This window comes from Sulfitobacter sp. TMED3, from assembly GCF_002167505.1.
In the GTDB taxonomy this organism is placed as follows: domain Bacteria; phylum Pseudomonadota; class Alphaproteobacteria; order Rhodobacterales; family Rhodobacteraceae; genus Sulfitobacter; species Sulfitobacter pontiacus.
In genome coordinates this window covers 1-115,343 of the sequence record NZ_NHBI01000005.1, presented here as the reverse complement: position 1 = coordinate 115,343, position 115,343 = coordinate 1, and the positions used below count along the sequence as shown (strand labels likewise).

Here is a 115,343-nt window from a genome sequence, read left to right as displayed (position 1 = left end):
TGATCTGCATGACCCCGCCCGCCAGGGCCGCAGGGGCGGCGATGATGGCGAGACGTTTTAGCTCGGGCGTCAGGCGGGGACGACGGCCGAAGGTCAGTGTGAAGCCTGCGCGTTTCGCGGCCCACCAGACCAGCGCCAGTTGCGCGATCCCCGCCAGCGGGACAGACAGCGCCAGCGTGTCGCCGATCTGCAGGCCAAGCGCCTTGTCGATGCCCATGCCGATCGCCTCTGATCCGTCGCGGCCAAGGGCGGCCCCGATAAGGACGGCGAGGATGAAGATGACGTTCAGCACCACAGGGGCTGCTGCCGCCGCCATGAAGCGGCCCGTGGCGTTCAGCACGCCCGATACAAGTGCGGCGAGGGAGATGAACAGGATATAGGGGAAGGCCAGCCGCCCATATTCGACCGCCAGATCGAACCGTTCGTCCCCCGCAAAGCCCGAGGCCATCAGCAGCACCAGCCCCGGCATCGCGACGATCCCGATGATGGTGAACAGCGTCAGGATGAATGCCATGCCGACGAAAGCATCCTGCGCGAATTTTTCCGGATCATCGCCGCTTTCGAGCTTTTTCGAGAACATCGGCACAAAGGCCATGTTGAACGCNCCCTCGGCAAAGAAGCGGCGGAACATNTTGGGCAGGGAAAAGGCGACCAGAAACGCTTCGGCTGCGGGGCCGGAGCCAAGGTAGCCCGCGATCATCACATCNCGCACGAACCCCATGACCCTGCTGAGGAGGGTCCAGATCCCGACGGTGAAGAAGCCGGACATAAGGCGGATAGGTTTCATGGTGGTGCTGCCCCGTAACTGCGGTGCAAATGGCCTAGCNGTTGGCGCCGCACTGCGCAATCAGGGAAATGCGAACACAGCCGTCATGCCCGCGCGAAAGCGCCGATGTCAGTCCTGNGCCCGNGCNACNCCGTCGATGATCGCCGCNCGCAACCGTTTCTCGAGCGTCTTCTGCTTGCTTTCAGTATAGTATTTCAACCCGAACATATCCTTGACGTAGAAGGTATCGACNACCTGTTCGCCATAGGTCGCGATCACCGCATTGGCGATATAGACGTTGGATTCAGACAGCGACCGCGTGAGGTCATAGAGCAGNCCGGGGCGGTCGCGGGTATCCACCTCGATAATCGTGTAGATCTCGGAGCCTTCGTTATCAAAGGTGATATGCGTGGGCACCTTGAACACTTTCTCGCGCTTTTTCACCTTGTCGCGGGATTTCAGCGCATCGCGGGCCAGAATTTCACCCTTGAGCGTCTTGGAGATCATCTGCCGCAGCCGTGGNAGGCGCGAGACGTCGTAGGGGTTGCCCTCGGCGTCCTGNATCCAGAACGCATCGGTCACCCAGCCGTCCTTGGTGGTATAGCTGCGGGCATCGACGACATTGGCCCCGACCAGCGCCAGCGCACCGGCGAGCCGTGCAAAGATGCCCGGGTGGTCNGCCATGACAAAGCAGGCGCGGGTGGCGTCGCGGTCATCGTCAGGATGCAGGTCAATGCGGATTTCACCGTCCTGAATATCGCGGAGCTGTTCGGCGAATACCACCTGCGANGCCGTATGAAGCCCCTGCCAATAGGGCGGGTAGTGGCGTGCGGTNTCGGCCTGAAGATCCTTGCGCGGCCAATGGGCAAGGGCCGCACGCAGGGCCTTTTTGGCNCCCGCGCCGCGGTTCTCGCGGTTGAGGTCTTCGAGNCCGGTTTCAAGCGCGCGTTTGGTTTGCCGGTAGAGCCCNCGGATCAGCACGGCTTTCCAGTTGTTCCANGTGTTCGGGCCGACGCCGCGGATATCGCAGACGGTCAGCACACACAGCAGATCAAGCCGTTTGACGGTCTGCACNGCCTTGGCAAAGTCCCGCACGGTGCGCGGATCGGAAATATCGCGTTTTTGCGCCATATCCGACATCAGCAGGTGGTAGCGGACCAGCCATTCGACCGTGTCGACCTCGGCCTTGTTCAGGCCCAGACGGGGCGCGATCTTGCGGGCCATTTGGGCCCCGAGGATCGAATGGTCTTCGGGGCGGCCCTTGGCGATATCATGCAGCAAGAGAGCCACATATAGCACCTTGCGGTTCACCCCACGTTGCAGGATCGAGGAGGCGACGGGCAGGTCTTCTTCCAGCTCGCCCTTCTCGATCAGGGCAAGGTTTGTGATNCACTGGATCGTATGCTCGTCCACCGTNTAGCTGTGNTACATGTTGAACTGCATCATCGCCACGATNGGCTCAAACTCGGGGATGAAGGCCGACAGCACGCCCAGTTCGTTCATCCGGCGCAGGCCGCGTTCGGGGTTGCCGTGTTTCAGCATCAGATCAAGGAAGATCCGCCGCGCTTCGGGCGTGTTGCGCATGTCGTCGTCGATCAGGGCGAGGTTCGCTTTGACCAGACGCATCGCATCGGGGTGGATCAACATGCCGGTGCGCAATGCCTCTTCGAAGATGCGCAGCAGGTTCAGCTTGTCGCTGATAAACGCCTTGCCATCGGTGACNGCCAGCCGCCCGCCCACGACCTCATAGCCGNCCCGCAGCTTGGGGCGACGGCGAAAGATACGTTCGAGCAGNGGTTCCGCCTTGACGTGCAAGGCTTCGAGCTTGGTGAGGAAGATGCGCGTCAGCTCNCCCACTTCGGTGGCGTGGCGGAAATAGGCCTGCATGAACACCTCGACCCCGCGGCGGCCCCGCGTGTCGCGGTATCCCATCGCCTCGGCCACGGCGACCTGCATGTCAAAGGTCAACTGTTCGGTCGCGCGTCCTGAAATGAGGTGCAGGTGNCCGCGTACCGCCCAAAGAAAATTCTCGGCCGCGACNAAGGTCTTGAATTCTTCCTCCAGAAACACGCCGCGGTCGACAAGATCGGCGGCATGTTCGACGCTGTANATATGTTTGGCGATCCAGAACAACGATTGCAGATCGCGCAAGCCGCCCTTGGCCTCTTTGACGTTGGGTTCCACCACATAACGNAGACCNTGCTTGCGGTGCCGNGCGTCGCGTTCCTCCAGCTTGGCTTCGATAAAGCTGCGNCCGGTGCCTGCAAAAAGATCGGTCTTGAGCGTTTCATCCAGATCCTGCGCCANAGCCACATCGGCGGCGATAAAGCGGTGCTCCAGCAGGGCNGTCTGGATCGTAAAATCCTCGCGGCCAAGGGTCACGCAGTCGCGGATGGTGCGGGTGGAATGGCCGACCTTCAACTTGAGATCCCATAGCATGTAGAGCATGGATTCGATCAGGTTTTCAGTGCGCTGGCTGGGCGTTTGGGGGATGAGGAACAGCAGGTCCACATCGGAATAGGGGGCCATCTCTCCGCGGCCATACCCGCCGACGCCGATCACGGCGAGCCGGTCGTTCGGGCCAAGCGTNTCAATCGNGTGGAGCCGTTGTCCGGCGATCTGCAGGGTCGTGCGGACAAGCTGATCTGTGAGGTAGCAATAGGCCGACGTCATGGGGCGCGCGTTGAAGGGTGACGCCGCAAAGGCGCGGGCGATTTCGGCGCGCCCGTTCTTTTGCGCGTCTTGCAGAACGGCGACGGCNGCGGCCTGAATCTCTGCCGGATCGGTCAAACCGTCCAGCACGTCCTTGAGCGCGGCGGAAACAGCCGCTTCGTCAAAGATGCGTTTGGGGGTGCTGATCAGGTGACGCGCGGTGGCCTCACCTGATTCTGCTGGTGCAACAAGGGGTTTCACAAAAGGCGGTCCCTTAGAAACCGGCCCCGCCAAAGGCTTGGGGGGCAGGGCTGATGATGACGACCTGCTGGTTGCGGATCGTGGCAATGGCAAGGCCGCGTTCGGCGGTGCCGTCCGCCTTGAGGCGGAACACGCCGCTCGCCCCGCGGAAGCCCGCGCCNTGGGTCAGNCGTGCCGCGGACAACGCGTCGGATTTGCCGGATTTCGCCAAGGCCCCCACGGCNGCGATCCCGTCAAAGGCCAGACCAGCGATCGGGCCNGGTGTGTCGCCATAGGCTGCGGCATAGCGCTGCGAAAATGCGGTTGTCGCACCGGGATCGGGCAGGGCGAACCAGCCACCTTGCACGCCGGGCAGGGCCAGCGTTTGNGGCGGGATGTCCCAGCGGGTCAGACCGATNTACTGCGTGGTGGCACCGCTGATCCCTGCCTCTGGCAGCATCTGTGCGAAAAGCGGCAGCGCACTGGCCGAGGATGTCGTCAGGAAGACCGCATTCGCCCCGTTGCTTTCTACGGCAGCTTTCACGCGCGGCACGGCAGACATTACGGCTTCTTGGCTCAGCGCGTAATCAACCGTACCGGCAGAGGTCGCCCCGTTTGCGGCAATCGCCTTGAGGATGGCATCGCGGCCCAGCTGGCCGGCCAGATCCTGACCGTGCAGTACGAGGATCTTGTCTTTTCCGTTGCTCTTGGCGTAGCGGACCAGACGGTTGGAGGTGTCGTTAAAGTTCTGACCCAGCACAAAGACATTGCCGCCCGCGATGCTTGGGTTGTTCGAGAAGGACAGGACATTCACGCCCTGCGCGGCAACCGCGTTGCCCGCCGCATTTGCGGCCTCGCCATAAAGCGGCCCCAGAATGATCTGNGCCCCGTCGGTGACNGCCTGNGCCGCCGCGGTGCCGGCAGTGCCAGCATTGCCGCCCGTGCCATAGACCCGCAGGTCAATCTGCACGCCGCCCAGATCGCGGATCGCCAGACGCGCGGCGTTCTCAAGTTCTTGCGCCAGCAGGTTATCTGCCGCNGAACCGCCNCGCGGGATCAGCAAGGCCACCGGAATAGGTTTGCTCGAGTCGACTTTGGGGCCCTTGGACCCGTTCATATTGGTCATCGCCACAGGTTCACAGGCGGCAAGCGCCAATGCGATCAGTGGCAGGATCAAAAGCCGCAGTGGCTTGCGAAGGATGTTGAAAACAGCGATCATAACAGTGTCACTCCATTGGTGGCAGGTCGGCGGCGATGGCCCCGGGGACATATGCACTGATCATAGAGGGTGCGAAAGGCGGGTCCAGCTTGAATTACCAAAAGATTCCCCTTGCGGCGGGGCTTTACTTTGTCGGGGTGCCGATCGGCTCTGCCCGCGACATAACCTTGCGGGCGCTCGACGTGCTGGCCTCGGCTGATGTGCTGGCGGCGGAAGACACGCGGAGCCTGCGTAAGTTGATGGATATCCANGGGGTGCCTCTCNACGGGCGGCAGATTGTGGCGNTGCACGACCATTCGGGCAGTGGCGTGCAGGACAAGCTTGTCGCCGCGATCCGCGATGGGCAATCCGTCGCCTATGCCTCTGAGGCTGGCATGCCGCTGATCGCGGATCCGGGGTTCGAACTGTCCCGCGGTGTGGGCGANGCAGGGCTNATGCTGACCTGCGCCCCGGGCCCCTCGGCGGTNCTGACCGCGCTGGCTTTGGCAGGGCTGCCGACGGATGCCTTCTTTTTCGCAGGGTTCCTGCCCAATGCGAAAGGCGCANGGCTCACGGCGCTGCAAAAGTTGAAAGAGGTGCAAGGCACGCTGGTTTTCTACGAATCACCCAAGCGGGTGGGGGCGATGCTGCGCGATGCCGCACAGGCGCTGGGCGGGGAACGTCCGGCGGCTGTCTGTCGCGAGCTGACCAAGAAGTTCGAAGAAATTCAGCGCGGTACNCTNGATGAGTTGACCGAACACTACAGCGGTAAAGCCCCGAAGGGCGAGATTGTTGTGCTGATTGATCGCGGGCGTTTACCGGCTGTTAGCGAAAGTGATCTAACCTCTGACCTTGCGAACGCATTGGAAACGAATTCGATGCGCGATGCCGTCGATATGGTGGCGCAGGCATATGATGTGCCGCGCCGACAGGTGTATCAGGCGGCATTGGAACTGGGGAAAGAAACCTAAGATGACCGACACACTGACGACANTGGCGAAATCCGTTCAAGGGGCTGTTTCCTATCACGCAGGTCGTGCGGCTGAACTGCAGGTCTCGGATGACTACCGCCGCCGCGGCTTTGATCTGGCACATGAACGGTGGCGCGGTAAGGCGGGCGAAATTGATCTGATCATGCGCGACGGCGACGGGATCGTCTTTGTCGAAGTGAAGAAAAGCAAAAGCCATGACAGCGCNCTGCAGCGTCTGAACCGGAAACANATGCGCCGTATCTATCGNTCCGCCGAAGAATTCATTGGCGGCGAACCCAAAGGCGCGCTGACGGACGTGCGGTTTGACGTGGCGTTGGTCGATCAAACCGGTGACCTGCGGATCCTTGAAAACGCCTTCGGGCACGACTGACCCATTGCACCCCACGCCCTGCTGCGCCATCTAGAAAGGAACAACAGGGAGACCCCTTATGAAAATCGCCTTTCAGATGGACCCGATCGGGGACGTGAANATCAACGCGGACAGCAGCTTTCGCCTGGCCGAGGAAGCACAGGCGCGCGGGCACGCGCTTTTCTACTACACCCCCGATCACCTCGCCTATCAAGAGGGGCGNATAACCGCACGGGGTCATGATCTGACCGTGCAGNGGGTACNGGGCGATCACGCCACCTTGGGGCCTGAACGCGAGGTTGATCTGNCGGATTTCGACGTGGTCTGGCTGCGGCAGGATCCGCCGTTCGACATGCATTANATCACCTCGACCCATTTGCTGGACCGTCTGAAAGAGACAACGCTGGTGGTGAATGACCCGTTCTGGGTGCGGAACTACCCCGAAAAACTGNTGGTGCTCGATTTCCCGCAGCTGACCCCGCCGACCACCATCGCCCGTGATCTGGACACGATCAAAGCGTTCAAGGCGAAACATAAGGATGTCATCCTCAAGCCACTATACGGGAACGGGGGCGCGGGTGTCTTCCGTCTGGACACGAATGATCGCAACCTCAGCTCTTTGCACGAACTGTTCACCGGTTTCTCGCGCGAGCCGTTGATCGTACAGAAATTCCTGCCGGCTGTGTCCAAGGGCGATAAACGGGTGATCCTGGTGGATGGCGAAGCCGTCGGGGCCATCAACCGNGTCCCGGCAGAGGGGGAAACCCGGTCGAACATGCATGTGGGCGGCCGCCCCGAGAAGGTCGGCCTGACAGAGCGTGACCTTGAAATTTGCGCCGCCATCGGCCCGTTGCTACGCGAGAAAGGGCAGATTTTCGTCGGCATCGATGTCATTGGCGACTATCTGACAGAGATCAACGTGACCTCCCCCACGGGCATACAAGAACTGGAACGTTTCGACGGCACCAATATCGCGGCCAAGATATGGGAAGCGATCGAGCGTAAGCGCGCATGAGCTTGCTGCGCCCTCTGCTGAACGGCTATTTACGTTTGGTAGAGAAGCGCAAGCTGGCGCGCACGCGCGACGTGCTCNAGATACGTCGTGATTTCGCGAAANCCGCNCGGCTGCTGTTTCGNGCACCGCGCNGCACCCAGATCACCCGCAGCCGCTTGGTTGGNGCGGGCGAGGTTCTGCGGGTGACCCCTGCGCAGACACGCTCTGATCTGGTGATCTTTTACATTCATGGGGGNGGTTTCGTGTTTGGCAGCCCCGATACCCACGGGGCGATGCTGGGGGCCTTGGCGCAGCGTCTGGGGGCTGTGGCGGTATTGCCCTACTATCGTCTTGCCCCCGAAGCGCCGTTTCCCGCCGCAATCGAAGATGTCGCCACGGCCTATCAGGCGTTGCTCGACAGCGGTGTGTCGGCGCAGAATATCATTGTCGGCGGCGATAGCGCTGGCGGCGCGCTGGCGTTCAATCTGCTTAGCCGGCTTTGTGCAGGCAGTGGCCCCCTGCCGCGCGCGCTTTTTGCCTTTTCACCGCTGACCGATTTTCTGCACGAGGGGGNCAGCTTCCGCGAGAATGCGGCACGAGAGGCCGTATTGCCCGCCGCGCAGGCCGGTCTTATGGCAGAGATGTATCTGGCCGGTGCCGACCCCCGAGATCCTGATATAAGCCCCTTGCTTGCGACCTATCCGGGGGCGCCGCCAGTCTGGATCACCGTCGGGTCCATAGAGATTTTACGCGATGACGCGCGCCGGATGGCAGCGCATTTGCGGGATCAAGGTGTTAGCGCGTCGTTGGAAGAGGAGCATGACCTGCCCCACGTCTGGCCGATCTTCCACAATACCCTGCCCGAAGCACGGGTCACGCTGGACGCATTGGCGCGCTGGATCACGCAACTGCCACCGACGGCAACCGAAAGCTGAGCGCTTCGGCCAGATGCGGTTTGCGCACGTCGCCAGCCCCGTCCAGATCCGCGATGGTGCGCGCCACACGCAATACCCTGTGATACCCACGCGCCGATAGGTGAAACCGCTCTGCCGCGCGGGACAGCAGGTGCCGCGCCTCCGTATCCGGGGCGGCGATCTGTTCCAGTAGGTCCCCTTCGGCATCTGCGTTCAGGGCCGCTGTGGGATGGTCGGCAAACCGGTCGTGCTGGCGGCGGCGTGCGGCTTGCACCCTTTGGGCGACTTCCGCCGAGCCTTCCGCACTGGGGGGCAGGTCGAGGTCGGTATAGCCCACGGGCGGCACATCTATGCGCAGGTCGAAGCGGTCACGCAGCGGGCCTGAAACGCGGTTCATATAATCCTCACCGCAAGCGGGGGCTTTGCTGCAGGCGCGGGATGGATCGCTGAGATAGCCGCATTTGCAGGGGTTCGCTGCGGCGACGAGCATGAATTTGCACGGGTATTTCACATGTGCATTGGCGCGGGCGATCATCACCTCGCCCGTCTCAACGGGCTGGCGCAGGGTTTCCAGCACGGTGCGCGGGAATTCGGGGAATTCATCCATGAACAGCACGCCGTTATGGGCAAGGCTGACCTCTCCCGGTTTGGCCAGTCGTCCACCGCCAATGATCGCCGCCATAGACGCCGTGTGGTGCGGTTCGCGGAACGGGCGCAGACGAGAGATGCCGCCATCATCCAGAAGCCCGGCAAGCGAGTGGATCATAGAGGTGCTGAGCGCCTCTTGTGGGGTCAGCGGGGGGAGGATGGAGGGCAAACGCGCCGCCAGCATGGATTTACCCGAGCCGGGCGTGCCGACAAACATCAGGTGATGGCGTCCCGCGGCCGCGATTTCCAAGGCGCGTTTGGCGCGTTCCTGACCTTTGACATCACGCAGGTCATGCTGGCTGGGGCTTTGCGAGACTTCGCCGGGGGTGGCAGGCGGCAGCGGGGTTTGGCCGGTATAATGCCGCACCACCGCGCCGAGGCTGGGGGCCGCGATCACCTGCGCATTGCCGACCCAAGCCGCTTCGGCACCAGAGGCAGCGGGGCACAGAAGGCTACGCCCGTTTTCCGCCGCAGCCATCGCCGCAGGCAGTGCGCCGATCACGGGGATCAGGCTCCCGTCCAGCGACAGTTCGCCCAAGGCGACGGTGCTTTGGATGACATCATTCGGCAGGATATCGATCGCCCCCAGCAGGGCCAGCGCGATCGGCAGGTCGAAATGGCTGCCTTCTTTAGGCAGGTCGGCAGGGCTGAGGTTGATCGTGATCCGTTTGCTGGGCAGGGCGATGGCCATCGCGCCAAGCGCGGCGCGGACCCTTTCGCGCGCTTCCGACACCGCTTTGTCGGGCAGGCCCACGATTGAAAAGGCGGGCATACCGGCAGAGAGCGCGCATTGCACCTCGACGATGCGCGCGTCGATGCCCTGGAATGCGACCGTATATGCCCGTGCGACCATTCTACCCCTGATGCCTTGCGATACCTCAGGGGTAGGGCGGGGGTGTTTAATAAGCGTTAACGGGCGTGGAAAGCGCGGGATTTGAGTTTAATTGGCAAAATGAAGGTAGGGGCGGGGCCGTCAGACCTGATGGTTGATGGTGCCGATGTCCCACCCCTGCGGGGTGATGTGTATATCCGTGACCGACAGGTTGTCGATCTTATGGGCCATCGCGGCATGGGCATCCACGCCAAGCGCGCGCTGGACCTGTGTCAGGATCACGCCGAAATGCGCCACGGCGATGATATCTGTGTTCGGATGGGCCTGTGTGATCCGGTCAACGGCGGTGTTGATCCGGCGGGCCGCGTCGTTCCAGCTTTCGCCTTCGGGGGCGGCGATGTCACCCGGTGTGGTCCAATAGGCGCGGCTGAGCTCGGGGTGGCTTTGCGATACATCGCGGGCGTGCATGCCATCCCACAGCCCGAAATCAAGCTCGCGCAGGTCGCGGTCATGGGGCAGGCGCAGGCGGCTGGCAGAGGCCAGCGTATCGGCGGTGGCAGAAGCGCGGATAAGGTCCGAGGATACCATCACGGCCCTCTGCGGGAGATGCGCGTTGAGCCGCCCGAGCTGTGCGACATCGGACAGATCGGCAGGGACATCGCGCCAGCCGACAAAGTTTTTCTCGTGGGTCGGGCCGTGGCGCACCCAATGCCAGATAGTCATGATCAGCGCGCCTTATTCGCCCAGTGGTTTGCGATTTATTTAGCGTCATTGTCACAAAGTCAAAGCAAGCTGCGCGGAAAAAAGCCGATTCTTTTTCGATTCCGCGTGAACCAACTGGCGGTTTTCCGCGTTTAGATGAAAAAGGCGCAGACAGATGTGCCTCAATAGTAGGGATGGACATCATGACGCTGGCGCAATCACGTGAATTTTCTTTGACCCGCACCGCAATGAAAGCAGAGCTTTTGGATGCGGAGACAGAACTGAAGCTTGCCTATGCCTGGCGGGACGAACGCGACGAGGAAGCGCTGCANCGGCTGATCACAGCTTACATGCGTCTAGCTATCTCGATGGCGGGTAAATTCAAGCGCTATGGCGCGTCGATGAACGATCTGATCCAAGAGGCCGGATTGGGCCTGATGAAAGCTGCCGACAAATTCGACCCCGACCGCGGGGTGCGCTTTTCCACCTATGCCGTCTGGTGGATCAAGGCGAGCATTCAGGACCACGTCATGCGCAACTGGTCGATGGTGCGCACCGGCTCTACGTCCTCTCAGAAATCGCTGTTCTTCAACATGCGCCGCGTACAGGCACGCCTTGAGCGNGAGGCCCANGCCGCGGGCGAGACCCTGGACAAGCATCAGCTGCGTCAGATGATNTCTACCGAGATTGGCGTGCCGATGCATGACGTCGAGATGATGGAGGGGCGTTTGTCCGGCTCTGACTTCTCGTTGAACGCGACGCAATCCGCCGAGGACGAGGGCCGCGAGTGGATCGACGCGCTGGTCGATGANAGTGCGCAGGCCGCCGAACGTATCGAGGAAAGCCACGACACGCTGACGTTGCGCAGCTGGCTGTTGTCGGCGATGCAGGCCCTGAACGAACGCGAACAATTCATTGTGCGCGAGCGCAAGCTGCGCGACCAGCCACGCACGCTTGAAAGTCTGGGTGCCGAGCTGAGNCTGTCGAAAGAACGCGTGCGCCAGCTGGAGGCCGCGGCCTTTGGCAAGATGCGCAAAACGCTTGAGACACAATCCTCCGAGGTGCGCCACTTCCTGATGTGAGCCCTCAGATATGATCCCGCGTCTGCGCGCGCTGCCGCAGGAACGGGCTGGCGGAAAATGAACCGCCCCCCTATGGTCGGGACGAANACCGACGACGGGGGCGATCATGCTGGCTGGCAAACATATTCTGCTGATAATCGGGGGCGGCATTGCCGCTTTCAAATCCCTTGATCTGATCCGTCGCCTGCGCGAACGCGGNGCNACTGTNACGCCCGTGCTGACCCGCGCGGGCGAAGAATTTGTGACGCCNNTNTCNGTTTCGGCGTTGGCGGGGCAGAAGCTGTATCGNGACTTGTTCGATTTGGGCGACGAGGCCGAGATGGGGCATATCCAGCTAAGCCGTGTCGCGGATTTGGTTGTGGTGGCCCCTGCCACGGCGGATCTGATGGCCAAGATGGCGAGCGGTGTGGCGAATGATCTGGCCTCTACCCTNTTGTTGGCGACAGATACGCCGGTGCTGATNGCNCCGGCGATGAACGTGCGCATGTGGGACCACCCCGCGACGCANCGCAACCTTGCGACCCTGCGCGGTGATGGCATCCATGTGGTCGGCCCGAATGATGGNGATATGGCCTGCGGGGAATTCGGCCCCGGNCGCATGTCTGAACCGCTTGAGATCGTCGCCGCGGTCGAGGCGCAGCTGGCCGATGGTCCGCTAAAGGGGCGACGTATTCTGGTGACCTCCGGCCCGACGCATGAGCCGATTGACCCTGTCCGCTATATCGCGAACCGGTCCTCGGGCGCGCAGGGCACAGCGATCGCGCGCGCGCTGGCGGCGTTGGGGGCTCAGGTGATCTTTGTCACTGGCCCTGCCGACGTGCCCCCGCCCGACGGGGTAGAGGTGATCCGCGTGCAAACGGCGCAGCAGATGCAGGAGGCGGTAGAGGCCGCCTTGCCCGTCGACGCAGGCGTNTTTGCCGCGGCGGTGGCGGACTGGCGCATGGCCAGTGCCAGTGATCGAAAGCTCAAGAAATCGAAAGACGGGCTGCCGGTACTGAGCTTTGCNGAAAATCCCGATATTCTGAAAACCGTCAGCGCGGCGGGGGNGCGGCGGCCCAAGNTGGTCGTGGGCTTTGCNGCCGAGACGAATGACGTCGTTGAAAANGCCACGGCNAAACGGCTGCGCAAAGGCTGCGACTGGATCGTTGCGAATGATGTCTCACCGGCGACAGGCATTATGGGAGGGTCGGAAAATGCTGTGACCCTGATCACGGATGCGGGTGCCGAAAGCTGGCCGCGTATGGGCAAGAATCAGGTGGCACAGAAGTTGGCCGCGCGCATTGCAGAAGCGTTGAGCTAGAGTTTTCTTGCCTTCGGCGAGGATTTGAAACCATTTGGAAAGCGCGNGTGCGGTGGAGCGGATGATGAGCGAGATCAAATTCAAACGGGTCAGCGGCAATGANGATNTGCCGCTGCCGTCCTATGCCACTGCCGGNGCGGCGGGNATGGATTTGCGGGCCTTTCTGCCNGACGGGCCGATGGAATTTGTAAAAGGGCAGATCAGTCTGATCTCTATNGGGTTCTCGGTCGAGCTGCCGCGCGGGACAGAGATGCAGATCCGGCCACGGTCGGGCCTGGCGTTGAAGCACGGGTTTCTGATTCCCAATGCGCCCGGCACNGTGGACGAGGATTACCGCGGNGNGGTGANGGTCGGGCTGTACTATGTAGGGGATGNGCCTTTCGTTATCCGGCANGGGGATAGGATCGCGCAGGCTGTTATTGCGCAGGTTCANCAATACGCCTGTGTCGAGGTNGANGCNTTGTCCGATACCACGCGCGGGGACGGCGGATTCGGCTCTACCGGCCTGAAATAGACTAGGATCGTGAAAGGTTCCGCTGTCGTGAAACTTTCATAAAGCTGAAACGAATGTGAATTAATGCCGCCCTAGGTTCCCCGAAAAAAGGGGAACCGAATGCTTCAGCTTCAAGCCGTCACAAAAACATTTGGCGCGAATACAGCCGTTCACGCAGCGAGCTTTTCCGTCGACCGCCCGATGATGATTGGCATCATTGGCAGTTCCGGTGCCGGTAAGTCGACGCTGCTGCGGATGATGAACTGCCTGACCCCTGCCAGTTCGGGCGAGATTCTGGTCAACGGGCGCGACATCACCAAGCTGCGTGGGGCCGAGAAGCGCGACTGGCAATCCCATTGCGCGATGATCTTTCAGCAGTTCAATCTGGTGCCGCGTCTGGATGTGGTNTCGAACGTGCTGCACGGCACGTTGAACCGCCGGTCGACATTGGCGACGATGTTCAACCTCTACCCCGAGAACGACATCATCCGCGCCATCGATATTCTGGACCGTCTGGGCATTGCCGAGCACGCTCCCAAACGCGCCGAGGCCCTGTCGGGCGGGCAGCAGCAACGTGTCGCCATCGCGCGCGCGCTGATGCAGGACCCCACGATTATTCTGGCCGATGAACCCATTGCCTCGCTTGATCCGATGAACGCNCAGCTGGTGATGCAGGCGCTGCGGGANATCCACGAACAGGACGGGCGCATGGTGATCGCGAACCTGCACACGCTGGACACCGCGCGNCGCTATTGCGACCGCGTGATCGGCATGCGGCAGGGGCGCATCGTGTTTGACGGCACGCCCGCGCAGCTGACCACCGGTGTGGCGCGCGACATTTACGGGGCGGATGCCAGCTTTTCCGAAGCAACGACATCGACCCAGATCGAAACGCTGTCCGCCCGTCCCGAAACGGTGGCGGCGCAATAACCCCAATTATCTTTTCATCCCCAGCCTCCGATCCTCGGGGGCCTATCTGCAAAAAGAGAGACGACCGATGAACAAACTACTTGCTGCTGCTTTCGCGACGACCGCCCTTGCGACGGGTGCTGTNGCCCAAACCGAAGCCATTTCCGAATTCCGCATCGGTATTCTGGGCGGCGAGAACGCGCAGGACCGGATGAATTCGAACGAATGTATGCGCGCCATGACCGAGGATGCCTTGGGCGTCCCGACCAAGCTGTTCGCCCCTGCCGATTATAACGGCGTTATCCAGGGTCTGCTGGGTGGCACGCTGGACATGGCATGGTTGGGTGCTTCCNCCTATGCNGCNGTGTATCTGCAAGACGCCGAAGCGGTCGAGCCTGTGCTGGTGAAAATCAACGTGGACGGGTCCTATGGCTACCACTCCATCGGGTTTGCCCGCGCCGACAGCGGCATCACCAAGCTTGAAGACGTCAAGGGCAAGGTCTTTGGTTTCGGTGANCCGAACTCCACCTCNGGCTATCTGATCCCGTCGATCGAGATCCCCCAGATGGGCGAAGAGATCACCATGGANTCCGGCGCGTATTTTGGCGAGGTCAAGTTCACCGGCGGTCACGAGCAGACCATCGTTGCGGTCAACAATGGCGACATCGATGCAGGCGTGACCTGGGCTGATGGTCAGGGCAACTGGGAAGACGGCTACAACTCCGGCGCGCTGCGCAAGGCCGTGGACGCAGGCCTGGTCGATATGAACGATCTGGTGGAAATCTGGCGTNCCAAGCCGATCCCTGAAGGCCCCGTCGTGCTGCGCACCAGCCTGCCTCAGGACGTCAAAGACAAGATGACCGCGCTGGTCGACAACCTGTACGAGAACGACCCCGACTGCGCCTATGGCGTGGCNGCGGGCGACAGCCTTGGGTTCGATCCGATNACCCATGACGCCTATGTGTCGATCATCGAAGCCCGCAAGGCAAAATCGAATTGATCCAAGTGATTTAAGCACTNTCGCTGGCTCCGATCCGCATCGGGGCCAGCATTTTTACGTAAGGGCTTCCCATGACCGCGACATCGCAAACCGACCCNGANCTGGCAGGGATTCAGGAAAACTATCTGGCACTGGCCCGATCAAAACGCTGGATGAATCTGGTGCTTCTGATCCTTTTCGTAGCGCTGCTGGTGGGTGGATTTAACACCGCAGGCAACCGCAATGCGGGCGGGTTCTGGGACGGCTTGCCGAATATTCTGGATTTCCCCGCNGATGTGATCGGCGAAGCGNTAGAACGCGGGCACCTGCTGCCCGGCTATATGGCGAAATACCTGCCCTCGCTGATAGAGACGGTGAATATCGCCGCNGCCTCGACCCTGCTGGGGGCGATGGTCGGGCTGTTCTTGTCGCTGATGGTCACGCGCGGGTTGGCTCCGGTGCCGTGGCTTGTGGGCCCTTTGCGCCGCGTATTGGATCTGCTGCGCGCCATNCCCGAGATTGTCATCGCGCTGGTGCTGATCTTTCTGCTGGGGGGCGGGCCGGTNCCTGCGATGATCGCCATCGCGCTGCATACCATCGGTGCCTTGGGTAAATTGTTCTCGGANGTGAATGAAAACGCATCNCTCAAACCGGTAGAGGGNCTTGCCTCTGTCGGGGCGGGGTGGAGCCAGCGCATGTGGCTTGGCGTGATCCCGCAGGTGGCCCCGAACTACATCAGCTATGCGCTCCTGCGGTTCGAGATCAACATCCGCGCCTCTGCGATCCTTGGCTTCGTCGGGGCAGGGGGCATCGGCTATGACCTGCGCAACACCATGAGCTGGGGGCAGGGCAAATTCGACGAGGCCGCTGCCATCTTCCTGCTGCTGTTCCTGACGATTGTGATCGTCGACCAGCTTTCTTCNGTTTTCCGTAACCGTCTGACCCACGGCCTGCCGAGCGCAAAGGTGACCCTATGACCGCGACCGCCCTTCANACCCAGACGATGGTCCATTTCTCGCGCAAGCGGATGGCTGCGCTGGCGCTGCCCGTGATCGTTCTGGCCTATTTCGTCTATATCTTCTTTGCCTTCGATATTCCGGGNCTGGGGGATCGGATCAACGTGGGCAATGCCCGCACGCTGGTGGCCGATGCCTATAGCTACAAGACCCATGTCACGCAGGATAACCGCGACGGCGCGTTTTCCGTCGCGATCGAAGGCGAGCGTAAGGGCGCATATGAAGCCGGCACGGCTCCCGATTGGGTCACCTTGGGGGATCGCCCTGTCGCGGATCTGGGGGGCGGTCATATCGTGACCTTTGGCCCGCAGGTCAGCTATGACATCCCGGGCTATGGCACGGTCAGGGCCGAGCCGGGGCAGCGCGGCGTTCAGGCGACATTCCCGCCCGGCGACATNCCCGACTATATCAGCGCGTCCAAGAACCGCGTGATGATCAACACCGAGGCAGGGCGGCTGACGATCACCCGCAACCGGACCGAGGTGTTCAAATACGACTACGGGTGGGAGCTGTTCTTTTTCACGCTCGACAGCCCCTACCACGGGCTGGGCCCGGTCGCGCTGATGGGGCGTGCGTTCAGCGGTGAAGCGGGTGCGATCTTCCATGACTTCTGGACCAACCGCATGTGGCGGCACAGTGATGTGGCCTGGGCGCTTTACGAGACTTTGCTGATGGCCTTTCTGGGCACATTCGGCGCGGCGATCATCGCCNTGCCGCTGGGGTTTCTTGCGGCCAAGAACTTTACCCCGCTGCGNTCCTTGCGCTTTGCNGCNCGGCGGATGTTCGATTTCCTGCGCGGTGTCGACGGGCTGATCTGGACCATCGTNCTGTCGCGCGCCTTCGGGCCGGGGCCGCTGACCGGAGCCTTGGCGATCCTGCTGACCGACACAGGGTCTTTCGGCAAGATGTTCTCGGAAGCGCTGGAGAATGTGGACGGCAAACAGATCGAAGGCATCGCCTCTACCGGGGCCAAGCCGCTGCAACGCTACCGCTTTGGGGTGCTGCCGCAGATCGTGCCCGTGCTGCTGAGCCAGGTCCTCTATTTCCTTGAATCCAACACCCGCTCTGCGACGATCATCGGGGCGATCACCGGCGGCGGCATCGGTCTGCTGCTGACGCAGGCGATTGCCACCCAGAAGGACTGGGAAGAGGTGACCTATTATATCGTGCTGATCGTGCTCATGGTCATGGCGATGGACAGTTTCTCGGGCTGGTTGCGCCGCAAGCTGATCAACGGTGACGAGGGCGGTCACTGATGCCGCGCCTGACTGCCGACNGCCCCTTCATCCANCCCGACTGCGAGATCAAAGATGCCACATTCGGAGCCTATACAGAGNTCGGGCGCGGGTCGCGGATCGCCCANAGCCAGCTTGGCGATTACAGCTATTGCGACCGCTACGCCGACATTGCCAACACCACCGTGGGCAAATTCTCGAACATCGCGGCCTATGTGCGGATCGGGGCCACAGACCACCCGATGGAAAAAGCCAGCCTGCATCACTTTCACTACCGCGCGGGCGACTACTTTGACGGTGCGGCTGACGATGACGCTTGGTTTGCACACCGCCGCAGCCGGCGCGTTACCCTTGGCCATGACACATGGCTTGGCAATGGCGCACAGGTGCGGCCAGAGGTAACGATCGGCCACGGCGCGGTNGTCGCGGGTGGGGCCATCGTGACCAAGGATGTCGCCCCCTATATGATCGTCGCGGGNATTCCNGCGGTGCCGCTGCGGGCGCGGTTCAGCGCGGGCATCGCTGACCGGATGATGGCGCTGGCATGGTGGGANTGGCCNCATGANGCCTTGCACCGCGCGCTGGATGATTTCCGCGCGCTGTCAGCCGAGGCNTTTCTGGAGCGNTACGANTAACGCCACGNGATTTCAGGTATCTGCCAGTGTCAGGGTCACCTTGTCCCCNGCNAACCACGTGCGCCCGTATTCCAGCGGTTGCCCNTGATCATCCACATTCAGGTTGATCGTGCGCAAGATCGGCGCGCCCTCGGCCACNCGNAGNTGCAGCGCCTGGGTGGCGCTGGCGAGCTTGGCGTTGATGCGGGTTGATGNGCGGGTATAATCCGTCACGCCCCCGAGCCGCAGCGCCNCCGTCACCGATTGCGCCTGTTCAAGATGCGCCAGCATNTCGGGGAAGCGCGCGGCAGAGAAGACGCTGCGAAACAGNGCGATCACCTGACCGTCNGCAAAGGNCAGCCCCTCGCAGACCTGCACNTGTGCGTTCTGCGCCAGCGCAAGTGCGTCGCTTTCTTCGGGGCGCGCTGTGCGGGTTTCCAACGTCAGGAACTCCTTGCTTGGCATCCGCCCCTGCGCCGACAGGTTCTGGTGAAACCGCACGCGGCGGCCGATGGGGTAATCGGTGGGCGTCGAGGTCACGAACACCCCCGCACCGCGCCGCGGCAACACCAGCCCTTCGTCGGTCAGCGCCTTGATCGCGTGCCGCACCGTATGCCGGTTCACCCCGAACCGCGCCGCCAGCGCGCTTTCGGTCGGCAGCTTGTCGTCGGGGCCATAGACACCCGCTGCGATGTCGCTGCGCAGGCTATGGGCGATGGCGGTCCAGATCGGGGTGCGTTGGGGCATGTCACAAATATTTCGCAAAAGGAGGGCTTGGCGCTGATCGGCCTCACAGGTAGTATTTGTCTAGTTGTATAGACAACTCGAAAAGGTGTCTAGATGAATATGATGAACTCAGAAATCGACCCTCATGCGCCGCGTAAGGCATGGTTGGGTCTGCTTGCCAAATCCCCCGCCGCCGAGGTCGCGCGCCTTTGGGCTGCCTATGGCACCCACCCTGATCACAGCATTCTGCGCGCGCCGGAAATTGGCGGCGTAATGGTGCGCGGTCGGGCAGGGGCCGTCGGCGCCGCGTTCAACCTTGGCGAGATGTCCGTCACCCGTGCGTCAGTCAAACTGGGCTGCGGTACGGTGGGTCACGGCTATGTGCAGGGCCGCAGCAAGGATCACGCGCTGCAGACGGCGCTGATTGACGCGCTGATGCAAACCGACGCGGCGGCGCAGGTAGAGGCCGCGATCCTCGCGCCCCTGCGCAAGGGGCGTGACACGGCCAAGGCCACCCGCGCGGCCAAGGCGGCAGCGACCAAGGTGGATTTCTTTACGATGGTACGAGGGGAAGACTGATGCAGACCCATGCTTTGGAGGGTGGCTTTACCGACGCCCCGATCGACGCCGCCCGCGCGTTTCGCGGGCTGATGACCGCCATGGCGCGCCCGGGGACGATCTGTGACGTCTCTGGGGCCACGCCGCCCGCCCCGCTTGGCGCGGCCGCCGGCACCGCGATCCTGACGCTGTGTGATCCCGATACGCCAATCTATCTCGGCACCGCTTTTGACACCCAAGACGTGCGCGATTGGATCACCTTTCAGACCGGCGCGCCCTTTGTGCCGCCGGCACAGGCGATGTTTGCCGTCGGGGCTTGGGATGAACTCCCGCTTTGCGAATTTGCCATCGGCACAGCCGAATATCCCGACCGGTCAGCGACTGTGGTTGTCGAGGTGCCAGACCTCACGTCTCTGGGTGCGACCCTAAGCGGACCAGGTATCAAGGATACCGCCAACCTGTCGCTGCCGGATACTGCCGCATTCCAACGCAACGCCGCGCTGTTCCCTCTGGGGCTGGATTTCATTTTCACCTGCGCAAACCGGCTTGCGGCGCTGCCACGCACGACGAGGGTCCGCTGATGTACGTTGCTGTCAAAGGGGGCGAGCGCGCCATCGACAACGCCCATGCCTGGCTGGCCGAGGAACGGCGCGGGGACCGTGATGTGGCGGAACTGGGGGTAGACCAGATCCGCGAGCAGATGACGCTCGCCGTTAATCGGGTGATGGCGGAAGGGTCGCTGTATGATCCCGACCTTGCTGCGCTGGCGATCAAACAATCGCGCGGTGATCTGATAGAGGCGATCTTTCTGATCCGCGCCTACCGTACCACGCTGCCGCGTTTTGGCGGCTCTAACCCGGTGGATACGGCCACCATGGCCTTCGACCGCCGGGTGTCTGCCACATTCAAGGATGCACCCGGTGGGCAAGTGCTGGGGCCGACATTTGACTACACCCACCGTCTGCTGGACTTCAAACTCGCCGCCGATGGCGAGTTTGGCGAGATGCCGCAAACAGAGCCTAATGCAGGCGAAACGCCGCATATCATGGGGTTCCTTGATCGCGAGGATCTGATCCAGTCGGAACCCGCAGGGGCGGACACACCGGACGATCTGACCCGCAGCCCGCTGGAGCTTCCGGCGAGCCGTGCCCTGCGTTTGCAGGCTCTAACACGGGGGGACGAGGGGTTTATCCTTGGCATGGCCTATTCCACCCAACGGGGCTATGCGCGCAACCACGCCTTTGTGGCAGAGCTGCGCATCGGTGCGGTCGCGGTCGAGATGGAGATCCCCGAGCTCGGCTTTGCCATCGACATCGGCGAGATCACCCTGACCGAATGCGAAACCGTCAACCAGTTCAAAGGCTCGAAAACCGAACCGCCGCAATTCACGCGCGGCTACGGGCTGGTCTTCGGGATGACGGAGCGCAAGGCGATCTCTATGGCGCTGGTCGACCGCGCGTTGCGCTGGAAAGAATTGGGCGAGGATAACCTAGGTGCCCCCGCGCAGGACGAGGAATTTGTGCTGTATCACGCCGACAACATCCAGGCGACGGGGTTTCTGGAGCATATCAAACTGCCTCACTACGTCGACTTCCAATCCGAACTGGAGCTGATCCGCAAACTGCGCCGCGAGGCACAGGCATCAGAGCAGGCGGCGGGACAGACCGACGGGAAGGGCCCCTCCGGGGGGAGTTTAAAGGGCAAAATGAAGGAAGGGGTAGCGTCATGAGCGACTATAACTTCGCCTATCTGGACGAGCAGACCAAACGCATGATCCGCCGCGCTATACTGAAAGGATTGGCGATACCGGGGTATCAGGTGCCTTTTGCCAGCCGCGAGATGCCGATGCCCTACGGCTGGGGCACGGGCGGTGTGCAGGTTTCGGCAGCGGTTCTGACGCCCGAGGACCGGTTCAAGGTGATCGATCAGGGCGCCGATGATACGACCAATGCAGTCTCTATCAGGCGGTTTTTCGAGAAAACGGCGGGTGTCGCCGTGACCGAGGCCACCACAGAGGCCAGCGTCATACAGACCCGTCACCGCATCCCCGAAACACCCCTGCGCGAAGACCAGATCCTTGTCTATCAGGTGCCGATCCCCGAACCCCTGCGGTTTCTTGAACCGTCAGAGGTCGAGACACGCAAGATGCACAGCCTTGAGGAATACGGATTGATGCACGTGAAACTTTACGAAGACATCAGCCAGCACGGCGCGATTGCCACGGCCTATGCCTATCCGGTGAAGGTCGAGGGGCGCTATGTCATGGACCCGTCCCCGATCCCCAAGTTCGATAACCCCAAGCTCGAGATGGCGGGTATCCAACTGTTCGGCGCAGGCCGCGAACAGCGCATCTATGCGGTGCCGCCCTATACGCAGGTGGTCAGTCTGGACTTCGATGACTACCCGTTCGAGCCGAGCAAGGCGGATCATGCCTGTGACCTATGCGGCGCGACGGACAGCTATCTGGACGAGCTGATCATGGATGACGCCGGCGGGCGGATGTTCATGTGTTCGGATACGGATTACTGCGGCGCGCGGCGTGCGGCGGGGCATCTGGGTGCGCAGGGTGCCCCCTTGGCGGAGGACGCGGCATGACCCCTTTGTTGCAAGTGGAAGGCATCGCCAAGATGTACGGCGCACGGATCGGCTGCACCGACGTGTCGTTTGATCTTTATCCGGGCGAGGTGATGGGCATCGTCGGGGAAAGCGGGTCGGGCAAGTCGACGCTTCTGAACTGTTTGGCAGGGCATGTGCAGCCCGACGCCGGGGCCGTCCGTTTCGACACCCGCGCCGAGGGCCTGCGCGATACGGTCACGATGAGCGAGCCTGAACGCCGCATGTTGTCGCGCACCGATTGGGCCTTTGTGCATCAGCACGCCCGCGACGGGCTGCGCATGAATGTCAGCGCAGGCGGCAATGTGGGCGAGCGGCTGATGGCCGTGAACGCACGCCATTATGGCGACATCCGCGACAAGGCGATCGACTGGCTGGGCCGCGTCGAGATCAGCGCCGACCGGATTGACGACCGGCCCACGGCATTTTCCGGCGGCATGCAGCAGCGCTTGCAGATCGCGCGCAATCTGGTGACTGGCCCGCGGTTGGTGTTCATGGATGAACCCACCGGCGGTCTGGATGTCAGCGTGCAGGCGCGGCTGCTGGATCTGCTGCGGGGTCTCGTGCGCGAGATGGGGTTGAGCGCCATAATCGTCACCCATGATCTGGCTGTGGTGCGTTTGCTGGCCGACCGGCTGATGGTCATGAAAGACGGCCATGTGATCGAAAGCGGGCTGACCGATCAGGTGCTCGACGATCCGCAGCATGCCTATACGCAGCTTCTTGTTTCCTCTGTCCTACAGGTATGAACCCGATGATTACTGTTGAAAACGTGTCGAAATCTTTTGTGTTGCACAATCAGGGGGCTGCCGAAATCTCTGTTATGGCGGGGGCGTCGCTGTCGGTGGCACAGGGGGAGTGTATCGCTTTGGTCGGGGCCTCGGGGGCGGGTAAATCGACCCTGATGCGGATGATTTACGGCAATTACCTGACCCAGTCGGGGCGCATTATGGTGGGCGATCTGGATGTCGTGACCGCGGCACCAAGGCAGGTGATCCAGCTGCGCCGCACCACATTGGGCTATGTCAGCCAGTTCCTGCGGGTTGTGCCACGGGTATCGACGCTGGACGTGGTGGCAGAGCCGCTGATGGCCACCGGATCTGATCGCGCCACTGCCGAAGCGCAGGCGAAAACCCTTTTGCAGAGACTGAATATACCCGAACGTCTGTGGCAGCTGAGCCCCACGACCTTCTCGGGCGGAGAGCAGCAGCGCGTCAATATCGCACGCGGTTTTGCCTACCCCTATCCCGCGCTATTGCTGGATGAACCGACCGCCAGCCTTGATCCCGTGAACCGCGCCACCGTGCTAAAGATGATCGCCGAGGCGAAGGCGCGTGGCGCTGCCATCATCGGGATTTTTCACGACCACGCCGCGCGCGACGAAATTTGCGACCGGCAGTTTGACGTGACCCGGTTCACCCCGGGGCTGGCCGCATGACGGGGCGGTTCATTGCAGTCGTCGGGCCTTCTGGTGTGGGGAAAGACAGCGTGATGGAGGGGCTGGCCGCGGCGGACCCGTCGCTTTGCCTTGCGCGGCGCGTGATCTCGCGGCCCGCAACCCTTGGCGGAGAAGCATTCGACGGCGTGTCGGAGCGTGCCTTCAGGAAGGCAGAGGATGACGGTGCGTTTATCCTCAGCTGGCATGCGCATGGTTGGCACTACGGCATCCCGCAGTCCGTCGCGCTAGAGGTGGCGCAGGGGCGCGATGTGCTGGTGAACCTGTCACGGGCCGTCCTGCCGCAGGCACAGGCCCTCTTCGCGCGGTTTTGCGTGATTTTGCTGCGAGCGGATCATGACATCCTCGCCGCCCGTCTGACGGCGCGCAACCGCGAGGACGCCGCCGAGATAGAGCGCCGCCTGGCCCGTGCGGATTTCGCCATGCCCCTCGGTATTCCCCATCAGGTGATCGACAACAGCGGTCCCTTGGCGCAGACCATTGCCACGATACGCCAGCACCTTTCCCAGACAGCCTGCGACGCTGGCCAGTCCAATCAGAAGATGATGCCATGACCCAAGAGACAATTTTCGCCAACGCCCGCCTGATCCTGCGGGATCGCGTCGAGACCGGAACGCTCCGCATCGCAGACGGGGTAATCACCGACATCGATTTCGGCACCGCCGTGCCCAAAGGCGCGCAGGACATGCAGGGCGACTACATCGCGCCCGGTCTGGTCGAACTGCACACCGATAATCTGGAACGGCATATGTCGCCGCGCCCCAAGGTCGACTGGCCGCACCGCGCGGCCATCCTCGCCCATGACCGTGAACTGGCGGGCACCGGCATCACCACCGTGTTCGATGCGATCCGCGTCGGGTCGATGATCTCGGCCGAGCACCAGTACCAGAGATATGCGCGCGGCATGGTCGATACCATTCTGGCGATGCGCGCCGCCGGAGCTCTGCGGATCAGCCACCACATCCACCTGCGGGCCGAGATCTGTTCGGAAACGCTGGCCGAAGAGCTGGCCGAATTCGGCCCAGAGGATCGCGTTGGCATCGTCTCTATGATGGACCACACGCCGGGTCAGCGTCAGTTCCGCGATCTGTCGAAATTCGAGGCTTACGTGCGCGGCAAACACAGCTTTGATGCCGCCGCCTTCCAGCGTCATGTGGACACTCTGTACGATGTGCAAAAGCAATATGGCAAAACCCACGAGGCCGCGACCGTTGCGGCAGCCACACGATATGGCGCAGCGCTTGCCAGCCACGACGATACCACCGCCGAGCAGGTCGAGACGAGCCACCGCTACGGCGTCCGGCTTGCCGAGTTTCCCACCACGATCGAGGCGGCGCATAGCTGTCATGCCAATGGGATCGCGACCATCATGGGCGCGCCAAACGTCATTCGCGGCGGGTCGCATTCGGGCAATGTCGCCGCCCTTGATCTGGCGAAGGCGGACCGGCTGGATATCCTGTCGTCCGACTACGTGCCCGCGGGCCTGTTGATCGCGGCATTGCAACTGGGGGAACTGTGGGGGGATCTGGCGCGCGGGCTCGCGACGGTCACCCACGCGCCTGCACAAAGCGTCGGGCTGACGGACCGCGGCACGATAGAGGTCGGCACACGCGGCGATGTGATCCGGTTTGCGCGGCTCGACGGCTTGCCGATCCTGCGCGAGACATGGGTCGAAGGGCAGCGCGTCTTTTGACCTGATGCAGCGGCGCGACGCTTGCGGCGCTCTGGCGGGCAGGGCGTAGCTTTGGGGTTGGTGTCGGCGGAAAAATGCTTAGGTTGCCGCTTTAGGGTCTGAACACCCGGAAACAAAGCGGGGGCCTTATGCGCCAATCATTCATGCAACCACATCCCCATGTCACAGGCGGAGGCGTCTGATGCTGTTGGTGCTGGGACTGGCCGCGTTGATCTGGGGCGCGGGGGCTGCGTTCGGCCAGCCGCGCGAACGGCGCGTCGTGGTGTTGGGCATGCTGTTTGGTCTGGTGATCGGGTTGAACCTCTTGCTGCCCGCAGCGCACCCCTTGCGCGTGGCGACTGGTGGCTCGGCAGCACCATGGCTGCTGCTGACGGGATTTCTGCTGCTGATCTTCGGCTATAGCTGGGTGTTGAACCGCCTGCGCGCCCGCGCCGAACCGGTGGCCGCACCCACGCCCGCCGCGCAAACCGGCACATTCTCGGAAACGGAGCTGAACCGCTATGCCCGCCACATCGTGCTGCGCGAGGTCGGCGGACCGGGGCAGAAGGCGCTGAAGCAGGCGCGGGTGCTGGTCATTGGCGCGGGTGGGCTTGGCGCGCCGGTGCTGCAATACCTGACGGCGGCCGGTGTCGGCACGATTGGTGTGATCGATGACGACGTGGTCGAGAATGCCAATCTGCAACGACAGGTGATCCACAAGGACAGCGCCATCGGCACGCCCAAGGTCTTTTCAGCGCAGGCCGAGATGGAGGCGCAGAACCCTTTTGTCACCGTGCGCCCCTATCACCGCCGCCTGACGGAAGACATCGCGGCAGAGCTTTTCGCCGACTACGATCTGGTGCTGGACGGCACGGATAATTTCGACACGCGCTATCTGGTGAACCGCACCTGTGTCGCGGCCGGTTTGCCGCTGATCTCGGGGGCGCTGTCGCAATGGGAAGGACAGCTGAGCATCTTTGACCCCTCCAAGGGCGCGCCGTGCTACCAGTGCATCTTCCCGCAGGCCCCGGCGGCCCATCTTGCCCCCAGCTGTGCGCAGGCCGGGGTGATCGGCCCGTTGCCCGGCGTGATCGGCGCGATGATGGCATCCGAGGCGATCAAGCTGATCACCGGTGCCGGTGCCCCGCTGCGTGGGCAAATGCTGATGTATGATGCGCTCTACGGCGAGAACCGCGTGATCGGCGTCTCCAAACGCGACGACTGTCCGATCTGCGGGAACGCGGGCGAATAGACGACCCGTCATGGTGGCTTGGTGCGCGGGTATCCGATTGTATTGCCCCGCCGCAGTGCATAGCTTGATCCGTAAAGGAGACCGCCATGACAAACCCTTTGCTACAGGATTGGGACACCCCGTTTCAGATCGCCCCTTTCGACAAGATTTCCGACGATGATTTCGCCCCCGCGCTGGACGAGGCCCTGCAGACCCACCGGATGGAGATCGACGCCATCGCCGACTGCGAATACGATCCGACGTTTTCCAACACGATCGAGGCGCTCGAGGAAGCAGGCAGCCAGCTGGACCGCGTGTTGGGCGTGTTCTTCACCGTCGCAGGGGCCGACAGCAACCCCACGCGCGAAGACCTGCAGCGCAAATTCTCGCCGCTGCTGTCCGCGCATTTCTCTGACATCTCAAGCAACAAGGCGCTGTTTGCGCGTGTGGCCTCCGTCTGGGAAAATCGCGACAGTTTCGATCTGACGCCCGAACAGGCACGGGTGCTGATGCTGACCCACCGCGGCTTTGTGCGCGCGGGCGCGGCGCTGGAGGGTGCGGATGATGCGCGGATGAAAGAGATCAAGAACCGGCTGGCGGTGCTGGGGACGCAGTTCACCCAGAACCTGCTGGCGGATGAACGCAGCTGGTTCATGCCGTTGGAGGAATCCGATCTGGAAGGGCTGCCCGACTTTGTCATCGATGCCGCCCGTGCGGCGGGCGAGGAGAAAGAGGCAGGCGCGCCGGTCATTACTCTTTCGCGGTCATTGATCACACCGTTCCTGCAATTCTCGCCGCGCCGTGATCTGCGCGAAAAGGCGTTTCTCGCCTGGCAGTCCCGTGGGGCCAATGGCGGCGAGACCGATAACCGCGCCATCGCTGCCGAGATCCTCGCCCTGCGCGAGGAACGGGCCAAGCTTCTGGGCTATGACAATTTCGCGGCTTACAAGCTGGAAACAGAGATGGCGAAAACACCCAAAGCGGTGCGCCAGCTGCTGATGGATGTCTGGACCCCGGCAAAGCGCCAAGCGCAGGCGGACGCCGAGGTGCTGACCCGTATGATGCATGACGATGGCGTGAACGCCGACCTGGCCCCGTGGGACTGGCGCTACTATGCGCAGAAACGGCGCGTGGCAGAGCATGATCTGGATGAAGCCGCGTTGAAACCGTATTTCCAGCTGGATCGGATGATCGACGCGGCCTTTGACTGCGCCACGCGATTGTTCGCTCTCGAATTCAAGCCCCTCGACGTGCCGCTCTATCACCCCGATTGCCGCGCGTGGGAAGTGACCCGCAATGGCGAACATGTGGCCGTGTTCATCGGTGACTACTTTGCACGCGGATCGAAACGGTCGGGCGCGTGGTGCAGCGCCATGCGGTCTCAGGCGAAATTCCCCGACGTGCAGTCGCCCGTCGTGATCAACGTGTGCAACTTTGCCAAAGCCGCGCCCGCGCTGCTGTCCTATGACGATGCACGCACGCTGTTTCATGAATTTGGCCATGCGATGCACCAGATGCTGTCGGATGTGACTTACGAATCCGTGAGCGGTACATCGGTCGCGCGTGATTTTGTCGAACTGCCCAGCCAGTTGTTCGAACATTGGCTCGAAGTGCCCGAAGTGCTCAGCCAATTTGCCACCCACGCCAAAACAGGCGACCCCATGCCGCCCGAGATGCTGGAAAAGGTGCTGGGGGCCGCGAATTTCGACATGGGGTTCGCCACGGTCGAATATGTCGCCTCTGCGCTGGTAGACCTCGAATTCCACGACGGTGCGGCACCTGCCGATCCGATGGAGAAACAGGCGCAGGTGCTGGCCGATCTGGACATGCCGCCCGCAATCACCATGCGCCACGCCACGCCGCAGTTTGCCCATGTCTTTTCCGGCGACGGCTATTCCAGCGGCTACTACAGCTACATGTGGTCCGAGGTGATGGACGCAGACGCCTTCGCCGCCTTTGAAGAGGCCGGTAGCGCCTTTGATCCCGACCGCGCCGCCGCGCTAGAGCAGCACATCCTGTCCACCGGTGGCAGTCAGGACGCGGCGGAACTGTACAAGGCGTTCCGTGGCCGGTTGCCGGGGGTAGAGGCTTTGCTGAAGGGGCGCGGCCTGACAGCAGGCTGAGCGCCCGCGGCCGGCCTGCCTTCGGCGAGAGTTTAAGAGGCAAAATGAAGGGGCGCGCGGCTGCAGCTTCATTTTGCCAAATAAACTCAAATTCCGCCCTTGATACGGGGCGGGTCAGTAGCCTTTGGCGCGATCCACCAGATGCAGGAAATCCTCGCCTGCTTCGCCGCGGCGGATGTTTTCGACGATGGCCTGCGCGGCAGTTGTCGCGCGGGTCTCGGCGGCGATGTGGGGTGTGACGGTGACCTTGGGATGCGCCCAATAGGGGTGGTCTGCGGGCAGGGGCTCGACACGGAACACATCCAGCGTGGCATGGGCGATCTGGCCGCTGTCGAGCGCTGCCAGCAGCGCGTCGTCATCGATCAGCGCGCCGCGGCCGGGGTTGATGATACAGGCACCAGCGGGCATTTGCGCCAGCGTCTCGGCATTCAGCGTGTTTTCGGTATCGGGCGTGTTGGGCAACAGTAGCACCGCGATCTCGGCACGGCGCAGCGCATCTGCGCGCCCGGCGTCCCCATGCAGGCAGGTGACGCCCGCGATGTCCTTGGGGCTGCGCGACCAGCCGGTGACGTTGAACCCCAGATAGACCAGGGTTTCCGCCACCGCTGCGCCCAAGGCCCCCAGACCCAGAATAGTGACCTGTCGTTCCTGTGCCAGCGGTGGGGTGCGCGGGGTCCAATCGGTGTCCGTTTTGCGAATGTCCGTGTCCAGCCCCAGATGGTAGCGCATCACATGGCCCGTGACCCATTCCACCATCCCCTTGGTCAGCCCCGGGTCCACCATCCGCGCCAGAGGGATCTTCAGCGTCTGGTTATTGGTAATGTTTTCCACCCCCGCCCAGAGGTTCAGCACCGCCTTGGCCCGCGTGTATGGCGTGAAATCCTGCAAGGGGCTGTTGGGGGCATAGACGATGTAGTCCACGTCTTGCGGGGCGATATCCGTTGATAGGTGAGCCGCGATCCCCGCGGCATCAAGCGCTTGGCGCAGCGGCGTTTCATACGTCACCCAGCGTTCGGGGCGCGCGGCGAAAAGGATATTGAGGGGCATGGGCTTCCTATCTGGGGCGGTGGACATGGGCCGATTGTACAAGGCCAAAAGCCAGCAGCAACACCAGCATCGCCGACCCGCCATAGCTGACCAGCGGCAAGGGAACCCCGACAACGGGCGCCAGCCCCATCACCATCGACATGTTCACCGCGAAGAACAAAAAGAAGTTCAGTGCGATGCCAAGGGTCAGCAGCGACGAGAAACGGTCCTTGTTGATCAGCGCTGCCGCGACGCAGAAGACGATGATCAGCGCATAGAGACCCAGCAGGGAGAACCCGCCGACAAAGCCGAATTCCTCGGCCAGGGTGGTAAAGATGAAGTCGGTGTGTTTCTCGGGAAGGAAGTTCAGGCGCGACTGGGTGCCTTGCATGAACCCGCGCCCCGTCCAGCCGCCGGAGCCGAGCGCGATCTTGGATTGCGTGATGTGATACCCCGCGCCCAATGGGTCGGTGCTGGGATCGATAAATGTGTCAATGCGCCGGAACTGGTAATCCTTGATCAGCTGCCACGGCGTGCCGCGGGACTGGAACACCGCCGTCACCAGTCCGACGGCTCCGGTGATGACCACGGCGAAATAGCCCCAGTGCACTCCGGCCAGAAACATCAGCCCGCCGCCCGCTGCCATCAGCAGGATCGCGGTGCCCAGGTCGGGCTGTTTCAGCACCAGTGCCGTGGGGATCAGGATCAGCAGCACCGGCAGCAGCACCCAAAGCGGGCGCGAGGTTTTCTTGGGCGGGAGCCAGTCGTAATAGGCCGCCAGCATCATCACCAGCGTGATCTTCATCAGCTCGGAGGGTTGCAGGCGAAATGATCCGATCTCGATCCAGCGCTGCGCGCCCATACCGACAGCGCCGAAAAGCTCTACCCCGATCAGCAGGATTACGGTCCCGAAATAGGCCACGCCTGCAAGGTTTCGCCAAAGCCAGATCGGCACCATCCCCGCGGCGATCATCAGCGCGATGCCAAGGGCAAAGCGTTTCATCTGCGGTTCGGCCCAGGGGGTAAAGCTGCCACCGGCCACGGAGTAGAGCATCAGGAACCCCACCCCCGAAACAGCGGCCAGCAGGATGGTCAGCGGCCAGTTCAGGTGCAGGATCTTGGCAAATCCCGTGGGGACATGTTTGACCGTATATTCAAGGTAGCTCATGCTTGGTCTTTCCCGCTGAAGTCCGCTTGGGGCTGGATCGCGCGCAGGGCTTTTTGCTGCTCGGCAATGCGGCCGCGGTCGGCGGTGGGGTAGGCCTCTAGCGGCGGTTCGCCGCCATAGATCGCTTGCAGTATGACATCGCGGGCGATGGGGGCCGCCGCGGTCGATCCGCCGCCGCCGTGTTCCACCAGCACCGATACCGCATAGCGTGGCTTGTCATAGGGGGCGAAGGCGACAAACAACGCGTGGTCGCGGCGTTCCCAGGGCAGGTCCTCGTTGCGGCTGACCCCGCGCGCGCGTTCGGCCGCGGTGATGTTGCGCACCTGGCTGGTGCCGCTTTTGCCGGCCATGCGCACACCCTCGGCGATGACGCGCGACCGGTAGCCGGTGCCGCGTCGGTCGTTTACCACCGAATACATGCCTTTGCGCACCTGCCGCATGTTGTTTTCGTTCATGCCTAAAGGCTCGCCCGCGCCGCTGGGTTGTTCGACACCGTCAATCGATTTGATCAGCCGCGGGACCACGGCGCGGTTGGTGGCGATCCGCGCGGTCATCACCGCCAGTTGCAGCGGCGAACTGAGGGTGAAGCCTTGCCCGATAGAGGCATTAACCGTGTCGCCGATCACCCATGAATCGCCTTTGGTCGCTTGCTTCCACTCTTTCGTGGGGGCCAGACCGGCGGCGACCGAGGACAGCGGCAGGTCGTGTTTCCAGCCCAGACCAAAGCGGTTCGCCATGGCCGAGATTTTCTCGATCCCGACTTTCATCGCCAGATCATAGTAATAGACGTCGCAGGATTGCTTGAGCGAGTTCTCGAGGTCGATCCAGCCGTGACCTGCGCGTTTCCAGCAGTGGAAACGGCGACCGCCGACCTCTAGGTGGCCGGGGCAATAGACGGTTTCTTCGGGACCGACGATACCCTCTTCGAGGGCGGCCATGGCCACGACCATCTTGTAGGTCGATCCGGGCGGGTAGGTGCCCTGCACGGTCTTGTTGACCAGCGGGCGGTATTCCGATTGCAGCAGCGGGTTATAATCGGCCGAGGATATCCCCCCGATGAACAGGTTCGGGTCGTAGCTGGGCGAAGAGGCATTGGCGACCAGATCGCCGTTCTCGCAATCCATGATCACGACGGCAGCACTTTCGTTACCCAGCCGGGCCTGCACAAAGTTCTGCAGCTTGGAATCGATGGTGAGCTGCAGATCCGCCCCCGATTGCCCTTCGCGGCGGGCTAGTTCGCGCATCACACGGCCGGTGGCGTTGACCTCGACCTGTTTGGTGCCGGCAGAGCCGCGCAACAGGGATTCCTGTCGGGCCTCTACGTTGATCTTGCCGATCTGGAACCGGGGGATGCGCAGCACGGCATCGGGGTTTTCCAGCGCGTCCAGATCGGCTTGGCTCACGCGGCCCACACGGCCGACGATATGCGCAAAGTCCGACCCACGGGGATAGACACGGGTCAGGCCGACCTCGGGGCTGACACCGGGCAGGGCGGGGGCGTTGACCGACACGCGGCTTACCTCGTCCCATGTGACATCATCGGCGACGGTCACCGGCAGGAACGGGGCGGAGCGTTTGATTTCGGCCATCGCGCGGTCGCGCATTTCGGGATCAAGGTCGATGACCTTGCCCAGCCGGTCCATCACCGCATCCACATCATCGGCATCCTCGCGTACGATCACGATCCGGTACGACGGCACGTTCTGCGCCAACCGCACGCCGTTGCGGTCAAAGATTTCGCCTCGTGCAGGCGGGATCAACCGGATGTTGATCCGGTTCTCTTCGGCCAGCAGGCGGAACTGGTCAGCCTGATCGACCTGCAAGTAATTCATCCGCGCGGCCAGACCGCCCATGAACAGCAGTTGCGCGCTGCCCAGCAAAACAGCGCGGCGGCTGAGCTTGGAGTGGCTGGCTTCGCTATCGGCCCTGCTGCGTCTCATCTTGGTCTCCTCATGAGCGGTTGCCCATACTGTCCAGATCGCCGGGGGCGGATTTGCGCACGCCCATCAGCGCATGGGTCACAAACACCACAGCCGGATAGGTCAGGATCGTGACGGCCAGTTCAAACAGGCTCAGCGACCATTGTGGAGGTGGGACCAGCAGCAACGATAGCACGATCCGGTTCAGCATCAAAATAGCGATCAGCCATACCGAGACCGCCAGCCATTCCGCGCCAAAGGTGCTGTCGCGCAGGGTGCGACCACGGGTTTTCATATTCTCGCATGCCAGCAACGCCAGCAGCGCCCAGAGGCCGGGCGGGCGTTGCAGCAACAGGTCCGTCAGCAGGAAGGCGACGGCGAGCAGCAGGGCGGGGACATAGTCGGGCCGCCGCACAGACCACGCCAGCGCAAAGGCGATCAGCAGGTCGGGGGCGATCCAGATGCGGTCGCTGCCTTGGTCCAGCAGGGCCCGAAGGCGCGCCTCTGCTGGGTCGATGGTGGCCAGCGGGGGCGACAGCTCGGGCGCGAACAGCGCGATCGGCTGGGTATCAAGCGGCAGCAGATGGAAGAACAGCAGCACCACCGTCAGCGCCAGAAACGCCGCGCGCATCAGCCACAATCGCAGGGGTGACAGTTCGTCCATCATTCGGTCGCAGGATCAAAGGGCAGGGGCGCGATCATGCCGGTGGCGTCATCCCGCACCACGGCCGCATCCTCGTTCACTTTTTCGGAGCCGTGGTGGCGCAGCACGCGCAGGAATTCGAGCCGCTCGAAATCCGCCGCAAGACGCACGCGCAGCCGCCCGCCGGGGTCGGCGGCGACCTGACCGATCAGGATACCCGCAGGAAACACGCCGCCATCGCCAGAGCTGCTGACCCGATCACCGGGACGCACGAGGTCGGGGTTCTCGAGAAAGTCAATCGGTGGCGCGGCGGAGTTGTCGCCCGCAATAATCGCCCGCTGTCCCGACGGCTGGATCACCGCCGGTATGCGGCTAGAGGTATCGGTCACCAGAATGACGCGCGCGGTGTTTTCGCCCACGCCGGAAATACGCCCTACCAGCCCGATGCCGTCCACCGTGGCCCAGCCATCGACAATGCCGTCACGGGCCCCGACGTTCAGCAGCACAGATTGGCGGAAGGGCGACCCGGAGTCCGCCTGCACCACACCGGTGATATGGGTCAAACGCGGATCAAGCCGCACCTTGTTCAGGTCCAGCAAACGGGCGTTTTCCTGTTCAAGCTGCAGCGCCGCTTCTTTCCAGGTCTGCATCTTGCGCAGCTCGGACCGCAGTTCCTGGTTCTGCACAGTCAGACGTTGATAGCTTTGGAAATCGCGGAACAGGTTCACCGTGCCGGTAACAGGGGTCATCGCCCAATCCAGATTGGGGACGATCCGGTCGGTGATCTGCGCGCGAAACCGTTCAACACGGGGGCTATCGATCCGCCACAGCAGAAAGATGCCCGCCAGCACCAGCACGATGACGGCCAGCAGCAAGCGGCGCAGCGGGCGCCCAAAATCGTTCGAAGAGGATCGGTCGATGGCCATGCGTTATACGTTTCCCACCGCGAGGGCAGCGCCGTCCTGCCGCATCACGGGCTGTTATAGCTGCGCTGATTAGCTGTCGTAGTCGATGGCGTGGCGCAGCTGCTTTTCATACTCCAGCGCTTTGCCGGTGCCCAAGGCCACGCAGTTCAACGGTTCATCCGCCACGGAAATGGCCAGCCCGGTCTGTTCGCGCAGCGCCAGATCCAGATCGCCCAGCAAGGCACCGCCACCGGTCAGCATGACGCCACGGTCCACGATGTCAGCCGCCAGATCGGGCGGGGTGGTCTCCAGCGCGGTCATCACCGCCTCGCAGATCTGCTGCACAGGCTCGGCCAGCGCTTCGGCGATCTGCGCCTGGGTCACTTCGATCTCTTTGGGGACACCGTTCAGCAGGTCGCGCCCACGGATCTGCATCGAGGTGCCGCGCCCGTCGTCGGGCATCCGTGCGGTCCCGATAGAGGTTTTCACCCGCTCGGCGGTTGTTTCACCGATCAGCAAGTTTTGCTGGCGACGCAGGTAGCTGATGATCGCCTCGTCCATACGGTCGCCGCCCACACGGACAGAGCGTGCATAGACGATATCGCCCAAGGACAGCACCGCGACTTCGGTTGTACCACCACCTATATCGACAACCATGTTCCCGGTCGGATCGGTGATCGGCATGCCCGCCCCGATGGCCGCGGCAATCGGTTCGGCAATCAGGCCGGCGCGGCGTGCGCCCGCAGACAGCACCGACTGACGGATCGCGCGTTTTTCAACAGGCGTCGCCCCATGCGGCACACAGACGATGATCTTGGGCTTCGAGAAGGTGGACCGTTTGTGCACCTTGCGGATGAAATGCTTGATCATCTCTTCGGCGGTGTCAAAGTCGGCAATCACGCCCTCGCGCATGGGGCGGATCGCTTCGATGCTGCCGGGGGTCCGGCCCAGCATCAACTTTGCGTCTTCGCCCACGGCCAGCACCTTTTTGACGCCATCCTTGACGTGATAGGCGACAACCGAAGGTTCGGACAGGACGATGCCCTTGCCTTTGACATAAACCAAGGTGTTCGCGGTCCCGAGGTCAATGGCCATATCGGACGAGAACAAACCACGGAATTGATCAAAAACGGACATGGGCAGCAGGACCTTGCAAAAATTCATTTTGGCCCGTCGACTCTGACAAGTCACGGGCTAAACGGCTTATAGGCCGATGAGGTCAAAGACGAAAGGGGGGTTGACCTTTGTGGTGGCATGATGCCGCCACCGCGCTATGGTTTGCGGCAAGCTGGACAATAGGGGGAGAAAGAAATGCAGAAGATTCAGGTTATTGGTGTGCATCACATTACGCTGATGGGCGCGGACCGTCAGACCAGTATCGACTTCTGGGAGGGTCTGCTGGGCATGCCGTTCATCTTCGACCAGCCAAATCTGGACGATCCCGACGAAGGGCACCTGTATTTCGATCCCGGCGACGGCCGGTTGATCACGATCTTTACCAATGAAAACCGCAAACCCGTCTACAGTCGCACGCCGATGGACGCGGGCTGCGTGCATCACCTCGCGTTCGAGGTCGACCGCGCCATGTTTGATCAAGTGCTTGACCGGCTCAAGGAGCGGGGGATCGGCAACTCGGGCGTGAAGGATCGCGGGTTCATGCATTCGATCTACTTCAAGGATCCGCTGGGGTTCCTGATCGAACTGGCCTGCTACACCTTCATCCCGCCGCGCGGATCGTCCCACGCGGAAGTGATGCTAGAGGCGCATAAGCTGCGGGTCGCACGCGGAGATCATCACATCGAACGCCAGCATCTGGCCGATGCCACAGTGATGATCGTCGAACGCTCGCAACGGTCGCTGTCAGAGGATCGCAGCCCCAAGGACCCCTATCGCTAAGGGGCGTCGGGTACCGGTTCAGGCGGGTCAAAAATACCACAAGTAAACGGATCGTAACGGCGGTTTCGCTTGGGAGTTGCGGGCGGATTCCGCTGCGCCTAAGAGCCAAGGTACGAGCAACCGTAAATTGTGCGAAGGAACCAGCATGATCCGTAATATTTTTGTCGCCTCGCTTCTGAGCGTGACCGCAACCGCAGCTGCTGCCGAACTGACCTATGGCACGGCTTTCGCGAAATTCCACGACTTCGACGTTGACGGCGCAGGCACGATCGACGTGAAATCCTTTGGCGGCGGCATCGAATACCGCTACGACAACTTCATCTTCTCGGGTGAGCTGTCGAACATCTCTATCGAGGGCGCCGATATCGATCTGGGCACAGTGGGCGTCGAATACGCTCTGGCCAACGGCTTTAACATCGGCCTCGACTATTCGCGTTTTGACATCGAAGGTTTCGACGCGGATGTCACCAGCCTGTTCGGGTCGTATCAGTCCGGCGCGCATACCTTTGGTGCCGCGATCGGTGATTCCTCCGATCTGGACGACATGACCTTCAGCATCTTCGCCGCTTGGGATGTTACCCCCACCGGCACCGTCGGTCTGGACCTCGTTCACATCGAAGACGAGACGCTTTACGCCGCCTATGCCGATTATGATGTCGCGCAATACAACGTGCAGGCCGACCTGCTGAAACTGGATGATCTGAGCGTTGTCGCTGTCGCAGGCGGCTATGAATTCGCCAACGGCTTCTCTGCTATCGGTTCTGTCGGGTTCCTGGATCTGGGCCCCGAAGACGTGCGGTCGATCACCATCGGCGGTCAGTATGAATTCACCCCCGGTGCGAACGTAGAGCTGGCCTTGGGCCGTCTGGACTTTGACAGTGGCGAGGACGTGGACCAGCTGACTTTCGGCGTGAACTATGAACTGGGTCGCCGTACCTCCAAGCGTCGTTCGCTCGGCAACATCTTTTCAAGCGCGACCGGTACTTTTGCGGGTCTGACCGATTTCTAATCTGCGCTGACAGATCACGAGATACAGAAAAGGCCCCCGACTTCGGGGGCCTTTTTGCGTTCGGGGGGGAAGAGTGGGCGGGTTAGCCCACCACGTCTTTATAGCTGATCTCGCGCTTGTCGGTGCCGCCCTTCTCGCGGCGCACCAACAGACGGTTGAGCGCGTGAATATAGGCGCGGACCGATGCGACCACGGTGTCTGTATCCGCGGACTGACCGGTCACGATGCGGCCGTCTTCCTCGAGCCGGACAGAAACGGTGGCCTGCGCGTCGGTGCCTTCGGTCACGGCGTGCACCTGATACAATTGCAAGCGCGCGCTGTGATCGACCAGTGCCTTGATGCAGTTGAACGAGGCATCCACAGGCCCGTCACCGGTTTGCGAGGTAGAGGNTTCGGCACCATCCACGGTCAGCGACATCTCTGCCTTCTGCGGGCCTTCGGTGCCGCAGACAACGGTCATGCTACCCAGCACAATGCGGTCGCTTTCAGGATCGGTGGCGGTGCGCATCAAGGCGATGAGATCGTCGTCGTAGATCTCTTTCTTGCGGTCNGCCAGTTCCTTGAANCGGACAAACACNTCCTTGAGCTGGTTATCCCCCANTTCATAGCCGAGGTTNTCCAGCTTCGAGCGCAACGCCGCACGGCCNGAGTGTTTGCCCATCACGATGTTGGTCTCGGTCAGGCCCACGTCTTCGGGGCGCATGATCTCGAATGTTTCGGCGTTCTTNAGCATGCCGTCCTGATGGATGCCGCTTTCATGCGCAAAGGCGTTCTTGCCGACGATGGCCTTGTTGAACTGCACGGCGAAGCCCGAAACAGCGGCAACGCGACGCGAGATATTCATGATCTTGGTGCTGTCGATCTTGGTCTGGAACGGCATGATGTCATTGCGCACTTTCAGCGCCATCACGACCTCTTCCAACGCGGTGTTGCCCGCGCGTTCGCCCAAGCCGTTGATCGTACATTCGATCTGGCGCGCGCCCGCTTCGACGGCGGCAAGGCTGTTGGCCGTCGCCATGCCAAGGTCGTTGTGACAATGAGTGGCAAAGACGATCTCGTCCGCGCCGGGGACATTTTCCAAGAGCTTGCGGATCAGATCGGCGCTTTCGCGNGGNGCGGTATAGCCGACGGTATCGGGGATGTTGATCGTGGTCGCCCCCGCCTTGATCGCGATTTCGACGACACGGTAGAGGTAATCAAGCTCCGTCCGCGTCGCGTCCATCGGCGACCATTGCACATTGTCGCACAGNTTGCGCGCGTGGGTCACCGTTTCGTGGATGCGCTCGGCCATTTCGTCCATCGTGAGGTTCGGAATGGCGCGGTGCAGCGGCGAGGTGCCGATAAATGTGTGGATGCGGGGCTGGGCCGCGTGTTTGATCGCCTCGTAGCAACGATCNATGTCGCCGAANTGNGCGCGGGCCAGNCCGCAGATGACCGAGTTCTTCGACAGCTTCGCGATTTCGCTGACGGCGGCGAAATCCCCTTCGGAGGCGATAGGGAAACCGGCNTCGATNANGTCGACGCCCATCTCGTCCAGCAGGCCCGCGATCTCGATCTTTTCGGCGTGGGTCATNGTGGCGCCGGGGGATTGTTCGCCNTCGCGCAATGTCGTGTCGAAAATCAAGACGCGGTCTTGTTGTGTGGTATCTGTCATCGTTTGGGTTCTTTCATTCTGCTGTNTAAATCCGTGGCGCGCGGCACATCCCTCTGAGCGGGCGCGCCGGATGGCACGCTCAGAGGCGGATTAGCAGCAGTAGGTTGGCACGCAGGAAAGTCGCGCAGCGGCGCGGCAGGATCGCAATATGATCGGCGTGTGTCATGGCGACAAGTTATACCCGTGCATTCGCAAATGGGAAGGGNTTTTCTGCGCCCTTTTTTCCGCGCTTGAAGGGGGGCTGTTTTCNGCTACNTCCCCTTGCATGAAACAGGTTTTGATCATCGGGGCGTCGGGCGGTGTGGGTGCCGCCNTGGCCGCCGCTTACGAGGCGCGCGGCGATACGGTCACGCGGCTGTCACGGTCGGTNGANGGGTTCGACATCACGGACGAACNCAGTGTGGACCNGCANTTGACCGCGCTNANCGGGCCGTTTGATGTGGTGCTGGTGGCCACAGGCGCGCTNGAGATTGNCGGNGCCGCACCGGAAAAGACGATCAAATCCATCAGCCAAAAGGCGATGTTGGACCAATTCGCGNTGAANGCCGNGGGCCCTGCACTGGTNTTGCGCCACGCGNGCGACCTGCTGCGGCGGGNCGCGCCTTGTGTCTTTGCCGTATTCTCNGCGCGNGTNGGGTCGATCGGCGACAACCGCATCGGCGGCTGGATCAGCTACCGCAGCGCCAAGGCGGCGGTGAACCAGATCGTGCACACCGCCGCGATCGAACTGACGCGCAGTCACAAGANCAGTATCTGCGTCGCCCTGCACCCCGGCACGGTCAAGACCGCCTTTACCGCGAAATACCTTGCCCGNCATCCCGCTGTCGCACCGTCGGAGGCGGCGGAAAATCTGCTGGCTGTGATCGACGGGCTGACACCTGCGGACACAGGGCAGTTCTTTGACTGGGCCGGAAAGCCGGTGCCATGGTAGGGCGTTTGGTGCTGGTTCTGGGCGACCAGCTGACAGAAACGCTCAGCGCNTTGGCGCAGGCGGATAAGGCNCGCGATACNGTCGTGATGGCCGAGGTNGCGGACGANGCGGCCTATGTCCGGCATCACCCCAAGAAGATCGCCCTGATCTTTGCCGCGATGCGCAAGTTTGCCCATGCGTTGGAACAGGACGGCTGGACGGTCGCCTATACGCAACTGGACGATACGGATAACGCGGGCTCTATCGTGGGGGAATTGCTGCGCCGTGCCGCGCAGACAGGGGCAAGCGAGGTGCTGGCGACAGAGCCGGGGGAGTGGCGCTTGATCGACAAGCTGAAATACGCGCCGTTGAAGGTGCATCTGCTGCCCGACGACCGCTTTCTTGCCACTCATGCCGAATTCGAGGCATGGGCCGAAGGCCGCAAAGCGCTGCGGATGGAGTATTTCTACCGCGAGATGCGCCGCAAGACCGGCCTGCTGATGGAGGGGGACCAACCCGCTGGCGGCAAGTGGAACTTCGACCACGACAACCGCAGAGCCGCGCCCGAGGATGTCACCGTAGATGGCCCTCTGCGGTTCGACCCCGATGCCACCACCCGCGAGGTGCTGGAGCTGGTTCAAGCGCGCTTCGGCGATAATTTCGGAGCGCTAGAGCCGTTCTGGTTCGCCACCACCCGCGCCGAGGCGCTGCAAGCGCTGGACCATTTCATCGCGAATGCCCTGCCACGTTTTGGCGACTATCAAGACGCGATGCTGAACGAGAATGAATTCCTGTATCACGCGATCCTGTCGCCCTACCTCAACATCGGGTTGCTGAACGTGACCGAGATTTGCGAGGCCGCTGCCGACGCCTATGCCTCAGGTCACGCCCCGATCAACGCCGCCGAAGGGTTCATCCGGCAGATCATCGGCTGGCGCGAGTATGTGCGGGGCATCTATTTTCTTGAAGGGCCGGACTATAGCGCCCGCAATATTCTGGGGCACGACCGCGACCTGCCGTGGTTCTACTGGGGTGGCGAAACGCAGATGAACTGTGTGGCCAAGGCCGTGGGGCAGACCAGGACCCAAGCCTATGCGCATCATATCCAGCGGCTGATGGTGACGGGCAACTTTGCCCTATTGGCGGGGATTGATCCGGCGCAGGTGCATGAATGGTATCTAGCGGTCTATGCCGATGCCTTTGAGTGGGTAGAGGCCCCCAATACCATCGGCATGAGCCAATTCGCCGACGGCGGCGTCATCGCGTCCAAGCCCTATGTCGCGTCCGGGGCCTATATCAACCGCATGTCGGATCACTGCAAAAGCTGCCACTATTCAGTCAGCGCAAAGACGGGTGACACCGCCTGCCCGTTCAACCTGCTTTACTGGCACTTTCTGGACCGCCATCGCGACCGGTTCTCGAACAATCCGCGCATGGGCAATATGTACCGCACGTGGGACCGGATGGACGCCGACAAACGCAAGACAGTTCTGGCCGAAGGCGATGCCTTGCTCGCCCGTCTGGACGCGGGCGAAGTGATCTAGCCGTCGTTGCTTTCGGCCGCATCCGTACTGTCGGCGGGTGCCTCTGACGGAGTGTCGGCGTCTGTCGGTGCCTCATCCGTGGCGTCTGGCGCGGGCACCGCATCAGCACCCTCGGCAGGGGCTGTGCCCGCTTCTTGCAGCGCGCCGTTGACCCACTGGCCCGAGACTTCCTCGCCCGATTTATAGCGCATGGTGCCCTGACCCTGACGTTTGCCGCCCTCGAACGCGCCTTCGTAGATATCGCCGTTGGGGTAGGTGGCGGTGCCGGTGCCTTCGATCTCTCCTCCGGACCACTGGCCGTCATAGGTGAACCCATCGGGCATGGTGATCTTGCCCGTGCCGTCGCGTAGCCCGTCGACAAAGCCGCCGGTGTAGACGGTGCCATCGGGATAGGTCGCGGTGCCCATGCCGTTGCGTTGGCCGTCTTTCCAGCTGCCGTCATACTTATAGCCGTCGGCATAGGTCATCACGCCCTGACCGTCGTTGCGCGCGTTCTTGAACCCGCCCTCGTAGACGATGCCGTTGGGGTAGGTCGCGCGGCCTTCGCCTTCGATCACGCCCGCGACCCATGACCCTTCGTAGGTTGATCCGTCGGGATAGGTGATCTTGCCCTCCCCATCGGCCAGATCATCGCGGAAACTNCCCTCGTAGACAGANCCGTCNGGGTAGGTCACCTTGCCTGTGCCTTCGATCTGCCCGGCAACCCATGATCCGGTGTAGACATAGCCATCTGTGCCGGTGAACGTGCCCTGACCCTCGCGGCGGTCGTCCTCGAAGCCGCCCTCGTAGGTGTCGCCATTGGCATAGGTCACCTTGCCCGTGCCCTGGCGCTGACCGGCGACCAGATCGCCTTCGTAGACATCGCCATTGGGTTGGGTCAGCGTGCCGGTGCCGTCGATCTGCCCNTNTTTCCACTGGCCGGTNTAGGTCAGCCCGTCGGGCATGGTCAGCGTGCCCGTGCCATTGCGTTCGCCATCGGCGATGTCACCGTCATAGAGCGCGCCATCGGGATAGGTGATCTTGCCCACGCCCTGCTTGACGCCATCGACCCAGTCGCCCTGATATTCATACCCGCCGGGGGATTGCATGACGCCCTTGCCGTGGTGGTTGGCATTGCGGAACGACCCTTCGTAGCGCACCCCGTTGGCATAAAGCGCGATGCCCTGACCGGTGATCGCACCGGCCTCCCATTCGCCCTCATAGGTGCCGCCATCGGCAAAGGTGATCTTACCGAAACCGTCCGGTTTGCCCTTTTCAAAGTTGCCCTCGTAGACAGACCCGTTGGGGAAACGCGCGACACCTTTGCCCTTGATCTCTCCGTCCACCCAGGCACCTTCGTATTCATAGCCGTTGGGCAGCGTATAGGTGCCGGTCCCGTGCTGTACGCCGTCCTTGAACGTCCCCTCATANACGCCGCCATCGTCGTATTGCTTGCTTTGAACCTCTCCGTCCTGCGCAAGCGCGGGGAAGGGCAGCAGCCCAAGGCAAAGGATCAGCGGGGTCAGGGTCAATTTCGTCATACAGCAACTTTCAAAAGAGAGTGCGGCCAAGAGCGGCGGGCGAGTTTGTTAACGCTTAGCCTATTCAATGGCCTGCAAGGGGGCAATCGTCTTTTGNCCGGCGGTNCGCCTTGGCCTTTCACTTGGCGCGTGATCTGCTACATCACTTGCGTAGATTATCGAAGGACCGCCCTATGACATCGCGTTTTCGCATCACGCTTGGCCAGTTGAACCCCACCGTCGGGGATCTGGCCGGAAACGCAGACCTCGCGCGGGAGGCCTGGGCGCAGGGCAAAGAGGCGGGTGCCGANCTGGTAGCTTTGCCCGAGATGTTTCTGGCCGGGTATAACGCGCAAGATCTGGTGATGAAGCAGGCGTTCCAGCTGGATGTGATGACCCACCTCGAAGCGCTGGCGGCTGATTGTGCCGACGGGCCCGCGCTGGCCATCGGTGCGCCTTGGGTCGAAGGGGCCAAGCTCTATAATGCCTATCTGATCCTNANAAACGGCAAGATCGCCAGCCGTGTCTTCAAGCACAACCTGCCGAACGAGACCGTGTTCGACGAGGTGCGCATNTTCGACAGCGCGCCTTTGGGTGGGCCGTANGCCGTTGGCGATACCCGCATCGGCAGCCCGATCTGCGAAGACGCATGGCACCCCGATGTGGCCGAAACGCTGGCCGAAACCGGGGCGGAGTTCCTGCTGGTGCCCAACGGATCGCCCTATTATCGCGGCAAATTCGAGACGCGGTTGAACCATATGGTNGCCCGCGTGGTCGAAACTGAACTGCCGCTGATCTACCTCAATATGGTGGGCGGTCAGGATGATCAGGTCTTTGACGGGGCGAGCTTTGCGCTGAACCCCGGCGGCAANCTGGCGTTCCAGATGCCNGCCTTTGACGCGCAGATCGCGCATGTCGATCTTGAACAGACCCCCGAAGGCTGGCGCGTGGTCGAGGGCGAGAAGGCGCATATGCCGTCGGACCTNGAGCAGGANTACCGCGTCATGGTGCAGGGCTTGCGCGACTACATGGGCAAGACCGGGTTCAAGAAAGTGTTGCTGGGTCTGTCGGGCGGGATCGATTCGGCGATNGTGGCGACGATCGCNGTNGATGCGCTTGGCGCCGATAATGTGCGCTGNGTGATGCTGCCNTCCGAATATACCTCCCAAGCCTCGCTGGACGATGCTGAAGCCGTCGCCAAGGCGCTAGGCTGCCGCTACGACTATGTACCGATCGCGCAGGGCCGTGCCGCGATCACCGACACGCTGGCCCCGCTNTTTGACGGCACCACCCCAGACCTGACCGAGGAAAACATCCAGTCGCGCCTGCGCGGTTTGCTNTTGATGGCGGTCAGCAACAAGTTCGGCGAGATGCTTTTGACCACGGGCAANAAGTCAGAGGTGGCGGTGGGCTATGCCACNATCTATGGCGACATGGCGGGGGGCTATAACCCCATCAAGGATATGTATAAAACCCGCGTCTTCGACAGCTGCCGCTGGCGCAACGAGAACCACCGCGACTGGATGANGGGCCCNGAGGGAGAGGTGATCGCGCCGCGCATCATCGACAAGCCGCCCTCGGCCGAGCTGCGCGAGGANCAGAAAGACAGCGACAGCCTGCCCGACTATCCCGATCTGGACGCGATGCTGACGATCCTNGTGGATGACGACGGGTCCATCGCCGATTGCGTGGCAGCGGGCTTTGACCGCGAGGTTGCCAAAAAGGTCGAACACCTGCTCTATATCAGTGAATACAAACGGTTCCAGTCCGCCCCCGGTCCGCGTTTGACCAAGGGCGCGTTCTGGTTGGACCGCCGCTATCCCATCGTGAACCGCTGGCGCGACCCCAGTTGACCGCGCGGGCGACGCTGCACGTTATCTAGACAATGGTGCCGCGCTGTGACAAGCCAGCGGCCAATCAGGAGAACCCAATGACCATCACCCGCTTCGCCCCGTCCCCGACCGGCTATATCCACGTAGGCAACCTGCGCACGGCGCTGATGAACTATCTGATCGCCCGCAAGAACGGCGGAGAGTTCATCCTGCGGATCGACGACACCGATCCGGTGCGCAGCAAGGAAGAATACGTCGACGGTCTNAAAGAAGACCTGACATGGCTCGGCCTGCATTGGGACCGCGTTGAGCGTCAGTCCGANCGGTTGGACAAATACCACGCCGCCGCGGACGAGNTGCGCAAGATCGGNCGTTTCTATGAAGCNTGGGAAACCCCGACCGAGCTGGACCTCAAGCGCAAGAAACAGCTGAACATGGGCAAGCCGCCGGTCTATGACCGCGCCGCGTTGAACCTGTCGGATGCNGANAAAGCCAAGCTGCGCGACGAACGCGGCCCCGGTGTGTGGCGNTTCAAGCTGGATCAGGAACGGATCGAGTGGAAAGACGGTATCCTGGGCGATATCTCGATCGATGCGGCGTCGGTGTCCGACCCTGTGTTGATCCGCGGCGACGGGCAGATCTTGTATACNCTNGCGTCNGTGGTCGATGATACCGAGATGGGCGTGACCAATGTCGTGCGCGGGTCCGACCATGTGACCAACACGGCGACGCAAATCCAGATCATGCAAGCGCTTGGCGGCACCGTGCCGACCTTTGCGCACCATTCGCTGCTCACCGGTCCGCAGGGCGAGGCGCTGTCGAAACGNCTGGGCGTGCTGGCGCTGCGCGACCTGCGCGAACGCGGTGTGCATCCTTTTGCGCTGCTGTCGACAATGGCGCGCNTGGGCTCTTCGGACCCGATTGAACTGCGCACCGATATGGAGAGCCTGATCGACGGTTTCGACATNGAACGCTTCGGNTCAGCGCCGACCAAATTCGACGTCGAGGACCTGTTCCCCATGACCGGCCGNTATCTGCAGACCCTCCCGCTTGAGGCTGTCGCAAGCGACATCGCNGCCCTNGGTGTGCCCGAGGANAANGCCGCGCTGTTCTGGCAGGTCACCCGCGAAAACATCACCACGNTGCACGATCTGAAAGGNTGGTGGCAGATGTTCAGCGANGGCGCAGAGCCTGTGATCGCNGACGAGGATAAAGANTTCGTCGCCGAAGCNTTGGCGCTTCTGCCCGAGGGCGAGTTNGACGAAAGCACCTGGGGCACATGGACGGCCGCCGTGAAAGAGCAGACCGGCCGCAAGGGCAAGGGGCTGTTCATGCCGCTGCGTCTGGCGCTGACTGGCAAANCCCACGGCCCCGACATGGCGGCGGTGNTGCCGTTGCTGCAAGTCGTGAAGGCACGCGGGTGAAACGGGCCGGGTTCACGGGCGCAAGTTCGGGAGCCTTCGGCGAGAGTTTATCTGGCAAAATGAAGCCGCTGTCGGCTGACATAGGGCGCGTCCATCATGGTTGATGGGCGCGCCAAATTTTTGTCGGGCAATCTGTTCGGCCATGTCGCCAATATGTCTTTGCTGGCCTCTGTCGGGCTGGTGGCGGTNTTTCTTGTCGATTTCGTCGACATGATTTTCATCTCTATGTTGGGCAAGGCAGAGCTGGCGGCGGCCATCGGCTATGCCGGTGCGATCNTGTTTTTCACCACCTCCTTCGGGATNGGGTTGGGCATCGCGGCGGGGGCCTTGGTCGCGCGGGCCNTGGGGCAGGACAACGCGCAGCTCGCGACAGAGAGGACNACNCATGCGCTGTGCTATGGCGCGGTCTTTGGCGTGATCTTTGCGCTTTGTGTGTTCCTTTCGCTGGATGTGCTGGTCGGCTGGGTTGGCGCAGGCGGTGAGACGGCGGCGCTGGCGGTGGATTTCCTGCAGATCGTCGTGCCGTCGGTGCCATTTCTGATGGTTGGTATGATGGGCAGCGCGATCCTGCGGGCCCATGGGGATGCACGGCGGGCGATGATGGCGACGATCGCGGGGGGCATCGTGAATGCCATCCTCGATCCGATCCTGATCTTTACCTTTGATCTGGGNCTGACCGGNGCGGCTTGGGCGTCTTTNGTGGCGCGGGNGGTGATTGCCTATACNGCCCTGATGCCGATTGTGCGCCANTATGGCGGGATCGCGATGCCGCGCCCNGCGGGGCTATGGCGCGATCTGATGCCNGTGTTGTCNATCGCGGTGCCCGCCATTCTNACGCAGGTCGCCACGCCGGTGGGGCAGGCCTATGTNACCCGTGCAATGGCNGCCTATGGCGAGGATGCTGTCGCAGGCATGGCGATTGTCAGCCGCATGATGCCNGTTGCCTTTGCCGTNATCTTTGCCCTGTCGGGGGCGGTNGGGCCGATCATCGGGCANAACTTTGGCGCGGGCGATCTGGGGCGGGTCAAGCGGACCTATGCCGCGGGGGTCAGNTTTGCCGCTTTGGTGATCGTCGTNATCTCGGCCGCGCTGTTTGCNTTCCGCGCGCCGCTGGCGGCGATGTTTGATGCGCAGGGGATCACCTTGACGTTGATCTATCTGTTCTGCGGGCCGCTGTCCCTGGCGTTCTTTTTCAACGGTGTGTTGTTCGTGTCGAATGCGGCGTTCAACAATATGGGCCACCCCTACTATTCGACCGTGACCAACTGGGGTCGCAACACGCTGGGGATGATCCCGCTGGTCTGGGGTGGCAGCCTGCTGTTCGGGGCCCCCGGTGTGCTGATCGGGCAGGCGGCGGCGGGGGTGCTGTTCGGGGCGCTGGCCTGGGTGCTCGCGCGGCGGATGATCGCGCAAGGCGGACAGCGCAAACGCGCCAAGCCCGCAGCTTTCGCCCGCGACGGGCGGTTGATGTCGCTACTGCACCTGCGCCGATAGGCGGGTCAGATGCTGGTCGACCAGCGCGGTTTCCTGCGCGGTAAGCTCTTGCGCGCGCGGATATTTCGGCGCGGCGCGATCGTTCAGGATCGGCGTATCCCAGCCCCGCGTCGTGTCAAAGAAACGCTGCACCCCGTCGATGCCATATTCGCGCAGGAACCCCTGCACCACCACATCAAGATAGCTGAGCAAGATGGTATGGTCGCCCGATGTCACATGGGTGTCTGTGGGCACGGAATAATGCGCCATATCGGGGGCCGGGATGATGTCATGCACCACCGCCCCGTTCGATCCGATGCGATCATAATTGGTTTCGCGCGTATCCAGCGCCACCCAATCGGCACCGGGGACCGCCGCGATCAACCCGTCGATCACGGTGCCCTCTTCGGGCAGCACGCTCAGGAACACATGCGCGGCACCTTCGATGCGCACCCAAAGCCGGTGCCAGCCGCGAAGCTGCGCCGGACGGGCGTCTGGATAGGCGTGGGTATTGCGGTTTACGAGGCTGCCGTAGCCGAAGAAATATGGTGTCATGCGGGTGTTTTGGCGCCGCTGCGCGATGATGTCCACATCTTGCACGCGCAGCACCCGACGAGCTGCCCAATATCGCGGCACCGGATGAAAGTTTTCGCGCCGCCCTATCAACTTTGCTTGACGCAACGCCGCGTTCCGGCATAGCACTTGCCCACACCGTTACGGGAGAACCGGCGCAAGCCGGTGCCGAAGGAGCAACCGCCCCGGAAACTCTCAGGCCAAAGGACCGCAGCGGGACCTAACAACTCTGGAGAGTGACGCGACAGCGTCCGCCGAAGGGATAACGATCTCAGGCGAAAGGACAGAGGGGGCATTTGACAGGCTGCATTCCCGCGGTCTGCTGGGTGCCAGTATGGTCGATGGCCTTCTGGATAGGGAAAGGCCGCGTGACCATGAGCGATTTGCAACAGACACCGCTATACGATCTTCATCTGGAACTGGGGGGCAAGATGGTGCCCTTTGCGGGCTATTCCATGCCTGTGCAATATCCCATGGGCGTGATGAAAGAGCACCTGCACACCCGCGCCGCAGCGGGGGTCTTTGACGTCAGCCACATGGGGCAGGTGATGGTGACCGGCCCGTCGTGGGACGCTGTGGCGTTGGCGTTCGAGACATTGGTGCCGATGAATGTGCTGGGGCTGGAAGACGGGCGGCAGCGCTATGGGTTCTTCACCAATGACGCCGGCGGGATCGAGGATGACCTGATGTTCGCGCGCCGTGGGGATGACCTGTTCGTCGTGGTCAACGCCGCCTGCAAGGATGCCGATATCGCACGCATGAAAGCCGCGTTGGAGCCAGAGATCACCGTGACCCCGATCACCGACCGCGCGCTGGTGGCGGTGCAGGGCCCGGCGGCGGGGGCGGCTGTGGCGTCGCTTGACGCCGCCGCGGACGGAATGCGGTTCATGGATTTCGGCACATTGACACTGGTCGGGGTAGAGGTCTGGGCCTCGCGGTCGGGCTATACCGGCGAGGATGGCTTCGAGATTTCGGTGCCGGAGGCCCACGCCGAAGCGCTGGTCCGCCGGCTGCTAGAGATCGAGGGTGTGGAGCCCATCGGTCTGGGCGCGCGGGATTCGCTGCGGCTTGAGGCGGGCTTGTGTCTTTATGGCAATGACATCGACGCGGGCACCAATCCGGTAGAGGCCAGCCTGACCTGGGCGATCCAGAAAGCGCGCCGCGCCGGTGGTGAACGCGCGGGCGGCTACCCCGGTGCCGATGTCATTCAGACGGCGTTCGACGATGGTGTCGACCGCAAGCGTGTCGGTCTGGCCCCCGAAGGCCGTGCGCCGATGCGCGACGGGACACCGCTGTTCGACGCGGCGACAGGGGGCACGCAGGTGGGCGAGGTCACCTCGGGCAGTTTCGGGCCGACGGTAGGCGGGCCTGTCGCAATGGGCTATGTCAGTGAGGCGCAGGCGGCTATTGATACGATGCTGTGGGGCGAAGTCCGTGGCAAGCGTCTGCCGGTGACTGTGGCCAAGCTGCCCTTTGTTGCGGCGAATTTTAAAAGATAATCTAGCGAAGGATGAAAGAATGAAGTTTACCGAAGAGCACGAATGGCTGCGGGTTGAAGGCGACGAGATCGTCGTTGGCATCACCATTCACGCCGCCGAACAACTGGGCGACGTGGTGTTTGTCGAACTGCCCGACGAAGGCACGACCGTCAGCAAGGACGACGAGGTCGTCGTGATCGAATCCGTAAAGGCCGCGTCTGATATTCTGGCACCGATCGATGGTGAGATCATCGAGGTCAACAGCACGCTGTCCGACAACCCCGCGATGGTGAATGACGATCCGCAGGGCGAGGCGTGGTTCTTCAAGATGAAGGCGTCCGATCCAAGCCAGATGGACGAGTTCATGGACGAAGCCGCCTATCAGAAGTTCATCGGGTAAATCCCGCTGCCCCCGTCGGAGCCTCCGGCGGGGATTTTTATACCATTTGGAAGAGGGGCCCCGCGCCATGGTTTTCAAACCGACCGAATATTTGCCGTATGATTTTGCCAATCGCAGACATATCGGGCCGTCCCCGGCAGAGATGTCGGACATGTTGAAAACCGTCGGCGCACAGAGCCTTGCCGCGTTGATCGATGACACGATGCCCGCGCAGATCCGCCAGAAAGAGCCGCTGGATTTCGGCAAGCCCATGTCAGAGCGCGAAGTGCTGGAATACATGCGCGTGGTGGCGGGCAAGAACAAGGTGCTCACCTCGTTGATCGGGCAGGGCTATCACGGGACGGTGACGCCGCCGGCGATCCAGCGCAATATCTTTGAAAACCCCGCATGGTACACGGCCTACACCCCCTATCAGCCCGAGATCAGCCAGGGGCGTCTTGAGGCGTTGTTGAACTTCCAGACGATGATCAGCGATCTGACCGGGCTTGAGGTCGCCAATGCGTCGTTGCTGGACGAGGCGACGGCCTGTGCCGAGGCGATGACCATGGCGCTGCGTCTGTCGAAGTCAAAGGCCAAGGCGTTCTTTGTCGACCGCGATTGCCACCCCCAGAACATCGCCGTGATCCAGACCCGCGCAGCCCCGCTGGATATCGAGGTGATCATCGGCGACCCTGACAANATGGACGCGAGCGCNGTCTTCGGNGCGCTGTTCCAGTACCCTGGCACCTACGGCCATGTGCGCGACTTTACCGANCATATGGCCGCGCTGCATGAGGCNGGTGCCTTGGGNGTCGTATCCGCNGATCCGATGGCGCTGACGNTGCTGAAAGANCCCGGNGCCATGGGGGCCGATATCGCCGTCGGGTCCACCCAGNGGNTTGGCGTGCCCGAAGGNTATGGCGGTCCGCATGCGGCCTATATGGCATGCAAGGATGCCTATAAGCGCGCAATGCCGGGGCGGATTGTNGGCGTGTCAATCGATGCGCATGGCAACCGCGCCTACCGTCTGTCCCTGCAGACCCGCGAGCAGCACATCCGCCGCGAAAAGGCGACCTCTAACGTNTGCACGGCGCAGGCTTTGCTGGCGGTGATGGCGTCGATGTATGCGGTGTTCCACGGTCCCGAGGGACTAAAGGCCATCGCGCAGCGCATCCATCGCAAGGCGGTGCGNNTGGCGAACGGGCTGGAGGAGGCCGGCTTTAAGGTCGANCCCAAATCCTTCTTCGACACGGTGACGGTTGATGTCGGCCCCTTGCAGGCCGCAGTCATGAAATCCGCGGTGGACGAAGGNATCAACCTGCGCCGNGTCGGNGAAACNCGNGTNGGCATCACGCTGGACGAACGTACGGTGCCCGAGACGATCGAAGCCGTCTGGCGCGCCTTTGGCATCCGCCGCAGCGACGAGAAATTCGAGGCGCAGTATCGNTTCCCCGATGATATGCTACGTGAAAGCGCCTATCTCACGCATCCGATCTTNCACATGAACCGCGCCGAGACCGAGATGATGCGCTANATGCGCCGTCTGGCCGACCGTGANCTGGCGCTGGACCGNGCGATGATCCCGCTGGGGTCTTGCACGATGAAGCTGAACTCNGCTGCGGAGATGATGCCCGTNAGCTGGCGCGAGTTNTCGATGATCCACCCGTTTGTGCCGCAGGATCAGGCGCTTGGCTATAAGCATATGATCGACGACCTGTCGGCCAANCTNTGNGACATCACCGGNTATGANGCGATTTCCATGCAGCCNAATTCCGGCGCNCAGGGNGAATATGCGGGCCTGCTGGCGATTGCGTCCTATCACCGTGCCAANGGGCAGGGGCATCGCAACATCTGCCTGATCCCCATGTCGGCCCATGGCACCAACCCCGCCAGCGCCAATATGGTNGGNTGGAAGGTGGTCGTNATCAAGACAGCGGCCAATGGTGACATNGANCTGGANGACTTCCGCGCCAAGGCGGANAAGCACAGCGAGAACCTTGCCGGTTGCATGATCACCTATCCCTCGACCCACGGCGTGTTTGAGGAAACCGTGACCGAAGTGACCAAGATCACNCATGAGCACGGCGGTCAGGTCTATATTGACGGGGCGAATATGAACGCCATGGTCGGTCTGGCGCGTCCGGGCGATGTGGGCGGGGATGTCAGCCACCTGAACCTGCACAAGACCTTCTGCATCCCGCATGGGGGCGGTGGCCCCGGCATGGGCCCGATTGGCGTGAAGTCGCATCTTATCCCTCATGTGCCCGGCCATCCCAACGGGGGTGAGGGTGCAGTTTCGGCCGCCCCCTACGGGTCGCCATCGTTGCTGCCGATCTCGTGGTCGTATTGCTTGATGATGGGCGGNGACGGGCTGACGCAGGCGACGCGGGTGGCGATCCTGAACGCCAACTACATTGCCAAGCGGCTCGAAGGGNCGTTCGAGGTGCTGTACAAGGGGCCGACGGGACGTGTCGCNCATGANTGTATCTTTGACGTGCGCCCGTTCGAGGANAGCGCAGGCGTGACGGTNGATGACATCGCGAAACGTCTGATCGACGCCGGCTTCCATGCGCCAACGATGAGCTTCCCTGTCGCAGGCACGCTGATGGTCGAACCGACCGAGTCGGAAACCAAGGCCGAGCTGGACCGTTTCTGCGACGCGATGCTCGCGATCCGTGACGAGATCCGCGCNATCGAGAACGGCGATATGCCGCGCGAGAACAACGCGCTCAAGAACGCGCCGCACACGGTNGAGGATCTGGTCGGCGANTGGGATCGNCCCTACACGCGCGANCAGGGCTGCTTCCCCCCCGGTGCGTTCCGCGTCGACAAATACTGGCCTCCGGTCAACCGTGTCGACAACGTGCATGGCGACCGNAACCTGATCTGCACCTGCCCNCCGATGGANGAATACGCAGAGGCGGCTGAGTAAGCTGTTCCCTATATATGTGATCGAACGGGTGCGGGGGAAACCTCGCGCCCGTTTTGCATTGGGGGCTCAGTCGTCGGCGAGGAAGGCAAAGACCTTGCGCAGGCGGTTCCATGTNGTTTTGTCCGGTGCCACCAGAATATGCCCTGTGCGCAGCGTCGCGTCATAGGGGCCGCCNGACAGCATCTCGACATGGGCACCGGCTTGGGCGCAGATCAACGCGCCGGCAGCGTGGTCCCAAGGGTGCAGCGTCCCGCTGAGCACGAAATCGGCGTGCCCTTGGGCGACAGTNCGGTATTCATGCGCCGAGCAACGTAGCGAGTTCACCTTGGCAAAGCTGGGCAATGTGGCCGCGACTTTGCCCCGCAGGTCTTTGCTGAAGTTCCCCAGCGGGACGAAACCGCTGAGGTCCTCGATCTGTTTGCCCATGCTGACCCGCAGCGGGCGCGACTGCCCAAGGGCGCGTTCNAAGCGCGGCGTGCTGGTGTCNTCGCTGATCACCCAGTCGTCATTGACCGGGTCATAGATGACGCCGAAGGCCGGTTTGCCAAAGCGCGTGACCGCAAGGATCATGCCGAAGGTGGACAGCCCGTGGGCGAAATTCGATGTGCCGTCGATGGGATCGAGGATAAAGGCCAGCGGGGCGTCGGCGATCTTGTCCTGCAGGGCGGGGNCGGCCGATACNGCCTCTTCGCCNATGATCAGCGCATCCGGATAGGCCGNGGCGAGGGCGCGGGTGATCATTGCCTCGGCCGCCAGATCGGCAGCGGTNACCAGATCATGGGGGCCGGATTTGGTGTCGATGTCAGCGGGGGCGAGGTTGCGGAAACGCGGCAGCACNTCGGCCCGTGCGGCACGGCGCAGGACATTCACCACATGCGTTTGCTGGGCTGCCGTCAGAACGGGTGGCAGGGGGGCGGGCAGTGTCTGGGTGGTCTGCGTCATTGTTGTATCCCTCTTTCGGTCTATCGGTTCCATCTATTCGCGGGCGCGCAGCACCTGTGCGGGTCTGGCGTTCAAGGCTTTGATCGCAAAGCCAAGCGAGGCAAGGATCGACGCCAGCGCGCCNCCNGTGACGATCAGCAGCGCCGANGGCCANACCACGGCAAAGCTGGTGTCCATCACAAAGCGGCTCACGGCCCATCCGCCCAAGATACCTGCCAGCAGGGCAACGGTNCCGGCGAAGAGCCCCAGCAGAGCGGCACGCATCAGAAAGCTGNCGGCGATGCTGCGGCGCGAGGCCCCCAGCGTTTTCAGCAANGCGGCTTCATAGCGACGGGCATNCGCNCCGGCGGCGGCTGCCCCGATCAATACCAGAAAGCCGGTCAGAAGAGTAGCCGCCGCGCCGTAGGATGTCGCCGCNGCCAACCCGCTAAGCACCGCNGCCACGCGGTCGATCGCNTCGCGCACGCGGATCGCGGTGATGTTGGGNTAGGCGGTGGCCAGATCGCGCAGGATNGGNGCCTCGGCNTCNGNNTCGGCGTAGACGGTCGAGATATAGGTATGCGGCGCGCCGGTCAGGGCGGCGGGGTTCATGGTCAGGATAAACCCGATCCCCGCGGTCGAGAAGTCGACCTCNTGGAAGCTGGCGATGGTGCCGGTGATGTCGCGCCCCAGCACGTTGATGGTCAGCGTATCGCCAAGCTCTAACCCGATCTCCTCGGCCTCTTCGGCGGCAAAGCTAATGAGCGGCGGGCCGTCATAGTCAGGCGCCCACCATTCGCCCGCGGTGATCACCGTGTCGTCATCGGGGGCCTCGGCATAGGTTAGCCCGCGGTCGCCGCGCACCACCCAGTGATCGCCCGCGNCCTCTTTGGCGGGNCTGCCGTTGATCTGGGTCACGACGCCGCGCAGCATNGGCGCGCTGTCGATGCGGCGCACCGCGGGGTCGTCGGTCAGCCGTTTGGTATAGCCGTCGATCTGGTCTTTCTGGATGTCGACAAAGAAATACGACGGGGCCACATCGGGCAGGTTGCCCGAGATCGCCTGCCGCAGGTTGCCGTCGATCTGCCCCACGGCGGCCAGCACCGACAGGCCGAGCCCCAGCGAGAGCACCACGGCCCCGGCACCTTCGCCACTGCCGCCAATCGCGGCCAAGGCCCAACGCAGCCGCGGTCGCCCNCGTGCCAGAACCGCGGCGCGTTGTGCGAGGAACCGCACCAGCAGCGCCGCCAGCGTGAGNATCCCGAGNGCGCCTGCGATGCCGCCCAANGTCCAGAGCGTCAGCCACCAACTGCCNTTGAACCACCCCGCCAGCGCGACCAGCAGCGCCACAGTCATCACGATAATCGCCACATAGCGCGGCGCCGGAAAACGCGCGGCCCCGTCCCATGCATCGCGAAACAGGGTCGCCGCGCGGATGTTCTCGCTGCGGGCCAGCGGCCACAGCGTGAAGGCAAAGGCNGTCAGCANCCCGTAAATCGCTGCCTCGGCCAAGGGTGCCGGATAGATGGCAAAGGCCGCAGGGATCGGCAGCCGCGCAGAGATCAGCGGCGCAAAGACCAGCGGGGCCACCGCCCCAAGCACCACGCCGATGGCNACGCCCAGAAGCGATAGGGCACCGATCTGCATGAANTATGTCTGGAAGATCGTCGCGCGGTCTGCCCCTAGCGCGCGGAGCACGGCGATNACNTCGGTCTTGCCGGTGAGGTAAGATCGGACCGCAGCCGATACGCCCACNCCGCCCACAGCCAGACCGGANAGGCCCACAAGGATCAGAAACGCNGTCAACCGTTCNACAAAGCGCGACACCCCCGGTGCCCCGTTGCGCGCATCGGTCCAGCGCATCCCGCTGTTTTCGAACCGCGCACGGGCGGCAGAGCGCAGTTGATCAAGGTCGGTATCGGCNGGCAGCAGCATCCGGTATTTGGAGTTGAACAGCGTCCCTTCCGCCAGCAGGCCGGCCCCGTNCANCGCCTCGGTCCGGAGCAGGGTGCGGGGCCCAAGGGCAAAGCCGCTGGCGGCACTGTCGGGTTCGCGCACGATCAGGGCGGAGAGGCGGAATTCCTTGACGCCAAGNTTGAAGGTGTCGCCGGGGGACAGGCCCAGACGGTCTGACAAGGCGCGCTCCATCACCGCGCCGGACAGGCCGTTTTCCAGCCCAAGCGCCTGTTCAAGCGGCATCGCCGGTTCCAGCACCATCTCGCCCACCAGCGGATAAAGATCATCNACCGCNTTCACCTGCGTCAGCGCACGGTCAGCGGCGGCCCCGTCACCCGCGACAGCCATGGACCGGAACTCGACAACCTCNGACACNGCGCTGGCNTGGCTNTCGATCCAGTCGCGTTCGTCATCGGTGGCGAAACGATAGGTGAAATCAATCTCGGCCGCGCCACCAAGCAGGGCCGCACCTTCGCGTTGCAAGCCGCCCTCGATCGCNGAGCGGACAGAGCCGACGGCAGCGATTGCCGCGACGCCAAGAGCGAGGCAGGCCAGAAACAGACGGAACCCCCGCAGCCCCCCGCGCATCTCGCGGCGGGCAAAGCNGNTGGCCAGACGCAGGCTCATGCGCCCGTCCCGCTGACGATCCGCCCGTCGGTCAGGGTGACGANCCGNTCACAGCGCGCGGCCAATTCATCGGCGTGGGTCACCAANACCAAAGTCGCGCCATGTTTTTCNCGCAGATCAAACAACAGCTCCATGATCGCGGCACCATTGGTACTGTCGAGGTTCCCTGTCGGCTCATCCGCCAAAAGGATCGCCGGACGCGGGGCAGAGGCGCGGGCCAANGCAACCCGCTGCTGTTCGCCGCCCGACATCTGNGCGGGATAGTGGTTNAGCCGNTGCCCCAGACCCACCGCGTGCAATTCCGCCTCNGCCCGGTCAAAGGCGTCAGCGACGCCGTTCAGTTCCAGCGGGGTGGCGACGTTTTCCAGCGCGGTCATGGTGGGGATGAGGTGGAAGGACTGGAACACGATGCCCATCCGCCCGCGGCGNAATTTGGCCAGNCCATCTTCGGACAGGGTGCTCAGGTCTTCGCCCAAGGCGCGCACCGATCCGCCGGTCGCACGCTCCAGCCCGCCCATGACCATCAGCAGCGACGACTTGCCCGACCCCGACGGGCCGGTAAAGGCGACCGTCTCTCCTTGTGCGACGTCCAGGGTGATCCCATGTAGGATNTCGACCTTTCCGGCGTTGCCATTCAGTTTCAGGGATGCATCTTGAAGCTGGAACACCGGGTCGGTCATAGGGCTGCCTTTTGAAATACGGTCCCTGTTGGATATGGAGGTTCGACCATGATGCGCAAGGTTACGACGGCACTTGTTCTGGTANTATCAGGCCCCGCACNGGCGGAACCGCTTGTTATTGCGGCATTGGGCGACAGTCTGACGCAGGGCTACGGCCTGCCCGCCGAGGACGGGTTCGTGCCACAGTTGCAAAANTGGCTGGATCAGAACGGTGCGGATGTGACGGTGATCAACGCCGGTGTGTCGGGGGATACGACCGCTGGCGGGNTGGCGCGGGTCGCCTGGACCATGACGCCCGAGGTCGATGGCATGATCGTGACCNTGGGTGGGAATGACCTGTTGCGCGGGATCGACCCCGCGGTCAGCCGCGCCAATCTGGATGGAATCATGAAGGCCGCCCAAGACGCCGAGGTAGAAGTGCTGCTGGTCGGCATGACCGCGCCGGGCAACTTTGGCCCNGACTATAAAACCGCCTTTGACAGCATCTATCCCGATCTTGCCGCGCAATATGACGCGAGCCTGATGGGCAGCTTCTTCGACGGCCTGTCCGACAATGGCGAGACGCCAGATCTGGCGCAGGCACGCGGGTTTTTCCAGGCCGACGGGGTGCATCCGAACGCGCAAGGCGTCACGAGAATCGTTGATGCTTTGGGTCCGAAAGTGCTGACGCTGATCGATCAGATCAACGAAAACGAGTAGTTTTGCACAAAAAACGGGCACCGAAGCGCCCGTCGTCAAAAATATNATGAACCGGTTTTGGGCCGGTTAGGCCAATGCGATATTCGCGGCGCTTTCGCGGCCNTCACGGCCCGCTTCTACGTCGAATGTCACCTTCTGGTTNTCGGCAAGCCCGGTCAGGCCAGCGCGTTCAACCGCCGAGATGTGAACAAAGATATCTTTGCCGCCACCATCAGGCGCGATAAAGCCGTATCCCTTTGTGGTATTGAACCATTTTACGGTGCCAGTCGCCATGCCCCGTTTCTCCTCGTGTTTGTCCTGCCCACATTATGCGGCAGCGTGGCTCGGTCAGAACTTGATCGCACCAGCGCCNGAGGGCTGAGGGGTCGAAAGTCTTTCGCGTCGCACCTCTGACTTTGGCGCCAAATAGGACAAAATCAAGAGTTTTTGCCCCGAAACGCGTAACCGGCGGGCATTTGCGCAAGAAATTTCACAGTTATGAAATAATTTTACCAGTTGATAAAAAAATCATTCCGTGGGAGCGTTTCAGCATAAATAGTGACAGCAGGGATAAAAAAATGTCGCAGAAAATCTTTGAACCGGGGGTGGCTGCCGGACGGCTGGACGCCGACGCCTATGCCGCGCAGTTTTCCGATTTGCACCCGCCACTGGATGTGCANGAAGCGCTTGTCGCGGCGGACCGATGCTACTTCTGTCACGACGCGCCGTGCATCACGGCCTGCCCGACNGATATCGATATTCCGCTCTTNATCCGGCAGATCGCCACGGGCACACCCGATGCCGCCGCCAAAACGATCCTGAGCCAGAATATCATGGGCGGNATGTGNGCCCGCGTTTGCCCGACCGAACAGCTTTGTGANCAGGCCTGTGTGCGCGAAGTGGCCGAGGGCAAGCCGGTCAAGATCGGCGAGCTTCAGCGCTATGCCACCGACCATCTGCAAGCACAGGGCGCGCATCCGTTTGAACGCGCGGCCTCGACGGGCAAGCGCGTGGCCGTNGTNGGNGCAGGTCCGGCGGGGCTGTCTTGTGCGCACCGTTTGGCGATGATGGGGCATGATGTCACCGTNTTTGACGCGCGGCCCAAGCCCGGCGGTCTGAANGAATACGGGATCGCNACCTANAAGACACCCGACGGCTTCGCGCAGGCAGAGGTGGACTGGCTGCTCAAGATCGGCGGCATCACCGTGCAGAACAACGCAGCCCTTGGGGCGGCGATGACGCTGGACAGTTTGCGGGCCGACTATGACGCCGTGTTCCTTGGTATGGGCCTTGGCGGTGTGAACGCCTTGGGGGCCGAGGGCGAGGACAAGACCGGCGTGCTCGATGCGGTCGATTTCATCTCTCACCTGCGTCAGGCGAGCGATGTGGCTGCGGTCCCGATCGGTCGTGACGTGGTGGTGATCGGCGGCGGGATGACCGCGATCGATGCCGCCATTCAGGCGAAACTGCTGGGCGCGCTCAATGTGACGCTGGTCTATCGTCGCGGGCGCGACCGGATGAACGCAAGCGTGTTCGAACAGGATCTCGCGGCCTCCAAGGGCGTGCGGATCGTGACCCATGCCACGCCGGTCGCCGTGATCGGCAACGGTGCGGTGCGCGAGATCGAGTTCGAATATGTCGACGACCAGATGAATGGCACGGGCCAAACCCTGCGCCTTGCTGCGGATCAAGTGTTCAAGGCCATCGGCCAGACCCTTCAAGGTGACGCGCTGCCCACGCTGGAGGCGCGCAAGATCAAGGTGGATGGCACCGGACGCACCAGTGTCGACGGGGTCTGGGCCGGTGGTGATTGTGCGAGCGGCGGCGATGACCTGACCGTGACCGCTGTCGCCGAAGGGCGCGACGCGGCGATGGACATTCACATGGTATTGATGGGCTAAGCCCCTACAGGAGAACGCAAATGGCTGATCTAAGAAGCGACTTCGTGGGCATCAAAAGCCCCAACCCGTTCTGGCTGGCATCCGCGCCACCCACGGACAAGGAATACAACGTCCGCCGCGCCTACGAGGCTGGCTGGGGCGGGGTGGTGTGGAAAACACTCGGTATGGAGGGCCCGCCCGTCGTCAACGTCAACGGCCCGCGCTATGGCGCGATCTATGGCGCAGACCGGCGACTGTTGGGGCTCAACAACATCGAGCTGATCACCGATCGCCCGCTGGAGGTGAACCTGCGCGAGATGAAAGCGGTGAAACGGGATTACCCTGACCGCGCTTTGATCGCGTCAATCATGGTCCCGTGCGAGGAAGAGGCGTGGAAAGCGATCCTGCCGCATGTGGAGGAAACCGGTGCCGACGGGATCGAGCTGAACTTCGGCTGCCCACATGGCATGGCGGAACGTGGCATGGGATCGGCCGTGGGGCAGGTGCCGGAATACATTGAAATGGTCACCCGCTGGTGCAAGCAATACACGCGCATGCCGGTGATCGTGAAGCTGACGCCGAACATCACGAATGTGCTCTACCCCGCCGAGGCCGCCAAACGCGGCGGCGCGGATGCGGTGAGCCTGATCAACACGATCAACTCCATCACCTCGGTTGATCTGGACCTGTTCGCGCCTGAACCGATGATCGACGGAAAAGGCACCCACGGCGGCTATTGCGGCCCGGCGGTAAAGCCGATTGCCTTGAACATGGTGGCGGAAATCGCGCGCAACCCCGAGACGGCGGATATGCCGATCAGCGGCATCGGCGGCGTGACCACATGGCGCGACGCGGCAGAGTTTCTGGCCCTTGGCGCAGGCAATGTGCAGGTCTGCACGGCGGCGATGACCTATGGTTTCAAGGTTGTGCAAGAGATGATCTCGGGCCTGTCGGAATATATGGACGACAAGGGGATGACCTCGGTCGATCAACTGGTGCGCCGTGCGGTGCCGAATGTGACCGACTGGAACCAGCTGAACCTGAACTATGTCGCCAAGGCCAAGATCGATCAGGATATATGTATCTCGTGCGGGCGCTGCTTTGCCGCCTGCGAAGACACCTCGCATCAGGCGATTGCCATGTCCGAAGATCGCACCTTCAGCGTGATCGACGACGAATGTGTGGCGTGCAACCTCTGCGTCAATGTTTGCCCGGTCGAGGATTGTATCTCGATGGTGGAGCTGGCCCCCGGCACCACGGACCCGCGCACGGGCAAGCCCGTCGATCCGAATTACGCAAACTGGACGACGCACCCCAACAACCCCTCCGCCACTGCGGCCGAGTGACCTTTGCCCCCGCCGCTACTGTTGAGGCGCGGCGGGGGTCAACAACGTCGAGAACATCAGTCGCAGATGGTCCGACGCCTGCTGGTGCTGATCGGCATCGCTGTCCAGCAGCAGCGCGACTTGCGGCGCGAAATCGGCATAGTGCTGCGTGGTGGACCAGATCGAGAAAATCAGATGGCGCGGGTCCATCCGCGCGATCTTTCCCGCCGCCATCCAATCGGAAATAACGGCGCATTTCTCGTCGAACAGCGGTTTCAGATCGCTTTGCAAACGCGGCTCCATATGGGGCGCGCCGCGTAAAATTTCACCAGCAAACAAGCGGCTTTCACGGGGCAGATCCCGCGCCATATCCAGTTTGCGCTGCACATAATCCAACAGCTCTGTGCGCGGGTCACCATCGGCGTCCAACTCGACCAGCGGGTCGAGCCATGTCTCCATCAGCTGGCTCAGCAGGGTCGTGTGGATTTCTTCCTTCCCGCTGAAATAATACAATATATTCGGTTTGCTCAGCCCCGCCTCGCTGGCGATCTGATCCAGCGTGGCCCCGCGAAACCCGTAGGTTGAAAACACATCAAGCGCCGCATCCAGGATCACACGGCGGTTGCGCCTTTGGATTCGGCTGGGCTTTTTCTTGGTGGGTGTCTCGGGCATGGCGCGGTCCCTTTCGGTGTAAGTGCCTGAAAATGCGGCACCCGCTTAAGACGGGTGGCCCCAAGGGAAAGCATTTCTTGACAGACTTAACCCTAGCCGCAATCGTGGATTTACCAAATGGTAAAAATTTACGCCTTGCACAAGGTAGAAAACGCAAAGGAAACCGCTATGGCCGCGCCCGGTGAAAACCTGAAGATCAACCCGGATCGTTTGTGGGACAGTCTGATGGAGATGGCCAAGATCGGCCCCGGTGTGGCGGGGGGTAACAACCGCCAGACGCTGACCGACGAAGACGCCGAAGGTCGCGCCCTGTTCCAGAAATGGTGCGAGGAGGCGGGCTGCACCATGGGCCTTGATACGATGGGCAATATGTTCGCACAGCGCGACGGCACCGACCCCGATGCGTTGCCCGTCTATGTCGGGTCGCATCTGGATACGCAGCCCACGGGCGGGAGATATGACGGCGTATTAGGCGTGCTTGGCGGGTTGGAATTGCTGCGCACGATGAATGACCTGGGGATCAAGACGAAACACCCCGTGGTCGTGACCAACTGGACCAACGAAGAGGGCACCCGCTATGCGCCCGCCATGCTGTCGTCCGGTGTCTTTGCCGGCATCCACACGCAAGAATGGGCCTATGCCAAGACCGATGCCGAGGGCTTGCGCTTTGGCGACGAGCTCAAGCGGATCGGCTGGCAGGGCGACGAAGAGGTCGGCGCGCGCAAGATGCATGCTTTCTTCGAACTGCACATCGAACAGGGCCCGATCCTGGAGGCCGAAGGCAAGGACATCGGCGTCGTGACCCACGGGCAGGGGCTGTCGTGGACCCAAGTCACCGTGACCGGCAAGGATGCGCATACCGGATCAACACCGATGCCGATGCGCAAGAACGCCGGCCTCGGCATGGCGCGTATGCTTGAAGCGGTGGACCAGATCGCATGGTCGCACGCGCCGCATGCGGTGGGTGCCGCGGGGCATATCGAGGTTTACCCGAACTCGCGCAACGTGATCCCGGGGCAGGTGATCTTTACCGTCGATTTCCGGTCGCCCGATCTGAGCGTGATCGAGGATATGGAAAAACGCCTGCGCGTTGAGGGTCAGAAGATCGCCGATGACATGGGGCTTGAGGTCGCTTTCGAAAAGGTCGGTGGCTTTGATCCCGTCGCCTTTGACGAAGGCTGCGTCTCGGCCATCCGTTCCGCGGCAGAGCGGTTGGGGTATAGCCATATGGACGTCATCTCGGGGGCGGGTCACGATGCCTGCTGGATCAACGGGGTGGCCCCGACCGCAATGGTCATGTGCCCCTGCGTGGATGGGCTGAGCCATAACGAGGCCGAAGAGATCACCAAGGAATGGGCCAAGGCCGGTGCCGATGTTTTGCTGCATGCGGTGCTGGAAACGGCAGAGATTGTGGGCTGAACCCGTCGGGGGTCTGGGGGCGCGCCCTGGGGGCCAGCCCCCAGACCCCCGGGATTTGGACCATTTGGAAGACAGATAGGGGAGAGGAAAGATGAGCAAGGTTATCAAGGGCGGCATGGTCTGCACGGCGGATCGCACCTGGAAAGCAGACGTGTTGATCGAGGGCGAGATCATCAAGCAGATCGGCGAGGATCTGATAGGTGACGAATATATCGACGCCGAAGGGGCCTATGTCATCCCCGGCGGGATCGATCCGCATACCCATCTTGAGATGCCCTTTATGGGCACCACAGCGGCCGAGACATTCGAGACAGGCACCTGGGCCGCGGCCGTGGGCGGGACCACGATGATCGTCGATTTCTGTCTGCCCGGGGCGGACGGGTCGATCAAGAACGCGATCAACGAATGGCACCGCAAATCCGCGCCTCAGATCTGTTCGGATGTCGGCTATCACATGGCGATTACCGGCTGGAACGAGAATGTCTTTGACGAGATGAAAGACGCCGTCGACATGGGGGTGAATTCGTTCAAACACTTTATGGCCTATAAAGGGGCCTTGATGGTCGAGGATGACGAGATGTTCGCATCCTTCCAGCGCTGTGCCGAACTGGGTGCGCTGCCGATGGTGCATGCCGAAAACGGCGATCTGGTTGCGGCCTTGCAGGAGAAGTATTTCAATCAGGGGATCACGGGGCCGGAGGGTCACGCCTATTCCCGCCCGCCCGAGCTGGAAGGCGAAGCCGCCAACCGCGCGATCACCATTGCCGATGCCGCCGGCGTGCCGCTTTATATCGTGCATGTCTCGTGCGAGCAGACCCAAGAAGCGATCCGCCGTGCGCGGCAAAGGGGATGCGGGTCTATGGCGAGCCGCTGATCCAGTTCCTGACCCTGGACGAGAGCGAGTATTTCAACACCGATTGGGATCACGCCGCACGCCGTGTCATGTCGCCGCCCTTCCGGTCCAAGGACCATCAGGACAGTCTATGGGCGGGCTTGCAGTCGGGATCGCTGCAGGTGGTTGCCACGGATCACGCCGCGTTTTCGACCGAGCAGAAACGCGCGGGCCGCGATGATTTTCGCATCATCCCCAATGGGTCCAACGGGTTGGAGGAACGTCTGGCGGTGCTCTGGACCGAAGGGGTCGAAACGGGCCGTCTGACGCCCAATGAATTCGTCGCTGCCACCTCGACCAATGTGGCGAAGATTCTGAACATCTACCCGCGCAAGGGCGCGATTGTCGAAGGCGCCGACGCGGATATCGTGGTGTGGGATCCCAAGATCAGCAAGACGATTTCGACGGCGAACCACCACTCCATTCTGGATTACAACGTCTTTGAAGGCTTCGAGGTCAAGGCACAGGCGCGCTACACCTTAAGCCGGGGCGAGGTCATCTGGGCCTGGGGGCAGAACTCGCAGCCCAACCCCGGACGCGGGCGCTTTGTGCCGCGGCCTGCTTTCCCGTCGGCCAACCTTGCGCTGAGCAAGTGGAAAGAGTTGACTGCGCCGAAACTGATCAAACGCGATCCGCTGAACATCCCTGCGGGGATTTAAACGCGGGACTATCAACGCAGCGCGGCGGTTGCGCCGCGCTGCCCTGAAGAAGAAAGAGGCCAGCATAGATGCGAGCACGTTGTACGGCAGAAGAGGGACGCAGCTTATGAGCACCGCGCCCGTGATCTCGGCCCAGAATCTATCCCTGACATTTGAAACCAACGACGGCCCTGTGCATGCGCTGAAAGACGTGTCGCTTGATATCGAGAAAGGCGATTTCGTTAGCTTTATCGGGCCGTCGGGCTGCGGCAAGACGACGTTCCTGCGCTGTATGGCGGACCTGGAGCAGCCCACGGGGGGCGAGATCACGGTGAATGGCGTCAGTGCTGCCGAGGCACGGCGGGCGCGGGCCTATGGCTATGTGTTTCAGGCGGCGGGGCTTTATCCCTGGCGGACGATTGGCGGTAATATCCGGCTGCCGCTTGAAATCATGGGGTATTCCAAGGCGGATCAGGCGGCGCGGGTTCGCCAAGTGTTGGAGCTGGTGGAGCTGGCAGGGTTCGAGCGCAAGTTCCCTTGGCAGCTATCGGGTGGGATGCAGCAGCGGGCCTCGATCGCGCGGGCGCTGGCGTTTGATGCGGATATCTTGCTGATGGATGAACCCTTTGGCGCGCTGGACGAGATCGTGCGCGACCATTTGAATGAACAGCTGTTGCGCCTGTGGGCGCGCACCGAAAAGACGATTGCTTTTGTCACCCACTCGATCCCGGAGGCGGTGTATCTGAGCACCAAGATCGTGGTAATGAGCCCGCGTCCCGGACGGATTGCGGATGTCATCGACAGCCCTTTGCCGAAAGAGCGCCCCCTGGACATTCGCGAAACGCCCGAGTTTCTGGAGATCGCGCATCGGGTGCGGGAAGGATTGCGGGCAGGGCATGCGGATGATTGATCGCGCGCCTGCTGCAGCCCGGCCCTTCGGGGAGGATTTTCGGACCATCTGGAAGCAGGGGGGCGCGCGATGAGGTCGAGCTTCTTGCCTGTTCTGACTGTGGTCGGGGTCTTGTTTGCGCTTTGGTATGCGGCGGCGGTCTGGCTGAATGCGGACTGGACCTATGACAAGGCCACACGGTCGGGAGAGACGGTGACCGCCACGACACTGGTCGCGGATACCTGGGCGCAGAAAAAGCCAAAACTGCCCGCGCCGCATCAGGTCGCGTCAGAGATCTGGGACACGACCGTGATGAAGAAAGTCACGTCGAAGCGGTCCTTGGTCTATCATTCCTGGATCACGCTCAGCGCGACCCTGCTGGGCTTTGGCATGGGCACCTTGCTGGGCGTCTTGCTGGCGGTGGGGATCGTGTTCAACCGGGTGATGGATATGTCGGTGATGCCTTGGGTGATCGCCAGCCAGACCATTCCCATTCTGGCGATTGCGCCGATGATCATCGTGGTTCTGAACGCCGTGGGCGTGTCGGGGCTGCTGCCGAAAGCGATGATCAGCATGTATCTGTCGTTCTTCCCCGTCGTTGTCGGCATGGTGAAAGGGTTGCGCAGCCCTGACCAGATGCAGCTGGACCAGATGCGCACCTGGCATGCGAGTGCGGGCCAGACCTTCTGGAAGCTGCGGTTGCCTGCGTCGATGCCGTATTTCTTTACCTCGCTAAAGATCGCGATGGCTGCGTCGCTTGTGGGGGCCATCATTGGTGAGCTGCCAACGGGTGCCGTGGCGGGTCTGGGGGCGCGGTTGTTGGCTGGCAGCTACTATGGCCAGACGATCCAGATCTGGAGCGCATTGATCATGGCGGCGGCCCTGGCAGCGTTGCTGGTGGGGATCATCGGCTTGATCCAGCGTGTGACATTGAAACGGATGGGGATGGCGCGATGATCTGGCTGGTTTTTGTCGCAGTGGCCTGGGCCTTTGGCATGTGGGTCAACATCCGGTTGGCGCGATTGCGGCCGGCCCGCTGGGTGTCCCTTGCAGCGCCCTTGGTTTTTGGCGCGACGCTGATCGCTGTCTGGGAAGGCATTGTGCGCGGGCTCGAGATTTCGCAGGTCTTGCTGCCTGCACCGTCGCTGATTGCCCTGCGGCTGGTGTCATCGCTTGATATCCTGTGGGTGGATTTCGTGCAGACGGTGCTGAAGGGCGCGTTATCGGGCTATGTGCTGGGCTGTGGTGCGGCTTTTTTGATCGCCGTTGCGATTGACCGTTTCCCCTTCTTGCAACGGGGGCTTTTGCCGGTGGGGAACTTTGTGGCCGCGCTGCCCGTGATCGGGATGGCCCCGATTCTGGTGATGTGGTTCGGCTTTGACTGGCAGTCCAAGGCCGCCGTGGTCGTGGTCATGGTGTTCTTTCCGATGCTGGTGAACACGGTGCAGGGCTTGCAGGCCACCGACGCCATGCAGCGCGATCTGATGCGGACCTATGCGGCCAGCTATTGGGCGACGCTGTTCAAGCTGCGCTTGCCTGCCGCGATGCCTTTCGTGTTCAATGGGCTGAAGATCGGCACGACCCTTGCCTTGATCGGGGCGATTGTTGCTGAATTTTTCGGCTCTCCTGTGCGGGGGATGGGGTTTCGGATCTCTACCTCGGTGGGCCAGCTTGCGCTTGATCTGGTCTGGGCCGAGATTGTTGTCGCGGCGATTGCCGGGTCCGCATTCTACGGCGCGATGTCATTGTTTGAACGGCGGGTGACCTTTTGGCACCCGAGCCAGCGGAACTAACGCGGAACTAACCAAGACGACCAACCAACCAAGAGGGAGATATAAAAATGAAAAAACTATCAACATATGTCGCCGGGGCCGCTGTGGGCCTGATGGGGACCATGGCCCAAGCGGCGGATGATGTGACGCTTCAGCTGAAGTGGGTCACGCAGGCGCAGTTCGCGGGCTATTATGTGGCGCAGGACAAAGGGTTCTATGACGAAGAAGACCTGAACGTCACGATCAAGCCGGGCGGTCCGGACATTGCGCCGACACAGGTGCTGGCCGGTGGTGGTGCCGATGTCGCCGTTGAATGGATGCCCGCCGCTTTGGCCGCGCGCGAGAAGGGCCTGCCGATGGTGAACATCGCGCAGCCGTTCAAATCCTCGGGCATGATGCTGACCTGCCGCAAGGATGCCGGGATCGAGACCACGGATGACTTCAAGGGCAAGACGTTGGGCGTCTGGTTCTTTGGCAACGAATTCCCCTTCCTCAGCTGGATGAGCAAACTTGAGCTGCCAACCGAAGGCGGTGAGGATGGTGTGACCGTGCTGAAACAAGGCTTTAACGTGGATCCGCTGCTGCAAAATCAGGCCGCCTGCGTGTCGACCATGACCTATAATGAATACTGGCAGGTGATCGACGCAGGTCTGACGCCGGATGATCTGAACGTGTTCAAATACGAAGAGCAGGGCGTTGCCACATTGGAAGACGGGCTTTACGCGCTGGAAGAGAACCTTGCCGATCCGGCCTTCGAGGACAAGATGGTGCGCTTTGTGCGGGCCTCTATGAAGGGCTGGAAATACGCCGAGGAAAACCCCGATGAAGCGGCGGAAATCGTGTTGGACAACGATGCCTCCGGTGCGCAAACCGAAGAGCATCAGAAACGCATGATGGGCGAAGTGGCCAAGCTGACCGCAGGCAGCAACGGTGCGCTGGACGAGGCGGATTACGAGCGGACCGTGCAATCGCTGCTGTCCGGTGGGTCGGACCCCGTCATCACGGTAGAGCCGTCGGGCGCATGGACCCATGCGATCACCGACAAAGCCTTGAACTAAGGCGCGCTGAACTAAGGGGACACGTCCCCGACACAGTGCAGAAATGCGAAGGGGCTGGCAGCGATGCCAGCCCCTTTTGTGTGGTGGGTAAATTCAGCGGCGTTAAAGCACCGTGACCTTGGTGCCGATGGGCACACGTTGGTACAGGTCTTTGACGTGATCGTTCAGCATGCGGATACACCCGTTCGAGACAGAGCGCCCGATGCTGCTGGGTTGGGTGGTGCCGTGGATGCGGAAATATGTATCGCGGCCGTTCTGGAACAGATAGAGCGCGCGCGCCCCCAGCGGATTGGACGGGCCACCAGGTTGCGCATCGGTATTGCCGATGAACCGCGCATAGGTCTTGGGTTCCCGTTCGATCATCTCGTCCGTGGGGCGCCAGGTGGGCCATTCCTTTTTGACGTCGATCGTCGCGGTGCCGGTAAACTCCAGCCCCGCCTTGCCGACGCCCACACCGTATCGCATGGCCTGACCGGGGGCGGTCACCAGATACAGGTAGTGGCTGCGGGGCAGGATCAGCAGCTCGCCCACGGCATATTGTGGTTTGATCGACACCATTTGCGGCGTGGGGTCATAGGCGGCACCCGCGGCGAAAAGCGCGTGGGGAAAGGCGAGGGCGGCCAAAGAACCTGCGATAAACTGACGGCGGCGCATGGGGGGCTCCTTTAGGATGTGATGACGGTATTTTGCCCCTTGGGTTGTGTTTGGCAACCCTGAGGACATAAAAAAACCGGCTGTCCCGTGAGGGTCAGCCGGCAAATTCATCCTGCGGGCCTAAGGCCCTGCATGGCTTATGCCAGTGCGATGTTCGACGCGGATTCGCGGCCGTCACGGCCAGCTTCGATGTCGAATGTCACTTTCTGGTTGTCGGCCAGACCGGTCAGGCCTGCGCGCTCAACAGCGGAGATGTGTACGAATACATCTTTGCTGCCGCCATCGGGTGCGATAAAGCCGAAGCCTTTTGTTGTGTTGAACCATTTTACGGTGCCAGTGGCCATATCCGTAGTCTCCTCTAGTATGCCATCCGCGTCGTGCGATGGCTTGGCGTTGTCGGTCTGGATCGAAGTCTGAACGCCGTATGAGGGAGACAGTTGGTCGAAAAAGAATAACGTTAGCCATTCGGATATGGCAGGTCGTGGGGATTCGCGCAAGGGGCTGTCAATGGGCCTTGAAAAACAGGCCGATCCTTGCTGATTCCGGCACATTTGCGCCTTATTCTTCGGAGAGGCAAGGTGAAACCCTAACGCGCATTGGCAGAGGCAGCGGGACAAAGGGTTAACGGATTGGCCGAAATTGCCTAACTGCTGACAGATTCATTTGCGATTTTGCTCCGAGCCATAAGAGAATTTAACCAGTCCCCCTTCTGCCGACACGACAACGAGTGAGCCACCGTATGAAAATCCTAGCCGTAGATGACGATCCCACCATTCTTGACCTGTTGCGCGACTGTCTGACGCCGTCGCTGGGGTTCGATCTGGTCTGTGCAGACTCGGCCGAGGATGGGTTGGCCAAGATCGACGAACACGGGGCAAGCTTTGACTGCTTCTTGCTGGATATCATGCTGCCCGGCGTTGACGGGATCACCCTATGTGACGACATCCGCAATATGCAGGCCTATAAAAGTGCGCCGATCATCATGATCACCGGCAGCCGGAAACATGACCTGATGGACACCGCCTTCCGCGCCGGGGCGACGGATTTCATCTTCAAGCCCTTGAACGGGATCGAGTTGGGCGCGCGTATCAACATGGCGGGCATGCTCAGCGACAGCCTGCGGCGTGAACGCGAGGCCGCGCATACGCTGGCGGAGCTGTCGGGCCTGATGAAGGTACGGGTCGAGGAAAGCTTTGATCTGAACGTTGTCGGCGTCGACGATCTGCACGGGTTCGAAAACCACATGCTGCGTCTGCCCGAAGGCTGCTATGCCATGAGCCTTTTTGCGGTCAAACTGCCGCAAATCCGCAATATCTTCGAGACCGCAAGCCCGGCTGAGTTCTGTCGCCAGATGGGCTTGGTCGCGCAGGCCACGGTCGCGGCGCTGGCCCATGAGAAATGCTTTATGGGCTATGCGGGCGAGGGGATNATCGTGGGCACCGTGATGGGCCGCCACCGGATCAAGCCCGAAGANATACAGAAAGACATCGAAGACATCCTGTCNCATGATGGCACCGCCGCACGTATCGGTGGGGATTTCAGCGCCGATGTCACGGTGAAGCTGGTGTCGAACCAGCGGCTGTGGTCGGGGCTGTCTGCCTGCAACACGCTGCGCGATTTTCTGGGCCGTGAAACNGTGCCCGACAGCACCAGCACCGACCGCACCGATGGCTATACGGAACTGGCCGACGGGCTGTAACGGCACACCCGTGCCGCGTCGCTGCGGCGCGTTGACCGACACATAAAAAGGCCCCCGCAGTTTCCTGCGGGGGCCTTTTTCTTGAAGCTTTCGCTTAGATCAGCGCGAGAATTTCTTGTGCTTCATGCGCTTGGGTTCCATGGCGTCTTCGCCCAGACGACGCTTCTTGTCCTCTTCGTAGTCAGAGAAGCCGCCTTCGAACCATTCAACATGCGCGTCGCCTTCAAAGGCGAGGATGTGCGTACAAATCCGGTCNAGGAAGAAACGGTCGTGCGAGATGACCACGGCGCANCCCGCGAAATCGACCAGCGCGTCTTCGAGCGCGCGCAGNGTTTCAACGTCCAGATCGTTGGTAGGTTCATCGAGCAGCAGNACGTTGCCGCCTTCTTTCAGCAGACGTGCCATNTGCACACGGTTGCGTTCACCGCCCGACAGCAGGCCGACTTTCTTCTGCTGGTCACCGCCCTTGAAGTTGAANGCACCGCAATAGGCGCGGGAGTTCACTTCGGCATCGCCAAGCTTGATGATCTCGGCCCCGCCCGAAATGGCCTGCCAGACGTTGTCATCAGGGTTCAGGTCATCGCGCGACTGGTCAACATAGGACAGATCAACGGTATTTCCGAGTTCGATCGTGCCGGTATCGGGTTGTTCGTGGCCAGTTATCATCTTGAACAGGGTTGATTTACCCGCGCCGTTGGGGCCGATCACGCCNACGATCCCGCCNGGCGGCAGAGAGAAGTCCAGCTTTTCGATCAACAGCTTGTCGCCCATGGCTTTGGACAGGCCCTCTACCTCAAGCACCTTGTTGCCCANACGGGGACCGTTGGGGATAACGATCTGGGCACGGGTCAGGCGTTCGCGCTCCGAGCTGTCGGCCATCTCGTTATAGGACTTGATCCGCGCTTTGGATTTCGCCTGACGGGCCTTGGCCCCCTGACGCATCCATTCCAATTCGCGCGACAGNGTCTTTTGCTTGGACTTNTCCTCGCGGGCTTCCTGTTCAAGCCGTTTGGCTTTCTGGTCGATCCAGCTGGAATAGTTCCCCTCGTAGGGGATGCCATTGCCGCGGTCGAGNTCNAGNATCCAGCTGGTGATGTTATCNAGGAANTACCGGTCGTGGGTGACGATCAGGATCGTGCCCTTATAGTCGATCAGGTGCTGTTGCAGCCAGGCGATGGTTTCCGCGTCCAGGTGGTTGGTCGGTTCGTCAAGCAGCAGCATTTCGGGCGCTTCNAGCAGCAGCTTGCACAGCGCCACGCGGCGGGCTTCACCACCGGACAGTTTGGTCACATCGGCATCGTCNGGCGGGCAGCGCAGGGCTTCCATCGAGACGTCGATCTGGCTGTCGAGATCCCAGAGGTTCTCCGCGTCGATCTGATCCTGCAAGGCGGCCATTTCGTCGGCNGTCTCGTCGGAATAGTTCATCGCCAGTTCGTTGTAGCGGTCCAGAATGTCCTTCTTGGCTTTCACGCCCAGCATGACATTTTCGCGCACGGTCAGGGCNGGGTCCAGATANGGTTCCTGTTCCAGGTAGCCGACCTTGGCCCCTTCNGCGACCCATGCTTCGCCCGAGTAATCCTTGTCCTTGCCGGCCATGATCTTCATCAGCGTGGATTTACCCGCGCCGTTGACACCGACCACACCGATTTTCACACCGGGCAGGAAGTTCAGGTTAATGTTGTCGAAACACTTTTTGCCGCCCGGGTAGGTCTTTGAGACACCGGACATGTGATAGACATATTGATAGGCGGCCATTGAGAATCCTCGGATAAGCTGAATACGGTTTGGAACGTGCAATATCGCCACAGGCGGGCAAGAGCAAACATTCAATATATAAGGCCTGTGCCGCGGTTTTGAAGCCCGNNTGTTNCCGGGCGATTCACAAGGCGCAGGGGNAAGACGCACAAAGCGCGGATCGCGCGGGCGGCAAAGGCTGTTTTTCCGATAACTATCCCTTTTTACCGTTTTCNAGCGNTGAACTGGGGACGAATGACCNANTTTTACGCGAAATTCAGTCGAAAAAAATTTTGGACCTCGTTTATATTCGCCTAATCNGGGTGCGTTCAGCGCCCCGGTACAACGCGGGCGCAAAAAGACCGCGTCATACACAAAGGGACAAATACATGACAGCATCCACTATTGTTGTTGGACTGGACGGGGGGGAAGCCGGGGCGCGCGCTTTGGATTTCGCAGCGAAACAGGCCAAATTGATCGGCGATTGCGAGCTCAAGCTCGTTTACGTGATTGAATGGTCTCCATTCAGCTTCCAGACCTCGGAAGAGAATGACCAGCGCCACAANCGGCGCGAAGAGGAACTGGCACTGGCCCGCGAACGTATCGTNGATCCGGCGGTCAAGAAGGTCAGCGAAGANGGNGTCACCGTTCAGGGCATCGTGAAACACGGCGATGTGGCCGATATTCTGGACGANCTGGCCAAGAAGCACGGCGCACAGCAGATCGTGGTGGGCCGTGTCGGTCTGCGCGGCCTGAAAGAGCGTATGTTCGGCGGCGTAACCGGCCGCTTGGCCGTGGCGTCCCGCGTGCCGCTGACGATCATTCCTTGAAAGGTCATATCATGAAAAAATTTCTGACAACGGGTGCGGGGGCTGCTGCTGTCTCTGNCTTGCCCATGGTTGCCGCGGCNCAAGAAACCGTCGGCATGGATCAACGCATCAATGATATCTTCGCNGGTTCGACGGGCTGGTTCGTCAATCTGATCTTTATGTCGCTACCCGGCACCAACTTCCCGTGGATCGTGCTGTGGCTGGTGGTCGCGGCGTCGGTGTTTACGCTGTATTTCGGCTTCATTCAGGTCAAAGCGTTCTGGCATGCGATCTCGCTGGTCAAAGGNGATTATTCCGATCCCGATGACGCGGGCGAGGTGAGCCACTTTCAGGCGCTTGCAACGGCGCTGTCGGGGACTGTCGGTCTGGGCAATATCGCGGGCGTCGCGGTGGCCGTGGGCATCGGCGGTCCGGGGGCGACCTTCTGGATGATCCTGGCGGGTTTGCTGGGCATGGCCTCCAAGTTCACCGAATGTACGCTGGGTGTGAAATACCGCAATGAATACGCCGATGGCACCGTTTCCGGTGGTCCGATGTACTATATGACAAAGGGCTTCAAGGANCGCGGCCTGCCTTTGGGCGGGGTGCTGGCGGTGATCTTTTCGATCTTTACCATCGGTGGTGCCTTGGGCGGCGGGAATATGTTCCAGGCCAATCAGGCCCATGCGCAGCTGTCCGGTATCATCGGAGACTACCCTGGCTGGATCACGGGCATCGTCTTTGCCGCGGTGGTCTTTGCGGTCATCGTCGGCGGGATCAAATCCATCGCCAATGTCACCGAGAAAATCGTGCCGCTGATGGGCGTGATCTATGTTGGTGCCGCGCTGATCATCCTGATCGTTGAATACGACAAGATCGGTTGGGCCTTTGGCCAGATCTTTGAAGGCGCNTTCAGNGGTCTGGGGGTTGCAGGCGGTCTGGTTGGCGCGCTGATCCAGGGCTTTAAACGGGCGGCGTTCTCGAACGAGGCGGGTGTCGGCTCGGCNGCGATCGCACACTCTGCCGTNCGCACCAAAGAGCCGGTGACCGAAGGCGTCGTNTCCCTGTTGGAGCCCTTCATCGATACCGTTGTCATCTGTACGATGACCGCGCTGGTGATCACCATCTCTGGCGTGCTGGTGATGGACCCCGAAACGGGCCGCTTCATCCTGAATGACGCAGGCACCGCGATCCAGACCATCGACGGGTCAAGCGGCGTTCANCTGACATCGGCTGCCTTTGCGACCGGGTTCAGCTGGTTCCCCTATGTGCTGGCGCTGGCGGTGATCCTGTTCGCCTTCTCCACCATGATCAGCTGGTCCTACTACGGGCTGAAGGCGTGGACCTATCTGTTCGGTGAAGGCAAAACCAAAGAGATCGTGTTCAAGGTGATCTTCTGCCTGTTCATCATCGTGGGAGCAGCGGCCAATCTGGGCGCGGTTATCGACTTCTCTGATGCGATGATCTTTGCGATGGCGGTTGTGAACATCACGGCGCTGTACTTCCTGATGCCGATCGTGAANCGNGAGATGAAGAGCTATTTCGCGCGGTTGAAATCCGGCGAGATCAAGAANTTCGTCGATTAACGCACGGATAACGCGATTGACAAAGGGGCGTTGCTGCCCTTCTTTCGGCCCCTGATGTATATCGGGGGCCGTTTTCGTTGGGTTATCCATTTCCATATGCGCCCCCGGGGCAGGTGATCGGGCTGCTTGGCGGGTCGTTTGATCCGGCGCACGAGGGGCACGCCCATATCACCCGNGAGGCGATCAAGCGTTTCGGGCTGGATCGGGTGTGGTGGATGGTCAGCCCGGGCAATCCGCTCAAGNCGCATGGGCCGGCCCCGATGGCGTCCCGTNTGNCNCGCGCGCGCGAGGTGATGCAGCACCCGCGGGTCGAGGTCACCGATATCGAGGCCCATCTTGGCACCCGCTACACCGCGCAAACCCTTGCCGCGCTGCGGGCCCGCTANCCCGGTGTGCGCTTCGTCTGGCTGATGGGGGCGGATAATCTGGCGCAGTTCCACNTNTGGCAGGACTGGCGGCAGATCATGGAGACAGTGCCCCTAGGGGTGCTTGCACGGCCCGGCCAGCGCATATCNGCACGGATGAGCCACGCCGCGACGCTNTATGCTCCCTACCGGATTTCGGGGCGGCAAAGCCAGCTCTTGGGGCAGGCACCGGCCCCCGCGTGGTGTTTCGTGAACGTCCCGATGGTCGATGTCAGCTCNAGCGCGATCCGGGCCGCGGGCAAATGGTCAGCGCAATCTGGCAGAGGCGATACCCGCCCCTAGGATCATCGCCATGCCGGCCCATGTCAGNGCNTCGGGCCANGCGCCGAACACCAGCCACCCCAGCCCCACGGCGGACAGCAGTTGCAGATACACCAGCGGTGCGACCTTNGTCGCAGGGGCCATGCAATAGGCGTATAACATAAGCAGGTTGCCCAGCATCGAACACAGCGCGCTTGCNAGGCTTAGCCCCAGGACAGGGCCGGACAGNGGCGGGAAATAGACCAGCCCCAGCGGCAAAAGCAGCAGCCCGCTGATCACCAACTGGCTGAAGGTCAGCGCAAGGGGCGGGGCCAGATGCGACAGCCAGCGCGACATCGTGAGGAANACGCCATAAAGCGTCCCCNCGNTCAGCGCCCAAAGCAGCCCCGCGCTGGGTTCAAGCCCCGGTCGGACCACGACCAGCACCCCCAGAAACCCCGCCACGATCAACGCGCTGCGCTGAAGCGATATCGCCTCGCGCAGGAAGAGNGCGGCCAGCACATAGCTGAGCAGCGGACCGATAAAGAAGGCGGCAAAGACATTGGCCACGTCCTCGGTCACCAGTGCTGTCTGGATGCAGGTGATGCTGCCGCACANGATGGCGGCACGGACCCAGATGCGCCAGTTGCCGAACAGNGCGCGCGTTTGCGGCGGGGCGAAGGGCACCAGCAGCAGCGCCCCGATGGCAAACCGCGACCACGCCACAAAAACGGGGGCCACGCCAAGCTGTGAGGTCAGGATCTTGCCCGCGCTGTCGCCTGCGGGAATCAGTGACATGGCGACAAACATGATCAAAATAACGCGTTGCATGTCTTGTCAGTTAGCATGGGCCCCCGCCCATGAAAATGTGATTTGCAAGCGCTTGTGTCGCTCTGTCCTGTCAGGTTTAAGTCGCCCCATGAAAACTGTTTTATCCCGTCGTTTGTTTCTGAGTACCGCTGCGGCGGCTGTTGCGGCTCCAGCGGCCTTTGCGGCACCGCCAACTGAATCGCTGCGCCCCGTCTTGCGCGGGGACGATTTGTTCCGGCAGGCGATCCCCTCGGCGCAAGAGCTGATCGACAAGGCGCGGTTGAACGGGGCTGTGACCTTTAGTCTGGCGGATGCGGAAACCGGTGCGGTGCTGGAACAGAACGGCCCGCTTGACGGGATGCCCCCGGCGAGCGTGACCAAGGCGATTACCGCGCTTTACGCGCTGGATACCNTGGGCGCGGCGCATCAGTTCCAGACGCGCATCATGGCGACCGGCGGCATTGTGGACGGCGAAGTGCAGGGCGATCTGATCCTTGTGGGCGGGGGCGATCCGACGCTGGATACGGACGGGCTGGCCAAAATGGCCGATGACCTCAAGGCGGCGGGCATTGTCGGCGTCAAAGGCGGGTTGAAGATTTACGAACGCAGCCTGCCGGTCTTCCCGTTGATTGATGCGGATCAGCCGGATCATGTGGGCTATAACCCCGCTGTGTCNGGGCTGGCGCTGAACTTTAACCGCGTCCACTTTGAATGGAAGCGCGAGAACGGCAGCTATTCGGTGCTGATGGACGGNCGGTCGGGGTCTTATCGCCCTGACGTGGCGATGGCCGCGATGGAGATCAGCGACCGCAGTGCGCCGGTCTTTGCCTATCGTGACGCAGGCACCCGCGATGACTGGAGCGTCGCGAAAAGNGCCTTGGGCAATGGTGGGTCGCGCTGGCTGCCGGTGCGCAAGCCGGGGCTATATGCGGGCGATATCTTTAAGACATTGGCGGGGGCACAGGGCATCCGTCTGCGCGACATGGCGTTGATCACCAGCTTGCCCGAGGGCGAGGTGCTGGTGACCCGTTCCAGCGCGTCGCTGCGCGATATCCTGCGCGATATGTTGAAGTATTCCAATAACTTGATCGCAGAGATGGCGGGGCTGTCCGCCACGGTTTACCGCACGGGCACGCCCGCGTCACTGCGCGCGTCTGCGGCAGAGATGAACGTGTGGGCCAAGGCCAATCTGGGCATGGATGCACCCGCGCTGGTGGACCATTCGGGGCTGGGCGAAGACAGCCGCGTGACCGCGCAGGATATGGTGACGGCGTTGGTGCGGGTCTATGGGTCTGGCACGTTGAAACCGTTGCTCAAGTCGATTTCCCTGCGCGATTCCAAGGGGCGGCCCGTGCAGGATCATCCGATCAAGGTAGAGGCGAAGACCGGTACGTTGAACTTTGTCTCGGCCTTGGCAGGGTATCTGACGGCAGCGGACGGGCGGGTGATGGCCTTTGCCGTGTTCACCGCCGATATGCCCCGTCGCGCCACCCTGACCCGCGCGCAACGCGAACGCCCCGAGGGGGGGCGGGCGTGGAACGGGCGCTCCAAACGGTTGCAGCAAGGGCTGATCGAACGCTGGGGGGCGTTCCATGTGGCTGCGGATTCGACCTCTCTTTGATCGCGGTGACGCGGCCTATTTGACGTGACGGGCGCGGGCACCGCGTTCGATNGCGGCGGCGTGCAGGCGGTCGAGGTCAAGCTCGTAGCGGATTTCTTCCAGCAGACGCAATTCGGCTTCGTCCAACGTGCCGTCGGCCGCGGCCACATCGCAGGCCAGCGCATAGGCCGTTTCGTTCAGCCGGTCGGGCAGCGCGCCCTTGATCAGGCCGAACAGGGCATCCAGCCCGTCTTCCTGTTCGAACAGGTCAAACACCATCGAGCTGACAGAGCTGATGCGGTCCACATCATAGCCNGAAAAGACGGGGAGCATGTTTACAGCCGTCTGGATCTTGAGCAATTCGGTGGTGCGGATGTCCTCGTCTGATGCGGAAACCGCGATCATCACGGCGACAAGGCAATCCTGCGCGCTGAGGGTGAGGGAGGTGTCGTCATTCATGCGCATTTCCGTTCGGTCATTCCGTTGATCTGCAGATTATTGACGGGCCTACGGGGACGCAATAGGTACGGGCTGCCTGCGCGCATTGGGTGCGGGGTGAAAATGATGGAATTGATGACATGTCGCAGATGCGTGAAGCAGCCCTAACCAGTAAAGCGTGGCCGTTCGAGGAAGCACGTCGGGTGTTGAAACGCTATGCAAACAAGGCCCCCGAGAAGGGNTACGTCTTGTTCGAGACCGGCTATGGCCCGTCGGGTCTGCCGCATATCGGGACTTTCGGCGAAGTTGCGCGCACGACGATGATCCGCCGCGCATTTGAGCAGATCAGCGACATTCCGACGCGGCTGGTGTGCTTTTCNGANGATCTGGACGGGATGCGCAANGTGCCGGGTAACGTGCCCGACCCCGCCGCATTGGAAGAACATCTGCAGCGCCCGCTGACATCGGTGCCCGATCCTTTCGGCAAATACGACAGNTTTGGCGCGCATAACAACGCGATGCTGCGGCGTTTTCTGGATACCTTCGGGTTCGAGTANGAGTTNATCTCNGCCACGGAATTCTACGGCTCCGGCAAGTTCGACGAGGTGCTTTTGCGCGCCGCCGAGAAGTATGACGAGATCATGGAAGTGATGCTCAAGTCGCTGCGCGAGGAGCGTCGGCAGACCTATTCGATCTTCCTGCCGATCCACCCTGAAACAGGGCGGGTAATGTATGTGCCGATGAAAGCGGTCAACGCCAAGGAAGGCACGATCACCTTCGACGATGAAGACGGCACCGAAATGACCCTGCCGCTGACCGGCGGCAATGTGAAGTTGCAGTGGAAGCCTGACTTTGGNGCCCGTTGGGCCGCCCTTGATGTCGACTTTGAGATGTACGGCAAGGATCACAGCACCAACACGCCGATCTATGACAAGATCTGCCGTATTCTGGGCAACCGCCCGCCCGAGCATTTCACCTACGAGCTGTTCCTTGATCAGGACGGGCACAAGATCTCCAAATCGTCGGGCAATGGTCTGACCATCGACGAATGGNTGACCTATGCCAGCGCGGAATCGCTGTCGTATTTCATGTACCTCAAGCCCAAGACGGCCAAGCGCATGTATTTCGACGTGATCCCCAAGGCGGTCGACGAATACCACCAGCAGCTGCGCGCCTATGANACGCAGGACGACAAGGGCAAGCTGAACAACCCCGTTTGGCATATCCACGGGGGCGATGTGCCCAAGTCGGATATGGTTGTGCCCTTCTCGATGTTGCTGAACCTCGCGTCGGTGTCCTCGGCCGAGGACAAGTCGCAACTGTGGGGCTTTATCCAGCGGTATGCGCCGGATGCGACGCCCGAAGGCAACCCCGGTATGGATGCGGCGGCCGAGCATGCGGTGCGCTATTACAATGATTTCGTGAAGCCCGCCAAAGTGTTCCGCGCCCCNTCNGANCTGGAGCGGGAAGCCNTGGAAGACCTGCGGGACCAGCTGAANACATGGGACGGNGGGCTGGATGCCGAGGCGTTGCAAACGATGGTTTTNGCCGTCGGGAAAGAGCGTTTCGACCCGCTGCGCGACTGGTTCACCGCGCTTTACGAAGTGTTGCTGGGCGCCAGCCAAGGGCCGCGGTTCGGTGGGTTCATCGCGCTGTATGGCGTGGATGAAACGGTCGCCCTGATCGANGACGCGTTGGCGGGCAAGCTGACCACGGCGTGAAACTATTGCCCTATGNTGTGCGTGGCTTAGGTTAAGTTCAACACATCATAGGGAGCATTCTCATGCGTGGCGCGGTTCTTTCGGCCTTTTTCGGGATGGTTTTGACCTTTGCGACGGCGNTTGGTGCNATGGCGCAGCAGGCGGATATCGAAAGCACGATCANNGGCCAGTTCGANGCTTTCAAGGCAGATGATTTCGAGGGTGCCTTCGCNTATGCGAGCCCCAATCTGCAGATGATGTTTCANTCTNCNGANAATTTTAAACGTATGGTGACCACGGGCTATCCGATGGTCTGGAAACATGCCGANGTNCGNTTTCTGGANCTGCGCGAGATCGCCGGTGCGCAGTGGCAGAAGGTGCAGGTCACGGACCTGAAAGGATTNACCTATTTGCTGGATTATCAGATGGTTGAGACGCCCGAGGGCTGGCGTATTGCCGCCGTTCAANTGCTGGATGCGCCAAGCGTTTCTGCCTGACNGGCGCGANATCTTTGGCACGCTCATGTGACCGTTTGCGGCGTACGCTGCGGTTAGGCGTGGTTAACCCTTTGTGCATAAATCTTTCCCCCTGCCGGCCAAGCGCCGGAGTTTTGCAATTCATGGGGGGCGACATCGCAACCCGACGAAGGGGATGACGATGAACAAGGCAATCACGGACGGTNTGCTACTGACACCTGCGGCTTTTGCGCAAGGCTTGGATGTGTANTCAAGCGGNGATGGCACGGCGGGGTCTGATACCTATGCCAATGCCATAAATGCGGCGTTTATCCCTGCGGATCAGGACTTTGGCGGGGCGCTTGAGCTGATAAAAACGCAATCCACNCAAAAGCTGCGATATATGGGGCAAACGCCACTTTTGCCGGGGTGTTACCTGCGGATCACGGCGCGGGTGAAGGCGATCAGTGGGAATCTACCGTCGGTGCGGATCGCGGGGTATCCGGCGCTTGGCAATGGCAGCCGNGCGGGCGGGCTGGTNGAGGCCGGTCCGGCGGTGACGCTGACCAGCTANGGCGAGGTGGTCGAGGTCAGCGCGATTGTCGGGTCGGGGCTGCGNGGCGGGGTCGATATGGTCTGGGGCANNGCNCCGGTCTATGGGCATTTCGGGCTGGANCTNACGGGGCAGAATGGCGGGGTCGTTCGCATTGACGATTTGCAGATCGAGGATGTGACGGGCGTNTTNCTGCGNGACATGCTGGCACAGGTGGATGTGCGGGACTATGGCGCGGTGGGGGATGGCAGCACCGATGATACGGCGGCCTTTGTGGCGGCGAATGCGGATGCGCAGGGGCGCAGCGTGTTGATCCCGCGNGGGACGTATCTGCTGAACGGGGACGTGACCTTTGACGCGCCGACGCGGTTTGANGGGACGGTGACCATGCCCGCCAGCGCGATCCTGCTGCTGCGGCGCAACTTTGATCTGCCGAATTATATCGAGGCTTTCGGGAATGAAGAGATCGCNTTTCGNAAGGCGTTTCAGGCGNTGCTGAACAATGCGGATCATGAATCGCTNGATCTGGGCGGGCGCAAGGTCAACGTGACCGGCCCGATCGATATGCAGGCCGCNACGCCCGAACGCAGCAGCTATGCCACGCGGCGGGTGATCCGCAACGGCCAGCTTGAAGCGGCNACGAATGGCGATTGGGATACGGTCACGGTGACCTCGCAAGCCAGCTATTCGCCCTCGGATGCGCGCAAGCTGACAAATGTGGTGAATGTGGCGAATGTGCCTGTGGGGGCNNTGATCACGGGCAATGGCGTCGGGCGCGAGATTTATGTGCGCGCCAAGAACGTCGCCACGCAAGAGATTACCCTGAACGCGCCTTTGTATGATGCGGCGGGGACGCAGAATTTTACCTTTACGNGGTTCCAGTATCTGCTGGATTTCAGCAACTACAGCCAGCTGAGCAAATTCGTTCTGGATGACATCGAATTCCAGTGCAACAACGTGGCCAGCGCCATCAACCTTGCGCCATCAGGGACGATTTTCCATGTGCGGGACTGCTTTATCTCGCGCCCGAAGGATCGCGGTATCACGTCGATCGGNGGGGGCTGTCAGGGGATGTTCGTGGACCGTTGCCAGTTCCTGTCCGCCGAGGATGCCTTGGACGTGCCGGACCGGACCACGATCGCGATCAACTGCAACGCCAATGACGTNAAGATNCGCGACAACCGTGCCACCCGCTTTCGCCATTTTGCGCTGCTGGCGGGGCAGAATAATATCGTCACGGGGAACCACTTCTTTCAGGGGGATACGGTCAAGAACGGCGTCCGCTCTGCCGGGTTGATCCTTGCGGCNCAGCACACGGCGAGCGTGGTCAGCGGGAANTATATCGACAATTGCTTTGTCGAATGGACCAACGAACAAGACCCCGCGCCGGACTACAGCAGCGAGTATTCTTTCAGCTCCCTGTCGATCAGCGGTAATATCTTTCTGTCGGGTGAGGTGGCCCCGTGGTTCAGCTATATCGTGCTCAAGCCCCATGGGGCGGGTCATGTGATCAATGGGCTGACAATCAACGACAACCGCTTCCGCAGCATCAACGGGTTCATTGATCGGGTCGAACGNATCGATACNAGCTTTGCNGATATGGATTTCTCGCGNATGCGCAATATCGAGATGACCGGCAANTCGTTCCACGGCATCCANAATCCGGTNTCGAACCCGGTGCAGGTTGAACATACCGAAGCCAGTCTGGCCAAGACCTGGGTGGTGGATATTGCCGACCGCTTTCCGTTCGGCGGGTGGGCGATTGCGGTGGATAGCATCACGATGGACGGGCCGGTGCGCAACGGATCGAATGTGGCGCAATACAGCGTNCCCTATGTGCTGACGGATCANGGTGCGGATCGNGATCTGCTGCATCTGGTCTGGAGCACNAGCGTCAAAGGGTCGATCTTTATGCAGGCGCGCATGGATAAACGCTAGAACTCGCGCCAGAGCGAGAGTTTTAGCGCGGGGTTGGAGGTGTCGTTGATCAACGTNTCTGCCCCGATCTGGAAGCGGATATCGGGGCGGCTTTTCAGCGGGCGCATNACGATAGAGGGCGCGACAGAGGTGGCGCTGGCGGCAGAGGTCGANGCATAGTAGATTTGCAGCATTCCCGAAAACCGGTCGCCGAAGTTGATGCCTATGGTGCCGTCGACTTTGGCGAGATGCTCTTGCAGGTAGATGTCCCACGCGAGGGAGCTGTCGATGGTCACCCAGCCGTGTTTCTGCCCCAGCGTATAGCCGCGGCCCCAAGACAGCCCCGCTTTGACATTGGGATAGACCGCATCCCCCACCCATGCCGCGCCGAACCCCAGCTCTGCCGACCAGACGTTNGGGCGGTCGCGACGGCCTAAGGGGCGGCGCAGGAAGACCGACCCAAATCCCGATTGCAGGCCGATGGAACTGGCGAGAAANCCGACCTCTGCCCCCAGGGTCAGGTCGTCGCGCACGCCATATTCCATGAAGGTGCTTTCCGAAATGTCGTAGNTGCGCGTGACGTTTACCGTGGTGGAGGTGAAGCCCGTGCCCTTTTCGCGCAGCCACGCGCCGCCCTGTGCAGGGGTGGGAAGCTGCAGTAAGCCAAGCAGGAGGATCGGCCAGTAGCGCATGGGATACCCTTTCGGCGGGTAGCTTGGCGCGTCATGCTTAACAAATTACTTACGGACCTTTGGGGCAGCATGAGAAAAGGCCCGCAGCAATGCTACGGGCCTTTGTCAAAACCTGTGTGCGTCGCTTAGACGTTGACGCTGCCGCCGCGTGGGCCAGCGATCAGCCATACGATAAAGCCGACGACCGGGAAGATCAGGACGCCAAGAATCCAGAGGATTTTCGCAAGCCCCGAAGCGCCGGAGGTGAAGATTTGATAGATCGCGTAGATGTCTGCGATCAGGATAATGAGTCCGAGAAGGCCGAATTCCATTGTAAAGCTCCTAGGTTGTAATCTGCATTACTGTCTGGGGTCACAACTTCCCGTTCGGCCCAGATGTTCCCGAAAATGTTACTGGAACCATTTCCCGCTTCGCCGAGTTGCCCTTGCATCGCCTAGAACGGCAAGTGAATTTGGAAGGAAATACTATGAAGACCTCTACCGCAGTAATCGCAGGCCTTGCCGCAATTCTGGTCATCGCATTTGCGATCTTTTTCATCGATATCGATCAGACTGAAGAAGGGTCGCTGCCGGATGTTGATGTGTCCGTTGAAGGCGGCAACCTGCCCGAGTTTGACGCACAGACCGGTTCGGTTTCCGTGACTGAAGAAGAGGTCGACGTTGAAGTCCCCGACGTTGAAGTGACCACCGAAGAGAAAACGATCACCGTCCCCGGTATTGAGGTTACTCCGCCCGCAGGTGACTGATATCGTTTGATGGTTTGAACGCAGAAAGCGCCCTCTGATTTGGTCAGGGGGCGCTTTTGTTATGGGAGAGGGCTTAGTTGCGGGTCAGTTTGGTCGCGGGTTTCGCACCGTTGTCGCCGTCGGAGGCGAAGGTCAGCGTGACTTTATCGCCCGCCATCAGGTCGGACGGAACAAGGGTTTTGGCATCCAGCGTCCAGGATGATTTGTCTTGCAGGACGATGATATTCGCAAGGCGGTCATAGGCAAGGATCGTGCCGGTTGTCTCATCGGCAAAGGCGGGGGCAGAGAGGGCGGTCAGGCCCAGTGTAGCAAGGGCGATCAGGCGCATTTGGGATCCTCCGGATAAAGCGCAGACTCCGAATGTGGGGTGGGTGCGGGTGCAAAGCAATCACCTTGCAACGGGCGCATGAAAATAATTATGCGCCAAGCCGTAACAGGGGAACTGCGGGCGGGTGGACGGGTTGTGCCGCTACATCCAACTGACAGGAGACAGCGATGAAAGCCCAATCGAAAGCTCAACAACGCGCCGCCGGTGCAGCCCTGTCTGCCAAGCGGGGCGAGACCAAGGTCAAGGACCTGCAAGGCGCGTCGAAAGATATGTACGACAGCATGTCGGAGGACGAGCTGGAGGAGATGGCCTCGACCGACCATGACGGGTTGCCGGACGAGGTGGATGACTAGACGCGCCGCCTAGCGTTTTTTGCCGCCGTAGCGGGATTTGCCACCGCGCATCCCGCCGCGACCGCCGGTTGATCGGCCCGACGCCTTTTGCGCGTCGTCGACGGCTTTTTCGACAGCGTACTGACGCGCCATCGGATCGTCGGCGATGGCCAGATCGACAGATTCGAGCCGCTTGACCTCGTCGCGCAGGCGTGCGGCTTCCTCGAATTCGAGGTTCTCGGCCGCTTTGCGCATATCGGTGCGTAGCCCGTCGAGCACGGTCTGCAGGTTGCCGCCGGCGAGCGGATTGTCGATCTTGGCCGTGACGCGGCTCATGTCCACATCGCCTTTGTAGAGACCGGCGAGGATATCATCGACGTTCTTCTTGACCGTTGTCGGCGTGATCCCGTGTTCTTCGTTATAGGCCAGCTGCTTGGCGCGACGGCGGTCGGTTTCGCCAATCGCACGCTCCATCGAGCCGGTGATGCGGTCGGCGTACATGATCACGCGACCTTCGGCGTTCCGCGCGGCCCGCCCGATGGTCTGGATCAGCGAGGTCTCCGAGCGCAGGAACCCTTCCTTATCCGCATCGAGAATCGCCACCAGCCCACATTCGGGAATGTCCAAGCCTTCGCGCAGAAGGTTGATCCCGATCAGCACGTCGAAAGCACCAAGCCGCAGGTCGCGCAGGATTTCGATACGTTCGATCGTGTCGATATCGCTGTGCATATAGCGCACGCGGATGCCCTGTTCGTGCATGTATTCGGTCAGGTCTTCGGCCATGCGTTTGGTCAGCACGGTACATAGCGTGCGATAGCCGTCGGCGGCGACCTTGCGCACCTCGTCCAGCAGATCGTCGACCTGCATTTCGACAGGGCGAATCTCGATCTTGGGGTCGATCAGGCCGGTGGGGCGAATGATCTGTTCGGTAAACACACCGCCGGATTGTTCGATTTCCCACGCGGCGGGGGTGGCCGAGACAAAGACCGACTGCGGCCGCATGGCATCCCATTCCTCGAACTTAAGGGGGCGGTTATCCATGCAAGAGGGCAGGCGGAACCCGTGTTCGGCCAGCGTGAATTTGCGTCGGTAGTCGCCTTTGTACATCCCGCCGATCTGCGGCACGGAGACGTGGCTTTCGTCTGCAAAGACAATCGCGTTGTCGGGGATGAATTCGAACAGCGTGGGGGGCGGCTCTCCGGGGGCGCGGCCCGTGAGGTAGCGCGAATAGTTCTCGATCCCGTTGCAGACGCCGGTGGCTTCAAGCATCTCGATGTCGAAGTTGCAGCGCTGTTCAAGCCGTTGCGCTTCCAGCAGCTTTCCTTCGGCGACGAGCTGGTCCAGCCGCATCCGCAGCTCTTTCTTGATGCCGATCACCGCTTGGTTCATCGTTGGTTTCGGCGTCACATAGTGGCTGTTCGCATAGACGCGGATCTGGTCGAAAGTGCCGGTTTTCTCGCCGGTGAGCGGGTCGAATTCGGTGATGCTTTCCAGCTCTTCGCCAAAGAAGGACAGACGCCATGCGCGGTCCTCAAGGTGGGCCGGAAAGATTTCAAGGCTGTCGCCGCGCACGCGGAAAGTGCCGCGCTGGAAAGCGGCGTCATTGCGTTTATACGCCTGCGCGATCAGGTCCGCGATCACTTGGCGTTGGTCATAGTTGTTGCCGGTCTTGAGGTCCTGCGTCATCGCGCCATAGGTCTCGACCGAGCCGATCCCGTAGATGCACGACACCGACGCGATGATGATCACGTCATCGCGTTCCAGCAGCGCCCGCGTGGCAGAGTGGCGCATCCGGTCGATTTGTTCGTTGATCTGGCTTTCCTTCTCGATGAAGGTATCGGACCGCGCGACATAGGCTTCNGGCTGGTAGTAGTCGTAGTATGAGACGAAATATTCCACNGCGTTGTCGGGNAAGAACCCNTTGAATTCGCCGTAAAGCTGCGCCGCCAGCGTNTTGTTCGGCGCGAGGATGATCGCGGGGCGCTGCGTTTCCTCGATCACCTTGGCCATCGTGAACGTCTTGCCCGTCCCCGTGGCCCCCAAAAGCACCTGATCGCGTTCGCCCGACCGCACCCCTTCGGACAGTTCCTTGATCGCCGTGGGCTGGTCGCCNGCGGGTTCGAATTCGGTCGCCAGNTTGAACTTCTTGCCGCCCTCGAGCTTGGGGCGCTCGCGCACGTTGGGCGCGGGATTGGCAAGATAGGCGTCTTTGCGCTCGGGCAGACTGTCAGAGTGGGCGTAGGCCATAACATCGTCCTTTGGGGGTGTTCCCTAAGGTGTCATGTTTTCGCGCGGGTTCAAGGGGCNNAGCCTTGCNCGACGCGCATATGTCGCTTTCGTCGCNGGCTTATTTGGTCAGTCGCTTGCGGTTGGCNCTNACCTTTTTGCTGACCGGCACCATCGCGGCCGAGAAAATCTGGTCGGGCGTGCCCCCGGCAAAGGCGGCTTTGGTGGCCGCCTGATAGGCTTTNGCCATGGCGGGGCCTTTTTCATTNACCATGCGGGCGTTCTCTCCGCGGGTCTGGGGAAGGGCNCCGGCCATCCCCAAAAGCCTAAGCGTCATAACGGCTTGGGTGTCGATCATCAGCTTGGCGAGGTTGGCATTGAGCGTCATCAGGGTCAGGGGGTTCATGAGAGGTGCTCCGATTGCATGAAGTCAGTCTATGCTGCGCCGCAGCATATGTAACGCGAATTCGGCACAAATCACTGTGATGCCTTGATCCTTGGCCGTATTTGGCTGATAAACCGCCTGATCACAGCGGAGATTCAGCTATGCGCGCGCGTATTTATCAGCCTTCCCGAACTGCCATGTCCTCTGGCACGGCCAAAACCCGTGTCTGGTTGCTGGAATTCGACCCAGAGCACGCGCGCGAGATTGACCCGTTGATGGGNTGGACNTCNTCNAANGACACGCAAACGCAGGTGCGNTTGCAGTTCGCCACCAAGGAAGAAGCGGTGGAATACGCCCGNGACCACAACATCGACGCGCTGGTGCAAGACCCCAACAAACGCCGCGCAAATGTCCGCGCCGGCGGCTATGGCGAGAATTTCGCCACAGGGCGCCGCGGGGCCTGGACGCATTAACTCTTTCTACGTTTTCTTATGCTAGGCCCGTGACGGGCGGTGTGAGCNATACATATTNACAGGGCGGCCNCTCNCACGGTCGCCCGTTTTCATTTCGACCTGCTGAACAGATGCGCAAAGGTACAGAAACATGACGATCACCCAACTCGTGACCCACTCAGGCGGTTTTCANGCGGATGAACTCCTATCCTCTGTCATCCTGACGCGGCTGTTTCCAGACGCCACGGTNCTGCGCAGCCGCGACAAGGCGCTGATCACACCGGCCGAGGGGCGCATCATCTACGACGTGGGCGGTGACTTTGATGCCGANGCAGGGATTTTCGATCACCATCAACGTCCCAATCCNCTGCGTGAAGACGGGCAGCCCTATAGCTCTTTCGGGCTGATCTGGGCGCANTACGGGCATGATTATCTGCGCGCGCTCGACGTGCCCGAGGCGGATGTGAATGCCATCCACGACAGTTTNGATCGCGGNTTTGTTCTGCCGATNGACCTGCTGGATAATGGTGCCGTCAACGCGTCAGAGGCGGGGCCGCTGTTTGCCGGTCTGACCTTGCCCGCGCTGTTGGAAAGCCTGAAACCCGTCTTCGATGACCGCGAGGAAGGCGTGGACGACCGCGCCTTTGCCGCCGCCTTGCCCATTGCGCGCGCCTTTGTCGAAGCGTCGATCCGTCGCAAAGCCGCCAAGTTCCGCGCCGAAGCGATGGTCATGACCGCCATTGATGCTGCGGGCGAGGGCCATGTGCTGGACCTGCCCATGGGCATGCCGTTTCGCGGGGCCGTGGTGAAGGCGGGGGCGGATCATCTGNTGTTCGTCATCCACCCGCGCGGCGAGGAATGGACGCTGACAACGATCCGGTCGGGGGATGATACGTTCGAGAACCGCGCTGATCTTCCGGTGGCTTGGGCGGGTCAAAAAGACGCCGCGCTTGAGGAAGCATCGGGCGTCAANGGGGCAAAGTTCTGCCACAACGGCCGCTTTATCGCCGTCGCCGATAGCCGCGAGGCGATTTTGCAGATGGCCGACATCGCGGTGAAGGAAGCGCTGGCAGCGTAACNCGCGCGGCGGGCCTTTTGGTCGCCCGCCTGTGGCCTGCGTTCCGGCTTGCCCCCGTGGCNCGCGCGATTACACTGCGCGTTCAGCCATCGGGGGGCGTGACGCGTGAACAGCCAGCTTAGACATTTGCCACAGATCGATACGCTGTTGCAGCAACCGCATGTGGCGTCTTTGGTTGCGACCTACAGCCACGACGAGGTGCGCCGCGCCCTGCGCGAAACGCTCGACCAGCTGCGCCGTGATATTCGGGGCGGCGGGGTGGTCGGCTTGCCTGATTTCGCCAGTGAACTCTTTTCCCATAGCCTTGCCGACCGGATAAAGGCAGCCCGCCAGCCGAACCTGCGCCCTGTCATCAATGCCACGGGTATCATCATCCACACCAATCTGGGCCGCGCCCGTCTTGCCCCCGAGGCGNTGCAGGCGATGGACCAGATCGNTGCGCGGCCTTCGAACCTTGAGCTGAACCTGAAAACCGGCAAGCGCGGGTCGCGCTATGACCATGCCGAGGCGCTGATCTGNCANNTGACNGGCGCAGAGGCGGCGCTGATCGTGAANAACTGNGCCGCGGCGGTNGTCTTGGCCCTGATGGGCACNGCNGCNGGGCGCAAGGTGATCGCCTCGCGCGGGGAGCTGATCGAGATTGGCGGGTCTTTCCGNCTGCCCGATGTGATCGCGCAAAGCGGTGCAGAGCTGAAAGAGGTCGGTGCCACNAATAANACGCGGCTTAGCGATTATGCCGATGCGGTGGACGAGGATACGGCGGTTCTGTTGAAAAGCCACACCAGCAACTTTCGNATNGTGGGCTTCACCTCTGCCCCGTCNCGCAATGATTTGGCGCAACTNGCGGCGGAGCGGGATCTGATCCTGATGGANGATCTGGGCAGCGGCGTGCTGATTGACCTTGCCCCCTTTGGGCTGCGCGACGAACCCGTGGTGGCGGATATCCTCAAGGCGGGTGTCGATCTGGTCATGTTCTCGGGCGACAAGCTGCTTGGTGGGCCGCAGGCGGGGATCATCGCGGGACGGGCGGATATTATCGCGGGGCTACGCAAGCACCCGTTGCTGCGGGCGTTGCGCATNGACAAGCTGTCGCTNGCCGCGCTCGAGGCGACCTTGCGTCTNTACCTGCCGCCCCATGATCCGCTGGCGCGGGTGCCGGTCTTGCGCGCGCTCTCGCAGCCTTTGGCAGAGGTAGAGGCGCGGTCGCAAAGGCTCGCGGGTTCCCTCGCTGCGGTGAAGGGGCTGGATGTTGAGGTGATGGCGTCAGCCGCCTATGTCGGCGGCGGGTCGCTGCCGCAGCAGGACNTGGACAGTTTCAGTGTCGTCGTGGCNTCTGCCGCGCTGNCTGCTGAANCCCTNGCGGATCGTTTGCGGGCCGGGGTGGTGCCCATTGTCGGGCGTATCCATCAGGGCAAGCTGTGGCTGGACATGCGNNCGGTNANGGATGACGAGCTGCCCGATATCGTCGCGGCGCTGGGCGCGATCGCCGCCACATGACATCGGCCTGCGTCATTGTGATCGGCCATGTGGATCATGGCAAGACGGCGCTGGTGCGCGCGCTCACGGGGATGGAGACGGACCGGCTGGCCGAGGAAAAAGCCCGTGGCCTGTCGATCGCACTGGGCTTTGCCCATTGCGAGATGGCGGGTGGGACGCTCGACCTGATTGACGCGCCCGGGCACGAGGATTTCATCCGCACCATGGTGTCGGGTGCGAGCGGCGCGCAGGGCGCGATGCTGGTCGTCTCGGCCGTGGAGGGCATCGCGGCGCAAACGCGCGAGCATGTGCAGATCGCAAGACTGTTGCAGGTGCCCGTGGCGGTGGTCGCGGTGACCAAGGTGGATTTGATCCCCGAGGCGACATTGCCCGCCCGTCTGGCGGAAATTGCGGATACCCTTGCCGCGCAAGGCGTTACCGGGGCCGAATTGGTGCCTTGTTCGGCCACGACCGCTGGCGGGACGGATCATCTGCGGCAGGTCTTGGCGCGGCGGTTCAACGCTTTGCCCGCGCGGGCCGCGCCGATGGGGGCGTTCCTGCCGGTGGACCGCGCGTTCACACTGGCGGGACGCGGAACGGTGGTGACGGGCACGCTGCTTGGTGGCGCGTTGGCGGTTGGCGCGGCGTTAACCGTGCAGCCAAGCGGTGCGGCGACGGTGGTCCGTGGCCTGCAAGCACGCGGCGCGGCGCGGGAGAGGGTCGCGGCGGGCGAGCGGGTCGCGGTGAACCTGCGCGGTATCGCGCTAGAGGATATTGCCCGCGGCGATGTGATCTGTACGGGCGGGCAGGGGGCGACGCTTTGTATGGATGTGTGGTTGACCGTCTCTGACATGGCACCGCGACCGGTCAAACATATGCAGGATTTGCGCGTGCTGTGGGGCACGGCGCATGAGGTCGCGACCCTGCGGCTGATGGGTGGTGGCCAGATCGCGCCGGGGGGCGCGGGGCTGGGGCAGTTGCGCTTTAGACGCCCCGTGGTGGGGTTCGCGGGGCAGGCGGCGGTGTTGCGCCAGCTTTCCCCTGCGNCGACGNTGGCGGGTGCGGTGATCCTTGACCCGCAGGCCACGGCAGTCGGGGCGGGCGACAGACGGCGGTTGGCGGTGATGCAGGCGGCACAGCAGCAGGATGGNACCGCCCTTGCCTCAGCGCTTTGTGCGCAGGGGCGCGGGGTGGCGCTGTGGNCTGATNTTGTCCGGTTGGCGCGCTGCGATGCGACGGCTGCGCTGCCCNCNGGCGTTGTGCGGTTATCGCCGGAACATATCGCGCTGGCTGACGATCTCGCCACGGTGCAAACGGCGGTGGTGGCGGCTTTGCAGCGCTTTCATACCGACCACCCGATCAAGCAGGGGGCGGCCCTTGCGGTACTGCAACGGGTGACGCCACTGCGGGGTTTGGTGCCTTTCGCCCAAGCTGAATTGCACAGGNGTGGAGAGGTTGTTTTGCGCGACGGTTTGGTCAGTCTCGCACGGCATGACCCCTTTGCAGCACTTGCCCCGCAACAGCTTGCCCGCTTGACCGAGATCGAAGAGAGTATGCGCACAGGCGGCACCTCCCCCCCNGATGTGCGGCAGTTCGATGCGCCTGANGACGCGGATNTGATCGCGCTGATGGTGGCGCAGGGGCGGTTGGTGTCCTTGGCGAATATCGCGCTGAAACAACAAGTCGTGTTTCACGCGGCGACCATCGGTCANGCGCAGCGGAGCCTTGCGGCAAGCTTCCCCCCGCCCACGGCCTTTACCACCAGCGAGGCGCGCACCGCTTTGGACACCAGCCGCAAGTTCATCGTGCCGCTGCTTGAGCATCTGGATGCGCTTGGCATCACCCTGCGGATTGGTGACACGCGGCAGATCGCGCCGCAGNCGCATTAGGCTTTCGCTTGCCCTGCGGCAGGGCTACGGTGTGGCAACGCGGAGACGACCGGAGTCTGGTGGCTTCCCTGGTCTTCAAAACCATGGACGCGTCGATACGGCGTGTGGTGGGTTCGATTCCCATCCGTCTCCGCCAAGCTGTCTGGACATGCCTGACGATCCCCCACAGTATGCAGCGGCATACTTGGGAGGGGGCGACATGAGTGATCGGAAACCGGAATTTACCCTGAAGGATCTGCAAGGCGCGGCCCACNNTTTTGACGGCACGGGCCCTGCGCTGNTCTGTTTCGTNAAAGAGGATTGCGAGACCTGCAATATCGCGGGCCCGGTGCTGCAGGCGCTGTCGCAGGCCTATGGCGATGCGGTGCGGTTTCTGGTGCCGGGGCAATCCGGCGAGAAGAACGGCGATTTCGCGCAGCGCCACGGGCTGACCATGCCGGTGCTTGAGGATGCGGGCTGCAAGACCTCGTTCGACTGGGATTTCGAGATNGTGCCCGCGCTCTACTGGATNGATGAAAGCGGCGCTGTCGTGACCCACTTCGAAGGCTTCGTGCGCGATGACTGGCAGGCATTGTCCGACCAGATGGCCCGTGCGACGGGCAAAGCTGCGGCGCAGATCGATTGGGACAGCNTGCCCGCCTGGCGNCCNGGATGCGGGTCGAAACACTTTGACCCCGAGGTCTACGACGCGCTGCGGGCAGAGGCCGAAGGCAGCCGNNTGCGCGCCCGCAAGGTNGAGGTCGCCAGCGGCGATGACATGGCGGAATTCATGTTCGATCAGGGGTTCTCGGACGGGTTGCCCNTGGTGCCGCCGACGCCNGAACGGGTGATCCGCATGNTGGAAGGGACGCATCGTGATCCGCAGGATGTNATNGCCACNGTGCCGCCNAANATGGGTATCGCCACGGTNGAAAAGATCGCGATCAANGCGGTGATGGCGGGGTGTAAGCCCGAATATCTGCCCGTNGTNATCGCAGCCGTCGAAGCTGTCTGCACGGATGAATTCAACATCCACGGNGTCACCGCNACNACNATGGGCGCGGCNACNGTNATGGTGGTGAACGGNCCNNTCGTGGACAAGATCGGNNTGAACGNNGGCNTGGGNGCNNTGGGNGCNGGNAACCGTGCCAATGCCACCATCGGGCGCGCNNTGCGGNTGATNATNCGNAATGTNGGCGGGGCGACCACNGGCGGGGTNGAACGNTCTGTNCTGGGCAATCCGATGAAATANACNATGTGCTTTGCGGAGAACGAGGCGGCCTCGCCATGGGAGCCGCTGCATGTAGAACGCGGGTTCAAGGCGGAGGATTCGGTCGTGACTGTCTTTGCCATGACGGGCGGGCCGGTGCATCTGGTGGACCAGACCTCGCGCAGGCCGGACCAGATCGCGGGGTCGTTGGGGCAGGGGCTTGAAGGGGTGTTCCTGCCGAAGATGCACAACCTGCCGATTGACGCGCTGCTGGTGGTCTGCCCCGAGCATATCCAGACGCTGACCGTCGATGGCCCCTACTCCAAGGACAGGCTGCGCGACCGTATCCAGGAGGTCACGGCGCGCCCCTTGTCGGAGATGGTGCAGGATGACCATTCGGGCGCGGGTATCCCCGTGGCGGACGCGGAACGCATGGGGCCGGAAAAACTGGCGCAGTTGGCCCCTAAATTTGCGGGCAAGGAATATATCCATATCGTCGTGGCCGGTGGCGATGCGGGCAAATTCTCGTCCGCGTTCCACGGGTGGGCCACCGGGGAGGTGGGGTCGATTTCCGTTTCCAGAAAGATCGATCTAGGCTAGCTTTCACAGCAGAGGAGGACGTGAATGACAATAATTCTTGACCCGACGGACGAACGTGTCCCCGTCGCGCGTCAGATCAGCGAACGGTCCGGTTCGGTGCAGGGGGTTGTCGGGCTGCTGAACATCAGCAAGCCGCGCGGCAATATCCTGCTGGATGAACTGGACAGGTTGTTGACCGAAAACGCACCCGGCGTTGAGATCCGGCATTATACCAAGCCGACTTTCGCCAAGCCGTGCCCCGACACGCTGCGCCACCAGATCCGCGATGAATGCGACTTTCTGGTCGAAGGGCTGGCGGACTGAGGATCATGTACCACGTGCAGTATGCACGATACAGTCTGGTTTGAAATCCAGGGGATCCCGTCTGTTTCCATTGCTTCAAGCGTGTTTGGCCAAGCCGCGGAAACGCAGCGCAAGGCCTTAGGCATGGAGGGCGCGCGCTATGTGCTGGTGCCGCATCCTATTCAGGATGCCACGGACGACGAAATGCGAGCCAAGGCGCGTGAGGCGTTCGACCAGATCATCGGGGCGTTGCGCGACGCGTGAGTGACGTGAAAGACATAGACGCAAAAGACATAGGGCGGCGCGGGAAACCTGCGCCGCCTTTTTTTTCGCGGGCGAGTGTTGGGCGGGCGTTACAGCTCGGTCAGCCAGTGCAGCTCTGACAGGTCGTCGTTGATCCAGATCATCGCATCGACGCTGTCCGCTTCTGGTGGGTGCGCCAGCAGTTGCGCGGGGATTACTGTGGCACGGGCCAGCGCCCGCTCTAACGGCTCGCCCACGGTGTTGTGCATATAGCGCACGGCTTGCAGCAGGGTCAGGTCGGCCCCGGCCAGCGTTCCGTCGGCCAGCGTCAACCGTCCGTCGCGGCGCAGGATCTCGCGGTCGTTCAGGGTGAAGCCGGTGATATCAGAGCCGCCAGTCGCCATCGCGTCGGTCACCAGAAACACCTCTGCCGCGCCGCGGTTGGCGGCAAGTGCGGCGCGGATCATGGCCGGATGGACATGCACCCCGTCGGCAATCAGGCCGGATGCCACGCGCGGATGATCAAGCGCCGCCCCCACCAGCCCCGGACTGCGCGCGTTGGCTTGGCTCATGGCGTTGAACAGATGCGTCGCCATGCGGGCACCGGCGTCGAAGGCGCTCATGGCGGTGTCGTAGTCGCAATCGCTATGGCCCAGCGATACCAGCACGCCCGCCTGCGTCAGCGCCGCGATCTGATCGGGGGTGGCGTTTTCGGGGGCGAGGGTCATCATCAGGTTCGGGATCCGGGCCACGGCATCGGTCAGCATCGCCATATCATCGTCAGACAGGGGGCGGATCAGGCTGCCGTCATGGGCACCTTTGCGGGCAACGCTCAGATGCGGCCCTTCAAGGTGGAGCCCCGCGATACCCGGCATGCCCAGGTGCAACGCCTCTGCCACGGCGGCGATGGCGGCGCGGCTATGGGCGGGGGTGTCGGTGATCAACGTGGGAAGAAATGCGCGGGTGCCAAGCCGTCGGTGCGCGGCGGCCATGGTGTGCAGTGTGTCCAGATCGGGCGCGCTATTGAGCATCACGCCGCCCCCGCCGTTCACTTGCAAATCCACAAACCCGGGGGAAAGGATGCCCCCGTTCAGCCTCCGGGTTTTGGCCCCCGTCGGCAGCGCGGTCAGGGATGTGATGCGCGGGATGCCGTCGGGGTGCACTACAAGCGCGTGACCGGTCAGCAGATCGTGCCCGTCAAAAATGCGCGCGCCGGTATAGGCGGTGAGGGGTGCGGTCATGCCCGCGCGGCGCGCAGGGCCAGTGCGACTGCCCCATCCAGTGCACGGCCTTTGGTTTCGACCAGATGGGCAGTCTGCGTGTCGGGCAGATAGGCGGCGTAATGGGGGCCGACGCCGCCGGTCAGGCACAGCGGGCCGCCGGGTTGATGGTCTAGCGCGATCAGGGCGCGGGTCAGGTAATCGGCCCCGCTTGCCATCAGCGCCCGTCCAATGCTGTCGCCCGCCGCGGCGGCCTGTACCACATCGGGGGCGAGGGTGGCGAAATCGCCGGGCCGCGCCTTGAGGCTGAACTGCACGATGCCCGCGCCACCGCCGAATTTATCCAGCATCTGCTGCGACAGGGGGCTGGCGGGGGTGATCCCGTCGACGACGAGCAAGGTCTGCTCCAGCACGCCATGCCCCAGCCACGCGCCCGACGCCTGATCCGAGACCTGATAACACCAGCCGCCGATACAGGTCTGCACGCCGGCCTTTTGGCGGCCCACGATGGTGCCGGTGCCAAGGGCGATCAGGTGGCAGTCCTGCTCTCCGACGGCACCGACGATGGTGGTGGTGGTGTCTTCGGTCACGACGGATTTGGCAAAGGGCAGACCCGCCTGCACGCGCGGGCCCATTTCCGGCCCCGTGTATCCGGCGAGCCCCAGATGAGCCACGGCACGGGGCATGTCGGCGACATCCAGACCGGCGCTCTCTATCGCGTTGCGTGTCGCGGTCAGCACGCTGTCGATCGCGGTGGCGCAATCGGTGCTGACATTCGCCCGCCCGCCTTTGCCTTCGGCAAGGATACGGCCATCGGGGGTGGCAACAGCGGCGCGGCAACCGGTGCCGCCTCCGTCAACGCCGATCAGGAAAGGAGGGTCTATTTGTGTCATCCGAATTGTTTAGGGCACCTGTTTTGGCGGGGAAAGACAATTTTCGCCATTCGTTTTACCCATGGTCGCAACGGGTTTGCAAATGGCACATGCGCGTGATAAGTTAGCGCTAACATACTCACGTCTTTGTAGGAAGGCCCTTAGGCCCACCCACGTCACGAAGGAAAGCATGATGTTGAACGATACCGTAGCCCGTGTCACCGACCGGATCATCGAACGCAGCGCGCCAAGCCGGGGTGCCTATCTGGCGCGGATGCGCCGCGCCGCCGAGGAAGGGCCGGCACGGGCGCATCTTTCGTGCAGCGGGCAGGCGCATGCCTATGCCGGTGCGGGGCAGGATCAAGCCGCGCTGGCGACGCAATCGGCGGGCAATATCGGGATTATCACGACTTATAATGACATGCTGTCGGCGCACCAGCCTTTTGAACGCTTTCCGACCCTGATCCGCGACACCGCGCGCGCGGCGGGCGGGACGGCACAGGTTGCAGGCGGCGTGCCTGCCATGTGTGATGGCGTGACCCAAGGCACCCCGGGGATGGAGCTGAGCCTGTTTTCGCGTGACATCATCGCCATGGCGGCGGGCGTCGGGCTTAGCCACAACACTTTCGATTCCGCGATCTATCTGGGGGTCTGTGACAAGATCGTGCCCGGTCTGGTGATCGCGGCGCAGGCTTTCGGGCATCTGCCGGCGGTGTTCCTGCCTGCGGGGCCGATGACCTCGGGCATCTCCAACGACGAGAAAGCGATCGTGCGCCAGAAATTCGCCGCAGGCGAGGCCACGCGCGAAGAGCTGATGGCGTCGGAGATGGCGGCCTACCACGGGCCGGGCACCTGCACCTTCTATGGCACCGCCAACACCAACCAGATGTTGATGGAGTTCATGGGCCTGCACCTGCCCGGTGCGTCCTTTGTGAACCCCAATACGCCCCTGCGCGATGCGCTGACCGTTGCGGGGACGCAGCGGGCGCTGGCGATCAGCCATCTGGGCAATGAATACACACCCGTTTGCGATGTGCTGGACGAAAAAGCCTATGTGAACGGCATCGTCGGCCTGCATGCGACGGGCGGGTCGACCAACCTGCTGATCCACCTTGTCGCGATGGCGCGGGCCGGTGGGATCGTGCTGGACTGGCAGGATTTCTCGGATCTTGCCGATGTCACGCCGCTGCTGGCGCGGGTCTATCCGAACGGCTTGGCCGATGTGAACCACTTCCACGCGGCGGGGGGCTTGGGCTTTATGATCGGTCAGCTCATGGCGGGCGGCTTGCTGCATGACGAGGTCAAGACCATCGCGGGCGACGGGCTGTCGCGCTATACCCAAGACCCCAAGCTCAAGGATGGCGCCGTCGAATGGGTCGCAGGCCCGACCGAGACGCTGAACGAAAAGATCGTGCGCCCCATTGGCGACCCTTTCCAGCCCACGGGCGGGTTGAAACGTCTGGCGGGGAACCTTGGCAATGCGGTCACCAAAGTCTCTGCCGTGAAGCCGGAGCATCACATCGTCGAAGCCCCGATCCGCGTGTTCCATGATCAGGAAAGCGTGAAAGACGCCTATCGCAATGGTGAGTTCAACGAGGATGTCATCGTCGTCGTGCGTTTTCAGGGGCCCAAGGCCAACGGCATGCCCGAATTGCACAGCCTGACGCCGGTGCTGGCGAACCTGCAGGCGCGCGGGCTGAAGGTGGCGCTGGTCACCGACGGGCGTATGTCCGGTGCCTCGGGCAAGGTATTGAGCGCGATCCACGTGTGTCCCGAAGCGGTGGACGGCGGGCCGATTGCACGTTTGCAAGACGGTGATATCGTGCGCGTCGACGCCCGCGACGGGCAGCTGACGGTCCTGACCCCCGGCGCGATGGAGCGCCCGGTCGCCACAGCTGATCTGTCGGGCAATGAATACGGGCAGGGGCGCGAGCTGTTTGCCACTTTCCGCAACACGGTTGGCCCGGCTGATACCGGCGCCAGCAGCATTTGAACCTGACCAGAGGATGATCCGATGACCCCGCAAGACGCCAGCGCCGCTGCCTATGCCATCTGTAAACGTGCCCCCATCGTGCCGGTCCTGGTGGTGCATGACGCGCTGCACGCCCGCCCTCTGGCCGAAGCTTTGGTCGCAGGCGGCTTGCCCGCGCTAGAGGTGACGCTGCGCACCGATGCCGCGCTTGAGGTCATTGCCGAGATGGCAAAGGTCGAAGGCGGCGTTGTCGGGGCGGGCACGTTGCTGACCCCCGATGATGTCAAACGTGCGGTGGATGCGGGCGCGACCTTTGGGGTGTCGCCCGGTGCCACGGATAAACTGCTGCAAGCGGCCGAAGATCTGGGTCTGCCGATGTTGCCCGGTGCCGCCACCGCGTCAGAGGCGATGCGTCTTTATGAACGCGGCTATGATATGCTCAAGTTCTTCCCAGCCGAAGCTGCGGGTGGGGCACCCTTCCTGAAATCGCTGTCCTCGCCGCTGCCTCAGGTGCGGTTCTGCCCCACGGGTGGCGTGAGCCCTGCCAATGCGGAAAGCTACCTGTCGCTGCCCAATGTGGTGTGCGCGGGCGGCAGCTGGGTCGCGCCGGACAATCTGATGCGCAAGGGCGATTGGGCGGCGATCACCGAGTTGGCCCGCGCCGCCAGTACCCTTGGCAGCCGCGGCTAAAGCGACGCCGCCGCGCGGCTGGCCTGATCATACTGTCCCGAGATCGCGCGCAGCTGCGCCGCGATCTCGCGCAGGTCGTCGCCTTTGATATCGGTGCGCCCCATGCTGTCGATCAGGCAGGTGTTGCGCACCGCGCGGTAGGTCTCTATCAGCTCGGCCCCGCTGGCGGAGGTGCGATAGAACACCTCTTTTCCGCGTTTCTCGGCCTCTAGCAGGCCGGATTTCAGCAGTTTGCGCAGCGCGTAGTTCACCGTATGCGTATCTTCGATATTCAGCAGAAAGCAGATGTCCGTCAGCCGTTTTTCACGGTCGCGGTGGTTGGTGTTGTGCAGCACCAGTATTTCCAGCGGGGTCAGGTCGGCATTGCCCGCCGCCGCCATGCAGCGCGACATCCAGCGCGAGAAGGCGTTGTAGGCGATGATCATCCCGTATTCGAGCTCTGACGCCTCCCATCCTTCGCCCTCGGCAAGGTGACGGGACGAGACGATGCGGCGGGACGGGTGCGATTTTGGGTCTGACATCAGTGCCTCAAGGCTGGTTTTCACTGTCGTTATGTTAGCGAATTGTCGGTATCGCGCAATCCGTCTGTGCGCCAAGGACACGCCCGCCCGAGAAAAATGTACCAAGGATAGCGCGACGCGGCAGGGCGCGGTAGCAAAGGGGTAACGGGTGCCGACCCTTACAGCCATTGCGATAGGAGTGACGATGCTGCGATTTCTTGTACCGGTATTGGCCGCGCTTTTGCTTTTGCCCGTGGATGCACAGGCGACAGAGCGGGAACGCCTTGGCTATGGCCGTCTGATTTCCAATGATTCCATCGGAGAGTTTCGCGACCGCGAGCGCACGGGCTCCTATGTGTCGTCCCGCGTCTGGGGGCCGGCGTGGACGGGGCGCTTGCCGGACCGCTTTGGGCAGTTGATCGAGCTGCGTTTGGGGGTAGAGGTGCTGGCCCCTGCGAACCTGCGTCGCCCGCAAGCCGGATCGCGCCCCTGGGCCGGTGCCCTGTCCGTCGGAATGCACACCCATTTCGAACGCGATGCCGTGGAATACTCGGTCGGGGCGGCGATCTATGCGACCGGTCCGCAGACCCATCTGGATGATCTGCAACGGGGTATTCACGACATCATCGACGCGACCTCGCCATCTGATCGGGTGTTGGATAACCAGATCGAAGACGGCTTTCACCCTACGGTTCTGGTCGAGATCGGGCGCAGCTTTCCGCTTGGCGCGCGGACAAGCCTGCGCCCCTTTGTCGAGGGGCAGGCGGGCATAGAGACATTCGTTCGCACGGGCTTTGACCTGACCTTTGGCGACATCACACGCGGGGAAATGTTGGTGCGCGACAGCACCACCGGCCAGCGTTACCGCGTAGTGCAGAACCGCGACGCATCGGGCTTTGGCTTTGTCGTTGGGGCCGATATCGCGCGCGTCAGCGACAGCGTGTTCCTGCCGTCGGATCGTGGCTATGACCTGACCCCGCGCCGCGATCGTGTGCGTGCCGGGGTGCATTGGCAGGGCAAGCGGGCCTCGGCGTTCTATGGTCTGACGTGGCTGGGCAAGGAATACGAGACGCAGCCCGATCACCAGCTTGTCGGCTCTGTACGCATCAAGATCGACTTCTGACGCGCAGGCCCCGTACATCGGGTGATTCGTTCTTTCCAGCGGGGAACGGTTTTGATAGCCTTGGGGCAATAATAATACGACGAGGCACGAACAGTGGTCAAAACGGGCTTTCGAGGCACGTTTGTCATAAGCTGGTCGCAGACAGAAATAGACGGGCTGGACGCCGCACCGGTGCAATCCCTCAAGGTGGGGGCAGCCTGGGCATGGCGGGGCGATTCAATTCGCGTTGACGGGCCGAATGACGTGTTGCGGCTGGATCAGGCGGACGAGGCAGGGGATCTGCGCAGACGGGCTGCGCGGATGGTGCATCGTTTGGTCGGGGCCGCGCTGGACGGCACCACGCCGCCGCACCGGTCTTTCGCCAGCGACCGCGACACCCCGTTGATGGACAACAGCTTTACCGTGACCGACGGCGCGCAGACCTATCTGGTGACAGTGATCGAGGTCGGGCAGGGCAGCCAGCCGCTGCTGATGTTCCTTGACGCGCTGCCGCCGCGCAATACCGATCTGTGGGTCGTCGCGCATACGTTGAATACCGCCGCGGCGGATCGGGCGGCGCAATACAGCAGCGGCGTCATCTGCTTTACCCCCGGCACAATGATACGCACCGCCGATGGCGCGCGCCGGATCGAACAACTGCGCGAGGGCGATCACGTCCAGACGAAAGACAACGGCCTGCAACCCGTGCGCTGGATCGGTAGCCGCCGGATGAGCGGGGCGCGATTGTTCGCGATGCCGCAGCTGCGCCCCATCCGGTTTCGCGCCGGTGCTTTGGGGGCTGCGCAGCCTGACGCGGATTTGCTGGTGTCGCCCAGCCACCGGATGCTGGTGAAGGGGCGCGTCGCCCATGACTTGTTCAACACGGACGAGGTGCTTGTCACCGCGCGGGATCTGGTGAACGGGCGCAGTGTCACCATCGATGCCCATGCGCGCGAAGTGACCTATATCCATCTCCTGCTCGATTTCCACGAGGTGCTTTGGGCCAATGGCGTAGAGACGGAAAGCTTTCACCCTGCCTCTGCCGCGCTAGAGACATTGGACGCGACCGACCGCGCGCGGCTGCTGGATCAGTTTCCGCAGATCGCATTCGATCCGCATACCTATGGCGGCTATGCGCGGCGTAATCTGTCGATGTCCGAAGCGGCGATCCTCGCGCACGCCGCCTGACGCCGCCGGATCGCCTGCTTTCCTGGGGCGGGCCTAGCTGTCTGCCTTGCCCGCGATCAATGCCTGAACGATGGCTTTTGCGCTGTCGCTCGACCAATCCGCATCACCGCGCAGGCGTGCGATTTCACGTCCCTCGGGGTCCATGATCACGGTGATCGGCAGGCCGAAAATGCCCATCTGACTGGCCAGCGCCTGTTTCGGGTCCTGGTGGCGTGGCAGGCTATCGACGCCCGCATCCGCAAAGAACCGTTTGATCCCGTCGGGCGTGTTGCGGCCCGTGGCGATGGTCAGCACTTCGAAATCATCGCCGCCGAATTCCTTTTGCAGCGCGTTCAACTGCGGCATTTCCTTGCGGCAGGGCGCGCACCACGTGGCCCAGAAGTTGATCAGCACATATTTGCCCTGCCACGCCTCAAGCGTCGTCTCGCCGCCGTCATCCTCAAGCTGGAACGCGACAGAGGAGGTAGCAACGGGGGAATCGTGCACGACCAATTTCTTCATATCACCGTCGCGCAGGGGCTTGATGTCGGCGCTTTGCGCAAAGCTGGGGTTTGCACCAAGGGCAAGGGCCGTATAAACGAGCGCGAGCATAATCTTTTTCATTTTCCCTCCGAGGGGTTGCCTGATGACCGATACGACTTCGAACAAAATGTGGGGTGGCCGTTTTGCCGCCGGACCGGACGCGATCATGGAGGCGATCAACGCCTCGATCTCGTTTGACCAGCGTATGGCCGCCCAGGACATTGCCGGGTCGCGTGCCCATGCTGCCATGTTGGCTGCACAAGACATCATTAGTGATAGCGATGCCGACGCCATTCGGAAAGGGTTGCTCACGGTGTTGTCAGAGATCGAGGGCGGGACATTCGCCTATTCGACCGCGCTGGAAGACATCCACATGAACGTCGAGGCGCGCCTGAAAGAGGTGATCGGCGAACCGGCAGGCCGTCTGCACACGGGCCGGTCGCGCAACGATCAGGTGGCGACCGATTTCAAACTGTGGACCCGCGACCAGTTCGACGCCGCCGAAAGCGGATTGTTGGCGTTGATCAAGGCCTTGCTGGGTCAGGCAGAGGCCGGAGCCGATTGGGTCATGCCCGGTTTCACACACCTTCAGACCGCGCAGCCGGTCACCTGGGGCCACCATATGATGGCCTATGTCGAGATGTTTGGCCGCGATCTGAGCCGGATGCGCGACGCACGTGCGCGCATGAATGAATCGCCTTTGGGCGCGGCTGCGCTTGCGGGCACGTCCTTTCCGATCGACCGCGACATGACCGCACAGGCGCTTGGCTTTGACCGTCCGGCCGCCAATTCGCTGGATGCGGTCAGCGACCGTGACTTCGCGCTTGAATTCCTGAGCGCTGCGTCGATCTGCGCTATGCACCTGAGCCGTTTCGCCGAAGAGCTGGTGATCTGGTCCTCGGCGCAGTTCCGTTTCGTGACCCTGTCGGACCGTTTCTCGACCGGATCGAGCATCATGCCGCAGAAAAAGAACCCCGACGCGGCAGAGTTGATCCGCGCCAAGATCGGCCGGATCATGGGGGCCAATGTGGCGCTGATGATGGTGATGAAGGGGCTGCCGCTGGCCTATTCCAAGGACATGCAGGAAGACAAAGAACAGGTCTTTGACGCCGCGGACAACCTGATGCTGGCGCTGGCCGCGATGGAAGGCATGGTCAAGGATATGTCCGCGAACCGCGAAAGCCTTGCTGCGGCGGCGGGATCGGGCTTTTCCACCGCGACCGATCTGGCCGATTGGCTGGTCCGCGTGCTGGGGCTGCCGTTCCGCAATGCGCATCACATCACCGGATCGCTGGTGGCATTGGCCGAACAGAACGGCTGCGACCTGCCGGACCTGACGCTGGAGCAGATGCAATCGGCTCATGGCGACATCACGGCAGATGTCTTTGACGTTTTGGGCGTGGAAAATTCCGTCAATTCGCGTATGTCTTACGGGGGCACCGCGCCCGCACAGGTGCGCGCGCAGGTGGCCCGCTGGAAAGGGATCATCGGATGAAACCCGTCGCCATTATTGCCTTGTTGCTGACTCTCGCCGCCTGTGGCGTGGACGGGGAACCCGTGCCGCCGCAGGTCAATAGCACGGTGACGCTGTCGTCGTCGGGCATGTCGGTGGGCACTGGCGTCACCCTTGGCCGCGGCCCGTTCCGGCTGGGTCTGGGGGCGGCGCTGTGATCCGCGCGGCGGTGCTGGCCGTGGTTGCATTGGCGGTGCTGGCGGGCTGTGACAGCGCGCAACGCCATGCGCCAAGCGCCCATGACAGCCGCGCCTATCCCCCCGCGACGGATACCGCCACCCGCAAGCATCGCAGCAACTATGAGCCCGGTGTGCATATCTCGGGGCATGTGGATGTGGGCGTTTCCAAGACATTCTGACCGGCGGGGCGGGTGGCGCTGATTGCCATTCCCGCCGCCTTTGGTATTGGGGTAAGCTGTGGTCTGCCGCGATGCCTTTCCCTGCGGTCCGCCGCCCGTAAACGATCGCCGGCAGCTTTCGGCGGGAAAAGCTTAGGAGCCTGAAACTATGGATCATTTCCTGTACCGCGATGGCGCGCTGTTCGCCGAGGATGTCGCCATCTCCGAGATCGCAGCCGCGGTCGGCACGCCCTTTTACGTCTATTCGACCGCCACGCTGTTGCGCCACTTCAAGGCTTTTGACGATGCGCTGGACGGGATGGACCATCTGGTCTGCTACGCGATGAAAGCGAACTCGAACCAAGCGGTGCTGAAAACGCTCGCGCAGGCGGGGGCGGGCATGGATGTGGTGTCGGCGGGGGAATACCTGCGTGCCAAGGCGGCAGGCGTGCCCGGCGACAAGATCGTTTTCTCGGGTGTGGGTAAGACCGTCTCTGAAATCCGGCTCGCGCTTGAGGGTGGCATCCGCCAGTTCAACGTCGAATCCGAACCCGAGATGGAGGTGCTGGACGCCGTCGCACGGTCGATGGACAAGGTCGCGCCGATCACCATCCGCGTGAACCCCGATGTCGACGCCAAAACACACGCCAAGATCGCGACCGGCAAGTCCGAGAATAAATTCGGTATCCCCATCGCCCGCGCGCGCGAAGTCTATCGCATGGCCGCCGCGATGCCGGGCCTGGAGGTCGTGGGCATCGACGTGCACATCGGCAGCCAGCTGACCGATCTGACGCCGTTCGAACTGGCGTACCAGAAGGTTGCGGAACTGACCGAGCAGCTGCGCGCCGACGGGCATACCATCCGTCGTCTGGATTTGGGCGGTGGGCTGGGAATCCCCTATGAGCGTAGCAATGCCGCCCCGCCGCTGCCCACGGATTACGGCGCGATGGTGCAAAAGACGCTTGGCCATCTGGGCTGCGAGATCGAGATCGAGCCGGGCCGCCTGATCGCGGGCAACGCCGGTCTCATGGTGAGCGAGGTGATCTATGTCAAATCCGGCGAGGGCCGCGATTTCCTGATCATCGACGGAGCGATGAACGACCTGATCCGCCCCGCCATGTACGAAGCCCATCACGATATCATCCCCGTCGTCGAAGCCGAAGCAGGGGCCGAGCAGCAGCCCTATGACATCGTCGGGCCGGTCTGCGAATCCGGTGATACCTTTGCCAAGCAGCGCATGATGCCAAAGCTGGCGGCGGGCGATCTGGTGACCTTCCGCAGTGCCGGTGCCTATGGCGCGGTGATGGCCAGCGAATACAACTCTCGTGCGCTGATCCCCGAGGTGCTGGTCCATGGCGATCAATTTGCGGTTATCCGCCGACGCCCGACCTTTGACGAAATGATAAATCGCGATACCATTCCCGAATGGCTGTGACCGCGTCTTGCGTGTCCGGCTTTTGAAAGCAGGGCCCGCATGACGCTTTTCACCGCCAAGGATGACGACCACTCGCCCGAGCAGGGTCTCAAGTCGATTCTTTGGCCCCTGCGTCTGACCTGGGCCGGTATCTGGGCCGAGGTGTTGGTGCAGGCGTTCTGGCCGCTGATCGCCTTGGTGCTGGCTGTTCTGGCGGTGCTGATGCTGGGGCTGCACGATACCGTGCCGATGTCCGTCGTGACGGGCGCTGTCGTTGCTGTGACGCTGGCCGCTGTCGGGGCGCTGGTCTATGCGCTGCGCCATTTACGCATCCCCCGCCGGATAGAGGCGCTGACCCGCCTTGACGCCAGCCTGCCCGGACGCCCTATTCAGGCGCTGATGGATGTGCAAGCGATCGGCACGGGGGATGATGCCTCTGCTGCGGTGTGGCAGGCGCATCAGCGCCGCATGGCCGCCCGTGCCGCCGCTGCGCAGGCGGTGCCTGCGGACTTGCGCATCGCGCGCCGTGATCCCTTTGCCCTGCGCTATGTCGCGCTGCTGGCTTTCGTTACGGCGCTGGTCTTTGGGTCGGTGCTGCGCATCGGGTCGGTTGCGGGTCTGACGGCGGGCGGGGGGGCTTTGACCTCCGGTCCGGTCTGGGAAGGCTGGGCCGAGCCGCCGCGCTATACCGGCAAGCCGACACTGTACCTCTCGGACCTTGCCGAAGGGCCGTTGTACCTGCCTGCGGACACGTTGATCACGCTGCGCATGTATGGCGAAGTGGGGGCGCTGTCGGTGACCGAGACCGTCTCGGGCCAGCCCCAGCCAGAGGGTGAATCACCCGCCATCGTGCAGGATTTCAAGGTCAGCCAAAGCGGGCAGATCGCCATCGACGGCCCGAACGGGCGGGCGTGGGACGTGACGATGCTGCCTGATGCCAAGCCGCAGGTCGAGATTGCAGGCCCGCCCGAGGTGACCGCCCTTGGCGAGATGCAACTGCCCTTTGTGGCGCGGGACGACTATGGCGTCGAAGCGGGCGAGGCGCGGATCGATCTGGATCTGGCCGCTGTGGACCGCCGCTATGGGCTGGCGATCGACCCTGACCCGCGGGCCGAGATGATCGTGCCGCTGTCACTACCCATTGCCGGGGACCGCCGCGATTTCGAAGAGAACCTGATCGACGATTTTTCCAAACATCCGTGGGCCAACCTGCCGGTCACCGTCACGCTGAGCGTGCTGGATGCCTCGGAACAACAGGCGACCACCCCACCGACGCAGATGACCCTGCCGGGGCGACGCTTTTTCGATCCGCTGGCGGCGGCCGTTATCGAACAGCGGCGCGATCTGCTGTGGGCCAAGGGCAACGCCGACACCCTCGCGCAGGTCTTGCGGGCGGTGTCCTATCGTCCGGAGGATGTGTTCCGCTCTGACACCGCGGCGTTGCGCTTGCGGCGGCTGATTGAACGGATCGAAATTCGCGCCCGCTATGGTTTGTCCGACGAGGTGCAGACCGAGATCGCGGATGATCTGTGGGACTTGGCGATTGAACTGGAGGAAGGAGTGCTGGCCGATGCGCTGGACCGGATGCGCCGCGCACAGGAGCGTTTGCAAGAGGCGATGAAGAACGGTGCCTCGGACGCCGAGATCGCAGAGCTGATGGAAGAGCTGCGCCGCGCCACCGACGACTATATGCGCCAGTTGCAACGCCAGCAGGCGCAAGAAGGTGAGAACGGCGACCAGCAGCAAGGCCAGCAGGGCGAGACCATGCAGATGACGCAGGACGACCTGCAACGCATGATGGACCGGATTCAGGAACTGATGGAGCAGGGCCGCATGGCCGAGGCGGAACAGGCGCTGCGCGAGCTGCAAGAGATGATGGAGAACATGCGCGTTACCCAAGGCCAGCCGGGCGAAGGTGGGCAATCCGAGGGTGAACAGGCGATGGAGGGACTGGCCGATAGCCTGCGTGAGCAGCAAGAGCTAAGCGATCAGGCGTTCCGCGATTTGCAGGACAGGTTCAACCCCAATGCCGATGACGGCCAGCAACAGGGGCAGGACCAGGGCCAGCAGCCCGGCCCGCAACAGGAGGGCAACCAGCCCGGCCAACCGGGGCAGCAGCCGGGCCAGAACAACGGCCAGGGCGAACCGGGGCAGGGACAGGGATCGATCGCTGACCGTCAGCAAGCGCTGCGCGACGAGCTGCGCCGTCAGGAAGGGCGTCTGCCCGGTGGTGGCACCCCGGAAGGTGACGCCGCGCGCGATGCGCTGGACCGTGCCGGCCGCGCGATGGACGGTGCCGAAGAGGCTTTGCGCCGCGACGATCTGGCCGAAGCGATCGATAACCAGTCGCAGGCGATGGAAGCGCTGCGCGAGGGGATGCGCGCCTTGGGCGAGGCGATGGAACAGGATCAGCAGGCGTCCGAGCCCGGACAAGGCACCGCGCAGGGCAACCGCCGTGCCGAGAACACGGACCCTTTAGGGCGCGAACAGGGGGCGAATGGCGCGCAGGGGTCAGAGGGTGATCTGGCGCTGGACAATGACGCCTATGGCCGCGCGCGTGAACTGCTGGACGAGATCCGCCGCCGCTCGGGCGAGGCGACGCGGCCAGAGGTCGAACGCGACTACCTGCGCCGTCTGCTGGACCGCTTCTGATAGGATTGATGACCCAAGGACAGGGCCGCCAAAAGGACGGGCCCGATCCGTTTTAGCTGCCCGACTGCGACGCCCGTGCATCCAGCCATTGCAGTGTTGATTGCAACATCCCGTCCAGCCATTGGCGCGCGCTGTCCACCTGCGCGACGTAAAGCGCAAGATAGGGGCGCAGTGCGGGAACCGCTTCCGAGATTTGCGGCGAAAAGACGTATAGCAGCACCAGCACAGAGGCGAGCGCGACAATCAGCACGAACCCGCGGCTGAACCCGCCCCGCTGTTTCGGGTCCGCATGGGTATCGCGCCCGGCATCTGCGCCCGTGTTCGGGATCACGCGCCGTTCTGATCCGGTGCGCAGGGTGGAATTGATCTCTTCGATATCGGGCAGCAATTCGCGGCGCGATGCAACNGCCGCNGCGGCGGCTGTGGTCTCGGCANCGCTGTGCTGCTCTTCGCCGCGCAGACGCGACATGCGGGCCTTGGCCTGCTGCGCGCGGTCGCTTTCGCTGGGTTGGTCTGCTTCTTCAAGCCCCAGATCNGGCTGGCTTTCAAGGGTCTNNGCCTGACGGCGACGGCGGGCTTCTTGTTCCGCCTCGGCCTCTTGCCGGAGAATATCGGCGACNGAAGGGTCAAGCTGNTTGCGCGGTGGCGGGGCNGGATGCGCGGGTTCGCCCGCGTCGGGGTCTTCCGCNGCGTCTGCGTCGGGCTCGGGNGNGCTNGCTGGGGCGGGCGCATCTNCATCGCGTTCGGGCGCGACGCCATTNTCCGCATCATCGNGCCCGGACAGAGCGGCGGAAACCGTGCTGATCCTGCTGTCGTCCTCNTCATCGAGAGGGGGGAAATCGGGGTGGTGCTGGAACCAGGTCTGGCCGCAGTTCGAACATTGCACATCGCGACCGGAAGAGGGCATCACCTCGTCCGGGACCTCGTACTGCGCATCGCAATTGGGACAGATCAGTCTCATGTTGCGCCCCGAACCATTGGAAACCTCTTCGTTTTCACGTCAGATCAACCTTATGTCCTAGAAAACCGTAGGAAAAGTGCAATCTTCATGCAATGGCTGCGCCGGGGTGCATTGAAACCCAAGCGGTGCTGGGGCACAACAGTTCAAACCAAGCGGGATATGCGTGTGATCGAGTTTGAAAACGTGGCCTACAGCTATGGCGGGGGCGAGCTTTTGTCCGATATCTCGGTCAAGCTGGNGCCGGGGNCGTTNCATTTTCTGACGGGTCCGTCCGGCTCTGGCAAGACCACTTTGATGAAGCTCTGCTATGGCGCGCTGCTGCCCACGGCGGGGCATGTGTCGCTGTTTGGCAAGGACGTGCGTGCNATGGACCGCGATGANATCGCGATGATCCGGCGACGTGTGGGCGTGGTGCACCAGGATTGCCAATTCCTGAACCATTTGCCGGTTGCCGAAAACATCGGTTTGCCGCTGACCGTGTCGGGCCGCCATGCGGAAACCGGCGGCGATGACCTGCAAGAGCTGCTGTCGTGGGTCGGGCTGAGCAGCCGCGCCGATGCCCTGCCGCCAGAGCTGTCGGGCGGTGAGCGCCAGCGTGCGGCGCTGGCCCGTGCGGTGATCATGTCGCCAGATGTGGTGCTTGCGGATGAACCCACCGGCAACGTCGANTGGGAAATGTCGCAGCGCCTGCTTCGCCTGCTGGTAGAGCTGAACCGCATGGGCAAGACCGTGTTGATCGCGACCCACGATCTGGGGCTGATCCGTGCCACCAAGGCGCAGGTGCAGGCGCGTGTCTTGCGTATCGCCAACCGGCGCATCCAGTTGGCGGGGGCGGATCTATGAAGATGCTGCGCATTGCGCTGACCGCGCTGTGGAANGGCGACCGTCAGGCGGACCGTGTGGTGCCGCCGTCGGGNTTTACCGCNCAGTTGACCCTGTTTGCCGCGGGAACGATGGCGTTTCTGGCGGTCTTTGCGCTGGCGCTGTCGCTGGCGTCGGGNCGGTTGGCGAATATCTGGGGGCAAGAGTTGGCACGCACCGCGACGATCCGTGTTGTGGCCCCNATCGACCAGCGCAGCGCNCAGACCGAGGCCGCCTTGCGCATCCTCGAGACGACCAAAGGNGTCGCCACAGCCCGCGCCCTCACGGATGAAGAGCAGCAATCCCTGCTGGCCCCCTGGTTCGGTCCAGANCTGGCCATTGATGCNCTGCCNGTGCCCCGCCTGATCGAGATCNTCGAAGAGGACGACGGCATGGACGCCGANGGCNTGCGCCTGCGNCTCGCGGCAGAGGTGCCAGGGGCGGTTCTGGACAATCACAGCCGCTGGCGCGCGCCGCTGGTCAAGGCCGCGTCGCGNCTGAAGCTTCTGGGCTGGGTCTCCATGATCCTGATCATCGCGACGCTGGCCGCGATGGTGACACTTGCCGCCAATGCGGCGCTGTCGGCCAACGCTCAGGTCATTGCCGTTTTGCGTCTGGTGGGCGCGACCGACAGCTATATCGCGCAGGCCTTTATCCGGCGTTTCACCCTGCGCGCGCTGACCGGCGCTGCGGCGGGCACGGGGGTCGGGCTGCTGGCGATACTGCTGTTGCCAAGCACCGCTGACGCGGGGGGCTTTCTGACGGGCTTGGGCTTTCAGGGCTGGCACTGGGTTGTGCCGCTGGTGATCCCGTTTCTGTCCGGTGGTGTCGCCTTTGCGGCCACAGGGGCGGCCGCGCGCCGTACATTAAAGGAACTCGCATAATGTTGCAGTGGATACGATCCTTGACCTTCATCGTGCTGGCCACGGTCTATATGCCGCTTCTGGGGCTGNTTTACGCGCCTTGGGCGATGTTCTCGCGGCGGGGGGCCTATGCGGCGTGCAAGGCCTATGCGGCGGGGACCATGTGGATGGCGAAGGTCATCGTCGGGTTGCGGTGCGAGGTGCGGGGCGACGTGCCGGACGGGGCCGTGTTGGTCGCCGCCAAACACCAGTCTTTCCTTGATATCCTGATGATCTTTCACATTCTGCCGCGCGCGAAATTTATCATGAAACGCGAGATTTTGATGACGCCGGTGATCGGGCAATATGCCAAGCGCATGCAGATGGTCGCGGTGAACCGTGGCAAACGGGGCGCGGCGATTTCCAAGATGCTGNCCGATGTCAAAGCGGGCGAGGCCGAACCGGGTCAGCTTGTCATCTATTCGCANGGCACACGCGTCGCGCCCGGCCTGTCTGTNCCCTATAAGGCAGGCACTGCCGCACTTTACGAGCAGATGAACCAGCCCTGNGTCCCCGTCGCCACCAACGCNGGTTACTTCTGGCCNCGGCGCGGGCTGTACCGGCGTCCGGGTGTGGCAGTGGTCGAGTTCCTGACCCCCATCGCGCCGGGGTTGGAGCGGGCCGCCTTCATGAAACGGCTTGAAGAAACGGTCGAGACACGGTCGGACGCGCTCTTGGCCGAGGCGGGGTTCAAAGCCCCTCAACCGAGATAGTCTCTGCCCCTACCGATCGGCGCGCACGACGGTTAGGACACAACGGTTAGAACACAAAAAAGGGTGGGCCAAACGGTCCACCCTTTGTCGTTTCGATGCAGGCGGCTGCCTTACATGTGGATCGGGCCGTCGCCACAGGCCAGCGCGGCTTCGCGGACCGCTTCGGAGTAGGTCGGGTGCGCNTGGCAGGTCATNGCCAGATCCTCGGCAGAGGCACCGAATTCCATCGCAACGCAGACCTCGTGGATCAGATCGCCGGCACCGGGGCCGATGATATGCGCGCCGAGGATGCGGTCGGTTTCCTTGTCGGCGATCAGCTTGACGAAGCCTTCGCCCGCNAAGACGGCCTTGGCACGGGCGTTGCCCATAAAGCTGAATTTGCCGACCTTATAGGCGCGGCCTGCTTCTTTCAGTTGCTCTTCGGTGGCACCGACATTGGCAACCTCGGGGTGGGTGTAGATCACGCCGGGGATCACGCCATAGTTCACNTGGCCATGNTTGCCNGCCACGACCTCTGCNGCGGCCATGCCNTCATCTTCGGCCTTATGCGCCAGCATNGGGCCTTCNATNACGTCGCCGATGGCGTAGATGCCNTTGACCGAGGTTTCCCAGGTGTCGCTTACCGCGATCTGGCCGCGTTTGGTCAATTCGACCCCCAGACCTTCAAGGCCCAGACCGTCGTGGAACGGCTTGCGGCCTGTNGANACNAGNACAACNTCGGCGTCCAGCGTGTGTTCGCTGTCATCCTTGCGCAGCTTGTANGTCACCTTGGCTTTGGTCTTGGAGGCTTCNGTGCCTTGTACGGCGGCGCCCATGACAAAGTTGACGCCCTGCTTTTTCAGGATGCGCATNAAGTTCTTCTGNACTTCGCCGTCCATGCCGGGGGTGATCGCNTCNAGNTATTCNACNACNGTCACNTCGGNCCCNAGACGCGCGTAGACAGAGCCGAGTTCGAGCCCGATNACGCCNGCGCCGATCACGACCAGCTTTTTCGGGATCTTGTTCAGCGNCAGCGCGCCGGTNGAGGTGACGACGACCTTTTCGTCAACCTCGACACNGGGAAGGGCGGAGGGTTCGGACCCTGTGGCGATGATGATGTTCTTGGCCTCGTGGACCTCGTCACCGACCTTGACCTTGCCGGCTTCGGGGATGCTGGCCCAGCCTTTGATCCAGTCGATCTTGTTCTTCTTGAACAGGAACTCGATCCCCTTGGTGTTGGTGTCGATCGTGTTCTGTTTGTAGGTCTGCATCTGCGCCCAATCGACCGAAGGGCTTTTGCCCTTGAGGCCCATTTCGGCAAAGTTGTGTTCGGCTTCGTGCAGCATATGCGTGGCATGCAGCAGCGCCTTGGACGGGATACAGCCGACGTTCAGGCAGGTGCCGCCCAACGTCTCGCGGCCCTCGACACAGGCGGTTTTGAGGCCCAGTTGGGCGCAGCGGATGGCGGATACATAGCCGCCGGGGCCGGAGCCGATGATGATGACATCGTAGCTGGACATGGAAGGTCTCCTTCGTGGTCGGGAATTGGGGTAGAGTAGAAAGTGTGGCGTTCAGGCATGCAGGGGCGGGGCGTGTTGCGGTCAAGGCTAGGGGGCGCTGCCCCCGTGCGCAAGCGCACGCCCCCGGGATCTATGCCATTTGGAAGATCAAAACAGCGCGGCCAGCAGCATCAGCACCGTAGCACCCAGGCCCACGGCCCAGATCAGCGAGCGTCCGGGACGCAGGCCAAGCGCATAGGCTGGCACATAGGCGACGCGGGCCGCGAGGAAGATCCATGCGAGAATGGCGGTGTAGGTCGTGTTCTGGCCGGACATCTGCAGCACCACGACGGCGACGGCGAAAAGCGCCAGCGCTTCGAACATATTGTTGAAGGCGCGGCCCAGACGGGCGGTCCTGTCAGAGAGCGATTTCGACGGCTCTCGGTCGCGCGCGGACATGGTGTAGCCGGGGCCGACCTCGCGGTTGGCAGGGATCGCATAGGCGACAAAGGTCACGACCTGGAGCAGCGCCGCGAGGGTCAGAACGGTGAGTTCGGGTGTCATCTTGGCGGTCCGCTATAGCGCGAGGAAATAGAGAATGGCGGTGGCGGCAAAGCCCGCCAGCCATGCGAGGGTCCGGATCGCGGGCACGCCAAGCGCATAGACCGGCAGATAGATGATCCGTGCGATGAGGAAGACCTGCGCGGCCAGCAGGGACGTGGCATTGGTGCGGTCCAGCATTTCGAGGATCAGCACCGCCGGGGCAAAGAGCGCCATTGCCACGATGGAGTTGTCCAATGCGCGTTTCAGCCGGGCCGTCATGCCGGTCATCGACCGGTCTTCGTCGCGCGACGAGAGCAGATAGCCCAGGCTGAGTTGTTGTGCACCGCCCAGAACCTGAAGCAAGATTGTCAGCATAACGAGCAGGCCATAGGCGGCGAGGATCGTGGTCTCTGTCATCATTTGTCCTTTCCGGGCGGTGGGTGTGGTGGGTTACAGGTCCATCAGCAGGCGGCGTGGGTCTTCGAGCGCTTCTTTCACGCGGACGAGGAAGGTCACGGCACCTTTGCCGTCCACGATGCGGTGGTCATAGCTGAGCGCCAGATACATCATCGGACGGATCACGACCTGACCATTGATCGCCATGGGGCGGTCCTGGATCTTGTGCATCCCGAGGATACCCGATTGTGGCGGGTTCAGGATCGGCGAGGACATCAGCGAGCCATAGACACCACCGTTGGAGATGGTGAAGGTGCCGCCCTGCATTTCCGCCATGGAGAGCTTGCCATCACGGGCGCGGGCACCTTTTTCGGCAATCGCCTTTTCGATATCTGCAAAGGACATCGCATCCGCGTCACGGATGACCGGCACCACGAGGCCCGTCGGCGTGCCCGCCGCGATGCCCATATGGACGAAGTTCTTGTAGACGATATCGGTGCCGTCGATCTCTGCATTGACCTCGGGGACTTCTTTCAGCGCATGGCAGCAGGCCTTGGTGAAGAAGGACATGAAGCCCAGTTTCACGCCGTGCTTCTTCAGGAACAGGTCCTTGTACTCGTTGCGCAGTGCCATCACCTCGGTCATGTCGACCTCGTTGTAGGTGGTCAGCATGGCAGCGGTGTTCTGGCTGTCCTTCAGGCGCTTGGCGATGGTCTGACGCAGACGGGTCATCTTCACCCGCTCTTCGCGCGACGCATCGTCGGCCGAGACCGGGCCGCGCACCGGTGCAGGTGCTGCGGCCGGGGCGGCTTTGGCGGCTGCGATCGCGGCAGAGACGTCTTCTTTCATGATGCGGCCATCGCGGCCCGTGCCTTTGACGTCAGCGGCTTTCAGACCGGCTTCGGCCATCGCTTTTTCCGCGGAGGGCGCGTTGGCGACGTCCTTCGATGCGGCGGCCGGAGCAGAGGCTGCGGCAGGGGCTGCGGTCGGCGCCGCCGCCACCGC

At 62.2% G+C, this 115,343-nt stretch carries 104 protein-coding genes, 1 tRNA gene, 1 pseudogene and 1 riboswitch (1 of these 107 running past the window's edge); of the genes and pseudogenes, 69 read left to right on the top strand and 37 right to left on the bottom strand.

All coding sequences use genetic code 11. The features are described 5' to 3' along the window. The 3 genes from murJ to CBB63_RS01745 form a co-directional block, all read right to left on the bottom strand. Nucleotides 1–787: the beginning of a murein biosynthesis integral membrane protein MurJ gene (murJ, locus tag CBB63_RS01755; RefSeq protein WP_286697915.1), read on the bottom strand. The gene continues 806 nt to the left of window position 1, outside the view; the window shows 787 of its 1,593 coding nt (coding positions 1–787); its start codon is at nt 785–787; its stop codon lies beyond the left edge, outside the window. Between the two features lie 108 nt (nt 788–895). After that, nucleotides 896–3,679: a [protein-PII] uridylyltransferase gene (locus CBB63_RS01750; protein WP_286697914.1), complete on the bottom strand. Its 2,784-nt coding sequence runs from the start codon at nt 3,677–3,679 to the stop codon at nt 896–898. A gap of 13 nt (nt 3,680–3,692) precedes the next feature. After that, a complete protein-coding gene (locus tag CBB63_RS01745; RefSeq protein WP_286697913.1) occupies nt 3,693–4,877 on the bottom strand; it encodes a penicillin-binding protein activator in 1,185 nt (394 codons plus the stop codon). An 89-nt stretch (nt 4,878–4,966) separates the two neighbouring features. Here CBB63_RS01745 and rsmI point away from each other — a divergent pair, with 89 nt between their 5' ends. From rsmI to CBB63_RS01725, 4 genes are all read left to right on the top strand, one after another. After that, nucleotides 4,967–5,827 (top strand): 16S rRNA (cytidine(1402)-2'-O)-methyltransferase, encoded by an 861-nt coding sequence (gene rsmI, locus CBB63_RS01740; protein ID WP_286697912.1) that lies wholly within the window; start codon nt 4,967–4,969, stop codon nt 5,825–5,827. After that, nucleotides 5,742–6,218 (top strand): YraN family protein, encoded by a 477-nt coding sequence (locus CBB63_RS01735; RefSeq protein WP_502695838.1) that lies wholly within the window; start codon nt 5,742–5,744, stop codon nt 6,216–6,218. Before rsmI ends, CBB63_RS01735 begins: the two co-directional genes overlap by 86 nt. Before the next feature lie 58 nt (nt 6,219–6,276). Continuing rightward, nucleotides 6,277–7,212: a glutathione synthase gene (gene gshB / locus CBB63_RS01730; RefSeq protein WP_286697910.1), complete on the top strand. Its 936-nt coding sequence runs from the start codon at nt 6,277–6,279 to the stop codon at nt 7,210–7,212. Next, nucleotides 7,209–8,126: an alpha/beta hydrolase gene (locus CBB63_RS01725; protein WP_286697909.1), complete on the top strand. Its 918-nt coding sequence runs from the start codon at nt 7,209–7,211 to the stop codon at nt 8,124–8,126. The genes gshB and CBB63_RS01725 overlap by 4 nt, the downstream gene beginning before the upstream one ends. On the opposite strand, the gene CBB63_RS01720 is transcribed toward CBB63_RS01725, so the two are convergent. Both CBB63_RS01720 and CBB63_RS01715 read right to left on the bottom strand, forming a co-directional pair. After that, a complete protein-coding gene (locus CBB63_RS01720) occupies nt 8,092–9,606 on the bottom strand; it encodes a YifB family Mg chelatase-like AAA ATPase (protein WP_286697908.1) in 1,515 nt (504 codons plus the stop codon). The two genes, CBB63_RS01725 and CBB63_RS01720, sit on opposite strands and share 35 nt — an antisense overlap. A gap of 120 nt (nt 9,607–9,726) precedes the next feature. Continuing rightward, nucleotides 9,727–10,308, bottom strand: a complete 582-nt coding sequence (locus tag CBB63_RS01715) for a histidine phosphatase family protein (RefSeq protein ID WP_286697907.1) — start codon at nt 10,306–10,308, stop codon at nt 9,727–9,729. Nucleotides 10,309–10,481: 173 nt separating this feature from the next. Here CBB63_RS01715 and CBB63_RS01710 point away from each other — a divergent pair, with 173 nt between their 5' ends. The 8 genes from CBB63_RS01710 (at nt 10,482) to CBB63_RS01675 (ending at nt 17,936) form a co-directional block, all read left to right on the top strand. Beyond that, nucleotides 10,482–11,369 carry an RNA polymerase factor sigma-32 gene (locus tag CBB63_RS01710; RefSeq protein ID WP_502695837.1) on the top strand — a complete coding sequence of 296 codons (888 nt, stop codon included), beginning with the start codon at nt 10,482–10,484 and terminating at the stop codon, nt 11,367–11,369. Nucleotides 11,370–11,475: 106 nt separating this feature from the next. After that, complete coding sequence (gene coaBC / locus CBB63_RS01705) at nt 11,476–12,669, top strand: bifunctional phosphopantothenoylcysteine decarboxylase/phosphopantothenate--cysteine ligase CoaBC (RefSeq protein WP_286697905.1); 1,194 nt, start codon at nt 11,476–11,478, stop codon at nt 12,667–12,669. A gap of 64 nt (nt 12,670–12,733) precedes the next feature. Then, nucleotides 12,734–13,183, top strand: coding sequence for a dUTP diphosphatase (gene dut / locus CBB63_RS01700; RefSeq protein WP_286697904.1), 450 nt, complete (start codon nt 12,734–12,736; stop codon nt 13,181–13,183). A 99-nt stretch (nt 13,184–13,282) separates the two neighbouring features. Then, nucleotides 13,283–14,092, top strand: coding sequence for a phosphonate ABC transporter ATP-binding protein (gene phnC / locus CBB63_RS01695; protein ID WP_286697903.1), 810 nt, complete (start codon nt 13,283–13,285; stop codon nt 14,090–14,092). A 67-nt stretch (nt 14,093–14,159) separates the two neighbouring features. Continuing rightward, nucleotides 14,160–15,071, top strand: coding sequence for a phosphonate ABC transporter substrate-binding protein (gene phnD, locus CBB63_RS01690; RefSeq protein WP_286697902.1), 912 nt, complete (start codon nt 14,160–14,162; stop codon nt 15,069–15,071). 71 nt (nt 15,072–15,142) lie between these two features. Continuing rightward, nucleotides 15,143–16,027: a phosphonate ABC transporter, permease protein PhnE gene (gene phnE / locus CBB63_RS01685; protein ID WP_286697901.1), complete on the top strand. Its 885-nt coding sequence runs from the start codon at nt 15,143–15,145 to the stop codon at nt 16,025–16,027. Then, nucleotides 16,024–17,322: a phosphonate ABC transporter, permease protein PhnE gene (phnE, locus tag CBB63_RS01680; protein WP_286697900.1), complete on the top strand. Its 1,299-nt coding sequence runs from the start codon at nt 16,024–16,026 to the stop codon at nt 17,320–17,322. Before phnE (CBB63_RS01685) ends, phnE (CBB63_RS01680) begins: the two co-directional genes overlap by 4 nt. Continuing rightward, on the top strand, nt 17,322–17,936 hold the full coding sequence (locus CBB63_RS01675) for an LbetaH domain-containing protein (RefSeq protein WP_286697899.1): 615 nt from the start codon (nt 17,322–17,324) through the stop codon (nt 17,934–17,936). Before phnE (CBB63_RS01680) ends, CBB63_RS01675 begins: the two co-directional genes overlap by 1 nt. 12 nt (nt 17,937–17,948) lie before the next feature. Here CBB63_RS01675 and phnF read toward each other — a convergent pair whose 3' ends face one another. Then, nucleotides 17,949–18,662 (bottom strand): phosphonate metabolism transcriptional regulator PhnF, encoded by a 714-nt coding sequence (phnF, locus tag CBB63_RS01670; RefSeq protein WP_286697898.1) that lies wholly within the window; start codon nt 18,660–18,662, stop codon nt 17,949–17,951. A 102-nt stretch (nt 18,663–18,764) separates the two neighbouring features. On the opposite strand from phnF, the gene phnG reads away from it, so the two are divergent. From phnG to CBB63_RS01620, 10 genes are all read left to right on the top strand, one after another. Next, on the top strand, nt 18,765–19,220 hold the full coding sequence (phnG, locus tag CBB63_RS01665; RefSeq protein ID WP_386170678.1) for a phosphonate C-P lyase system protein PhnG: 456 nt from the start codon (nt 18,765–18,767) through the stop codon (nt 19,218–19,220). Next, the gene (phnH, locus tag CBB63_RS01660) at nt 19,220–19,780 is read left to right on the top strand and encodes a phosphonate C-P lyase system protein PhnH (RefSeq protein ID WP_009825970.1); all 561 of its coding nucleotides are present in this window, start codon (nt 19,220–19,222) and stop codon (nt 19,778–19,780) included. The genes phnG and phnH overlap by 1 nt, the downstream gene beginning before the upstream one ends. Beyond that, nucleotides 19,780–20,928 carry a carbon-phosphorus lyase complex subunit gene (locus tag CBB63_RS01655; protein ID WP_286697897.1) on the top strand — a complete coding sequence of 383 codons (1,149 nt, stop codon included), beginning with the start codon at nt 19,780–19,782 and terminating at the stop codon, nt 20,926–20,928. Before phnH ends, CBB63_RS01655 begins: the two co-directional genes overlap by 1 nt. Beyond that, the gene (locus CBB63_RS01650; RefSeq protein WP_037943155.1) at nt 20,925–21,794 is read left to right on the top strand and encodes an alpha-D-ribose 1-methylphosphonate 5-phosphate C-P-lyase PhnJ; all 870 of its coding nucleotides are present in this window, start codon (nt 20,925–20,927) and stop codon (nt 21,792–21,794) included. The genes CBB63_RS01655 and CBB63_RS01650 overlap by 4 nt, the downstream gene beginning before the upstream one ends. Further along, nucleotides 21,791–22,561, top strand: coding sequence for a phosphonate C-P lyase system protein PhnK (gene phnK / locus CBB63_RS01645; RefSeq protein ID WP_286697896.1), 771 nt, complete (start codon nt 21,791–21,793; stop codon nt 22,559–22,561). Before CBB63_RS01650 ends, phnK begins: the two co-directional genes overlap by 4 nt. 5 nt (nt 22,562–22,566) lie before the next feature. Beyond that, nucleotides 22,567–23,250, top strand: coding sequence for a phosphonate C-P lyase system protein PhnL (gene phnL / locus CBB63_RS01640; RefSeq protein WP_286697895.1), 684 nt, complete (start codon nt 22,567–22,569; stop codon nt 23,248–23,250). Next, nucleotides 23,247–23,822, top strand: coding sequence for a phosphonate metabolism protein/1,5-bisphosphokinase (PRPP-forming) PhnN (gene phnN, locus CBB63_RS01635; protein ID WP_009825974.1), 576 nt, complete (start codon nt 23,247–23,249; stop codon nt 23,820–23,822). Before phnL ends, phnN begins: the two co-directional genes overlap by 4 nt. Further along, nucleotides 23,819–24,961, top strand: a complete 1,143-nt coding sequence (locus CBB63_RS01630; protein WP_286697894.1) for an alpha-D-ribose 1-methylphosphonate 5-triphosphate diphosphatase — start codon at nt 23,819–23,821, stop codon at nt 24,959–24,961. The genes phnN and CBB63_RS01630 overlap by 4 nt, the downstream gene beginning before the upstream one ends. Before the next feature lie 181 nt (nt 24,962–25,142). Beyond that, nucleotides 25,143–26,192 carry a HesA/MoeB/ThiF family protein gene (locus CBB63_RS01625; protein ID WP_286697893.1) on the top strand — a complete coding sequence of 350 codons (1,050 nt, stop codon included), beginning with the start codon at nt 25,143–25,145 and terminating at the stop codon, nt 26,190–26,192. Nucleotides 26,193–26,278: 86 nt separating this feature from the next. Continuing rightward, complete coding sequence (locus CBB63_RS01620) at nt 26,279–28,294, top strand: M3 family metallopeptidase (protein ID WP_286697892.1); 2,016 nt, start codon at nt 26,279–26,281, stop codon at nt 28,292–28,294. A 114-nt stretch (nt 28,295–28,408) separates the two neighbouring features. On the opposite strand, the gene CBB63_RS01615 is transcribed toward CBB63_RS01620, so the two are convergent. The 6 genes from CBB63_RS01615 to CBB63_RS01590 all read right to left on the bottom strand — a co-directional run bounded on the left by CBB63_RS01615 (nt 28,409) and on the right by CBB63_RS01590 (nt 35,092). Then, nucleotides 28,409–29,341: a 2-hydroxyacid dehydrogenase gene (locus CBB63_RS01615; RefSeq protein WP_278424846.1), complete on the bottom strand. Its 933-nt coding sequence runs from the start codon at nt 29,339–29,341 to the stop codon at nt 28,409–28,411. A gap of 7 nt (nt 29,342–29,348) precedes the next feature. Then, nucleotides 29,349–30,488 carry a rod shape-determining protein RodA gene (gene rodA, locus CBB63_RS01610; RefSeq protein ID WP_005851324.1) on the bottom strand — a complete coding sequence of 380 codons (1,140 nt, stop codon included), beginning with the start codon at nt 30,486–30,488 and terminating at the stop codon, nt 29,349–29,351. Next, nucleotides 30,485–32,428, bottom strand: coding sequence for a penicillin-binding protein 2 (gene mrdA, locus CBB63_RS01605; protein WP_286697891.1), 1,944 nt, complete (start codon nt 32,426–32,428; stop codon nt 30,485–30,487). Before mrdA ends, rodA begins: the two co-directional genes overlap by 4 nt. 10 nt (nt 32,429–32,438) lie before the next feature. Next, nucleotides 32,439–33,074, bottom strand: coding sequence for a hypothetical protein (locus tag CBB63_RS01600; protein ID WP_005851327.1), 636 nt, complete (start codon nt 33,072–33,074; stop codon nt 32,439–32,441). Next, nucleotides 33,071–33,976 carry a rod shape-determining protein MreC gene (mreC, locus tag CBB63_RS01595; protein ID WP_009825979.1) on the bottom strand — a complete coding sequence of 302 codons (906 nt, stop codon included), beginning with the start codon at nt 33,974–33,976 and terminating at the stop codon, nt 33,071–33,073. Before mreC ends, CBB63_RS01600 begins: the two co-directional genes overlap by 4 nt. 69 nt (nt 33,977–34,045) lie before the next feature. Further along, a complete protein-coding gene (locus tag CBB63_RS01590) occupies nt 34,046–35,092 on the bottom strand; it encodes a rod shape-determining protein (RefSeq protein ID WP_037944896.1) in 1,047 nt (348 codons plus the stop codon). A gap of 174 nt (nt 35,093–35,266) precedes the next feature. On the opposite strand from CBB63_RS01590, the gene CBB63_RS01585 reads away from it, so the two are divergent. Continuing rightward, a complete protein-coding gene (locus tag CBB63_RS01585) occupies nt 35,267–35,851 on the top strand; it encodes a VOC family protein (protein WP_005851333.1) in 585 nt (194 codons plus the stop codon). A 145-nt stretch (nt 35,852–35,996) separates the two neighbouring features. Next, entirely contained in the window at nt 35,997–36,860 is an 864-nt protein-coding gene (locus CBB63_RS01580) for a porin (RefSeq protein WP_286697890.1), read from the top strand. 82 nt (nt 36,861–36,942) lie between these two features. On the opposite strand, the gene CBB63_RS01575 is transcribed toward CBB63_RS01580, so the two are convergent. Further along, nucleotides 36,943–38,514 carry a 2-isopropylmalate synthase gene (locus CBB63_RS01575; RefSeq protein WP_286697889.1) on the bottom strand — a complete coding sequence of 524 codons (1,572 nt, stop codon included), beginning with the start codon at nt 38,512–38,514 and terminating at the stop codon, nt 36,943–36,945. Between the two features lie 265 nt (nt 38,515–38,779). On the opposite strand from CBB63_RS01575, the gene CBB63_RS01570 reads away from it, so the two are divergent. Together CBB63_RS01570 and CBB63_RS01565 are read left to right on the top strand one after the other, a co-directional pair. Next, entirely contained in the window at nt 38,780–39,445 is a 666-nt protein-coding gene (locus CBB63_RS01570) for an SDR family oxidoreductase (RefSeq protein ID WP_286697888.1), read from the top strand. Beyond that, nucleotides 39,439–40,968: a cryptochrome/photolyase family protein gene (locus CBB63_RS01565; protein ID WP_286697887.1), complete on the top strand. Its 1,530-nt coding sequence runs from the start codon at nt 39,439–39,441 to the stop codon at nt 40,966–40,968. Before CBB63_RS01570 ends, CBB63_RS01565 begins: the two co-directional genes overlap by 7 nt. Here CBB63_RS01565 and CBB63_RS01560 read toward each other — a convergent pair. Beyond that, nucleotides 40,965–42,488 carry an MORN repeat-containing protein gene (locus CBB63_RS01560; RefSeq protein WP_286697886.1) on the bottom strand — a complete coding sequence of 508 codons (1,524 nt, stop codon included), beginning with the start codon at nt 42,486–42,488 and terminating at the stop codon, nt 40,965–40,967. The two genes, CBB63_RS01565 and CBB63_RS01560, sit on opposite strands and share 4 nt — an antisense overlap. 173 nt (nt 42,489–42,661) lie before the next feature. Here CBB63_RS01560 and CBB63_RS01555 point away from each other — a divergent pair, with 173 nt between their 5' ends. From CBB63_RS01555 to CBB63_RS01545, 3 genes are all read left to right on the top strand, one after another. Beyond that, nucleotides 42,662–44,320, top strand: a complete 1,659-nt coding sequence (locus CBB63_RS01555; protein ID WP_286697885.1) for an NAD+ synthase — start codon at nt 42,662–42,664, stop codon at nt 44,318–44,320. A gap of 77 nt (nt 44,321–44,397) precedes the next feature. Then, nucleotides 44,398–45,723 (top strand): glutamate--tRNA ligase, encoded by a 1,326-nt coding sequence (gltX, locus tag CBB63_RS01550; protein ID WP_286697884.1) that lies wholly within the window; start codon nt 44,398–44,400, stop codon nt 45,721–45,723. Nucleotides 45,724–45,819: 96 nt separating this feature from the next. Continuing rightward, on the top strand, nt 45,820–47,217 hold the full coding sequence (locus CBB63_RS01545) for an MATE family efflux transporter (RefSeq protein WP_286697883.1): 1,398 nt from the start codon (nt 45,820–45,822) through the stop codon (nt 47,215–47,217). Here CBB63_RS01545 and CBB63_RS01540 read toward each other — a convergent pair. Beyond that, nucleotides 47,197–47,751, bottom strand: a complete 555-nt coding sequence (locus CBB63_RS01540) for a gamma-glutamylcyclotransferase family protein (protein WP_037944899.1) — start codon at nt 47,749–47,751, stop codon at nt 47,197–47,199. The two genes, CBB63_RS01545 and CBB63_RS01540, sit on opposite strands and share 21 nt — an antisense overlap. 152 nt (nt 47,752–47,903) lie before the next feature. Continuing rightward, nucleotides 47,904–47,990: riboswitch (glycine riboswitch) on the top strand. 153 nt (nt 47,991–48,143) lie between these two features. On the opposite strand from CBB63_RS01540, the gene gcvT reads away from it, so the two are divergent. From gcvT to gcvP, 3 genes are all read left to right on the top strand, one after another. Then, nucleotides 48,144–49,268: a glycine cleavage system aminomethyltransferase GcvT gene (gcvT, locus tag CBB63_RS01535; protein ID WP_286697882.1), complete on the top strand. Its 1,125-nt coding sequence runs from the start codon at nt 48,144–48,146 to the stop codon at nt 49,266–49,268. Between the two features lie 19 nt (nt 49,269–49,287). After that, nucleotides 49,288–49,647 (top strand): glycine cleavage system protein GcvH, encoded by a 360-nt coding sequence (gene gcvH, locus CBB63_RS01530; RefSeq protein ID WP_005851355.1) that lies wholly within the window; start codon nt 49,288–49,290, stop codon nt 49,645–49,647. A gap of 67 nt (nt 49,648–49,714) precedes the next feature. Then, nucleotides 49,715–52,558 carry an aminomethyl-transferring glycine dehydrogenase gene (gene gcvP / locus CBB63_RS01525; protein WP_286697881.1) on the top strand — a complete coding sequence of 948 codons (2,844 nt, stop codon included), beginning with the start codon at nt 49,715–49,717 and terminating at the stop codon, nt 52,556–52,558. 66 nt (nt 52,559–52,624) lie between these two features. On the opposite strand, the gene CBB63_RS01520 is transcribed toward gcvP, so the two are convergent. From CBB63_RS01520 to CBB63_RS01510, 3 genes are all read right to left on the bottom strand, one after another. Beyond that, on the bottom strand, nt 52,625–53,500 hold the full coding sequence (locus CBB63_RS01520; protein ID WP_286697880.1) for an inositol monophosphatase family protein: 876 nt from the start codon (nt 53,498–53,500) through the stop codon (nt 52,625–52,627). Nucleotides 53,501–53,533: 33 nt separating this feature from the next. Further along, nucleotides 53,534–56,062 (bottom strand): ABC transporter permease, encoded by a 2,529-nt coding sequence (locus CBB63_RS01515; RefSeq protein ID WP_286697879.1) that lies wholly within the window; start codon nt 56,060–56,062, stop codon nt 53,534–53,536. Beyond that, nucleotides 56,059–56,742 carry an ABC transporter ATP-binding protein gene (locus CBB63_RS01510; RefSeq protein ID WP_286697878.1) on the bottom strand — a complete coding sequence of 228 codons (684 nt, stop codon included), beginning with the start codon at nt 56,740–56,742 and terminating at the stop codon, nt 56,059–56,061. The genes CBB63_RS01515 and CBB63_RS01510 overlap by 4 nt, the downstream gene beginning before the upstream one ends. Nucleotides 56,743–56,790: 48 nt before the next feature. Here CBB63_RS01510 and CBB63_RS01505 point away from each other — a divergent pair, with 48 nt between their 5' ends. Beyond that, entirely contained in the window at nt 56,791–57,441 is a 651-nt protein-coding gene (locus CBB63_RS01505) for an arylesterase (RefSeq protein ID WP_286697877.1), read from the top strand. A 66-nt stretch (nt 57,442–57,507) separates the two neighbouring features. On the opposite strand, the gene CBB63_RS01500 is transcribed toward CBB63_RS01505, so the two are convergent. Further along, nucleotides 57,508–57,714, bottom strand: coding sequence for a cold-shock protein (locus tag CBB63_RS01500; protein WP_286697876.1), 207 nt, complete (start codon nt 57,712–57,714; stop codon nt 57,508–57,510). 284 nt (nt 57,715–57,998) lie between these two features. On the opposite strand from CBB63_RS01500, the gene CBB63_RS01495 reads away from it, so the two are divergent. Both CBB63_RS01495 and preA read left to right on the top strand, forming a co-directional pair. Continuing rightward, entirely contained in the window at nt 57,999–59,321 is a 1,323-nt protein-coding gene (locus CBB63_RS01495) for an NAD(P)-dependent oxidoreductase (protein ID WP_286697875.1), read from the top strand. Between the two features lie 20 nt (nt 59,322–59,341). Beyond that, entirely contained in the window at nt 59,342–60,646 is a 1,305-nt protein-coding gene (preA, locus tag CBB63_RS01490) for an NAD-dependent dihydropyrimidine dehydrogenase subunit PreA (protein ID WP_286697874.1), read from the top strand. A 15-nt stretch (nt 60,647–60,661) separates the two neighbouring features. Here the strand turns inward: preA and CBB63_RS01485 are convergent, their stop codons facing one another. Beyond that, nucleotides 60,662–61,297, bottom strand: a complete 636-nt coding sequence (locus CBB63_RS01485; protein WP_286697873.1) for a TetR family transcriptional regulator C-terminal domain-containing protein — start codon at nt 61,295–61,297, stop codon at nt 60,662–60,664. A 168-nt stretch (nt 61,298–61,465) separates the two neighbouring features. Here CBB63_RS01485 and CBB63_RS01480 point away from each other — a divergent pair, with 168 nt between their 5' ends. The 6 genes and pseudogenes from CBB63_RS01480 to CBB63_RS01455 all read left to right on the top strand — a co-directional run bounded on the left by CBB63_RS01480 (nt 61,466) and on the right by CBB63_RS01455 (nt 67,965). After that, nucleotides 61,466–62,716: a Zn-dependent hydrolase gene (locus CBB63_RS01480; protein ID WP_286697872.1), complete on the top strand. Its 1,251-nt coding sequence runs from the start codon at nt 61,466–61,468 to the stop codon at nt 62,714–62,716. Nucleotides 62,717–62,807: 91 nt separating this feature from the next. Further along, nucleotides 62,808–64,267 (top strand): annotated as a pseudogene (gene hydA, locus CBB63_RS01475) (dihydropyrimidinase). Nucleotides 64,268–64,373: 106 nt separating this feature from the next. Then, nucleotides 64,374–65,156 carry an ABC transporter ATP-binding protein gene (locus CBB63_RS01470; RefSeq protein WP_286697871.1) on the top strand — a complete coding sequence of 261 codons (783 nt, stop codon included), beginning with the start codon at nt 64,374–64,376 and terminating at the stop codon, nt 65,154–65,156. 69 nt (nt 65,157–65,225) lie between these two features. After that, complete coding sequence (locus CBB63_RS01465; protein WP_286697870.1) at nt 65,226–66,092, top strand: ABC transporter permease; 867 nt, start codon at nt 65,226–65,228, stop codon at nt 66,090–66,092. After that, nucleotides 66,089–66,928 carry an ABC transporter permease gene (locus CBB63_RS01460; protein ID WP_286697869.1) on the top strand — a complete coding sequence of 280 codons (840 nt, stop codon included), beginning with the start codon at nt 66,089–66,091 and terminating at the stop codon, nt 66,926–66,928. Before CBB63_RS01465 ends, CBB63_RS01460 begins: the two co-directional genes overlap by 4 nt. 47 nt (nt 66,929–66,975) lie before the next feature. Continuing rightward, nucleotides 66,976–67,965, top strand: coding sequence for an ABC transporter substrate-binding protein (locus tag CBB63_RS01455; protein ID WP_005851387.1), 990 nt, complete (start codon nt 66,976–66,978; stop codon nt 67,963–67,965). Nucleotides 67,966–68,067: 102 nt separating this feature from the next. Here the strand turns inward: CBB63_RS01455 and CBB63_RS01450 are convergent, their stop codons facing one another. Beyond that, nucleotides 68,068–68,619 (bottom strand): L,D-transpeptidase, encoded by a 552-nt coding sequence (locus CBB63_RS01450; RefSeq protein WP_286697868.1) that lies wholly within the window; start codon nt 68,617–68,619, stop codon nt 68,068–68,070. A gap of 137 nt (nt 68,620–68,756) precedes the next feature. Then, nucleotides 68,757–68,963 carry a cold-shock protein gene (locus CBB63_RS01445; protein WP_005851393.1) on the bottom strand — a complete coding sequence of 69 codons (207 nt, stop codon included), beginning with the start codon at nt 68,961–68,963 and terminating at the stop codon, nt 68,757–68,759. 395 nt (nt 68,964–69,358) lie between these two features. Here CBB63_RS01445 and CBB63_RS01440 point away from each other — a divergent pair, with 395 nt between their 5' ends. Beyond that, nucleotides 69,359–70,318, top strand: coding sequence for a response regulator (locus CBB63_RS01440; protein WP_286697867.1), 960 nt, complete (start codon nt 69,359–69,361; stop codon nt 70,316–70,318). Between the two features lie 99 nt (nt 70,319–70,417). Here the strand turns inward: CBB63_RS01440 and ettA are convergent, their stop codons facing one another. After that, nucleotides 70,418–72,073, bottom strand: a complete 1,656-nt coding sequence (ettA, locus tag CBB63_RS01435; RefSeq protein ID WP_286697866.1) for an energy-dependent translational throttle protein EttA — start codon at nt 72,071–72,073, stop codon at nt 70,418–70,420. A gap of 368 nt (nt 72,074–72,441) precedes the next feature. On the opposite strand from ettA, the gene CBB63_RS01430 reads away from it, so the two are divergent. From CBB63_RS01430 to CBB63_RS01420, 3 genes are all read left to right on the top strand, one after another. Next, on the top strand, nt 72,442–72,882 hold the full coding sequence (locus CBB63_RS01430) for a universal stress protein (RefSeq protein ID WP_286697865.1): 441 nt from the start codon (nt 72,442–72,444) through the stop codon (nt 72,880–72,882). Nucleotides 72,883–72,893: 11 nt separating this feature from the next. Beyond that, a complete protein-coding gene (locus CBB63_RS01425; RefSeq protein WP_286697864.1) occupies nt 72,894–74,447 on the top strand; it encodes an alanine/glycine:cation symporter family protein in 1,554 nt (517 codons plus the stop codon). Nucleotides 74,448–74,524: 77 nt separating this feature from the next. Continuing rightward, complete coding sequence (locus CBB63_RS01420; RefSeq protein ID WP_286697863.1) at nt 74,525–75,154, top strand: nicotinate-nucleotide adenylyltransferase; 630 nt, start codon at nt 74,525–74,527, stop codon at nt 75,152–75,154. On the opposite strand, the gene CBB63_RS01415 is transcribed toward CBB63_RS01420, so the two are convergent. Next, nucleotides 75,119–75,943 carry a DMT family transporter gene (locus CBB63_RS01415; protein WP_286697862.1) on the bottom strand — a complete coding sequence of 275 codons (825 nt, stop codon included), beginning with the start codon at nt 75,941–75,943 and terminating at the stop codon, nt 75,119–75,121. The genes CBB63_RS01420 and CBB63_RS01415 overlap by 36 nt on opposite strands. Before the next feature lie 88 nt (nt 75,944–76,031). Between CBB63_RS01415 and CBB63_RS01410 the strand changes: the two genes are divergently transcribed. Beyond that, nucleotides 76,032–77,543, top strand: coding sequence for a D-alanyl-D-alanine carboxypeptidase/D-alanyl-D-alanine-endopeptidase (locus tag CBB63_RS01410; protein ID WP_286697861.1), 1,512 nt, complete (start codon nt 76,032–76,034; stop codon nt 77,541–77,543). A gap of 15 nt (nt 77,544–77,558) precedes the next feature. Here the strand turns inward: CBB63_RS01410 and CBB63_RS01405 are convergent, their stop codons facing one another. Continuing rightward, nucleotides 77,559–77,987 (bottom strand): tellurite resistance TerB family protein, encoded by a 429-nt coding sequence (locus CBB63_RS01405; protein WP_005851409.1) that lies wholly within the window; start codon nt 77,985–77,987, stop codon nt 77,559–77,561. A 113-nt stretch (nt 77,988–78,100) separates the two neighbouring features. On the opposite strand from CBB63_RS01405, the gene CBB63_RS01400 reads away from it, so the two are divergent. The 3 genes from CBB63_RS01400 (at nt 78,101) to CBB63_RS01390 (ending at nt 82,606) form a co-directional block, all read left to right on the top strand. After that, nucleotides 78,101–79,681, top strand: coding sequence for a lysine--tRNA ligase (locus CBB63_RS01400; RefSeq protein ID WP_286697860.1), 1,581 nt, complete (start codon nt 78,101–78,103; stop codon nt 79,679–79,681). A 62-nt stretch (nt 79,682–79,743) separates the two neighbouring features. Beyond that, nucleotides 79,744–80,157, top strand: a complete 414-nt coding sequence (locus CBB63_RS01395; protein WP_286697859.1) for a DUF4864 domain-containing protein — start codon at nt 79,744–79,746, stop codon at nt 80,155–80,157. 160 nt (nt 80,158–80,317) lie between these two features. Further along, nucleotides 80,318–82,606: a glycosyl hydrolase family 28-related protein gene (locus CBB63_RS01390; protein ID WP_286697858.1), complete on the top strand. Its 2,289-nt coding sequence runs from the start codon at nt 80,318–80,320 to the stop codon at nt 82,604–82,606. Between the two features lie 796 nt (nt 82,607–83,402). Here the strand turns inward: CBB63_RS01390 and CBB63_RS01380 are convergent. Next, the gene (locus tag CBB63_RS01380) at nt 83,403–83,588 is read right to left on the bottom strand and encodes a PLDc N-terminal domain-containing protein (protein WP_005851419.1); all 186 of its coding nucleotides are present in this window, start codon (nt 83,586–83,588) and stop codon (nt 83,403–83,405) included. Nucleotides 83,589–83,743: 155 nt separating this feature from the next. Here CBB63_RS01380 and CBB63_RS01375 point away from each other — a divergent pair, with 155 nt between their 5' ends. Beyond that, nucleotides 83,744–84,022: a hypothetical protein gene (locus CBB63_RS01375; RefSeq protein ID WP_074635974.1), complete on the top strand. Its 279-nt coding sequence runs from the start codon at nt 83,744–83,746 to the stop codon at nt 84,020–84,022. A gap of 73 nt (nt 84,023–84,095) precedes the next feature. Here CBB63_RS01375 and CBB63_RS01370 read toward each other — a convergent pair whose 3' ends face one another. Then, nucleotides 84,096–84,350, bottom strand: a complete 255-nt coding sequence (locus tag CBB63_RS01370; protein WP_005851424.1) for a hypothetical protein — start codon at nt 84,348–84,350, stop codon at nt 84,096–84,098. Nucleotides 84,351–84,517: 167 nt separating this feature from the next. Between CBB63_RS01370 and CBB63_RS01365 the strand changes: the two genes are divergently transcribed. Then, on the top strand, nt 84,518–84,703 hold the full coding sequence (locus tag CBB63_RS01365; protein WP_005851426.1) for a DUF3008 family protein: 186 nt from the start codon (nt 84,518–84,520) through the stop codon (nt 84,701–84,703). A 9-nt stretch (nt 84,704–84,712) separates the two neighbouring features. On the opposite strand, the gene uvrB is transcribed toward CBB63_RS01365, so the two are convergent. After that, nucleotides 84,713–86,929 carry an excinuclease ABC subunit UvrB gene (gene uvrB, locus CBB63_RS01360; protein WP_286697856.1) on the bottom strand — a complete coding sequence of 739 codons (2,217 nt, stop codon included), beginning with the start codon at nt 86,927–86,929 and terminating at the stop codon, nt 84,713–84,715. 525 nt (nt 86,930–87,454) lie between these two features. Between uvrB and CBB63_RS01350 the strand changes: the two genes are divergently transcribed. The 6 genes from CBB63_RS01350 to CBB63_RS01320 all read left to right on the top strand — a co-directional run bounded on the left by CBB63_RS01350 (nt 87,455) and on the right by CBB63_RS01320 (nt 94,523). Further along, nucleotides 87,455–87,766, top strand: coding sequence for an ETC complex I subunit (locus CBB63_RS01350; protein ID WP_286697854.1), 312 nt, complete (start codon nt 87,455–87,457; stop codon nt 87,764–87,766). A 130-nt stretch (nt 87,767–87,896) separates the two neighbouring features. Next, nucleotides 87,897–88,823 (top strand): MYG1 family protein, encoded by a 927-nt coding sequence (locus tag CBB63_RS01345; RefSeq protein ID WP_286697853.1) that lies wholly within the window; start codon nt 87,897–87,899, stop codon nt 88,821–88,823. Nucleotides 88,824–88,928: 105 nt separating this feature from the next. Then, nucleotides 88,929–90,320 (top strand): L-seryl-tRNA(Sec) selenium transferase, encoded by a 1,392-nt coding sequence (selA, locus tag CBB63_RS01340; protein ID WP_502695836.1) that lies wholly within the window; start codon nt 88,929–88,931, stop codon nt 90,318–90,320. After that, nucleotides 90,317–92,188, top strand: a complete 1,872-nt coding sequence (gene selB, locus CBB63_RS01335) for a selenocysteine-specific translation elongation factor (RefSeq protein WP_286697851.1) — start codon at nt 90,317–90,319, stop codon at nt 92,186–92,188. The genes selA and selB overlap by 4 nt, the downstream gene beginning before the upstream one ends. A 41-nt stretch (nt 92,189–92,229) precedes the next feature. Beyond that, a tRNA-Sec gene (locus tag CBB63_RS01330) sits at nt 92,230–92,324 on the top strand. A gap of 1,677 nt (nt 92,325–94,001) precedes the next feature. Continuing rightward, nucleotides 94,002–94,523, top strand: a complete 522-nt coding sequence (locus CBB63_RS01320) for a UGSC family (seleno)protein (RefSeq protein ID WP_258182285.1) — start codon at nt 94,002–94,004, stop codon at nt 94,521–94,523. Between the two features lie 89 nt (nt 94,524–94,612). Here the strand turns inward: CBB63_RS01320 and nagA are convergent, their stop codons facing one another. Together nagA and CBB63_RS01310 are read right to left on the bottom strand one after the other, a co-directional pair. Then, nucleotides 94,613–95,743 (bottom strand): N-acetylglucosamine-6-phosphate deacetylase, encoded by a 1,131-nt coding sequence (gene nagA, locus CBB63_RS01315; RefSeq protein ID WP_286697849.1) that lies wholly within the window; start codon nt 95,741–95,743, stop codon nt 94,613–94,615. Next, nucleotides 95,740–96,615 carry a glucosamine kinase nucleotide-binding domain-containing protein gene (locus tag CBB63_RS01310; RefSeq protein WP_005851462.1) on the bottom strand — a complete coding sequence of 292 codons (876 nt, stop codon included), beginning with the start codon at nt 96,613–96,615 and terminating at the stop codon, nt 95,740–95,742. The genes nagA and CBB63_RS01310 overlap by 4 nt, the downstream gene beginning before the upstream one ends. 169 nt (nt 96,616–96,784) lie before the next feature. On the opposite strand from CBB63_RS01310, the gene edd reads away from it, so the two are divergent. Continuing rightward, nucleotides 96,785–98,587 (top strand): phosphogluconate dehydratase, encoded by a 1,803-nt coding sequence (gene edd, locus CBB63_RS01305; protein ID WP_286697848.1) that lies wholly within the window; start codon nt 96,785–96,787, stop codon nt 98,585–98,587. Nucleotides 98,588–98,608: 21 nt separating this feature from the next. Beyond that, nucleotides 98,609–99,256 carry a bifunctional 4-hydroxy-2-oxoglutarate aldolase/2-dehydro-3-deoxy-phosphogluconate aldolase gene (gene eda, locus CBB63_RS01300; RefSeq protein WP_005851466.1) on the top strand — a complete coding sequence of 216 codons (648 nt, stop codon included), beginning with the start codon at nt 98,609–98,611 and terminating at the stop codon, nt 99,254–99,256. Here eda and CBB63_RS01295 read toward each other — a convergent pair. Further along, nucleotides 99,253–99,777 carry a winged helix DNA-binding protein gene (locus CBB63_RS01295; protein WP_174226595.1) on the bottom strand — a complete coding sequence of 175 codons (525 nt, stop codon included), beginning with the start codon at nt 99,775–99,777 and terminating at the stop codon, nt 99,253–99,255. The genes eda and CBB63_RS01295 overlap by 4 nt on opposite strands. Nucleotides 99,778–99,961: 184 nt before the next feature. On the opposite strand from CBB63_RS01295, the gene CBB63_RS01290 reads away from it, so the two are divergent. Beyond that, nucleotides 99,962–100,879 (top strand): lipid A-modifier LpxR family protein, encoded by a 918-nt coding sequence (locus tag CBB63_RS01290; protein ID WP_286697847.1) that lies wholly within the window; start codon nt 99,962–99,964, stop codon nt 100,877–100,879. A 93-nt stretch (nt 100,880–100,972) separates the two neighbouring features. Further along, nucleotides 100,973–102,046, top strand: a complete 1,074-nt coding sequence (locus tag CBB63_RS01285; RefSeq protein WP_132997170.1) for a Hint domain-containing protein — start codon at nt 100,973–100,975, stop codon at nt 102,044–102,046. Nucleotides 102,047–102,079: 33 nt separating this feature from the next. Here the strand turns inward: CBB63_RS01285 and CBB63_RS01280 are convergent, their stop codons facing one another. Beyond that, nucleotides 102,080–102,649 carry a TlpA disulfide reductase family protein gene (locus CBB63_RS01280; protein WP_237278356.1) on the bottom strand — a complete coding sequence of 190 codons (570 nt, stop codon included), beginning with the start codon at nt 102,647–102,649 and terminating at the stop codon, nt 102,080–102,082. A 22-nt stretch (nt 102,650–102,671) separates the two neighbouring features. Between CBB63_RS01280 and argH the strand changes: the two genes are divergently transcribed. The 5 genes from argH to CBB63_RS01255 all read left to right on the top strand — a co-directional run bounded on the left by argH (nt 102,672) and on the right by CBB63_RS01255 (nt 108,484). After that, nucleotides 102,672–104,063 (top strand): argininosuccinate lyase, encoded by a 1,392-nt coding sequence (gene argH, locus CBB63_RS01275; protein ID WP_286697846.1) that lies wholly within the window; start codon nt 102,672–102,674, stop codon nt 104,061–104,063. Continuing rightward, entirely contained in the window at nt 104,060–104,239 is a 180-nt protein-coding gene (locus CBB63_RS01270) for a hypothetical protein (RefSeq protein WP_009826028.1), read from the top strand. The genes argH and CBB63_RS01270 overlap by 4 nt, the downstream gene beginning before the upstream one ends. Further along, a complete protein-coding gene (locus CBB63_RS01265; RefSeq protein ID WP_005851483.1) occupies nt 104,236–104,439 on the top strand; it encodes a hypothetical protein in 204 nt (67 codons plus the stop codon). Before CBB63_RS01270 ends, CBB63_RS01265 begins: the two co-directional genes overlap by 4 nt. A gap of 148 nt (nt 104,440–104,587) precedes the next feature. Beyond that, complete coding sequence (gene lysA, locus CBB63_RS01260) at nt 104,588–105,853, top strand: diaminopimelate decarboxylase (protein ID WP_286697845.1); 1,266 nt, start codon at nt 104,588–104,590, stop codon at nt 105,851–105,853. A gap of 39 nt (nt 105,854–105,892) precedes the next feature. Next, nucleotides 105,893–108,484 (top strand): TIGR02302 family protein, encoded by a 2,592-nt coding sequence (locus CBB63_RS01255; protein ID WP_286697844.1) that lies wholly within the window; start codon nt 105,893–105,895, stop codon nt 108,482–108,484. 52 nt (nt 108,485–108,536) lie between these two features. Here CBB63_RS01255 and CBB63_RS01250 read toward each other — a convergent pair whose 3' ends face one another. Then, on the bottom strand, nt 108,537–109,445 hold the full coding sequence (locus tag CBB63_RS01250) for a zinc-ribbon domain-containing protein (protein WP_286697843.1): 909 nt from the start codon (nt 109,443–109,445) through the stop codon (nt 108,537–108,539). A gap of 165 nt (nt 109,446–109,610) precedes the next feature. Between CBB63_RS01250 and CBB63_RS01245 the strand changes: the two genes are divergently transcribed. From CBB63_RS01245 to CBB63_RS01235, 3 genes are all read left to right on the top strand, one after another. Then, complete coding sequence (locus CBB63_RS01245) at nt 109,611–110,288, top strand: cell division ATP-binding protein FtsE (RefSeq protein WP_286697842.1); 678 nt, start codon at nt 109,611–109,613, stop codon at nt 110,286–110,288. After that, on the top strand, nt 110,285–111,190 hold the full coding sequence (locus tag CBB63_RS01240) for a cell division protein FtsX (protein ID WP_286697841.1): 906 nt from the start codon (nt 110,285–110,287) through the stop codon (nt 111,188–111,190). The genes CBB63_RS01245 and CBB63_RS01240 overlap by 4 nt, the downstream gene beginning before the upstream one ends. Further along, complete coding sequence (locus tag CBB63_RS01235) at nt 111,190–111,921, top strand: lysophospholipid acyltransferase family protein (RefSeq protein ID WP_286697840.1); 732 nt, start codon at nt 111,190–111,192, stop codon at nt 111,919–111,921. Before CBB63_RS01240 ends, CBB63_RS01235 begins: the two co-directional genes overlap by 1 nt. Before the next feature lie 110 nt (nt 111,922–112,031). Here the strand turns inward: CBB63_RS01235 and lpdA are convergent, their stop codons facing one another. The 4 genes from lpdA to odhB form a co-directional block, all read right to left on the bottom strand. After that, nucleotides 112,032–113,420 (bottom strand): dihydrolipoyl dehydrogenase, encoded by a 1,389-nt coding sequence (gene lpdA, locus CBB63_RS01230; RefSeq protein ID WP_286697839.1) that lies wholly within the window; start codon nt 113,418–113,420, stop codon nt 112,032–112,034. A 147-nt stretch (nt 113,421–113,567) separates the two neighbouring features. Next, complete coding sequence (locus CBB63_RS01225) at nt 113,568–113,963, bottom strand: MAPEG family protein (protein ID WP_005851499.1); 396 nt, start codon at nt 113,961–113,963, stop codon at nt 113,568–113,570. Between the two features lie 12 nt (nt 113,964–113,975). Further along, on the bottom strand, nt 113,976–114,362 hold the full coding sequence (locus CBB63_RS01220) for an MAPEG family protein (protein ID WP_005851501.1): 387 nt from the start codon (nt 114,360–114,362) through the stop codon (nt 113,976–113,978). A 30-nt stretch (nt 114,363–114,392) separates the two neighbouring features. After that, the coding region (odhB, locus tag CBB63_RS01215; protein WP_286697838.1) for a 2-oxoglutarate dehydrogenase complex dihydrolipoyllysine-residue succinyltransferase at nt 114,393–115,343 on the bottom strand (951 nt) is incomplete at its 5' end.

What these genes read in the sequence shown, in the direction of transcription:
- CBB63_RS01720 (WP_286697908.1), bottom strand. Translation starts at nt 9,606, where the DNA reads ATGGTCGCACGGGCATATACGGTCGCATTCCAGGGCATCGACGCGCGC.
- CBB63_RS01715 (WP_286697907.1), bottom strand. Translation starts at nt 10,308, where the DNA reads ATGACTATCTGGCATTGGGTGCGCCACGGCCCGACCCACGAGAAAAAC.
- phnG (WP_386170678.1), top strand. Translation starts at nt 18,765, where the DNA reads ATGAACTCAGAAATCGACCCTCATGCGCCGCGTAAGGCATGGTTGGGT.
- phnH (WP_009825970.1), top strand. Translation starts at nt 19,220, where the DNA reads ATGCAGACCCATGCTTTGGAGGGTGGCTTTACCGACGCCCCGATCGAC.
- CBB63_RS01655 (WP_286697897.1), top strand. Translation starts at nt 19,780, where the DNA reads ATGTACGTTGCTGTCAAAGGGGGCGAGCGCGCCATCGACAACGCCCAT.
- CBB63_RS01650 (WP_037943155.1), top strand. Translation starts at nt 20,925, where the DNA reads ATGAGCGACTATAACTTCGCCTATCTGGACGAGCAGACCAAACGCATG.
- phnK (WP_286697896.1), top strand. Translation starts at nt 21,791, where the DNA reads ATGACCCCTTTGTTGCAAGTGGAAGGCATCGCCAAGATGTACGGCGCA.
- phnL (WP_286697895.1), top strand. Translation starts at nt 22,567, where the DNA reads ATGATTACTGTTGAAAACGTGTCGAAATCTTTTGTGTTGCACAATCAG.
- phnN (WP_009825974.1), top strand. Translation starts at nt 23,247, where the DNA reads ATGACGGGGCGGTTCATTGCAGTCGTCGGGCCTTCTGGTGTGGGGAAA.
- CBB63_RS01630 (WP_286697894.1), top strand. Translation starts at nt 23,819, where the DNA reads ATGACCCAAGAGACAATTTTCGCCAACGCCCGCCTGATCCTGCGGGAT.
- CBB63_RS01625 (WP_286697893.1), top strand. Translation starts at nt 25,143, where the DNA reads ATGCTGTTGGTGCTGGGACTGGCCGCGTTGATCTGGGGCGCGGGGGCT.
- CBB63_RS01620 (WP_286697892.1), top strand. Translation starts at nt 26,279, where the DNA reads ATGACAAACCCTTTGCTACAGGATTGGGACACCCCGTTTCAGATCGCC.
- CBB63_RS01615 (WP_278424846.1), bottom strand. Translation starts at nt 29,341, where the DNA reads ATGCCCCTCAATATCCTTTTCGCCGCGCGCCCCGAACGCTGGGTGACG.
- rodA (WP_005851324.1), bottom strand. Translation starts at nt 30,488, where the DNA reads ATGAGCTACCTTGAATATACGGTCAAACATGTCCCCACGGGATTTGCC.
- mrdA (WP_286697891.1), bottom strand. Translation starts at nt 32,428, where the DNA reads ATGAGACGCAGCAGGGCCGATAGCGAAGCCAGCCACTCCAAGCTCAGC.
- CBB63_RS01600 (WP_005851327.1), bottom strand. Translation starts at nt 33,074, where the DNA reads ATGATGGACGAACTGTCACCCCTGCGATTGTGGCTGATGCGCGCGGCG.
- mreC (WP_009825979.1), bottom strand. Translation starts at nt 33,976, where the DNA reads ATGGCCATCGACCGATCCTCTTCGAACGATTTTGGGCGCCCGCTGCGC.
- CBB63_RS01590 (WP_037944896.1), bottom strand. Translation starts at nt 35,092, where the DNA reads ATGTCCGTTTTTGATCAATTCCGTGGTTTGTTCTCGTCCGATATGGCC.
- CBB63_RS01585 (WP_005851333.1), top strand. Translation starts at nt 35,267, where the DNA reads ATGCAGAAGATTCAGGTTATTGGTGTGCATCACATTACGCTGATGGGC.
- CBB63_RS01580 (WP_286697890.1), top strand. Translation starts at nt 35,997, where the DNA reads ATGATCCGTAATATTTTTGTCGCCTCGCTTCTGAGCGTGACCGCAACC.
- CBB63_RS01540 (WP_037944899.1), bottom strand. Translation starts at nt 47,751, where the DNA reads ATGACACCATATTTCTTCGGCTACGGCAGCCTCGTAAACCGCAATACC.
- gcvT (WP_286697882.1), top strand. Translation starts at nt 48,144, where the DNA reads ATGAGCGATTTGCAACAGACACCGCTATACGATCTTCATCTGGAACTG.
- gcvH (WP_005851355.1), top strand. Translation starts at nt 49,288, where the DNA reads ATGAAGTTTACCGAAGAGCACGAATGGCTGCGGGTTGAAGGCGACGAG.
- preA (WP_286697874.1), top strand. Translation starts at nt 59,342, where the DNA reads ATGGCTGATCTAAGAAGCGACTTCGTGGGCATCAAAAGCCCCAACCCG.
- CBB63_RS01485 (WP_286697873.1), bottom strand. Translation starts at nt 61,297, where the DNA reads ATGCCCGAGACACCCACCAAGAAAAAGCCCAGCCGAATCCAAAGGCGC.
- CBB63_RS01480 (WP_286697872.1), top strand. Translation starts at nt 61,466, where the DNA reads ATGGCCGCGCCCGGTGAAAACCTGAAGATCAACCCGGATCGTTTGTGG.
- CBB63_RS01470 (WP_286697871.1), top strand. Translation starts at nt 64,374, where the DNA reads ATGAGCACCGCGCCCGTGATCTCGGCCCAGAATCTATCCCTGACATTT.
- CBB63_RS01465 (WP_286697870.1), top strand. Translation starts at nt 65,226, where the DNA reads ATGAGGTCGAGCTTCTTGCCTGTTCTGACTGTGGTCGGGGTCTTGTTT.
- CBB63_RS01460 (WP_286697869.1), top strand. Translation starts at nt 66,089, where the DNA reads ATGATCTGGCTGGTTTTTGTCGCAGTGGCCTGGGCCTTTGGCATGTGG.
- CBB63_RS01455 (WP_005851387.1), top strand. Translation starts at nt 66,976, where the DNA reads ATGAAAAAACTATCAACATATGTCGCCGGGGCCGCTGTGGGCCTGATG.
- CBB63_RS01450 (WP_286697868.1), bottom strand. Translation starts at nt 68,619, where the DNA reads ATGCGCCGCCGTCAGTTTATCGCAGGTTCTTTGGCCGCCCTCGCCTTT.
- CBB63_RS01445 (WP_005851393.1), bottom strand. Translation starts at nt 68,963, where the DNA reads ATGGCCACTGGCACCGTAAAATGGTTCAACACAACAAAAGGCTTCGGC.
- CBB63_RS01380 (WP_005851419.1), bottom strand. Translation starts at nt 83,588, where the DNA reads ATGGAATTCGGCCTTCTCGGACTCATTATCCTGATCGCAGACATCTAC.
- CBB63_RS01375 (WP_074635974.1), top strand. Translation starts at nt 83,744, where the DNA reads ATGAAGACCTCTACCGCAGTAATCGCAGGCCTTGCCGCAATTCTGGTC.
- CBB63_RS01370 (WP_005851424.1), bottom strand. Translation starts at nt 84,350, where the DNA reads ATGCGCCTGATCGCCCTTGCTACACTGGGCCTGACCGCCCTCTCTGCC.
- CBB63_RS01365 (WP_005851426.1), top strand. Translation starts at nt 84,518, where the DNA reads ATGAAAGCCCAATCGAAAGCTCAACAACGCGCCGCCGGTGCAGCCCTG.
- nagA (WP_286697849.1), bottom strand. Translation starts at nt 95,743, where the DNA reads ATGACCGCACCCCTCACCGCCTATACCGGCGCGCGCATTTTTGACGGG.
- CBB63_RS01310 (WP_005851462.1), bottom strand. Translation starts at nt 96,615, where the DNA reads ATGACACAAATAGACCCTCCTTTCCTGATCGGCGTTGACGGAGGCGGC.
- edd (WP_286697848.1), top strand. Translation starts at nt 96,785, where the DNA reads ATGATGTTGAACGATACCGTAGCCCGTGTCACCGACCGGATCATCGAA.
- eda (WP_005851466.1), top strand. Translation starts at nt 98,609, where the DNA reads ATGACCCCGCAAGACGCCAGCGCCGCTGCCTATGCCATCTGTAAACGT.
- CBB63_RS01295 (WP_174226595.1), bottom strand. Translation starts at nt 99,777, where the DNA reads ATGTCAGACCCAAAATCGCACCCGTCCCGCCGCATCGTCTCGTCCCGT.
- CBB63_RS01290 (WP_286697847.1), top strand. Translation starts at nt 99,962, where the DNA reads ATGCTGCGATTTCTTGTACCGGTATTGGCCGCGCTTTTGCTTTTGCCC.
- CBB63_RS01280 (WP_237278356.1), bottom strand. Translation starts at nt 102,649, where the DNA reads ATGAAAAAGATTATGCTCGCGCTCGTTTATACGGCCCTTGCCCTTGGT.
- argH (WP_286697846.1), top strand. Translation starts at nt 102,672, where the DNA reads ATGACCGATACGACTTCGAACAAAATGTGGGGTGGCCGTTTTGCCGCC.
- CBB63_RS01270 (WP_009826028.1), top strand. Translation starts at nt 104,060, where the DNA reads ATGAAACCCGTCGCCATTATTGCCTTGTTGCTGACTCTCGCCGCCTGT.
- lysA (WP_286697845.1), top strand. Translation starts at nt 104,588, where the DNA reads ATGGATCATTTCCTGTACCGCGATGGCGCGCTGTTCGCCGAGGATGTC.
- CBB63_RS01255 (WP_286697844.1), top strand. Translation starts at nt 105,893, where the DNA reads ATGACGCTTTTCACCGCCAAGGATGACGACCACTCGCCCGAGCAGGGT.
- CBB63_RS01225 (WP_005851499.1), bottom strand. Translation starts at nt 113,963, where the DNA reads ATGACACCCGAACTCACCGTTCTGACCCTCGCGGCGCTGCTCCAGGTC.
- CBB63_RS01220 (WP_005851501.1), bottom strand. Translation starts at nt 114,362, where the DNA reads ATGATGACAGAGACCACGATCCTCGCCGCCTATGGCCTGCTCGTTATG.